This window comes from Pseudomonas segetis, assembly GCF_900188155.1.
GTDB lineage: Bacteria > Pseudomonadota > Gammaproteobacteria > Pseudomonadales > Pseudomonadaceae > Aquipseudomonas > Aquipseudomonas segetis.
Genome location: NZ_FZOG01000001.1, coordinates 767,104 through 882,446, shown reverse-complemented (window position 1 = coordinate 882,446; position 115,343 = coordinate 767,104). Strand labels below are relative to the sequence as shown.

91 protein-coding genes and 1 pseudogene (1 of these 92 running past the window's edge) are annotated in these 115,343 nt (G+C 55.4%); 35 read left to right on the top strand and 57 right to left on the bottom strand.

From position 1 onward, the window contains the following. The 9 genes from gloB to CHB79_RS04025 all read left to right on the top strand — a co-directional run. Positions 1 to 428: the 3' portion of a hydroxyacylglutathione hydrolase gene (gloB, locus tag CHB79_RS04065; RefSeq protein WP_089358964.1), read on the top strand. It extends 346 nt beyond the left edge of the window; 428 of the gene's 774 nt are visible here — the last part of the coding sequence; its start codon lies beyond the left edge, outside the window; the stop codon is at positions 426 to 428. Positions 429 to 527: 99 nt separating this feature from the next. Beyond that, positions 528 to 2,060, top strand: a complete 1,533-nt coding sequence (locus CHB79_RS04060) for a lytic transglycosylase domain-containing protein (protein ID WP_010483434.1) — start codon at positions 528 to 530, stop codon at positions 2,058 to 2,060. 317 nt (positions 2,061 to 2,377) lie between these two features. Next, positions 2,378 to 4,207, top strand: a complete 1,830-nt coding sequence (locus CHB79_RS04055) for an extracellular solute-binding protein (protein ID WP_029529320.1) — start codon at positions 2,378 to 2,380, stop codon at positions 4,205 to 4,207. Further along, positions 4,204 to 6,132: an extracellular solute-binding protein gene (locus CHB79_RS04050; protein WP_089358963.1), complete on the top strand. Its 1,929-nt coding sequence runs from the start codon at positions 4,204 to 4,206 to the stop codon at positions 6,130 to 6,132. The genes CHB79_RS04055 and CHB79_RS04050 overlap by 4 nt, the downstream gene beginning before the upstream one ends. A gap of 1 nt (position 6,133) precedes the next feature. Continuing rightward, positions 6,134 to 7,207, top strand: coding sequence for a microcin C ABC transporter permease YejB (locus tag CHB79_RS04045; protein WP_089358962.1), 1,074 nt, complete (start codon positions 6,134 to 6,136; stop codon positions 7,205 to 7,207). 1 nt (position 7,208) lies between these two features. Then, positions 7,209 to 8,228 (top strand): ABC transporter permease, encoded by a 1,020-nt coding sequence (locus tag CHB79_RS04040; protein ID WP_089358961.1) that lies wholly within the window; start codon positions 7,209 to 7,211, stop codon positions 8,226 to 8,228. A 1-nt stretch (position 8,229) separates the two neighbouring features. Beyond that, positions 8,230 to 9,843: an ABC transporter ATP-binding protein gene (locus tag CHB79_RS04035; protein WP_089358960.1), complete on the top strand. Its 1,614-nt coding sequence runs from the start codon at positions 8,230 to 8,232 to the stop codon at positions 9,841 to 9,843. A gap of 28 nt (positions 9,844 to 9,871) precedes the next feature. After that, positions 9,872 to 10,666: an enoyl-ACP reductase FabI gene (gene fabI / locus CHB79_RS04030; protein WP_010483422.1), complete on the top strand. Its 795-nt coding sequence runs from the start codon at positions 9,872 to 9,874 to the stop codon at positions 10,664 to 10,666. A gap of 206 nt (positions 10,667 to 10,872) precedes the next feature. Next, complete coding sequence (locus tag CHB79_RS04025; protein WP_089358959.1) at positions 10,873 to 22,314, top strand: VCBS domain-containing protein; 11,442 nt, start codon at positions 10,873 to 10,875, stop codon at positions 22,312 to 22,314. Positions 22,315 to 22,371: 57 nt separating this feature from the next. On the opposite strand, the gene CHB79_RS04020 is transcribed toward CHB79_RS04025, so the two are convergent. Next, complete coding sequence (locus tag CHB79_RS04020) at positions 22,372 to 23,937, bottom strand: sigma-54-dependent transcriptional regulator (RefSeq protein WP_089358958.1); 1,566 nt, start codon at positions 23,935 to 23,937, stop codon at positions 22,372 to 22,374. 257 nt (positions 23,938 to 24,194) lie between these two features. On the opposite strand from CHB79_RS04020, the gene phhA reads away from it, so the two are divergent. From phhA to ggpS, 6 genes are all read left to right on the top strand, one after another. Continuing rightward, positions 24,195 to 24,983 carry a phenylalanine 4-monooxygenase gene (gene phhA / locus CHB79_RS04015; protein WP_089358957.1) on the top strand — a complete coding sequence of 263 codons (789 nt, stop codon included), beginning with the start codon at positions 24,195 to 24,197 and terminating at the stop codon, positions 24,981 to 24,983. Between the two features lie 64 nt (positions 24,984 to 25,047). Further along, positions 25,048 to 25,404: a 4a-hydroxytetrahydrobiopterin dehydratase gene (locus CHB79_RS04010; protein WP_089358956.1), complete on the top strand. Its 357-nt coding sequence runs from the start codon at positions 25,048 to 25,050 to the stop codon at positions 25,402 to 25,404. Continuing rightward, a complete protein-coding gene (locus CHB79_RS04005; RefSeq protein ID WP_089358955.1) occupies positions 25,401 to 26,600 on the top strand; it encodes an amino acid aminotransferase in 1,200 nt (399 codons plus the stop codon). Before CHB79_RS04010 ends, CHB79_RS04005 begins: the two co-directional genes overlap by 4 nt. 144 nt (positions 26,601 to 26,744) lie before the next feature. Next, the gene (locus tag CHB79_RS04000; protein ID WP_010483412.1) at positions 26,745 to 28,076 is read left to right on the top strand and encodes a DUF2254 domain-containing protein; all 1,332 of its coding nucleotides are present in this window, start codon (positions 26,745 to 26,747) and stop codon (positions 28,074 to 28,076) included. A 169-nt stretch (positions 28,077 to 28,245) separates the two neighbouring features. After that, a complete protein-coding gene (locus CHB79_RS03995) occupies positions 28,246 to 29,517 on the top strand; it encodes an MFS transporter (protein WP_010483410.1) in 1,272 nt (423 codons plus the stop codon). A 161-nt stretch (positions 29,518 to 29,678) separates the two neighbouring features. Further along, a complete protein-coding gene (gene ggpS / locus CHB79_RS03990) occupies positions 29,679 to 31,961 on the top strand; it encodes a glucosylglycerol-phosphate synthase (protein WP_089358954.1) in 2,283 nt (760 codons plus the stop codon). Positions 31,962 to 32,018: 57 nt separating this feature from the next. On the opposite strand, the gene CHB79_RS03985 is transcribed toward ggpS, so the two are convergent. From CHB79_RS03985 to zwf, 5 genes are all read right to left on the bottom strand, one after another. Continuing rightward, a complete protein-coding gene (locus CHB79_RS03985; protein WP_089358953.1) occupies positions 32,019 to 32,435 on the bottom strand; it encodes a VOC family protein in 417 nt (138 codons plus the stop codon). Between the two features lie 18 nt (positions 32,436 to 32,453). Then, positions 32,454 to 32,882: a YciI family protein gene (locus CHB79_RS03980; protein ID WP_089358952.1), complete on the bottom strand. Its 429-nt coding sequence runs from the start codon at positions 32,880 to 32,882 to the stop codon at positions 32,454 to 32,456. Between the two features lie 279 nt (positions 32,883 to 33,161). After that, complete coding sequence (locus CHB79_RS03975) at positions 33,162 to 33,833, bottom strand: bifunctional 4-hydroxy-2-oxoglutarate aldolase/2-dehydro-3-deoxy-phosphogluconate aldolase (RefSeq protein ID WP_176443123.1); 672 nt, start codon at positions 33,831 to 33,833, stop codon at positions 33,162 to 33,164. A gap of 33 nt (positions 33,834 to 33,866) precedes the next feature. After that, positions 33,867 to 34,580: a 6-phosphogluconolactonase gene (gene pgl / locus CHB79_RS03970; protein ID WP_089358951.1), complete on the bottom strand. Its 714-nt coding sequence runs from the start codon at positions 34,578 to 34,580 to the stop codon at positions 33,867 to 33,869. After that, the gene (gene zwf / locus CHB79_RS03965) at positions 34,567 to 36,036 is read right to left on the bottom strand and encodes a glucose-6-phosphate dehydrogenase (RefSeq protein WP_089358950.1); all 1,470 of its coding nucleotides are present in this window, start codon (positions 36,034 to 36,036) and stop codon (positions 34,567 to 34,569) included. The genes pgl and zwf overlap by 14 nt, the downstream gene beginning before the upstream one ends. A gap of 187 nt (positions 36,037 to 36,223) precedes the next feature. Here zwf and CHB79_RS03960 point away from each other — a divergent pair, with 187 nt between their 5' ends. After that, a complete protein-coding gene (locus CHB79_RS03960; RefSeq protein WP_176443138.1) occupies positions 36,224 to 37,078 on the top strand; it encodes a MurR/RpiR family transcriptional regulator in 855 nt (284 codons plus the stop codon). A gap of 39 nt (positions 37,079 to 37,117) precedes the next feature. On the opposite strand, the gene CHB79_RS03955 is transcribed toward CHB79_RS03960, so the two are convergent. The 9 genes from CHB79_RS03955 to edd all read right to left on the bottom strand — a co-directional run bounded on the left by CHB79_RS03955 (position 37,118) and on the right by edd (position 47,978). Next, positions 37,118 to 38,341, bottom strand: coding sequence for a maltoporin (locus CHB79_RS03955; RefSeq protein WP_089358949.1), 1,224 nt, complete (start codon positions 38,339 to 38,341; stop codon positions 37,118 to 37,120). A gap of 197 nt (positions 38,342 to 38,538) precedes the next feature. After that, positions 38,539 to 39,702: an ABC transporter ATP-binding protein gene (locus CHB79_RS03950; protein ID WP_089358948.1), complete on the bottom strand. Its 1,164-nt coding sequence runs from the start codon at positions 39,700 to 39,702 to the stop codon at positions 38,539 to 38,541. 28 nt (positions 39,703 to 39,730) lie between these two features. Beyond that, positions 39,731 to 40,567, bottom strand: coding sequence for a carbohydrate ABC transporter permease (locus tag CHB79_RS03945; protein ID WP_089358947.1), 837 nt, complete (start codon positions 40,565 to 40,567; stop codon positions 39,731 to 39,733). Continuing rightward, entirely contained in the window at positions 40,560 to 41,468 is a 909-nt protein-coding gene (locus CHB79_RS03940) for a carbohydrate ABC transporter permease (protein WP_010483393.1), read from the bottom strand. The genes CHB79_RS03945 and CHB79_RS03940 overlap by 8 nt, the downstream gene beginning before the upstream one ends. 119 nt (positions 41,469 to 41,587) lie before the next feature. Further along, on the bottom strand, positions 41,588 to 42,841 hold the full coding sequence (locus CHB79_RS03935) for an ABC transporter substrate-binding protein (protein ID WP_089358946.1): 1,254 nt from the start codon (positions 42,839 to 42,841) through the stop codon (positions 41,588 to 41,590). 127 nt (positions 42,842 to 42,968) lie between these two features. Continuing rightward, complete coding sequence (locus tag CHB79_RS03930) at positions 42,969 to 44,447, bottom strand: ATP-binding protein (protein ID WP_425439563.1); 1,479 nt, start codon at positions 44,445 to 44,447, stop codon at positions 42,969 to 42,971. Beyond that, the gene (locus CHB79_RS03925) at positions 44,416 to 45,150 is read right to left on the bottom strand and encodes a response regulator (RefSeq protein ID WP_010483386.1); all 735 of its coding nucleotides are present in this window, start codon (positions 45,148 to 45,150) and stop codon (positions 44,416 to 44,418) included. Before CHB79_RS03925 ends, CHB79_RS03930 begins: the two co-directional genes overlap by 32 nt. A gap of 45 nt (positions 45,151 to 45,195) precedes the next feature. Further along, positions 45,196 to 46,155 carry a glucokinase gene (locus CHB79_RS03920; RefSeq protein ID WP_089358944.1) on the bottom strand — a complete coding sequence of 320 codons (960 nt, stop codon included), beginning with the start codon at positions 46,153 to 46,155 and terminating at the stop codon, positions 45,196 to 45,198. Then, on the bottom strand, positions 46,152 to 47,978 hold the full coding sequence (gene edd, locus CHB79_RS03915; RefSeq protein WP_089358943.1) for a phosphogluconate dehydratase: 1,827 nt from the start codon (positions 47,976 to 47,978) through the stop codon (positions 46,152 to 46,154). Before edd ends, CHB79_RS03920 begins: the two co-directional genes overlap by 4 nt. 132 nt (positions 47,979 to 48,110) lie before the next feature. On the opposite strand from edd, the gene gap reads away from it, so the two are divergent. Together gap and CHB79_RS03905 are read left to right on the top strand one after the other, a co-directional pair. Further along, positions 48,111 to 49,115: a type I glyceraldehyde-3-phosphate dehydrogenase gene (gap, locus tag CHB79_RS03910; protein WP_089358942.1), complete on the top strand. Its 1,005-nt coding sequence runs from the start codon at positions 48,111 to 48,113 to the stop codon at positions 49,113 to 49,115. A gap of 12 nt (positions 49,116 to 49,127) precedes the next feature. Further along, positions 49,128 to 49,592, top strand: coding sequence for a methylglyoxal synthase (locus CHB79_RS03905; protein ID WP_089358941.1), 465 nt, complete (start codon positions 49,128 to 49,130; stop codon positions 49,590 to 49,592). A gap of 52 nt (positions 49,593 to 49,644) precedes the next feature. Here the strand turns inward: CHB79_RS03905 and CHB79_RS03900 are convergent, their stop codons facing one another. Next, entirely contained in the window at positions 49,645 to 50,079 is a 435-nt protein-coding gene (locus tag CHB79_RS03900) for a MerR family transcriptional regulator (RefSeq protein ID WP_089358940.1), read from the bottom strand. Positions 50,080 to 50,141: 62 nt separating this feature from the next. Here CHB79_RS03900 and CHB79_RS03895 point away from each other — a divergent pair, with 62 nt between their 5' ends. Together CHB79_RS03895 and CHB79_RS03890 are read left to right on the top strand one after the other, a co-directional pair. Continuing rightward, the gene (locus CHB79_RS03895) at positions 50,142 to 50,774 is read left to right on the top strand and encodes a cation efflux transmembrane domain-containing protein (RefSeq protein ID WP_089358939.1); all 633 of its coding nucleotides are present in this window, start codon (positions 50,142 to 50,144) and stop codon (positions 50,772 to 50,774) included. Between the two features lie 290 nt (positions 50,775 to 51,064). Beyond that, the gene (locus CHB79_RS03890; RefSeq protein WP_010483376.1) at positions 51,065 to 52,600 is read left to right on the top strand and encodes a nucleobase:cation symporter-2 family protein; all 1,536 of its coding nucleotides are present in this window, start codon (positions 51,065 to 51,067) and stop codon (positions 52,598 to 52,600) included. Between the two features lie 56 nt (positions 52,601 to 52,656). On the opposite strand, the gene CHB79_RS03885 is transcribed toward CHB79_RS03890, so the two are convergent. Next, a complete protein-coding gene (locus tag CHB79_RS03885; protein WP_010483374.1) occupies positions 52,657 to 53,547 on the bottom strand; it encodes a LysR substrate-binding domain-containing protein in 891 nt (296 codons plus the stop codon). Positions 53,548 to 53,734: 187 nt separating this feature from the next. On the opposite strand from CHB79_RS03885, the gene dkgB reads away from it, so the two are divergent. After that, positions 53,735 to 54,535, top strand: a complete 801-nt coding sequence (gene dkgB / locus CHB79_RS03880; RefSeq protein WP_089358938.1) for a 2,5-didehydrogluconate reductase DkgB — start codon at positions 53,735 to 53,737, stop codon at positions 54,533 to 54,535. Between the two features lie 19 nt (positions 54,536 to 54,554). Here the strand turns inward: dkgB and arfB are convergent, their stop codons facing one another. Beyond that, on the bottom strand, positions 54,555 to 54,968 hold the full coding sequence (gene arfB, locus CHB79_RS03875) for an alternative ribosome rescue aminoacyl-tRNA hydrolase ArfB (protein WP_010483370.1): 414 nt from the start codon (positions 54,966 to 54,968) through the stop codon (positions 54,555 to 54,557). 159 nt (positions 54,969 to 55,127) lie between these two features. Between arfB and CHB79_RS03870 the strand changes: the two genes are divergently transcribed. Next, a complete protein-coding gene (locus tag CHB79_RS03870; protein WP_089358937.1) occupies positions 55,128 to 56,189 on the top strand; it encodes a metal-dependent hydrolase in 1,062 nt (353 codons plus the stop codon). A 142-nt stretch (positions 56,190 to 56,331) separates the two neighbouring features. Here CHB79_RS03870 and CHB79_RS22355 read toward each other — a convergent pair whose 3' ends face one another. The 12 genes and pseudogenes from CHB79_RS22355 to CHB79_RS03815 all read right to left on the bottom strand — a co-directional run bounded on the left by CHB79_RS22355 (position 56,332) and on the right by CHB79_RS03815 (position 69,214). Beyond that, a complete protein-coding gene (locus CHB79_RS22355) occupies positions 56,332 to 57,198 on the bottom strand; it encodes a methyl-accepting chemotaxis protein (protein ID WP_425439575.1) in 867 nt (288 codons plus the stop codon). Continuing rightward, positions 57,190 to 57,378: pseudogene (locus CHB79_RS22350) on the bottom strand (HAMP domain-containing protein); the annotation flags it as partial. The gene CHB79_RS22355 and the pseudogene CHB79_RS22350, both read right to left, overlap by 9 nt. 1,254 nt (positions 57,379 to 58,632) lie before the next feature. Then, entirely contained in the window at positions 58,633 to 60,093 is a 1,461-nt protein-coding gene (locus CHB79_RS03860) for a sodium-dependent transporter (RefSeq protein WP_010483362.1), read from the bottom strand. 127 nt (positions 60,094 to 60,220) lie between these two features. After that, entirely contained in the window at positions 60,221 to 60,880 is a 660-nt protein-coding gene (maiA, locus tag CHB79_RS03855; RefSeq protein WP_089358935.1) for a maleylacetoacetate isomerase, read from the bottom strand. Further along, entirely contained in the window at positions 60,873 to 61,856 is a 984-nt protein-coding gene (locus CHB79_RS03850) for a fumarylacetoacetate hydrolase family protein (protein WP_010483359.1), read from the bottom strand. The genes maiA and CHB79_RS03850 overlap by 8 nt, the downstream gene beginning before the upstream one ends. A gap of 67 nt (positions 61,857 to 61,923) precedes the next feature. Continuing rightward, positions 61,924 to 63,006, bottom strand: coding sequence for a 4-hydroxyphenylpyruvate dioxygenase (gene hppD / locus CHB79_RS03845; RefSeq protein ID WP_010483356.1), 1,083 nt, complete (start codon positions 63,004 to 63,006; stop codon positions 61,924 to 61,926). A 314-nt stretch (positions 63,007 to 63,320) separates the two neighbouring features. Then, entirely contained in the window at positions 63,321 to 64,553 is a 1,233-nt protein-coding gene (locus tag CHB79_RS03840; RefSeq protein WP_089358934.1) for a bifunctional alpha/beta hydrolase/OsmC family protein, read from the bottom strand. Positions 64,554 to 64,690: 137 nt separating this feature from the next. After that, positions 64,691 to 66,469, bottom strand: a complete 1,779-nt coding sequence (locus CHB79_RS03835; RefSeq protein ID WP_010483353.1) for an ABC transporter ATP-binding protein — start codon at positions 66,467 to 66,469, stop codon at positions 64,691 to 64,693. Continuing rightward, positions 66,462 to 67,064 (bottom strand): DsbA family protein, encoded by a 603-nt coding sequence (locus tag CHB79_RS03830; protein ID WP_176443137.1) that lies wholly within the window; start codon positions 67,062 to 67,064, stop codon positions 66,462 to 66,464. Before CHB79_RS03830 ends, CHB79_RS03835 begins: the two co-directional genes overlap by 8 nt. A gap of 36 nt (positions 67,065 to 67,100) precedes the next feature. Next, positions 67,101 to 68,039 (bottom strand): oxygen-dependent tRNA uridine(34) hydroxylase TrhO, encoded by a 939-nt coding sequence (trhO, locus tag CHB79_RS03825; protein WP_010483351.1) that lies wholly within the window; start codon positions 68,037 to 68,039, stop codon positions 67,101 to 67,103. 202 nt (positions 68,040 to 68,241) lie between these two features. Continuing rightward, positions 68,242 to 68,547 carry a BolA family protein gene (locus tag CHB79_RS03820; protein ID WP_010483350.1) on the bottom strand — a complete coding sequence of 102 codons (306 nt, stop codon included), beginning with the start codon at positions 68,545 to 68,547 and terminating at the stop codon, positions 68,242 to 68,244. Between the two features lie 160 nt (positions 68,548 to 68,707). Continuing rightward, a complete protein-coding gene (locus tag CHB79_RS03815; protein ID WP_010483349.1) occupies positions 68,708 to 69,214 on the bottom strand; it encodes a DUF2059 domain-containing protein in 507 nt (168 codons plus the stop codon). Positions 69,215 to 69,462: 248 nt separating this feature from the next. Between CHB79_RS03815 and CHB79_RS03810 the strand changes: the two genes are divergently transcribed. From CHB79_RS03810 to CHB79_RS03795, 4 genes are all read left to right on the top strand, one after another. Next, a complete protein-coding gene (locus CHB79_RS03810; RefSeq protein ID WP_425439562.1) occupies positions 69,463 to 70,482 on the top strand; it encodes a DUF2804 domain-containing protein in 1,020 nt (339 codons plus the stop codon). An 89-nt stretch (positions 70,483 to 70,571) separates the two neighbouring features. Continuing rightward, positions 70,572 to 71,981: a class II fumarate hydratase gene (locus tag CHB79_RS03805; RefSeq protein WP_010483347.1), complete on the top strand. Its 1,410-nt coding sequence runs from the start codon at positions 70,572 to 70,574 to the stop codon at positions 71,979 to 71,981. After that, a complete protein-coding gene (locus tag CHB79_RS03800) occupies positions 71,974 to 72,594 on the top strand; it encodes an NAD(P)H-dependent oxidoreductase (RefSeq protein WP_089358931.1) in 621 nt (206 codons plus the stop codon). Before CHB79_RS03805 ends, CHB79_RS03800 begins: the two co-directional genes overlap by 8 nt. Positions 72,595 to 72,798: 204 nt before the next feature. Further along, the gene (locus CHB79_RS03795; RefSeq protein WP_010483344.1) at positions 72,799 to 73,008 is read left to right on the top strand and encodes a DUF6316 family protein; all 210 of its coding nucleotides are present in this window, start codon (positions 72,799 to 72,801) and stop codon (positions 73,006 to 73,008) included. Between the two features lie 82 nt (positions 73,009 to 73,090). Here the strand turns inward: CHB79_RS03795 and CHB79_RS03790 are convergent, their stop codons facing one another. Both CHB79_RS03790 and pap read right to left on the bottom strand, forming a co-directional pair. Further along, entirely contained in the window at positions 73,091 to 74,278 is a 1,188-nt protein-coding gene (locus CHB79_RS03790; RefSeq protein ID WP_089358930.1) for a thiolase family protein, read from the bottom strand. Between the two features lie 155 nt (positions 74,279 to 74,433). Continuing rightward, positions 74,434 to 75,921, bottom strand: coding sequence for a polyphosphate:AMP phosphotransferase (pap, locus tag CHB79_RS03785; RefSeq protein WP_089358929.1), 1,488 nt, complete (start codon positions 75,919 to 75,921; stop codon positions 74,434 to 74,436). A gap of 154 nt (positions 75,922 to 76,075) precedes the next feature. On the opposite strand from pap, the gene mnmC reads away from it, so the two are divergent. Continuing rightward, positions 76,076 to 78,091 carry a bifunctional tRNA (5-methylaminomethyl-2-thiouridine)(34)-methyltransferase MnmC2/FAD-dependent 5-carboxymethylaminomethyl-2-thiouridine(34) oxidoreductase MnmC1 gene (gene mnmC, locus CHB79_RS03780; protein WP_089358928.1) on the top strand — a complete coding sequence of 672 codons (2,016 nt, stop codon included), beginning with the start codon at positions 76,076 to 76,078 and terminating at the stop codon, positions 78,089 to 78,091. 420 nt (positions 78,092 to 78,511) lie between these two features. On the opposite strand, the gene CHB79_RS03775 is transcribed toward mnmC, so the two are convergent. After that, positions 78,512 to 78,982, bottom strand: a complete 471-nt coding sequence (locus tag CHB79_RS03775; protein ID WP_010483335.1) for a MarR family winged helix-turn-helix transcriptional regulator — start codon at positions 78,980 to 78,982, stop codon at positions 78,512 to 78,514. A 105-nt stretch (positions 78,983 to 79,087) separates the two neighbouring features. Here CHB79_RS03775 and CHB79_RS03770 point away from each other — a divergent pair, with 105 nt between their 5' ends. The 4 genes from CHB79_RS03770 to CHB79_RS03755 all read left to right on the top strand — a co-directional run bounded on the left by CHB79_RS03770 (position 79,088) and on the right by CHB79_RS03755 (position 84,354). Then, positions 79,088 to 80,857 (top strand): N-acetylglutaminylglutamine amidotransferase, encoded by a 1,770-nt coding sequence (locus CHB79_RS03770; RefSeq protein ID WP_089358927.1) that lies wholly within the window; start codon positions 79,088 to 79,090, stop codon positions 80,855 to 80,857. A gap of 128 nt (positions 80,858 to 80,985) precedes the next feature. Beyond that, positions 80,986 to 82,725: an N-acetylglutaminylglutamine synthetase gene (ngg, locus tag CHB79_RS03765; protein ID WP_010483332.1), complete on the top strand. Its 1,740-nt coding sequence runs from the start codon at positions 80,986 to 80,988 to the stop codon at positions 82,723 to 82,725. Between the two features lie 80 nt (positions 82,726 to 82,805). Further along, a complete protein-coding gene (locus CHB79_RS03760) occupies positions 82,806 to 83,999 on the top strand; it encodes an osmoprotectant NAGGN system M42 family peptidase (RefSeq protein ID WP_010483329.1) in 1,194 nt (397 codons plus the stop codon). Between the two features lie 106 nt (positions 84,000 to 84,105). Next, the gene (locus CHB79_RS03755) at positions 84,106 to 84,354 is read left to right on the top strand and encodes a YheU family protein (protein WP_010483328.1); all 249 of its coding nucleotides are present in this window, start codon (positions 84,106 to 84,108) and stop codon (positions 84,352 to 84,354) included. A 7-nt stretch (positions 84,355 to 84,361) separates the two neighbouring features. Here the strand turns inward: CHB79_RS03755 and CHB79_RS03750 are convergent, their stop codons facing one another. The 3 genes from CHB79_RS03750 to CHB79_RS03740 form a co-directional block, all read right to left on the bottom strand. After that, positions 84,362 to 84,694, bottom strand: a complete 333-nt coding sequence (locus tag CHB79_RS03750; RefSeq protein WP_010483326.1) for a YnfA family protein — start codon at positions 84,692 to 84,694, stop codon at positions 84,362 to 84,364. 12 nt (positions 84,695 to 84,706) lie between these two features. Next, on the bottom strand, positions 84,707 to 85,135 hold the full coding sequence (locus CHB79_RS03745; protein WP_010483325.1) for a hypothetical protein: 429 nt from the start codon (positions 85,133 to 85,135) through the stop codon (positions 84,707 to 84,709). Positions 85,136 to 85,924: 789 nt separating this feature from the next. Next, complete coding sequence (locus CHB79_RS03740) at positions 85,925 to 87,091, bottom strand: MFS transporter (RefSeq protein WP_089358926.1); 1,167 nt, start codon at positions 87,089 to 87,091, stop codon at positions 85,925 to 85,927. 232 nt (positions 87,092 to 87,323) lie between these two features. On the opposite strand from CHB79_RS03740, the gene rfbB reads away from it, so the two are divergent. The 4 genes from rfbB (at position 87,324) to rfbD (ending at position 90,743) form a co-directional block, all read left to right on the top strand. Beyond that, on the top strand, positions 87,324 to 88,382 hold the full coding sequence (rfbB, locus tag CHB79_RS03735; RefSeq protein WP_089358925.1) for a dTDP-glucose 4,6-dehydratase: 1,059 nt from the start codon (positions 87,324 to 87,326) through the stop codon (positions 88,380 to 88,382). Positions 88,383 to 88,444: 62 nt separating this feature from the next. After that, positions 88,445 to 89,323: a glucose-1-phosphate thymidylyltransferase RfbA gene (gene rfbA, locus CHB79_RS03730; protein WP_089358924.1), complete on the top strand. Its 879-nt coding sequence runs from the start codon at positions 88,445 to 88,447 to the stop codon at positions 89,321 to 89,323. After that, positions 89,320 to 89,862 (top strand): dTDP-4-dehydrorhamnose 3,5-epimerase, encoded by a 543-nt coding sequence (gene rfbC, locus CHB79_RS03725; RefSeq protein WP_089358923.1) that lies wholly within the window; start codon positions 89,320 to 89,322, stop codon positions 89,860 to 89,862. The genes rfbA and rfbC overlap by 4 nt, the downstream gene beginning before the upstream one ends. A gap of 2 nt (positions 89,863 to 89,864) precedes the next feature. Then, positions 89,865 to 90,743 (top strand): dTDP-4-dehydrorhamnose reductase, encoded by an 879-nt coding sequence (gene rfbD, locus CHB79_RS03720; RefSeq protein ID WP_089358922.1) that lies wholly within the window; start codon positions 89,865 to 89,867, stop codon positions 90,741 to 90,743. A 44-nt stretch (positions 90,744 to 90,787) separates the two neighbouring features. Here the strand turns inward: rfbD and CHB79_RS03715 are convergent, their stop codons facing one another. The 21 genes from CHB79_RS03715 to hisC form a co-directional block, all read right to left on the bottom strand. Continuing rightward, positions 90,788 to 91,591: an SDR family oxidoreductase gene (locus tag CHB79_RS03715; protein WP_010483317.1), complete on the bottom strand. Its 804-nt coding sequence runs from the start codon at positions 91,589 to 91,591 to the stop codon at positions 90,788 to 90,790. Between the two features lie 120 nt (positions 91,592 to 91,711). Next, on the bottom strand, positions 91,712 to 93,706 hold the full coding sequence (locus CHB79_RS03710) for a polysaccharide biosynthesis protein (RefSeq protein ID WP_089358921.1): 1,995 nt from the start codon (positions 93,704 to 93,706) through the stop codon (positions 91,712 to 91,714). Positions 93,707 to 93,760: 54 nt separating this feature from the next. Continuing rightward, positions 93,761 to 94,783, bottom strand: a complete 1,023-nt coding sequence (locus CHB79_RS03705; protein WP_089358920.1) for an MraY family glycosyltransferase — start codon at positions 94,781 to 94,783, stop codon at positions 93,761 to 93,763. Beyond that, a complete protein-coding gene (locus tag CHB79_RS03700; protein ID WP_245851333.1) occupies positions 94,780 to 95,778 on the bottom strand; it encodes a UDP-glucose 4-epimerase family protein in 999 nt (332 codons plus the stop codon). The genes CHB79_RS03705 and CHB79_RS03700 overlap by 4 nt, the downstream gene beginning before the upstream one ends. Further along, a complete protein-coding gene (locus CHB79_RS03695; RefSeq protein WP_245851332.1) occupies positions 95,775 to 96,965 on the bottom strand; it encodes a glycosyltransferase family 4 protein in 1,191 nt (396 codons plus the stop codon). The genes CHB79_RS03700 and CHB79_RS03695 overlap by 4 nt, the downstream gene beginning before the upstream one ends. Before the next feature lie 45 nt (positions 96,966 to 97,010). Then, on the bottom strand, positions 97,011 to 97,955 hold the full coding sequence (locus tag CHB79_RS03690; RefSeq protein WP_089358919.1) for an NAD-dependent epimerase/dehydratase family protein: 945 nt from the start codon (positions 97,953 to 97,955) through the stop codon (positions 97,011 to 97,013). Positions 97,956 to 97,974: 19 nt separating this feature from the next. Continuing rightward, on the bottom strand, positions 97,975 to 98,925 hold the full coding sequence (locus tag CHB79_RS03685; RefSeq protein ID WP_089358918.1) for a polysialyltransferase family glycosyltransferase: 951 nt from the start codon (positions 98,923 to 98,925) through the stop codon (positions 97,975 to 97,977). A gap of 38 nt (positions 98,926 to 98,963) precedes the next feature. Further along, positions 98,964 to 100,076: an EpsG family protein gene (locus CHB79_RS03680; protein ID WP_245851351.1), complete on the bottom strand. Its 1,113-nt coding sequence runs from the start codon at positions 100,074 to 100,076 to the stop codon at positions 98,964 to 98,966. 95 nt (positions 100,077 to 100,171) lie between these two features. Further along, positions 100,172 to 101,218 carry a pseudaminic acid synthase gene (gene pseI, locus CHB79_RS03675; protein WP_089358916.1) on the bottom strand — a complete coding sequence of 349 codons (1,047 nt, stop codon included), beginning with the start codon at positions 101,216 to 101,218 and terminating at the stop codon, positions 100,172 to 100,174. A 2-nt stretch (positions 101,219 to 101,220) separates the two neighbouring features. Then, a complete protein-coding gene (gene pseH / locus CHB79_RS03670; RefSeq protein ID WP_245851329.1) occupies positions 101,221 to 101,778 on the bottom strand; it encodes a UDP-4-amino-4,6-dideoxy-N-acetyl-beta-L-altrosamine N-acetyltransferase in 558 nt (185 codons plus the stop codon). 9 nt (positions 101,779 to 101,787) lie between these two features. Next, complete coding sequence (gene pseG, locus CHB79_RS03665) at positions 101,788 to 102,879, bottom strand: UDP-2,4-diacetamido-2,4,6-trideoxy-beta-L-altropyranose hydrolase (protein WP_089358915.1); 1,092 nt, start codon at positions 102,877 to 102,879, stop codon at positions 101,788 to 101,790. Next, positions 102,876 to 103,583, bottom strand: coding sequence for a pseudaminic acid cytidylyltransferase (pseF, locus tag CHB79_RS03660; RefSeq protein WP_089358914.1), 708 nt, complete (start codon positions 103,581 to 103,583; stop codon positions 102,876 to 102,878). Before pseF ends, pseG begins: the two co-directional genes overlap by 4 nt. Beyond that, on the bottom strand, positions 103,580 to 104,740 hold the full coding sequence (gene pseC / locus CHB79_RS03655; RefSeq protein WP_089358913.1) for a UDP-4-amino-4,6-dideoxy-N-acetyl-beta-L-altrosamine transaminase: 1,161 nt from the start codon (positions 104,738 to 104,740) through the stop codon (positions 103,580 to 103,582). Before pseC ends, pseF begins: the two co-directional genes overlap by 4 nt. Before the next feature lie 3 nt (positions 104,741 to 104,743). After that, complete coding sequence (gene pseB, locus CHB79_RS03650; RefSeq protein ID WP_089358912.1) at positions 104,744 to 105,742, bottom strand: UDP-N-acetylglucosamine 4,6-dehydratase (inverting); 999 nt, start codon at positions 105,740 to 105,742, stop codon at positions 104,744 to 104,746. Between the two features lie 16 nt (positions 105,743 to 105,758). Continuing rightward, positions 105,759 to 107,057 carry a lipopolysaccharide biosynthesis protein gene (locus CHB79_RS03645; protein ID WP_089358911.1) on the bottom strand — a complete coding sequence of 433 codons (1,299 nt, stop codon included), beginning with the start codon at positions 107,055 to 107,057 and terminating at the stop codon, positions 105,759 to 105,761. Positions 107,058 to 107,173: 116 nt separating this feature from the next. After that, entirely contained in the window at positions 107,174 to 108,229 is a 1,056-nt protein-coding gene (locus tag CHB79_RS03640) for an LPS O-antigen chain length determinant protein WzzB (RefSeq protein ID WP_245851327.1), read from the bottom strand. Between the two features lie 320 nt (positions 108,230 to 108,549). Then, positions 108,550 to 108,834 (bottom strand): integration host factor subunit beta, encoded by a 285-nt coding sequence (gene ihfB, locus CHB79_RS03635; RefSeq protein WP_010483292.1) that lies wholly within the window; start codon positions 108,832 to 108,834, stop codon positions 108,550 to 108,552. A 476-nt stretch (positions 108,835 to 109,310) separates the two neighbouring features. Then, positions 109,311 to 110,996, bottom strand: coding sequence for a 30S ribosomal protein S1 (gene rpsA, locus CHB79_RS03630; protein ID WP_010483290.1), 1,686 nt, complete (start codon positions 110,994 to 110,996; stop codon positions 109,311 to 109,313). A gap of 147 nt (positions 110,997 to 111,143) precedes the next feature. Then, positions 111,144 to 111,830: a (d)CMP kinase gene (cmk, locus tag CHB79_RS03625; protein ID WP_010483287.1), complete on the bottom strand. Its 687-nt coding sequence runs from the start codon at positions 111,828 to 111,830 to the stop codon at positions 111,144 to 111,146. After that, positions 111,830 to 114,034 (bottom strand): bifunctional prephenate dehydrogenase/3-phosphoshikimate 1-carboxyvinyltransferase, encoded by a 2,205-nt coding sequence (locus tag CHB79_RS03620; protein WP_089358909.1) that lies wholly within the window; start codon positions 114,032 to 114,034, stop codon positions 111,830 to 111,832. The genes cmk and CHB79_RS03620 overlap by 1 nt, the downstream gene beginning before the upstream one ends. 59 nt (positions 114,035 to 114,093) lie before the next feature. Then, on the bottom strand, positions 114,094 to 115,203 hold the full coding sequence (gene hisC / locus CHB79_RS03615) for a histidinol-phosphate transaminase (RefSeq protein ID WP_089358908.1): 1,110 nt from the start codon (positions 115,201 to 115,203) through the stop codon (positions 114,094 to 114,096). Between the last annotated feature and the right edge of the window lie 140 nt (positions 115,204 to 115,343).

The following is a 115,343-nucleotide window of genomic DNA, read 5'->3' as shown; positions in this document are numbered from 1 at the left end:
ACATTGCCTATTACCAAAGCGAGCTCGACCTGCTGTTTTGCGGCGACACCCTGTTTGCAGCAGGTTGTGGCCGTTTATTCGAAGGCACGGCCGAACAGATGCATGATTCGCTCAGCCGCCTGGCCGCGCTGCCTGCCAATACGGCAGTGTACTGCACCCACGAATACACCTTGAGCAACTTGCGTTTTGCCCAAGCAGCCGAACCTGATAACCAGGATATCGCCCAGCGCATCAGCGATGTCACGCAATGGCGCGAAAATGACCAGATAAGCCTGCCTACCAACTTAAGTTTGGAGTTGGCGACCAACCCTTTTCTGCGCTCCCAGTCACGGTCTATTCTGCAAAAACTAGACGAGCGGAACGGTCCCCGTGAACGCTCGGCCGTGCAGGCATTTGCTGAACTTCGCGCCTGGAAAGACAACTTCTAAAAAGTCGACACAACCACAAAACGCTGGTCAAAACTTGACCAGCGTAAAAACGGTTTCTAGAATCGCCCGACCTTTGCATCTGGAAGACCATCACCGCTAATGCTTTTATCACCACGCAAACCCTTGAATTCAAAGGCATTAGCACAAAGCGCTCAAGCGCTCGTGGTGGTGTTCTGCGCGACCCTGGCCGGCTGTCAAAGTACGCCACAAACCAGTAACGAAATGGCGGCAGTCCAACGCCATAAACCAGAACCTGTATGGCTCAACACCCAGCCCAAAAAGCATGTCGCTACTGATATTTGGGAACGGGTACGCGATGGTTACCAGCTGCAAGACATCATAGGTATCAACCCGCGCATCGAGCAACAGCGCCTTTGGTTTGTCAGCAACCCCTCGTTCATCGAGAATGCCAGCGAGCGCAGCAACCCTTACATCCATTACATCGTCGAGCAGCTCGAAGAGCGCGATATGCCCACTGAACTGGCATTGCTACCGATGATTGAAAGCGCCTACAACCCGCTCGCCCTTTCTCATGCAAATGCTGTTGGCCTGTGGCAATTCATGCCAGCCACCGGCAGGCATTTCAACCTTCGCCAGACCAGCTGGTACGACGGGCGCCGTGATGTCATGGCATCGACCAATGCAGCGATGAACTACCTGACGCGCCTGCACGATATGTTCAACGGCGACTGGCTGCTCGCCCTGGCCGCCTACAACGCGGGCGAAGGCAGGGTCAGCAGAGCCATAGAGCGCAACCAGAAACTTGGCCTGCCAACCGACTACTGGAACCTCTCGCTGCCGACTGAAACGCAGAACTATGTGCCCAAGCTACTGGCCCTGTCGCAAGTGATCATGACACCCAAGGCCTATGGCATCAGTCTCAGCCCGGTTGCCAACCAGCCCTACTTCGAACAGGTTGCCCTGAAACAGAACATGGATCTGTCGAAGATCGCGCAAATGATGGATCTTGATGAAGATGAGCTGTACCAACTCAACCCGGCCTTCAAGCGTCGCATCACCATGGACGGCCCGCCCAGACTGCTGGTGCCTGTCGAAAAAGCCGAACAACTGACCGCGACCTTATCGACCATGAAGCCGCAGGCCATGGTCAGCTGGCAAGAATACAAAGTCCGCCGGGGCGACACCCTGAGCAGCATCGCCAACCGCTACCACACCAGCGTCAGTGGCATCCGCGAGCTGAACAAGCTCACCAGCAACAGGTTACGTGTTGGCCAAAACCTGAGCCTGCCAATGCGCGCAGGTGAAGCTAACCAGCAACTTGCCAGCACCCGCCCGACACCACGCAGTTACCGGGTAAAACCAGGCGACAACCTGTGGTCCATCGCCAAGGCCAACAAGGTGTCGGTCTCTGAAGTCAAGCGCTGGAACAAGCTGAGCGGGAACAAGCTGAAAATCGGCCAGACCCTGGCCATGGCAAGCCCCTCGAGCACTAAATCAGCAGCGAGCCGCAAGCAAGACACTGTCACCTACTACAAAGTGCGCAAAGGCGACTCCTTGTCGGTAATCGCCCAGCGTTTCAAAGTCCCGGTAAAGCACCTGAGGACCTGGAACCCGCGCACAGGCAGCGCATTACGCCCCGGGCAAACCCTGACCCTGCGCCTGCCGCGCTAGGACTCAGCACACAAGCCAAGCGCTGATGCTGCTTGGCTTCAACAAAATAATAAGCCACTGGGTGTGACGATCAAACCGGCCGTCGCCTCTAACGCAATGGACAAGATACAACAGGCCGGATTTCGCCTGGGCAAAACCTGCCGTCATGACTGCAGCGCCACTGCGGGCCTGGCTGGCAAGCCTTCAAGGGCTGGATTGTTTTGTATCCAGCGCATGCGGCCAAGTCACTCGAGCGCCTAGTCTTTTTCCTGTCGATACAAGCTGTTACTGTACCGGGCAAGATGCCCATAGCCGCCACGGATCGGATATATCACTTGATACGTCGCCTCATCCCATTACTGCTCAGCCTTTTAGTGTGTTTCCCTGCCGGGGCAACCATTATCAAGAGCCATGGCTATGCTCAATTCGGTGCGCTCAAGTACTCAGCCAGCTTTACCCATTTCGATTGGGTAAACCCTGATGCGCCCAAGCGTGGCACCCTGCACATGATGGCCTCAGGCACCTTCGATACCCTCAACCCCTATACTTTCAAAGGCTCGAGCCCGATCTCGACTGCAAACTTCCTGCAGTACGGCGTGACGGAGATGAATGAGCCGCTGATGGTCGGTACTGGCGCCTATGACCCATCCGGGGATGAGCCAGCATCAAGCTATGGCTTGATCGCCGAAACAGTCGAATACAGTGAAGATCGCAGCTGGGTGGTGTTCAACCTGCGCAAAAACGCCAGGTTTCACGATGGCAAGCCGATTACCGCCTATGACGTTGCCTTCTCGTACCGCACCCTGCTCAAGGAAGGCCATCCGCAATACCGCACCAACCTGCAGGAAGTGAAGCGCGTTGATATCCTCAACCGGCATCGCATCCGCTTTGTGTTCAAGCGTGCGGGTAATCCCCTGTTGATATTGCGTCTTGGCGAGCTACCGGTGCTGCCCCAGCACTACTGGAAGGATCGCGACTTCACCGCCACCACCTATGAACCGCCATTGGGCAGTGGCCCCTACAAAATCACCCAGGTCAGCCCCGGCCGGAGCCTGACATTTGAGCGCGTGAAAAACTGGTGGGGCAAAGACCTGGCCGTAAACCGCGGCAAATACAACTTCGACAAGGTGCGTGTCGATTTTTATCGCGATAGCAATGTGGCATTCGAGGCCTTCAAAGCCGGTGAGTTTGATTTCTACATCGAGCAACAAGCCAAGAACTGGGCCAATGGCTATAACTTCCCGGCCGTGCAACGTGGTGATGTTATCCGCGCAGAAATCCCCCACAAGATTCCAACCCAGACCCAGGCGCTGTTCATGAACACCCGACGCCCCCTATTTGCCGATGTCAGGGTTCGTGAGGCACTGGGGTTGATGTTTGATTTCGAGTGGACCAATCGCACGCTGTTCAACAACTCCTACACCCGTGCGCACAGCTATTATCCAAACAGCGAGTTCTCTGCCACCGGCAAGTTGGGCGGCGCCGAGTGGCTGTTGCTTTCACCCTACCGCAGTGAGCTGCCGGAAAAACTCTTTACCGACCCCTTTGTCATGCCCAAAACCAATGGTCATGGCATTCCAAGGGAAACCTTGCGCCGCGCCTTGGGTCTATTGGCCGATGCGGGCTGGAAGCCTTCGGTGAATGGCCTGGTCAATGGCAAGGGTGAGCACTTCGAATTTGAATTGTTGCTGGTTAACCCAAGCCTTGAGCGCATCTACCAGCCCTTTGCCAAGAACCTGGCAATCCTCGGCATCCAGGCAAACCTGCGCAGCGTCGACCGCGCCCAGTACAAGCAGCGCCTTGATCAATTCGACTTTGACATGATTTCCCTGACACTTCCGCAAACACTAAGCCCGGGGCTTGAGCAATCGCTGTATTTCCACTCCAGCCAGGGCAAGGTCAAAGGTGGCAAGAATTATGCTGGTATTGACAGTCCGGTAGTGGATGCCATGGTTGAAAAGCTGCTCTCGGCGCAAACCCGTAATGAGCAGGTTGCAGCAACCCGTGCTCTGGATCGCGTGTTGCTCTGGGGTTATTACAGCATCCCCAACTGGTACATCAATTATCATCGACTGGCTTATCGCAATCGCTTTGCTCATGTCCCCACACCGCCCTACACATTGGGGCTGCGTACCTGGTGGCTGAAACCCACGGAGAAAAAACAATGACGCATTCGCTGCGCTCATTTGCAGTTCAAACCAGCGCCATATTTTTACTCGGCCTGTCCTGCTTGACCCAGGCCGCCCCACAACATGCCGTAACCTTGTATGACGAAGCGCCGAAATACCCGGCCGACTTCACTCATTTTGACTATGCCAACCCTGACGCCCCCAAAGGTGGCACGCTGCGCCAAGCTGGTTTCGGCGGCTTTGACAGCCTCAATCCCTATATCAACAAAGGGGTTTCAGCCGATGACTTGGGCCTGATCTATGACACCCTTACCGTCCATGCCCTGGATGAACCCTTCACCGAATATGGCTTGCTGGCCGGCAAGATCGAAAAAGCCCCGGACAGCAGCTGGGTGCGCTTCTACCTGCGCCCCGAAGCCCGCTTCAATGACGGCACGCCGGTCACCGCAGAAGACGTCAAGTTCACCTTCGACACGCTGATAAGCAAAGGCTCGCCGATGTACCGTGGCTATTACGCCGACGTTGAAAGCGTCGAGGTCGAAGGCCCGCTGATAGTGCGTTTCAAGTTCAAGCATGCGGGTAATCGGGAACTGCCGCTGATCGTCGGCCAGTTGCCAGTACTGCCAAAACATTGGTGGGCAGAACGCGACTTCAGCAAAAGCAATCTGGAAATCCCGCTGGGCAGCGGCCCCTATCGGATCAGCGAGGTCAAACCCGGTCGCAGCATTCGCTATGAGCGAGTCAAGGATTACTGGGGCAAGGACCTCGCAGTCAATCGTGGTTTCTACAATTTCGACACCATGCGTATCGACTACTACCGCGACAACGACGTTGCCTTGCAGGCACTCAAAGCCGGTCAGTTCGACTTCTGGCTGGAGACCAGCGCCAAGAACTGGGCGACGGCCTATGACGTATCGGCCGTTGCAAACGGTCAGTTGATCAAGGAAGAACTGAAAAACTCCAACCCCACCGGCATGCAGGGCTTTATCTTCAATATTCGCCGCGACCTGTTCAAAGACTCGCGCGTGCGTGAAGCATTTGGCCTGCTATTTGACTTTGAGTGGGCCAACAAACAGCTGTTCAATGGCGCCTACACCCGCACCCGGAGTTATTTTGACAATTCCGAACTGGCCTCACGTGGCCTGCCGGATGAAGCCGAACTGAAGATACTTGAGCCACTGCGCGATAAGATCCCGGCCAAGGTATTTACCGACGAATTCACCCTGCCAGTGACCAAGGCCACAGGCATGATTCGTGAACAGCAGCGACGCGCCTACCAGTTGCTGCAAGAGGCAGGCTGGCGTGTCGAAGGCGACCAGATGCTCGACGCCACCGGCAAGCCCGTCAGCTTCGAATTCTTGCTCGCCCAGGCCGAATTTGAACGCATACTGCTGCCTTACAAGCGCAACCTGGCCGACCTGGGCATCGAAATGGTGATTCGTCGTGTCGACGTCTCGCAATACATCAATCGCTTGCGCTCGCGTGATTACGACATGATTGTTGGTGGTTTTCCGCAGTCCAACTCGCCGGGTAACGAACAGCGTGAATACTGGCATTCGAGTAGTGCAGACCGTCCAGGAAGCCGCAACTTCATCGGTCTCAAGGACCCGGCCATCGATCAACTGGTGGTAGGCCTGATTGGTGCCGACTCACGACAAGACCTGATCAATCACACCCGCGCCCTCGACCGCGTATTGCTCTGGGGCTATTACGTGGTGCCCAACTGGCACATCAAGACCTGGCGCGTGGCTTATTGGAACAGCCTGCAACACCCTGACGTGACGCCGATGTACGACATTGGCCTCAACACCTGGTGGGCGCGCCCAACATCGCCGGAGGCGCAAGCTGCCAAACAGGCCCAAGCACAGCAATTGGATGAGCCTGGCGAATCCTCAGCCCCGGCGCCTGACACCGAACCTGCCGCGCAGCCGGCCACACCTGAAGCTGAAGGCACGGAGCAATAACATGCTGGCGTATATCATTCGTCGCCTCTTGCTCATCATCCCCACCCTGTTTGGCATTTTGCTGATCAACTTCATCATCATCCAGGCCGCTCCCGGTGGCCCGGTCGAACAGATGATTGCCAAGCTTGAAGGCTTTGAAGGTGCAACCAGCCGGATTGCCGGTGGAGGGTCGGAGGTCTCGGTCGCAGGCTCCAACTACCGGGGCGCGCAAGGCCTTGATCCAGAACTGATTGCTGAAATCGAGCACATGTACGGCTTCGATAAATCGGCACCAGAACGTTTCTGGATCATGATCAAGAACTATGCCCACTTCGACTTCGGTGAAAGCTTTTTCCGCGACGCCAAGGTCCTCGACCTGATCATTGAAAAGATGCCCGTCTCCATCTCGCTTGGACTCTGGAGCACCTTGATCATGTATTTGATCTCGATCCCCATGGGCATTGCCAAAGCCACCCGCCACGGCAGCGCATTTGACGTCTGGACCAGCTCGGCAATCATCATCGGCTACGCGATCCCGGCGTTTCTATTTGCGATTCTGTTGATCGTGGTGTTTGCCGGCGGCAGCTATCTCAACTGGTTTCCCCTGCGCGGGCTGACCTCGAACAATTTCGATGACCTGAGCACCACCAGCAAGATCCTTGATTACTTCTGGCACCTGATACTGCCCGTCACAGCCTTGGTTATCGGCAACTTCGCAACCCTGACGCTGCTGACCAAGAACAGCTTTCTCGACGAAATCAACAAGCAATACGTGGTCACCGCCCGCGCCAAGGGCCTGACCAATACACGCGTGCTCTACGGCCATGTGTTTCGCAATGCAATGCTCTTGATCATCGCCGGATTCCCGGCGGCCTTCATCGGCATCTTCTTTACCGGCTCGCTGTTGATCGAAGTGATTTTCTCGCTCGACGGCTTGGGCCTGATGAGCTTCGAGGCCGCGATCAACCGTGACTACCCGGTGGTATTCGGCACCCTGTTTATCTTCACGTTACTGGGACTGGTGGTGAAATTGATCGGTGATATCACCTATACCCTGGTCGATCCGCGAATCGACTTTGAAAGCAGGGAGAATTGATATGGCCCTCTCCCCAATCAACAAGCGCCGCTTCGAACGATTCAAGGCCCACAAACGCGGCTGGTGGTCGCTGTGGATCTTCCTCGCGCTCTTTACCCTGACCCTTGGCGCCGAGCTGATCGCCAACGACAAGCCGCTGGCCGTTCGCTACGACGGCCAGTGGTACTTTCCAGTCTTCAAACGCTATCCGGAAACCGTCTTTGGCGGCGAGTTCCCGCTACAGGCCAACTACAAGAGCCCCTACATCAAGGAGCTGATCGCGGCCAAAGACGGCACCATGATCTGGCCGATCATCCCGTTCAGCTATTCGAGCATCAACTACGACCTGCAGGTTCCCGCCCCAGCGCCGCCCTCCTCGGTCAACTGGCTGGGCACCGATGATCAGGGCCGCGATGTGCTGTCGCGGGTGATCTATGGCTTCAGGATCTCAGTGATGTTCGCCTTGATCCTGACCATTCTCAGTTCGATCATCGGTGTGTTCGCTGGTGCCTTGCAGGGTTTCTATGGCGGCTGGGTCGACCTGCTCGGCCAACGCTTTCTCGAGGTCTGGTCGGGCCTGCCGGTGTTGTATTTGTTGATCATCCTGGCCAGCTTCGTACAACCCAACTTCTGGTGGCTGCTGGGCATCATGCTGCTGTTTTCCTGGATGAGCCTGGTCGACGTGGTGCGCGCCGAATTCCTGCGCGGGCGCAACCTTGAATACGTGCGTGCGGCGCGGGCACTGGGCATGCAGAACGGCGCAATCATGTTCCGCCACATCCTGCCCAATGCCATGGTGTCGACCATGACCTTCATGCCGTTTATCCTCACCGGCGCAATCGGCACCTTGACCGCACTGGACTTCCTCGGCTTCGGCCTGCCGCCTGGCGCACCCTCGCTTGGCGAACTGGTCGCACAGGGCAAGTCCAACCTGCAAGCGCCTTGGCTGGGTATCAGCGCATTCGCGGTGCTGGCAATCATGCTCAGCCTGCTGGTGTTTATTGGCGAGGCTGCTCGCGATGCCTTCGACCCGAGGAAGTAAGATGAACGACACTGACAACCTCATCGAAGTACGCGACCTGGCCGTTGAATTCGTCACCGGTGACAACCGCCAGCGCGTGGTGGAAAACATCAACTTTGACATCCGTCGTGGCGAAACCCTGGCGCTGGTGGGTGAAAGCGGCTCTGGCAAGTCGGTCACCGCGCACTCCATCCTGCGCTTGCTGCCCTACCCGATTGCCCAGCACCCAAGCGGCACCATTTGCTACAAGGGTGAAGACCTGCTGAGCATGAACGAGAAAAAGCTCCGCGGCATCCGTGGCAACCGCATCGCCATGGTGTTTCAAGAGCCCATGACCTCGCTCAACCCGCTGCACAGTATCGAAAAACAGATCAACGAAGTGCTCGCCTTGCACAAAGGGCTCAGCGGCAAGGCGGCGACCGCGCGCACCCTGGAACTGCTCGACCTGGTGGGCATCCCTGAGCCACGCAAGCGGCTCAAGGCCTACCCCCATGAATTGTCGGGCGGTCAGCGCCAACGCGTGATGATCGCCATGGCACTGGCCAACGAGCCAGAACTGTTGATTGCCGATGAGCCCACCACTGCGCTCGACGTCACGGTGCAGCTGAAGATCCTTGAATTGCTCAAGGATTTGCAAGCGCGCCTGGGCATGTCGCTACTGCTGATCAGCCACGACTTGAACCTGGTTAGAAGAATTGCCAACCGGGTATGTGTCATGCAGCGCGGAATGATCGTCGAACAGGCGTCATGTGAAGATTTGTTCACTGCGCCACAGCATTCCTATACTCAGGAGCTGCTTGGTGCGGAGCCCAGCGGTGACCCGGTCGATAACCCGCCAGGCGAACCAATACTGGAAGTTGACGACCTGCGCGTGTGGTTCCCGATTAAAAAAGGACTCATGCGCCGCACAGTTGATTATGTAAAAGCGGTGGACGGCATCAACTTCAGCCTGCCCCAGGGTCAGACCCTGGGCATCGTTGGCGAAAGTGGTTCCGGTAAATCCACGCTCGGCCTGGCGATCCTGCGCTTGCTTGGGAGCCAGGGCGCGATACGCTTCCAGGGCCAGGCGGTAGATGGTCTTTCGCAAAAGGAAGTGCGGCCGCTACGGCGACAGATGCAGGTGGTGTTCCAGGACCCCTTCGGTAGCCTGAGCCCGCGTATGTCGGTTGGCCAAATCATCGGTGAAGGGCTGGACATTCACAACATGGGTAGCGCAGCCGAGCAGGAACAGGCTGTGATTGATGCGCTCAAAGAGGTAGACCTCGATCCGGAATCCCGGCATCGCTACCCTCATGAGTTTTCAGGCGGACAGCGGCAACGTATTGCCATTGCCCGGGCACTGGTACTTAAACCGGCGCTGATACTGCTGGATGAGCCCACTTCGGCGCTCGACCGCACCGTTCAGCGTCAAGTTATCGAGTTGTTGCGGTCGTTGCAGGCCAAGTACAACCTGACCTACCTGTTCATCAGCCACGACCTGGCCGTTGTTCGGGCAATAAGCCACCATTTAATGGTGGTCAAGCAAGGTCAAGTGGTTGAACAGGGTCCGGCAGAGGCGATATTTGCCGCACCGCAGCATATTTATACTCAGCAACTGCTGGAGGCAGCCTTCTTGGCGCCAGCAAAAGCTGACTAATCCTTGTAGATAGGAAGAGGAACAACACATGGGTTTTCTAACCGGTAAGCGCGTACTGATCGTTGGCGTTGCCAGCAAACTCTCCATTGCCTCAGGCATTGCTGCAGCCATGCACCGTGAGGGTGCCGAACTGGCGTTCACCTATCAGAACGAAAAACTCAAGGGCCGGGTTGAAGGCTTTGCCGCTGAGTGGGGTTCAAGCGCTGACCTGTGCTTCCCGTGCGACGTGGCCAATGATGATGAAATCGTTTCTGTATTTGAAGCCTTAGGCAAAAAGTGGGACGGTCTTGACTGCATTGTTCACTCGGTCGGCTTCGCTCCGGGCGACCAGCTCGATGGCGACTTCACGGATGTCACCACCCGCGAAGGCTTCCGCATTGCCCACGACATCAGTGCCTACAGCTTCGTAGCCTTGGCCAAGGCTGGGCGCGAGCTGATGAAAGGCCGCAATGGCAGCCTGCTGACCCTGTCGTACCTGGGCGCCGAGCGCACAATGCCTAACTACAACGTAATGGGTATGGCCAAGGCCAGCCTCGAAGCCGGTGTTCGTTACCTGGCTGGTAGCCTGGGCCCTGAAGGCACCCGCGTAAATGCCATCTCGGCCGGTCCAATCCGTACGCTGGCAGCCTCGGGAATCAAGAGCTTCCGCAAGATGCTGGCCGCCAACGAAAAGCAAACACCATTGCGCCGCAATGTCACCATCGAAGAGGTTGGTAACGCTGGCGCGTTCCTCTGCTCTGACCTGGCCTCAGGCGTAAGCGGTGAAATCATGTATGTCGACGGTGGCTTCAACACCACGGCCATGGGTGCGATGGACGAATAAACTTTCGCACACAAATAGGCAGTTTCCCCAAGAACCCGGCGTATGGATTACGCCGGGTTTTTTGATTGAAATAACCAGTTGCTGGATTGTTTCTATCAGCCTTATACCGCTTTAGCTCGGGGCTAAATTTGTTTTTTCGCACCACGAGGACGAAAGAACCAGCTACGCTTTATTAACGGTCTATTCATGCGCATGGAGCCATAGCAATGTCGAAAGCCTATACCGGTGGTCGCAACGGTAATCCCTTTAAGCCCAGCAACCGTACGCTGGCATTGGAGCCGAGGATTCTGTTCGACGGTGCAGCAGCAGTTGCCACAGAGCAACACACTACTGACACCTCGGCAAATTCTGCCCCCGATGGCCAAGACAACAGCCACATTCCTGCAACTCCCGTCGAGGCAGCCCGCTCTGCCCCGCCACCTACCTCGGCAGCACGCGCATTGCTGGTGATCGACAGTCGCCTTGAGAATAGCCAGCAGCTCTCCCAGCAGCTGCCACAAGGTGTCAAGGCCATTATTGTCGACACTCAACAAGACGGCATTGCCGCCATTGAAAAAGCCCTTGAAACCATGGGCCAGGTGGACTCTGTACAAATCCTCTCCCACGGCGCCGCTGGCCAGTTCACCTTGGGCAGCACGACCGTGTCGAGTGACAATATCGATCAACTTGGCAGTCGCTTCGCGCAATGGAGCAATAACCTCAGCGCCGGTGCGGACATTCAACTCTACGGCTGCCGGATTGGCGCTGGCGAGGTTGGCAAAACCCTGGTCGCTGAACTGGCCCGCTGGACGGGCGCTGATGTCGGGGCATCCAACGACGACACCGGCAATAAGGCCGCAGGTGGCGACTGGGAACTGGAAGTGCGCGATGGCGATATTGATAAATCAATTGCCCTTAGCACTGCAACCATCGACGGCTTTTCTGGCTTGCTGGCCGACGCGGCGCCTACGCTATCTGCGGCAGGCACAGGGACCGATGTGCAACTGGGCAGCAACTTCACCTTTACCCTGAACTTCTCCAACACCTCATCCCAGTCCGGCTACGCCCCCTTTGTCGATGTGTTCCTGCCTACAACAGGTATCGATGGCGCCGGCGCGGAGATTGATGACGGTATCAGCTTCGTTTCAGCCAGCTACCAAGGCCAGGCACTGGTCGCTCACGTCATTACCTTTGATGCCAATGGCCAGGCAGTCCACCCCTTGGCCGTCGGCGCTGATGGCCAGCCACTGGTCGTGAACGCCGCCGCCTACGGGATGCGCGCCGGTGACCAGATGGTGGTGCTGGAATTACCCTTTGCCAGCGTCAGCCAGGGCCAGCCCAATATTGGCATCCAGGTTACAGCGACCCTGAGTGATCTAGCCGACACCGATTTCTCGTCTTCGGCAGCAAGCCCTGATTTGACTATTCGCGCGCGCAGCGGTTTCCAATACGGCAACGATGCACTGAATAACCCAAGCGTTGACCCAAGCCTGGTTCAGACCGGCTCCACCAGCTATGTGATACACCCAACGGTCATCACATTCGATCAACAGATCATAGCGCCCGAGGGCGAAACCGCGACCGGCCCCAACTATGGCCGCGAACTGCAAATTACGGTGAGCCCGGCAACCTCGCAGACCATCACCGACCTGGAGATCACCCAACCGGTTCCCGACGATGTGATCATCACCCAGATAACACCGGGGGCCAACGGCACCCTCACCTCGATTACCCTGTACAACGGCGACACCATCAGCAACCCGACATTGATCAATGCGGTATTTGCTCGCAATAACGATGCCGACCAGACCAACGACGTCTATATCCAGTCGTTTACGGTCGCCTACAGCGACTTCTCGGCGCCTGTAACGACCAATGTCGATTTCTTCGTGCCTGACGCCGATGTCGACGGCAATCCGGTGATCAACCCGATAACCGGCGATGACACCACTATTACCTTCGGACCGCCCACGGCTACTGGCCAATGGCAACCGCTTGACCCGCGCGACGTTGCCAACCCGGGCGATACCATTGCCTTCAGCGGCGATGGATTTGCGACCAGCATAGTGGCCAAGTCGATCACCCTGGAAAAACAAGTCAGCCTGCAGACCGATATCGGCAGCGCCGGACTGAGCCCGGGCGACACCCTCAACTACGTCATCAACATCAATGTCTCTGACTATTTCGCCTTTGGTAAAACCCTGCTCAACCAGGGCAGCTTTGTCATTACCGACACCCTGAGCGACGGCCAGACACTGGTCGATGGCACGTTGACGATCTCCGCCAATATCGATGGTGTCGACTATCAAATCCCGGTCGTCTTCACTCAGGTTGTAAACCCGGACGGCACCACCTCGCTGGTGTTCGATATCGCCGCCTCGATTGAGAACTACTATCCCAATCACCAGTGGATCAACGGTGACCTGGCCTTTGATGACATCCTGCAGGGCGCCAGCACAGCGGTGCTCAGCTACCAGGCGGTGATTGGCCAAAGCTATACGCCCCCCGCAGGCGCCCCCCACAGTGAGATCAACGAGGGCGACTCATTCGGCAACAATGCGACCGTTACCGCGACCATAATGGAAGACGAGGTCAACCTCACGGGTGAAGACCAATCGGACTCCTCAAGTACCACCAGCACCATTCCAACCAGTACCATTGATATCGAACTTGCCGACCTGAATGGCAATGGCGCCCCGCCGCCAGGCACCGAATTGCGCCCAGGCGATGAAGTCACGTTCAGCCTGACCTATGACCTGGTAACCGGGGACTACGAAAACTTCACCCTCACCGCCTACCTGCCATTGCCGCTGTTCGACCTGACCGGTCTCGATGCCAGCACCATCTGGCAGCTCGGCACTGACAATACCAACCCCAACAGCCCAAGCTCGGTCACTATCGGCCCGGGCAACTCGTTGATCTTTACCTTCGACGACTACGTCAACAGCGGCACTGACGGCAGCACCATCCAAATTGATTTCACCCTCACGGTCAGCGATCAACCCTTTGCTGACCAGCGCTCATTCAACGTGTTGGCCGAATCGAGCCAAACCACAACCCTCGACAAGACCGAAATCCTGTCTTCGGATGATGTCACCCTTATTGCCTCGGTCGCCGAACCAGACCTGAGCATCACCCACGGCGTGGTTTCCTCGAGCAACGGTACAGTCACCGGCACCACCGGCGGCTGGAACGCCCCCGGCACCGGCGGCGCCCCGTTCACCGGCAGCGTTACCGATATCAATGCGATTGAAGGCAACGTCACCGATATTGACGCCAGCGACACCATTCGCCTGGCCACTGCAATCGAGAATACCGGCGGCGGCAATGCCTTTGATGTCAGCACCCAGATCACCCTGCCACCTGGCCTGTCTTTCGTCGGCGGAAGCTTGTCCAGCGCCAACCTGCTGATTTTCCGCGGTGATGGCTCACAACTGATCGCCGGGGTCGACTTCACCGTCGACAACGCCACCAATACCATTACCTTTGTTGACAATGCCGGGGTTGGCGCTCTCCTCGCGGGTCGTCCGGGGACAGCCGCCGATAACAGTGGCGCCAACCTGATTGTCATCACCTACGACACTGTGGTTGCGGGCAACATCAACGCCAGCGCAACACTTGAAAGCACCGGCACGTTGCTCAACTACGCCAGCATTGAAGGCGGCGCGAATTTCCTCGACAGCGGCGTGCTCAGTGATACCGCAGCGCAACAAGTGGCAGCCCCCGAGATCAGCAAGGGATTTGCCGGTGGCAGCCTTGATAACTCAGATTCGAGCGCCAGCCACACCACAGGCGCTGACCTGGTCGTGGGCGAAAGCATGCTCTACGACATCATTGTCACCCTGCCTGAAGGTGTCACCCAGTCACTCAACATCAACGACCTGATTCCACCCGGCATGCGCCTGGACACCAGTTACAGCGGCAGTGGCTATCAATTGATCACTACCGCCGGAGGCTATCTCACCCTGGACTTCGGCGGCACGGTAAACATCAGCCAGCTCAATACAACAGGCACCGATGGCGGTGATGCAAACTTCGTGTTCAGCATCTCCTCGGTCAATGGCGACAACAACACCGACAACAACAAGTTTGTGATTCGCGTGCGCTTGATCGCCACCGATGTCAGCAGCAACCAGGCCAATAAGGTTCTGCAAAATGACGCGACGCTCACCTACAACGACACCGACGGCGACACCCCAAACAGCACTGATCCGGCCGATGGCATCAACCGCATTGTCACGCTCACCGGTGATAAACCGACAATCACAGTGCGAGAACCGACGCTGCAAATCAGCCAAACCATCAACACCCCGACTGACTTCGGCTTTGACCAGGATGACCCCGTCGACTTCACCATCACCATCAGCAATGGCAACAGCGCAACGGACTTTGATGCCTTCGATATCGATTTCAGCGACACCCTTCCCACTGAACTTGATAACCTGACACTGACCAGCGTGATCTATACGGTCAATGGTGTAAGCACCGACATCACCAGCAGTTTCAGCTTGGACCCAGTGACCCGCACGCTGGTCAACACCGGCAATATCGATATCGCCAAGGGTGGCAGTATTGCGATCAATGTCAGCGGCGTAGTCAATGCCAGTGGCGCCTCGGTTCCGGACTTTGACAACCAGGCCCAAGTGCAATGGACCAGTATCGATGGGGTCAACAGCGACGAACGTACAGGCGTGGACGGCCTGCTCAATAGCGGCGCCCTCAACGATTACCGCCTCGAAAGTACCTTGGTGATTCCGGTTGCTCAGGGCATCAGGATTTCCCGTGTAGGCGGTCTGGATGACACCACTGCGCCGAACCCGACCAATGCCGAAGTCGAAAATGTCGCGGTCGGCGAGTTGGTTCGCTACCGCGCTGCCGCACTGATTCCAGAAGGTGAAAACCCCAACTACTCGATCAGCATCACCCTGGATGCCGGGCTGACGCTGGCCGACCTCGCCAGCATGCGCGTGGCCTTCGTCTCCAATGGTGGCCTGGTAACCGACCTGAGCGACTTGATCACTAGCGGTGTGCTGGCCATTGATGGCGACGAGAACTCCCCCGAAGCCCTGTTTATCACCCCGGACTTGTCTGGCGCGGGGCCGACCGGGGTGCTCAATCCCGATTATGTAACAGTCACTACCGATGCCAATGGGCGCCAGGTCATTACCATCAACTTTGGCAACGTCACTAACGGTGCAGGCGCCGCAGGTGATGACAGCAACGATGACAACCTCGAAGGGATCATTGTTGAGTTCAGCGCCCGGGTAAATAACCAGGTCAGCAACCAGGCCGGGGATCAGCTAGGCGTATTTGTTCAGGACCGTGTAGACGGCGCATTGCGTGCCACCAGCGACACTCTGTTTGAGCGTATTGTCGAAGGCGGCTTTAGTGGCCTGGACAAAACAGTCACCAACTTTGACCCCAATGTCGGCGATAGCAGCGGCACCGCAACAGTGACCATCGGCTTTAACCAGAGCGGCGAACTGCCCGCCTATGACGTCAACTTGAGCGACAGTTTTCCAACGGGCAGCAACTATCAACTGGTCAGCATCACTGTTGGCGGCACCACTTACGCGGCCGCTGATCTGCCTGCGGATGGCATCAGCTTCAGCACCGCCGGGGGGCTCAGTGTGGACTTCAGCCAGGTTGATGTGGGCAGCCAGATCAGCGTGGTCTACACCGTCGATGTGCCCAACGACGCCATTGTTGCCAACACCAACGCCAGCCTCACCTGGAGCAGCCTGCCGGAAACCTTCACTACCTGGGGCGGCAGCACTGTCGGCGCCGATGGTAGCGCCGATGGCGAGCGCACCAGCGCTGACGGCGTTGGCCCGGATAACGACGCGGTGCTCAACAACTATCAGCTGGTGGAGGCCGCGGGCCTGGGCATCATCAGCGGAACCCTGTGGAACGATACCAGCTCGGCCGACGGCTCCATTACACCAGATGGCCCGGGCATTGCTGGCCAGGATGTAACCCTGACCTGGGCTGGCAATGATGGCATTTTCGGCAATACCGACGATGCGACCTTTACCGCAACCACCGATGCCAATGGCCAATTCATCTTTGGCGTATTGCCTTCGGGCTTGTATCGCATCGACGCGCCTACCGAGGTCAACGGTATCGTCGCCTTTGGCGACATGCGCATTCGCATCGACACCGATGGCAGCACCCTTGGCCAGGTTAATATCACTCTCGGCGAAGCTGACAGCCAGAACGCCGATTCGGGCTATGTCGAAATCAACGACGCACCGGTCAACAGCCTTCCCGGCACCCAGAATGCCCAGGAAGATATCGCCCTGGCCATTTCAGGCATATCTGTCAGTGACGTCGATGCCGAGCGCGACCCGGATATCACCGACCGGGCAATCCAGGTGACCTTGAGCGTCACCCAAGGCACCCTGTTTTTCACCGGCGCCACCACGGGTGTGACTGTCACTGGCAGCAACAGCAACTCAGTGGTGCTGGTCGGTCGTATCGCCGATATCAATGCGGCGCTGGCCAGCCTCAACTACCTGGGCAACGCCAACTTCAATGGTAACGACACCCTGACCGTACTGACCGATGACCTGGGCAACTTCGGTGATTTCGACGGCAATGGCATCCCCGGCGAATCAACTGACGCTCGCACCGATCAGGACTCACTGCTGATCGTGGTGGCTCCGGTCAATGACCCACCGACGGCAGTAAACGATGAAGCAACCGCCGTCGAAGCAGGTGGCCGGGACAACCAGACCCCGGGCGTAAACCCCACCGGCAACCTGACCGACAACGACACCGACGTCGACCTGATTACCAATCCGGATACCGAAAACCTCATCCTGGTTTCGGTCACTTTCAATGGTACGACCGTCCCCGTCCCTGCGACTGGCACCGTTGAAATCGAAGGCAATTACGGTAGCCTGTTTGTCGATAGCAGCGGCGCCTATGAATATGTTGTCGACAATGACAACCCTGAAGTCCAGGCCCTGCGCCTGAGCGGCCAAACCCTGAGTGAAACCTTCAGCTATGAGATCAGCGACAGCGGTGTACCGCTGGCGACTGCCAACTCCTCCGCGCTGCTGACCCTGACCATAGAGGGCGCCAACGACACACCAGTAGGCGTAGACGATAACGGCCTGGCCATCGAACAAGGTGGCGTCAACAATACCGATGTCGGCAATCCTGGCGACACTCCACCGAGCGGTTTCCCAGTTCCAGGCCAGGACGCAACCGGTAACGTGCTCGACAACGACACCGATGTCGATGGCGGCGCTGGCGACCCGGTAGACTATGGCGAAAGCAAAAGCGTAACCGCTATCCGCAATGTGCCTAAAGATGAAATCGGCACACCGCTAATCGTGCCTCCAGGCGGGTCCATCAGCATTGATGGCACCTACGGCACCTTGACGATCTTTTCCGATGGCGAGTACAGCTATGTAATTGATAACGACAACATCGCCGTACAGCGCCTCGGCCCGAATGACACCCTGAGCGATGAGTTCAGCTATCAGGTGACCGATGCACTGGGTTTGAATGATCTGGCCAACCTGACCATCGTCATCCAAGGCAACTACGACAACCCGGTTGCCAGCGATGACCATGCCCAGGCGCAAGCCAGTGAGGTTGATGACGACGGTAATGAAGTCAACCCAACCGGCAATGTCATTACCTTCCCTAGCCGTCCTGACAACACAGGCCTGCCCGGTGGCAACGGTATCGACCAGGATGTCGACAGTGCTGACCGCCCCAACACCAACCTGACCGTTACCGGCATCCGCAATGGCACCGAGGTTGCTGGCGGCGCATTGGGTGCAGTGACGACTGGCACCACGCTCGACACCCTGTACGCCCAAGACTCAACAGGCACGCCACTGACCAATGCCAGCAATGAGTCCTACGGTGAACTGACAATCAACCCAGACGGCTCATTCAGTTTTGACGTCAACAGCGACCATCCAGAGATAGTCGCCCTGGCGCTTGGCCAGACCCTTGATGTGGTCGTGACCTATCAAATCACTGATACGGCAGGATTGACCGATACCGCGCAGCTTGTGATCACTGTCACCGGCGCCAATAACGTGCCCCTGGCAAACAATGGTGTGGCATTGGCAACCGAAGCTGGTGGTGTCAACAATACAACTCCCGGGGTCAACCCCGCAGACAATATCTCGGCCGAAGACCCCGATGGTGACCCTCTTACCGTTACTGCAATTCGGACCGGCGCGGAAACCGCAAGCGGTACCTCTGGCATCGTCGGCCAGGCACTGCAGGGCCTATACGGCCAGTTGACCATGAACGAAGATGGCAGCTACAGCTATGTGGTCGACAATAGCCTGGCAGCGGTACAGGCTTTGCGCCAACCGAGCGACACCCTGATAGAGCGCTTCACCTATACAGTGACAGACCCCGGTGGACTCAGCGATAGCGCTGAAATCATCGTGGTGATTCGTGGCCAGAACGATAACCCGGTTGCCGACAACGACACCGCATCTGCGATTGAAGCTGGCGGCGTCAACAATGCAACCGGCGGTGTTAACCCCGTGGGCAACGTGCTGGACAATGACGCCGATGTCGACAGCGTCGCCAATGGCGAGACCAAGGCTGTTGATTCAGTGCGTACCGGCGCAACCGAAGGCGCGGGCACTGCCGGCACCCTGGACGTAGAACTGCGCGGCACCTATGGCTGGTTGACCATCGGCGAGGATGGCGAGTATCGTTACCGGCTGGACAACTCCATGGCGGCGGTCCAGGCCCTGCGTGCAGGCAACAGCCTGACCGACAGCTTCAACTACACTGTCATTGATACAGCTGGCGCAACCGATACAGCAGTATTAACCATTACCATTCAAGGCAGTAACGATACCCCGGTTGCCAATAATGACAGCGCCGCAGCGGTTGAAGCAGGCGGACTGAACAACACGACACCAGGCGTCAACCCAAGCGGCAATGTGCTGAGCAATGACACAGACGTCGACCGCTACGGCGAAACGCTCACTGTTTCAGCCGTTGCTGGCGGCAGTATTGGCAGTGCGTTCTCTGGCAGCTACGGCAGCCTGACGCTCAACAGCGACGGCAGCTTCACCTACACCGTCGATAACAACAACCCACTGGTCCAGGCGCTGCGCACCAATGCCAACAAACTGAGCGAAAGCTTTACCTACACCATCCGCGATTTGGCCGGCGCAACCAGCAGCGCAGTACTGACAATCACCATTTCAGGCCGCAACGACAACCCTGTAGCAGTCAACGATACCAATACAGCGACTGAAGCCGGTGGCGTCAACAATGGTACGCCGGGCACCAATCCAACCGGTAACCTGCTGGCCAATGACACTGATGTCGACAGCGGTGATAGCAAAACCCTCGATGGGATTCGCACCGGTCTGGAGGTCGCCGGAGGTAGCTTTACCAGCGTCGGTGCCATCCAATCGATCGTCGGCCAATATGGCACCCTGACCGTCCGTGCCAATGGTGACTACAGCTACGTGGTCAATAATAGTCTGGCCGCAGTGCAAGCCCTCAAGCCTGGCGACACCCTGCGCGAAGCCTTTAGCTACCGCATGCACGATACGGCTGGCGCACAAGATATCGCCCAACTACTGATCACCATTGAAGGCGCCTGGGACACCCCGGTGGCGGCCAATGACCTGGGTATCGCGGTAGCCGACAATGGCGACGGCCGGTTTATCGACCCAAGCGGCAACGTGCTGACCAATGACACCGATGTCGACGCTGGCGACAACCTGACCGTTACCGCGATCCGCACCGGCCAGGAAGCAGGCAGCGGTACTGCTGGCACGGTCGGCAGCGTTCTGGTGGGGCAATACGGCAGCCTGGTACTCAATGCCGACGGCAGCTACCAGTATGTGCTGGACAAGACCAACCCGGATGTACTGGCACTCAACCTGCTCGATACGCTCTACGACTACTTCACCTACACCGCGACCGACGATGGCGTGTTGAGCGACCCTGCGCAATTGTCGATTCTGATTATCGGTCGCAACGATCCACCAGTGGGTGTTGATGACAGCGCCACGGCCATTGAGGCAGGCGGCGTCAACAACGGCACAGCCGGGGTCAACCCGAGCGGCAATGTGCTAAGCAACGACACCGACTTGGAAAACGGCGTGCTAACCGTAACCGGCGTGCGTACCGGAACAGAGTCAGGCACAGGTACCAGCGGCGCAGTGGGCACCAGCTTGCGCGGCCTCTACGGTAACCTGACCCTTAACAGCAATGGCAACTGGACCTATGTGCTCGATAACAGCCTGGCGGCCGTCCAAGCACTGCGTATCAGCGGCCAGACCCTGACTGAAACCTTCACCTATACAGTCGAAGACCCCTATCTTGCCGATGACACCGCGCAGTTGGTGATCACCATTGACGGGCGTAACGACACACCTGTAGCCGTAGACGATAACGCCACGGCGGTGGAAGCCGGTGGTATTTTCAACGGCACGCCCGGGGTCAATCCGCAAGGCAATGTGCTGGATAACGACACCGACGTCGACAGTGTAGCCAATGGCGAAACCAAGCAGGTGGTCAGCGCCAGCAGCGAAACCGGCAACACTTCAAGCGCAGGCCAGGTGCTGGTGGGCCGCTACGGCAGCCTCACGCTTAACGCCGACGGCACATACCAGTACGTGCTGGACAACAACAATCCAACGGTTCAAGCCTTGCGCACGGCAGGTGAAACCCTGCGTGAAACCTTCACCTACCGCATGCGTGATACCGCCGGAGCAGAATCCACTGCACGCCTGAACCTGTTGATTCAAGGCGCCAACGACAACCCTCTGGCCGTCAACGACAGCAATGTGGCCAGCGACCAGGTCCCTGCCCCGCAGACCAGCGGCAACGTGCTGCCCAATGACAGCGATGTCGACGGTGGCGACAGCCTGCAGGTCGTGGCGATCCGCACCGGTGCGGAAAACGCCAGCGGCACGGCCGGGACGCTGGGCCAACCACTGGTCGGACGCTACGGCACCTTGGTACTCAATGCCGACGGCAGCTACACCTACAGCATCGACCTGACCAACAACGAAGTCCTGGCTGCCGCAGGATTGGGCCAGGTGCTCAGCGATGTCTTTACCTACACCTTGAGTGACCTGGCCGGAGCCACGGACCCTGCCGAACTGGTGATTACCCTGGATATCACGGCGCCCTTTATTCCAGCGCCCAAAGATGGTCCATTCCACCACGAAGACGACCGGGATCCGGCGGGTCAATATCAGCCACTGCTCAAGGATATCGATCCGGTGGTGTTCATCAGCCCCGTGGTGCAACGCGATAGCAGGCTCAACGCCTTCATCGCCCGTGAGTCGGACGGCAGCAAGGTGCTGCTACCGGCGTCGGCAGGGTTGCTCAGCGACATCGACGAGGCTTATCAGGTGCCTGGCCAGTTTGTTCACCAACAGGTGCTCGACAGCCAGTTCGACAGTGAATTGGACATGACCTGGATTCTGGGTCGGCAACAGCGTGTCGACTTGACCGCCGATGGCCTACTCAGCGACCCATCGTTGTTTGGCACCAGCGTCGATGGCTTGACCCAGCCATGGCAGGCTCCCGAGCGCCAAGAGCAGCCTCAACAGCCGCAAGAACAGGCCGCCCCTGCGCAAACTGCCAGCAGTTTCCACAGTCAACTGAAGAATGCCGCGCTGCAGCGCAGCCTGATCAGGCCACAAAGCTAGTACCAGGAGGTTGCCATCACCCTGAACGTGCAGGGTGATGGTGGCTTCATTGGTGCTTCACTCAGCCTTGGCCACCTTGCCGATACTGTGCTCGCGCAGCTTGTTGGCAATGGTGGTGTGCGATACACCAAGCCGTTTGCCAAGCTGGCGACTGCTTGGATACTCGCTGAACAGGCGCTCAAGCACGGCTTTTTCGAAACGCCCGACAATCGCATCAAAGCCCCCTTCCAGCGAGAAATCACCAATCGGCTGAGGGGCACCATAATCTGGCAAGCGAATGTACTCGGGCTTGATCATCCCCCCATCGCACAAGGAAACAGCCTGGAAAAGCACGTTTTCAAGCTGGCGCACATTGCCTGGCCAGTGATAGTGACCGAGCCGCTCCAGCACCTGGGGCGCAACCTTGGGCAATGCACAGCCAATTTGCCGACTGGCCTGGTCGAGAAAGTGATCAACCAACGGAGCCAGCCCATCCAGGCACTCGCGCAAGGGTGGGATATGCAGGCTCAGTACATTGAGCCGGTGATACAGGTCTTGACGAAACTCACCGCGCGCGCAGAGTTCCGATAGATCCACCTGTGTCGCACAGACCACGCGCACATCGAGGTACACCTCTTCATCGCTGCCAACCCGGCGGAAACAGCCATCTTGTAAAAAGCGCAGCAACTTGGCCTGCAAGCGCGGGCTCATCTCTCCCACGCCATCAAGAAACAGCGTACCGCCAGCCGTCAATTCGAGCAGGCCCAACTTACCTTCGGGCCTGGCGCCTTCGAATGCGCCCGGCCCATAGCCAAACAGCTCTGTCTCGGCCATCGACTCGGGTAAACCGGCGCAGTTAAGCGCCATGAAGGGTGACTGGCCTCGTGGGCTGGCCAAGTGGCAAGCACGGGCCAGCAGTTCCTTTCCCGTGCCGGTTTCCCCTTCGATCAACAGTGGCGCATCCAGTGGCGCCATGCGCCGTGCCTCGCGCACTACCGCAGCCATGACCTTGGAACTTTGGAAGATACTGTCGAAACCACGCAGTTCCTGCTTGCGCACATTGTAGATACGCTCGCCGACACGGTCCGCGCGATGCAGGGTCAGCACCGCGCCAGCCAGGGCTTCGCTTTCATCATGTTCCGATTGCAGCGGCGCGATATCGGCCAGAAACACATCGCCCTTGACCTTGACCCGCAAGCCATTGATCCGCGATTTGTTCGCGCGCACCAACTCCGGCAAGTCGAAATCCTCGGCATAACGCGACAAGGGAATGCCCGGCACCTCATCGACCCGCACGCCAAGCAGTTGCGCCGCGGACCGGTTGGCAGCAACGATAGAACCGCCCATATCGATGGACAACACTGGAAAATCCAGGGCTCCGAGCAACGCATTGAGCTCCAGGTGCCGCCGTTCACTGGGCATCAGCCCTACGCGCTTGACGCCAAACACACCGGTAATGGCTTCAAACTTGGCGCGCAGTGACTGGAACTGCAGGTTGATCAGGTTCGGACAGTGCAGGTAGATGGCATTGCCATGCTCACCGCCGACCTCGCCACGGGCCACGTTGATGCCGTACTCGACCAGCAGATTAAGGATGTCGCGCAAGATGCCAATGCGGTTTTGGCAGTGAACTTTGATACGCATGACTGGGCCCGGATCGTATTTTTATGGGCCGCGATGCCGAAAAATCAGTATCGCAGCGGATTATTCGTCAAGAATATGTGACAGCTTAGACCTTCGGCAAGATGATACTTAGCCAACGCCAGCAACTTGTAATTTTTTCTTTACGATTTTAGCCACCCAAACAGCACCCGGACCACAAAACCAGGGCTGTAAAGACGCTGCTTCCGAGTTATTCATAGCTGATCAAAACAACAAAAGCTCCATCAGGAGGCGATTAGATGAAGAGCACGCAATATGTGGCTCGGCAACCGGATGACACCGGTTTTATTGATTACCCCGAAGCCGAGCATCAGCTTTGGAACACCCTGATCACGCGTCAGCTGCAAGTGATTGAGGGCCATGCGTGCCAAGAATACCTCGACGGCATTGAGCAACTTAAGCTGTCCCATGAACGCATTCCGCAGCTCAATGACGTCAACCGGGTGTTGCACTCGACCACCGGCTGGCAAGTTGCCCGGGTTCCGGCACTGATCCCCTTCCAGACATTCTTCGAATTACTGGCCAGCAAGCAATTCCCAGTCGCGACCTTCATTCGCAGCCCGGAAGAACTCGACTACCTGCAAGAGCCCGATATCTTCCACGAGATCTTCGGTCACTGCCCCCTGCTGACCAATCCCTGGTTCGCCGAATTTACCCATGCCTACGGCAAGCTGGGCCTAAAGGCCAGCAAGGAGCAACGTGTGTTCCTGGCTCGCCTGTACTGGATGACCATCGAGTTTGGCCTGGTCGATACCAGCCAGGGCCGCAAGATTTATGGCGGCGGTATCCTTTCCTCCCCCAGGGAAACGCTGTATTGCCTATCCGACCAGCCGCAACACCTGGCCTTTGATCCTGTTGAAGCCATGCGCACACCCTACCGCATAGACATTCTGCAACCGGTCTACTTTGCCTTGCCCAACCTAAAGCGCTTATTCGACCTTGCCCACGAAGACATCATGGCAATGGTCACTCAAGCCCGCGAGCTAGGCCTGCACGCGCCCCTGTTTCCACCTAAACACGCCGCCTGAACGCCTGCCATTTTTCGGCGTCACAGCTGTGTGACTAACATTCAATGAATTTCAAGGAGTCATCATGACTGCTCTTAGCCAAGCCCATTGTGAAGCCTGCCAAGCTGGCGCCCCCCAGGTATCGGATCAGGAGTTGCCGGAGTTGCTCAAGCAAATCCCGGATTGGAACATCGAAGTCCGTGACTCGATCATGCAGCTGGAAAATGTCTATCTGTTCAAGAACTTCAAGCATGCACTGGCCTTCACCAATGCCGTTGGCGAAATTTCTGAAGCCGAAGGTCATCATCCTGGCTTGCTCACCGAATGGGGCAAAGTGACAGTGACCTGGTGGAGCCACTCGATCAAGGGCCTGCACCGTAACGATTTCATCATGGCTGCCCGTACCGACGAGGTCGCCACACACGCCGAGGGCCGCAAGTGAATCACTTTGCGTCCATCGCCCGCGTACCCGGAGACCCAATCCTGAGCCTGATGGAGGCCTACCGCGCCGACAACCGTCCGGAAAAACTCGACCTTGGCGTTGGTGTCTATAAGGACGGCCAAGGCCTGACGCCTATTCCCAAGGCGGTCAAGCTCGCGGAGCAGCGCTTGATTGATAGCGAAACAACCAAGAGCTATGTCGGCGGTCACGGTGATCCAGTGTTTTGCCAACTGCTGGCAGAATTAGTCCTCGGCACTGACAGCCAGGCGCTGGCCGAACAGCGCGTCGGCGCCACCCAAACCCCTGGCGGCACCGGTGCATTACGTCTGGCAGCAGACTTCATCAGCCATCACCTGGCCGGGCGGGGCATCTGGTTGAGCGACCCGACCTGGCCGATCCACGAAAGCATCTTTGCCGAAGCAGGCCTTGAAGTCAGCCATTACCCCTATGTCGGCGCGGATAACCGCCTGAATGTCGAGGCGATGCTCACGGCCCTGGGCCAAATCCCGCAAGGCGACGTGGTGCTCCTGCATGCCTGCTGCCACAACCCCACTGGCTTCGACCTGAGCCATGAAGACTGGCAACGCGTACTCGAAGTGGTCAAGGCCCGGGAGCTGCTGCCACTGATCGATTTTGCCTACCAGGGCTTTGGCGAAGGCCTCGAGCAGGATGCCTGGGCAGTTCGACTGTTCGCTCAAGCGCTACCGGAACTGCTGATTACCAGTTCTTGCTCGAAAAACTTTGGCCTGTATCGCGAGCGCACGGGCGCGTTGCTGGTTTGTGCGGCGGACACTGAGAAGCTCGTCGATATTCGCAGTCAACTGGCGTTTCTGGCGCGCAACCTATGGTCGACACCACCGGCCCATGGTGCAGCCGTGGTCGCTATCATCCTGGCCGATCCGGAACTGAAAGCAATCTGGAGCCATGAGTTGAACAGCATGCGTGAACGAATTGCCAGCTTGCGCGAGGGCTTGGTCAACGCACTGGAACCCCACGGATTGGCGCAGCGCTTTGCGCATATCAATCAGCAACGCGGCATGTTCTCCTACACCGGCTTGACACAATCGCAGGTCACGCGGCTTCGCGAAGCGTTCAGCATTTATATGGTCGGTTCAGGTCGAGCCAATGTCGCCGGAATCGATGCCGAGCGTTTCCCGCAGTTGGCGCGGGCCATTGCCCAGGTCTGCACCGAATGACCGCCCTGGCCGCTTGGCAACGCTGCCAAGCGGCCAGCCAACAAGGGTCCGGCACATCGAAACAGCTCGTGAAGCTGCATTTATTGTTTTATGGCCCAAGCCTACTTTAGCTATAGTTCGGTGACTGTCTGATAAGGAACGCCAGTGATCAGTCCATCGAACATCCTCTTTCGCGTCTACCAGCGAACCATTCATAGCCTGGCCTTCTATCCCACGCTGATTGCCTTGGGCTTTGTCCTGGCCTGCCTGCTGAATATCTCGATCGAATACCAACCCTGGCTGATGGAGCTCAAAGCTAAATTTGACATCGGCCTGGTGCGCAATGCCGATAACGCCCGGCTGATTCTCGGCACCCTGGTCGGCGGCCTGGTATCGCTGATGGTATTTAGTTTCTCAATGGTGATGGTGGTTCTCAACAATGCAGCCTCGGTGCTCTCTCCCCGCGTCCTTCCGGGGCTGGTAAGCAGCAAGAGCCACCAGAAAACCCTTGGTTTCTACCTGGGCACCATCATCTATGCACTGCTGCTGATAACCACCATTGAGCAAAATGGCAGCGACAAAGTCCCCAGCCTTGGCGTCCTTATTACCCTGGCGCTGGGAATTGCCTGCCTGGGGTTGTTCGTTTACTTCATTCGCTCAATTTCACAGTCGATCCAGGTCGAGCACATCCTCAGCAACCTTTATCAAGTGACGCGCAAAAAACTGGAGTCTCGCATCTGCAAGATGGCGGCACAGAGCCCGGCGCCAAAGTGGCCCAATGACCAGAAGTGGCAGCAGATTCGCTCTGAACGCAGTGGTTACTTCAAGGAAATCAACGCAACAATGGTCAATGAACTGCTCTGCGAGCATGACCTGAAAATGACCATTCAGGTGCATCGCGGTTTTTTCGTCATGGAAGGACATCCACTGTTCAAGCTCGACCGCAAGGTCGACGAAGCACTGATAAACCAGTTACTCGATTGCTTCGACTTTTTTATCGAGGAGTACCCCAGCACCCATTACTTGTTTGGCTGCAAGCAGATATCCGAAATTGCAGTAAAGGCACTTAGCCCCGGGATCAACGACCCAGGCACTGCGATCAAGTCCATCGACATGCTCAGCGTGCTTTTAAGCCAGCGCCTGAACCTGCCCGCCTTTGACTTCAGCGAGCTCGAAGACGAGCCGCCGCGCCTGTTCCTCAATGAGCTATCACTGGACCAGTTGCTGCAACAGGTCCTCGGCCCCATTCGCACCTATGGCGCTGCTGATCCCAGCGTATTGGTCAGCTTGCTCCAGGCCTTCAAGAACCTGCTTCACCAAAACCCCAAGGCTGAGTACAAAGTGCAGCTTCTGCGCCACGCCCGTAGCGTTATTGAAAGCGCTGACGAACATTTGACGACGCCGCGAGACCGTGAAGAAATCAACGATTTTATCGAGCGAATCAATAGTGCAGCCAAGGAGAGCCTGCCTGCACTGTCGCGGATAAAAACGCCTTAGCCCGCACAAAACCGCACCAACCCGGTGCAAGCCTGCTTCATGAAAAATTAAATAAAATTTTTTAACCGCAATTAATTCATATAAATCAAGAGCTTAACAAAACAAATCAAAAGTTAGTGGCGCGCTTTGTGCTTGCTATCTTAGGACTAGTTCCATAGGGTAGATCGCCATGTGGTCCCTTATTGCCCCTATCAGCTCACTGCTGAGCGGGGTCGCGTTACTCCTGCTCGGCAATGGCCTGCTCAACACTCTTCTGACCCTGCGCGGCGTAGCCCAAGGCTATTCCACCGGGATGCTCGGGCTGATTATGTCCGGGTACTTTGTCGGCTTTCTCCTCGGCACCTGGCTGGCGATCCCGCTGGTACGGCGCATTGGACATATCCGTGCGTTCGCGTTTTGTGCTGCATTGGCAGCCATCACCGCCCTGCTCCATGTGCTGATTGTCAACCCTTGGGTCTGGCTCGGCCTGCGAGTCATCTATGGCCTGGCGCTCGTCAGCCTGTACATGGTTATCGAAAGCTGGCTTAACGCGCAGGTGCCCAATGACAAGCGCGGCACCGTATTCGCGATCTACATGGCGGTCAATTTGGGCGCATTGGCAGCGGCGCAACAGTTGCTGAACCTGGCCGAACCAACCGAGTTTCTGCTGTTCGCCCTGGCAGCGATTCTGATCAGTGCAGCATTGATGCCGATCACCCTGACCCGGCAAATTCAGCCAACGGTGCCTGAAACCCTGCACACAGATGTTCGCCAGATCGCCAGAATCGCGCCTTTGTCGATCGCCGCCGCGGGCTTGTCTGGCTTGGCCCTGGGGGCCTTTTGGGGCATGGCGCCGGTGTACGCCAACCTCAGCGGCTTCGACGCCAGGGGCGTCGGCCTGTTGATGAGCAGCGCCATTCTTGGCGGCGCATTATTGCAACTGCCCATTGGCCGTTATTCGGACAAGCACGACCGTCGCCTGATCATGTTCTGGGTCGTTACGCTGGCCGTGGCAGTCGCCCTGCTGATGAGCTTCATGCCTGCTGGCCCATTGCTGTTGGGCTTGATGTTTATTTGGGGTGGCCTGGCGTTTGCCATCTATCCCATTGCAGTTGCACAGCTGATCGACCAGTTGCACAGCGACGAAATCCTTGCAGGCTCAAGCAGCTTGTTGATGGTCAACGGTATCGGCTCGGTTTGTGGCCCGCTCCTTGCTGGTGTTCTGATGCAGCACCTGGGCGCCCACGCCTTGCCACTGTACTTTGCGGTAGTACTGGGATTACTGGCCGCCTACGCACTTTACCGCCTGCGCCATGTCACTGACCTGGTCAGCGGTGATCAGGCGCACTTCGTGCCCATGCTGCGCACCAGCCACACTGTATTGGAGCTCATGCCTGATACACCGCCGGCCGACCTGGACTCAGGGACCAACAACGCAGGCCCGGAACCCGAATCACCGTAGCAGCAGGCACGTCCTGTTGCTGCATAACAACAAAGGCAGTCACCCACGATGTGGATGCAACTGCCCGAAACGCAGAGCCTGCTGCCCCAACAACAGGCTCAAGCTCGTCGGCTGATGTCGGCGCGTCAACTGCACCCACTATATGGACAGGGAGACAGCGCATGCTACTTGCAACCGATCTTGACGGTACTTTTCTTGCTGGCGATCCAGAGGATCGTTTAAGCCTTTACCAAACCATTGCCGCCCACCCAGAAATCAAGCTGGCCTATGTCACCGGGCGCAGCCTGGAAGCGGTATTGCCCTTGCTGGCGGACCCGACACTGCCACATCCCGACTACATCATTGCCGATGTTGGCGCGACCATGGTCCATGGCGACAGCTTGCAACCCATTCAACCCTTGCAAAATGCCGTCGATGCCCTCTGGCCAGGTGAAAGCCAGGTCGCAAGCGCCATCGAGGGCTTCAACCTCGAGCGCCAGGACGTGCCGCAAGTCCGTCGCTGCTCCTACTTCTGCACCCCCGAGCAAGCCGCAGCGCCAGAGCTGCAAGCCGTTGCCGACTCGCTGGGATGCGACCTGCTCTACTCCGCAGCCCGCTACCTCGACTTTTTACCCAAAGGCGTGAACAAGGGCAGCAGCCTCGAAGCATTGGCAGCCTGGCTTGAACTGGATGACGACCAGGTCCTGGCCGCTGGCGACACACTCAATGACCTTGGCATGCTCGACACCAAGTTTCACGGTGTCTGCGTGGGCAAGTCCGAACAGGCCTTGCTCGACGCCACCTTGCACCACTCACGCACCCTGCATGCGCAACGCACCGGTTGCGGCGGGATTCTCGAAGCATTTGCCCACTTTGGCTTTCTTGGCGAGCACGGTATAGCCGCGGAAAAGCGCCAAGCCGCACAACCGGGCAAATCCGAGATGGTCATGGTTTATCACCGCCTGCCCTATGAAGAATATCGCGGCGCCGACGGCAAGCTGCAGCGCCGCCGGCCAACGTCTCCCAATGGGATCATTCCCACTCTGTTGAGCTTCTTTGGTGACGGCCGTCCCGGCTCCTGGGTCGCCTGGGCCATCCATGAAGGCGATGAGCAAGAACCCTTTGAAACCCACACCACGGTTGATGCCGAGCGCTATCCAAAGCTCAAGGCTGCGCGGGTCGCACTGACCAAGGAAGAAGTCGATATCTTCTACAAGCGCTTCTCCAAGGAAGCCTTCTGGCCAACGTTGCATACCTTTTGGGAGCGTGCAACCTTCCGCGAAGATGACTGGCAAGTGTTCCTCAAGGTCAACCGGGCCTTTGCCGAGCGCACCGCCCTTGAAGCGGCCGAAGGCGCAACGGTGTGGCTGCACGACTACAACCTGTGGATGGTGCCGGGCTACCTGCGTGAACTGCGCCCAGACCTGAAGATTGCCTTTTTCCACCATACCTACTTCCCTTCGGCTGACGTGTTCAATGTGCTGCCATGGCGTCGCCAGATCATCGGCAGCCTGTTGCAGTGCGACTACATCGGCTTCCATATCCCACGCCAGGTTGAGAACTTCGTCGATGTTGCGCGTGGCGTAACGCCGCTGCAGACGGTCAGCCGCCAGAACTGCGCACCACGCTTTATCACCTACGGCTGCGCGGTTGGCCTTGAGCGCATGACCACTGCCGTCGACACCGGCAGTCGCACGGTCAAGCTCGGCGCGCATCCAGTTGGCCTGGACATCGACCGGGTACGCAGCGCGCTGGACAATCCGAAAATTCGCGAAATGATGGCGCGCCTGCGTGAAGAACTCACCGGCATCAAGCTGATCCTCTCGGTCGAACGCCTCGACTACACCAAGGGCATCCTGGAAAAGCTCAACGCCTACGAGCGCCTGCTCGAGGAAAATCCGGAACTGCTCGGCAAGGTCACGCTGGTCACCGTTTGTGTACCTGCCGCCAAGGAGATGACCATCTACGACGAACTGCAATCGCAGATCGAACAGGCAGTTGGCCGCATCAATGGTCGCTTCGCCCGCATAGGCTGGACGCCGTTGCAGTTCTTCTTCCGCAGCTTGCCATTTGAAGAAGTCAGCGCCTGGTATGCCATGGCCGACGTGATGTGGATCACTCCGCTGCGCGATGGTCTCAACCTGGTTGCCAAGGAGTTTGTCGCAGCCCAGGGCCTGCTTGGTGGCAGTGGCGTGCTGGTGCTTTCCGAATTTGCTGGCGCTGCCGCCGAACTCAAGGGGGCGCTGCTGACCAACCCCCATGATCCGGCCGACCTGACCAGCACCTGCTATTGGGCACTCAACTTGCCAAAAGTCGAGGCGCAAGCGCGATTGCGCGAGTTGTTCGATATTGTCAGCTACAACGACATTCGCCGCTGGGGCGACGAGTTCCTTGGCGCAGTGGCCGAGGCACCGCTTGAGGTGGAAAAGCCTGATAATGTCAGCTCGATTGGCCTGGCCTCTTAATTTGCCTGAAGCCTGAAAATGCCCGCTACAACCCTGCAGTTGTAGCGGGCATTTGCTTTACTCGCTGACCTCGCAGTTAATCAGCCAGGGCACCCCAAAGCGATCCTTGACCGAACCAAAGCGAGTCGCCCAGAAGGTTTGCTCGAAGGGCATTTCGATGGTCCCGCCCTGGGCCAGGGCATTGAAGATCCGCTCGCCCTTTTCGATGCAGTCCAGATTAATGGCCACCGAATTGCCTCGGATGCCTTCGTAAGGACTCATGGGGCATGCATCTGAAGCCATCAGGACCTGATCACCCACGACCAGGCGCGCATGCAAAATACGCTCAGCGAGTTCGGGCGGAACATCCCCCGCCTCAGCAGGCATCTCGGAAAAACGCATGAGAGCCTCAACCTTGCCGCCCAGGCAGTCGGCATAAAAGTTGAAAGCCTCTTCGCAGTTACCATCAAATGTCAGGTAGCTATTAATTTTCATCGTTCACTCCCAATCAATTCACTTGGCTTTTTGCTCGATCTGCTCGCGCAGACGTCGCTCTTGCTCTTGCAGTTCCGGGGTAAATTCCTCGCCAAAATCCTCGGCCTCGAATATCGGGCGGATTTCGATCTCAGAATCACTGACCATAGGGTTCGGGCAACGCTTGACCCAGTCGATGGCCTCTTGCATGGAAGCCACATTGAATATCCAGAACCCGGCGATCAGTTCCTTGGTTTCCATAAATGGACCATCGACCACAGTACGCCGATCACCTGAGAACTGAACACGCACGCCTCTGCTGCTCGGATGCAAACCTTCACCTGCGAGCATCACACCCGCCTTGACCAACTCTTCGTTGAAATTACCCATCTGCTCAAGCAAGGCTTCAGAGGGCATCTCACCTGCCTCCGACTCGGGACTGGCTTTGACTATCACCATGCAACGCATAACAAACTCCTTATTATTTTCGGCTTCACTGTGCAGTAGTCGAACCGGCGCACGGCAAATCGACAGGTCCCGAAAATTAATTTCATGCAATGCTGGCTGGACGCTCAAGCGCAGACGAAAACGCAGCGAGCATCACGACAAAGAGGGTTGTTTAAGCGATGCGCTGGAACAGTCGAATGACCATAGAAGAGAGATGCAACCGTCGCCAGAGAAGTCGACTGGCGGTGAAGCTGAAAAACAGCGGGTCGACTGGTTGCCAGGCGACCCGCAGACCACGACCTAGCTTGCCAATAGCGCCAAAGCCTCTGCGCTGGCTTGCTCAACCCGCGCCCAGTCTCCGGCCTTGATCCAGGCACTGTCGAGCATCCAGGTGCCGCCCACGCACATCACGTTAGGCTGGGCCATGTAGCTTTGTACATTCGCCAGGCTGACACCGCCCGTCGGGCAGAAGCGCACGGCCGGAAACGGCCCGCCAAGGGCCTTGAGTGCCGCAGTACCGCCGCTGACTTCAGCCGGGAACAGCTTGAAGCGACGATAGCCCAGGGCATAGCCCATCATGATCTCCGAGGCACTGGCGATCCCCGGCAACAGTGGAACATCGCTGGCAAGGCTTGCCTCGAGCAACTCGGGGGTACAGCCGGGCGTCACAATAAATTGCGCGCCAGCCGCTTCAGCCGCTGCAAGCATGTCGACATCAAGCACCGTGCCGGCACCCACCACCAAGTCCGGACGCGCTTCACGCAAGCGGCGAATGGCGGTCAGGCCATGCTCCGAGCGCAGCGTAACTTCAAGCACGCTAAGCCCGCCTGCGGCCAATGCATCAGCCATCGGCAAGATATCTTCCTCGCGGGAGATGGTGATGACCGGCATTACCTTCGCTTGCGCGCAGATGGCATCGATTTGCGCGATCTTGGTCACCATTCGCTGCTGATGGGTTTCGTGAGTTGTCATAACCAAAGGTCCTTAAAAACTAGAGCTACCGGGCTATGGGCACCAGTAAATTTCAAGAGGAGATTGCAAAAAAGCACGCACCGGCATAAGCGCCACCGCATCAGGCTGCAACGCTTGCTTCAGCGTCGCCAGCTTGTTCTTGCCCTGCATGGCCAACACCTTGTGCCTGGCTGAAGCGAGCAACGCCAAGCTCATGGTCAAGCGCTGATGCGGCACAGTCGGAGCGAGCATTGGCAAGCAACGTCGCTCGGTATCTGGCGCCAGCGCCTCAGGCAGGTTGGGACTTTGAGGAAACAGGGACGCGGTATGGCCGTCATCCCCCATGCCCAGCACCAACACGTCTATCGACGGTAGTTCCTTCAGCGCCTGGTCGGCGGTAACCGCCGCCTCTTCAACCGAAGCGGCGCTGGAGTACAGGCCGAACATCCGGGCGGAAGCCGCTTGTCCTTGCAGCAGATGGCGACGCACCAGGCCTTCATTGCTGTCGGCGTGGCTAGTCGGCAGCCAGCGTTCATCAGCCAGGCTGACCACCACGCTGGACCACTGCAACGGCTGCTTGGCCAAGGCCTCGAAAAAGGCAACCGGACTGCGACCGCCCGACACCACCAATGTCGCCCTGCCCTGTTCAGCAATGGCTGAACGCAAGGCATCGGCAACGTCGGCGGCCAGCTTATTGGCCAGTTGCGTGGAATTGTTAAGACTGTGCGCCACAACGCCAGCCGGTAACTGCAGGTCAGAGATCGCCATACCAAGCCTTTCCATCACGAGTAATTAGGGCGATTGAAGCCATTGGCCCCCAAGAGCCTGCGGCATAGGGCTTGGGCTTATCGCCAAGACGTTTCCAGCCATCAATCAACTGGTCGCACCAGAGCCATGCGTGTTCGATTTCATCTTTGCGCACGAACAGATTCTGATTGCCGCGCATCACCTCAAGCAACAAACGCTCATAGGCATCGGGGATGCGCGCACTTTGATAGGTGTCCGAAAAACTCAGCTGCAAGGGCCCGCTGCGCAACTGCATGCCTTTATCGAGGCCTTGATCCTTGGTCATCACCTGCAGGGAAATTCCCTCGTCAGGCTGCAGACGGATAATCAGTCGATTGCTGATCAGCGGCCGTTGTTCGGCGGCAAAGATGTAATGCGGCGGCTCTTTGAAATGAATCACGATCTGTGACATTTTTTCCGCCATGCGCTTGCCGGTGCGCAGGTAAAACGGCACGCCCGACCAGCGCCAGTTGCGGATATCGGCACGCAATGCAACGAAGGTTTCGGTATTGCTCTCGGTGTTGGAGTTTTCTTCTTCAAGGTAACCAGGCACAGCCTTGCCAGCACTGTTGCCGGCCACATACTGACCGCGCACAACACGCTGGCTGAGCTGCTCGGCGGTAATAGGCTCGAGAGCCTTGAGCACCTTGACCTTCTCGTCACGAATGCTGTCGGCAGACAAGTCGCTGGGCGGGTCCATGGCGATCAGGCAAAGCAGCTGCAACAGGTGATTCTGGATCATGTCACGCAGCTGGCCAGCCTGGTCGAAATAGCCCCAGCGGCCTTCAATGCCGACTTTCTCGGCCACGGTGATTTCAACGTGGGAAATGTGATTCTGATTCCACTGGGTCTCGAACAGACTATTGGCGAAACGCAGTGCGATCAGGTTCTGCACGGTTTCCTTGCCCAGGTAATGGTCAATACGGTAGATGCGAGTTTCCGGGAAGTACTGCGCCACCGCATTGTTGACCTCACGCGAGGAAGCCAGGTCATGGCCAATGGGCTTTTCCAGAACCACCCGCGTGCGGTCCACCAAACCCACTCGCGCAAGATTTGCACAAATGCTGCCATACACCGATGCAGGCGTTGCAAAGTAGGCAATCAGGCATTTGTCGCCGGCCACCTGCCCAGCCAATTGCTGGTAATCATCGGCCTGCAGGAAATCCATTCGCACATAGCTTAAGCGTGCAAGGAAGCGCTGCATGACGCCTTCATCAAGGTTCTTTGCGTCTATATAGCCGCGCAGGGCATTTTCAATCGTGGCGATATACTGCTGGGGCTCGCCGGCGTCGCGCGCCAGCGCCAGGATTTGCGTGTCGGCGTGCAACAAATCAGCCTGATCCAGTTGAAAAAGGGCTGGAAACAGCTTGCGCAAGGCCAGATCACCCAGCGCACCGAACAAAGCAAAGGTACAAGGTTCAACAGTTATGCTTGGCATGATATATGTTCTTCTATCAACTTCAGCGAGAAACACCCTGCTGGGCATACTACACCGCAATATGTCGTAATAAAAACAACATTTATCGGAAATTAACAGAACAAGTGGTGACAATCAGGGCCGATCAGTACGATAGGCCTGCATTTTCGTCGGTTGCCTGTCTGCATAAGGAACAAAAATGGATCGCGTGCGAAACCTACTGGAGCAAATCCAAACCCGCCTCGACAGCCTCAACAAGGCAGAGCGCAAGGTTGCCGAAGTGATTTTGCATAACCCGCAGCAGGCGACACGCTTGAGCATAGCCGCGCTCGCCCAGGCAGCCTCGGTCAGCGAGCCAACGGTCAATCGCTTCTGTCGCTCATTTGGCGTTAACGGTTATCCTGAGCTGAAAATGCAGCTCGCCCAGAGCCTTGCCAGTGGCGCCGCCTACGTCAGCCGGGCGGTTGAAGCCGATGACGGCCCCGAAGCCTATACCCGCAAAATTTTTGGCAGCGCCATTACCTCGCTCGACAGCGCCTGCCAGTCACTCGACCCACAACTGATCAGCCGCGCCGTTGACCTACTGATCCAGGCCCGACAGATCCATTTCTTTGGACTTGGCGCCTCCGCACCTGTCGCACTGGATGCCCAACATAAGTTCTTCCGCTTTAACCTCGCGGTAACCGCCCATGCCGATGTCTTGATGCAGCGCATGCTGGCCTCGGTGGCGCATACCGGTGACCTGTTCGTCATCATTTCCTACACCGGGCGCACCCGCGAACTGGTTGAAGTCGCCCGCATTGCCCGGGACAAAGGCGCCTCGGTATTGGGCCTGACCGCTGCCAACTCACCATTGGCCAAGGCCAGCACCCTGAGCCTGGACATCCCCCTGCCCGAAGACACCGACATCTACATGCCGATGACCTCACGCATCATCCAATTGACCGTCCTTGATGTGCTCGCAACCGGCGTGACCCTGCGCCGTGGCGTCGATTTCCAACCCCATCTGCGCAAAATCAAGGAAAGCCTCAACGCCAGTCGCTACCCAGCGGATGAAGATTAAGCGCAGTGGCGGTCCAGGCAGCCTGAACCGCCGCCGGGCCTACTTCCACCAATATTCGACCTGAACCCCAAAGTTCGAGCCATGCCGGGCGTTATCAAACACGCCCGAGTCAGATAACGCCGAGCCGGCAGCCATCTGGCTTGCCGCACGTTGAGCCGCTTCGTTCCAGCTGGCATAGGTGTAATACAGGCGAAACTCCGGGCGCGCCCAAAACCCCGGGCCAGCCGGTGACCAGGTTGGTGCAACGGTAAACTTGGTCAGCTTGCGCGTACCATCCGCTGCATCGACCTGATCGCGTCCCAGCTCACCGACCAGCTTGAATTGATCGGTGAACGCATAAGTGGTGCGCCCACCAACCGACAACCAGTCCTGATCATCACTGTCGGGGCGAATATCCTTCTGGTACACCACTTCGACCTGGCCACCCAGACGTGGCGTTATCTGCCAGTCAAAGAACTCGACCAAACGGTAGCTCTTGCTGTCGCGATCAAGCCCGACATCACCAGTGGTCCCCAGCCCGGTGCCTGGCCCCTCGCCGTATTGCAGGGCAAACTTGTTGGTGCCACCCAGAAACAGCTTTTGTACATGCTGTCCGGTAATGGCCCAGCCACTGCTGCTGTCACCGCGATCCGGGTTGTCGATATAGCTGTAGCCCACTTCGACCTCTCCGCCCGGATTGGTCTTGAAACCGCCCACGTTGAAGTCATGGCGGGTGGTGTAGTCATCCTGAAAGTAGCTGTCCTTGCGGGAGAAGACGTAGCTGTACTTGAGATCGCCAATGACCATTTCATCGACGCCGAAGCCGGTCGCGCTCTGGTTCCAGTAATAGAAGTCAGAGATATGAATGTCATTACGCTTGTAGAAACGGCGCCCCGCCCAGAGCGAGCCGCCATTGAGCGCGGGCATATTGCTCCACTCTGCGTACATCTGGTTCATCCGGGCAAAACCATAGTCACCGGTGAATTTGGGCGTGTGGCCATATTCGTTGTACAACTGAGCCATGCCTTCGACACTCAAGGTGGAACCGTCGTCAAGACTCAGCAAGTCCTGGCGCAAGTCCAGCTCCGAATAGGTTTCGCACTCGTTACCCAGGCGATACTTGGACTGCGCGCCCGGCAACTGGAAACACGACTGGCTTCCTCCGTTTTCCGAGCTTCCCGCGCCGCTGCGCACATAACCGCTGAACTCCAGCGCGTCGGCCGTCATTGGCATAGCCAAATAACTCACCGCTAGCGCAAGGCTGATACGTGTTGCTGCTCTCATTTCAACTCCAATTATTTTTATTGTTAAGTCCGAAAAGGCTCAGCTCAGGTGACGAAACAAGGCAGCCGCCACTTAAACTGCTAAGGGTGATATCCCTATGCACGCACAGCTCCAGCAACCGGGCTCAAGAACCCGGTTGAACATCATCAAAATGCAATGAACCTGGCCAACGGCCAGAGGCTGTTAAATCGCCACGGCTAAAGGCTTCTCAGGCGCGTGACATTGCTGGCTGACTGAGCCGTTGTGGCTGACAAAGGACGAAGACGCTCGCCGCTGTTGGCGTCAAACAGCATGATTTTTTCCGGATCGAGTTGCAGTTCGATAACCTGGCCGACACGGGGCGCGTCATCAGGCGACATGCGACAACACACCTTGGTTTGATTGAGCGTGACAAAGACCAGGGTGTCCGGACCGGTCGGCTCGATAATCTCGACTTCGGCGGCAATCGGCACCAGTCCCGGCGTCCCGGCAGTGGTCTGGATCTGCTCGGGCCTGACACCCAGGATAACTTCGCGCCCCTCGACGCCTTCGGCCATCGCCGCCAACGGCAATGCACAGCTGAGCTCAGCCTTTTCACCGCTGCACAATGGCGCAAACAGTTGGTTGCCAGCAGGCTCGAGCTTTACCGGAATAAAATTCATCGGCGGCGATCCAATGAAGCTGGCTACAAACAGGTTGGCAGGATCGTTGTAAATCTGCTGCGGTGTGCCGAACTGCTGAATGATGCCCTCCTTCATCACCGCCACCTTGTCACCCAAAGTCATGGCCTCGATCTGATCATGGGTGACATACACCGTGGTGGTCTTGAGACGCTGGTGCATCAGCTTGATTTCGGTACGCATCTCGACGCGCAGCTTGGCGTCCAGGTTGGATAAAGGCTCATCGAACAGGTAGATTTTCGGGCGTCGCGCCAAGGCACGCCCCATGGCTACGCGCTGTTGCTGGCCGCCTGACAGTTGCCCAGGCTTGCGCTTGAGCAAATGCTCGATTTGCAGCAGCCTGGCGACCCGGGCGACTTCCTCATCAATCGCCTCAGGCGCCATCTTGCGCATCTTCAAGCCGAAGGCAATGTTGTCGCGAACGCTCATGGTCGGGTACAGCGCATAGGATTGAAACACCATGGCGATGTCGCGATCCTTCGGGCTCATGCCGCTTATATCAGCGCCTTCGACCAGGATTTCACCGCCGCTGATGCTTTCCAGACCCGCAATGCAGTTCATCAACGTGGACTTGCCGCAACCAGAGGGCCCGACCAGGATCAGGAACTCACCCGAATCGATTTTCAGTTCAATATTCTTCAGCGTATCGGCCAGACCACTGCCGTAGCTCTTGTGTACCTTGCGTAGTTCAAGCGTTGCCATCTTTGTCTCTCCGGTCGAAAGCGACCTGTTAGCCTTTCACCGCGCCGGCTGTTAGCCCGCGCAAGAAGTACTTGCCAGCCAGCACATAGACCACCAGCGTGGGTAGTCCGGCGATCATCGCGGCCGCCATGTCGACGTTGTATTCCTTGGTACCCGTGCTGGTATTGACCAGGTTATTGAGCGCCACCGTAATCGGTTGGGTATCACCACTGGCGAACACCACGCCAAACAGGAAATCGTTCCAGATCTGGGTGAACTGCCAGATCAGGCAAACCATGATGATCGGCACCGACATCGGCAGCAGGATGCGTCCGAAAATGGTGAAGAATCCGGCGCCATCCAGACGCGCAGCGCGCACCAGGGCATCCGGCACGCTGACGTAGTAGTTGCGGAAGAACAAAGTGGTAAAGGCAATCCCATAGACCAGGTGCACCAACACCAAGCCGCTTGTGGTGTTGGCCAGACCCAGCTTGCCAAGGGTGAATGAGGCTGGCAGCAACACCACCTGGAACGGCAGGAAGCAACCAAACAACAACAGGCCAAAGAACAGTTGCGAGCCTTTGAAACGCCACATCGCCAGCACATAACCATTGAGCGCGCCAAGCAAGGTGGAGATCAGCACCGCTGGAACCGTGATCTTTACCGAGTTCCAGAAAAAACCGCCAAGACTGTCCCAGGCCTTGACCCAGCCAATTGCGGTAATCACATCCGGCCAGGACAGCAGGTTGCCACTGCGTATATCTTCAGGCGTCTTGAAACTGGTGAGCAGCATGACGATCAGCGGCACCAGATAAACCGCGCAGGCCGCGAGCAATGTTGCGTAGATCGCCAAGCGACTGAAACTGAGCTTGTTTTGCTTAATCATGGCGCTTGCCCCGCAACTCGGAATACAGATAAGGCACCAGGATCGCCAGCACCGCACCCAGCATCAGAATCGCACTGGCCGCGCCAAGACCCATCTGGCCGCGAGTGAAGGTATGGGCATACATGAACATTGCCGGCAGGTCGGACGAATAACCGGGGCCACCAGCCGTCATTGATGCGACCAGATCGAAGCTCTTGATCGCGATGTGCGAGAGGATCATGACCGCACTGAAAAACACCGGGCCAAGGCTCGGCAGCACTATGCGCAGGTAGATATTCGGCAAGCTGGCGCCATCGACTTGCGCGGCGCGAATGATCGATTGATCAACCCCGCGCAGCCCGGCCAGAAACAACGCCATCACAAACCCCGAGGCCTGCCAGACAGCGGCAATCACCAGGCAATAGACCACCCGATCGGTATCCACCAGCCAGTCGAAGCGAACCCCTTCCCAACCCCAGTCGCGCAGCAGCTTGTCCAGCCCCAACCCCGGGTTGAGCAACCACTTCCAGGCCGTGCCTGTGACAATCATCGAGATCGCCATCGGATACAGGAAAATAGTGCGGATAAAGCCTTCACGGCGGATACGCTGGTCAAGCAAGACCGCAAGCAAAACACCAAGGATCAGGCTGATGCTGATGAACAAGCCTCCAAACAGCATCAGGTTCTTGCTCGCCACCCACCAGCGATCGTTATCCATCAACCGCTGGTATTGCTGCAAACCCACCCATTTGTAGCTGGGCATAAAGCGCGAACTGGTGAAGGACAACAAAAAGGTCCAGAGGATGTAACCGTAGAAGCCAACCAGCACAATCAACATGGTCGGTGCCAACACCAGCTTGGGCAGCCAGCGCTGTAGCGCATCCAGTGGTGAAACTTTGCTCGTAATTGCTACTGAGCTCATACAGGCCTCTCAAGCTAAGACAAAATCCGGGCAAAGCGCTGCCGCAATGCCCGTGAAGGCACTGGAAAGCGCTTTACATGAGATCCCTGAAGCTGCCGGCGTACCGGCAGCCGGGTTATTTACTGAACCGCCTGGATGGCTGCAGCCAGTTGTTGCGCAGCCTTCTTCGGGTCCGCGTTGGCGTCGTTGAAGAAGTTGGTCACCACATCAAAAACCGCGCCCTGCACATAGCTTGAAGCCGCCATGCCATGGGCCAGGCTTGGCTGAAGACCACCATTGCCGGCCGCTTCCTTGAAGTCCTTCATTGACGCCTGAGCGCAGCTGTCGAAGCTGCTCATGTCCATGTCCTGACGCACCGGGATCGAGCCTTTGTTCTTGTTGAAGATGGCCTGGAATTCCTTGCCCATGACGATCTCGGCCAGGTCTTCCTGGGCCTTGCGGTTGTCCGCATCGGCCAGCTTGAACATGGCCAGCGAATCGATGTTGTAGGCAAAGCTGCCCTGGGTGCCGGGAAATGGGATGCAGCTGTAATCCTCACCGGCAATCTTGCCAGCAGCGGTCCATTCGCTCTTGGCCCAGTCGCCCATGATCTGCATACCGGCCTTGCCGTTGATGACCAGACCCGCCGCAGCGTTCCAATCGCGCCCTGCGGCGTTGGCATCAATGTAGCCGTGCAGTTTTTTCAAGGTGGCGAAGACTTCAACCATCTTGTCACCGGTCAGGACCGCTTCATCTTGATCGACAAAGGCCTTGCGAAAATCAGCGGGGCCGAGAATGGCGAACGCCAAATCCTCGAAGACGGTGCCGTCTTGCCATGGCTGACCGCCGTGGGCGATGGCGATAAAACCTGCAGCCTTGAGCTTGTCCGCAGCAGTGAAGAGTTCATCAAGAGTGGTTGGCGGCTTCGCACCGGCCTTGGCAAATACCTCGGGATTGATCCAGAGCCAGTTAACCCGATGCACATTGACCGGCACGGCAACGTAATCACCATCGTATTTCATGATGTCAGCCACTTGCGAAGGCAATAGCTCGTCCCATTTCTGACGCTTGGCGACCTCATTCAAATCAGTCAGCAAGCCCAGCTCGCCCCACTCTTGAATGTCCGGCCCCTTGATCTGCGCAGCAGCAGGTGGATTGCCAGAAACGGCGCGGGTCTTGAGTACGGTCATGGCCGCCTCACCACCGCCACCGGCGACCGCGAAGTCTTTCCAGGTGTGGCCTTTGGCTTCAACCATTTGCTTGAGGGTATCGGCGGCACGCTTTTCACCACCCGAGGTCCACCAGTGCAGCACTTCTACTTCACCGGCGTGGGCAGCAAACGGAATCAGTGAGGCAAGGTAAACAGCAGTTGCCAGGCGAGAGATAACTTTCATCAACAGTACCTTTCTTGTTGTTATTCGCGGACAAGTCTGACGCTTGTGCTGCCATGGATACTAACCAAGGCATCAGCGAAAACGGGTAACGAAGGGATATAGAAACGTCACAGGATGGTTACAAAACCTAATCGGCAAAGCGCGGCAGATACAGCGACACACGCAAGCCGCCATCGCGCAGGTTTTTCAGGGTCACCTCGCCACCATGGCTGTGGGCGATGTTGCGCGCGATACCCAAGCCAAGACCATAACCCTGCTGCTGCGCGGACAGGCGAAAATGCGGCTCGAACACATACTCCAGTTGCTGCTCTGGCACGCCGGGGCCCTCGTCATCCACATGCAGGGCAAAGGCGGTCTGGTCATCTTCGATATGCAAGTGCGCCCGCTGGCCATACTTCAAGGCGTTATCGACCAAATTGCCAATGCAGCGCTTCAAGGCCAGGGGCTTTCCCGGATAGCTAGACACTGTTTGCCCGGTCAGCGTCACCAGGCCATTGCCAGCTGGCGCCAGGTATGGCTCAACCACGCAATTGATCAGGTAATCGAGATCTATCGGCTCGATGTTCTCGTGAATATCAGTGTCCTTGACGCACTGCAAGGCACCCTTGACCAACAGTTCAAGCTCATCAAGATCGCGGCGGAATTTTGCCTGCACCTTCTCGTCATCGAGCAACTCCACACGCAAGCGCAAACGGGTAATGGGCGTGCGCAGGTCATGGGAAATCGCACTGAACAGCTGGCTACGCTCTCGCAGGTAACGACCAATACGCTCGCGCATGGTATTGAACGCACGACTGACCTCGACCACCTCGCTACCGCCCGCCTCCTTAAGGGGCTCGACCTCGGTACCCAGGGACATTTCACGCGCAGCCACAGCCAGGTGTTTCAGCGGACGGCTTTGCCAATGCACCATCAGGCCGATGAGCAGCAGCAAGAACACACTGGTCAGAATGATGAACCAGAGCTGCTGTGCAGGCAGCCCAGGCTGCTCAAGGCTGACATAGGGCTCGGGCATCAGTGATGCCAGGTACAGCCACTCCTGCGGGCCGATCCGGATCTGGGTGACCAGCACCGGCGGATTCATGGGTTCCAGGCTCAAGGCATAGTGGGCCCAGGAGCGCGGCAGCTCATCAAGCTTTACCGCATTATTGAAAATACGCAGGTCATTGGGACTGACAAACTGTACCGACACATCGAGGTCGTGCCCCAGGCGCTCACGCAAGGTTGCATCCACGGCATCGAGCACCGCACGCTTGCGCGGCGTGACGGGCAACACATCCATGCTCAGCGGCTTGTCGTTGAGCGAGACGAAAAAGCGGGTCCCGCCCATGTTGCGCAACTGATCAAGCACCATCGGCCGATAGCCCAGCGGCAAGGAGCGAAAATAACTGACGCTGGCGGCCATTGACTGCGCCAGGCTGCGCGAGCTGGCAACCAGGCCTTCAACCTGGCTGGCACGCAACTGTGAAACCCAGATAAAGCTCGACAGCGCCTGGGCGATCAAGACCACCAGCAGGGTCAGCACCAGCATCCTGGCCAGCAGCGAGCGCGGCACCAGCCTGGCGAACAGGCGCTTAATGACCATGGCCCTGGTGCGGCTCGACATTGGCAGCCAGCAGGTAACCGCTACCGCGCACCGTGCGAATCAGTCGCGGGGGCTTTTCTACATCGCGCAGGCGCTGGCGCAAGCGACTGACAGCCATGTCCACAATGCGCTCCAGCGGCATGACTTCACGGCCCCGGGTGGCATTGCCAATGGTGTCGCGATCAAGGATCTGTTGCGGGTTATCGAGGAACAGTTTGAGCAGGATAAAATCTGCCCCGGAAAGAATCACCTCTTCACCATCGGCATGAAACAAGCGATGACTGACCATATCCAGTCGCCAGTCATCGAACGCCAGCACCTCGGCACCGCGCTCCTGACTGAAGTTGACCCGGCGCAACAAGGCCTTGATCCGTGCCAGCAGCTCGCGCGGACTAAAGGGCTTGCCCAGGTAATCATCAGCGCCCAGTTCAAGGCCAATCACCCGGTCAGCCTCGTCCGAACTGGCGGTCAGCATGATCACCGGGACATGGGCAAAACGCTGATGCTCTCGGACCCAACGACACAGGCTGAAGCCATCCTCATCGGGCAACATTACATCCAGAATCACCAGGTCGGCCGAATCGGCTGCAAGCCGCTGGCGAAAGCCCGCACCGTCGGCGACCGCACACACCTGGAATCCGGCGCGACTCAAATAGGTTTGCAGCAGTTCGCGAATTTCCTGATCGTCGTCAACCAACAAGATCGACTTTCCACTCTGACTCAAGACATGGCCCTTTTATTCTTATCAATCACCGCCTGCAGCGGCCAATCAGCCCTGGTTCTGTTGCTGCAGCGCAACACCTGCGCCCATCAACCCCGGGTACTGCGCTGTGACCAGCCAAACCGGAATCCCGGTAAAGTAATCGCTCATGCAGCCCTTGTCGCTGAAACAGCGCGCAAAACCACTGTGGCAAAAGAACTCGGCAAACCTGGGCACAATCCCACCGGCAATATAGACACCACCACGTGCCCCCAGACTCAGCACATTGTTGCCTGCAGCGCGACCCAGCCAGCAACAGAACTGCTCGAGCACCGCGCTTGCCGTGGCGTCGCCAGCCAATGCCGCAGTGGTAATCTCTGCCGGACCGAGTAATTCCGGCGCGACGCCATCGAGCTCGCACATGGCGCGATAAAGCACCAGCAAACCATTGCCGCTAAGCACATCCTCCGCCCGCACGTGACCCAGTTGCCTGTACAACACTTGCCACAGCTGCGCCTCACGCGCACTGCCAATGGGCAGGTCTACATGCCCGCCTTCGCCGGCAAGTGCTGTCCAGCTTCCATCGGCTTGCGCCAGCAATGTGCCAACCCCCAGGCCGGTGCCTGCACCTATCACCACAAATGGGCGGCTGGCATCCGACTCCCCGGGACATACCTGCAGGCCTTCGCCTTCAGCCAAACGGGTCATGCCCAGCGCCATGGCGGAGAAATCATTGATCAACAACAACTGGTCGATCTGCAAGCGCTGGCAAAACCCATCGCGGTTGATCCGCCAATGATTATTGGTAAAGCGAAACTGCGCATCGCTGACCGGCCCGGCGCAGGCCAGGCAGACCGCACCAAGCGAGCCTGGAGCCACGCCTTGTTCGTCAAGATACTGCTCGATCGCCGCCTCAGGTGTGTCGAAGTCGGCCGTGGCCAGCACGGATACCGACTCCAATTGCTCATCGCGCCACAAGGCAAAGCGCGCATTGGTGCCGCCAATATCACCGACCAGCGCCAACTTCACTTAAGCGACTCCAGGCTTTCAGTGAAGGCACTGGCGCCCTGCTCCGCCGTACTGAATGAGTGACGCATAAAGGTGAACAGCTCACGGCCACATCCTTCGCCACTTGCAATCGAAGGGCTCGCCAATTCACGGGCAGCCAGCGCTTTATCCTCGACCAACACTTGCAGTTCGCCGGTATGACCGTTGACCCGGATAATATCGCCATCGCGCACACGCGCCAGCGGGCCGCCATCATAGGCCTCGGGGCAGACATGAATCGCCGCCGGGATTTTGCCCGAGGCCCCCGACATGCGACCGTCAGTCACCAGCGCAACTTTAAAGCCGCGATCCTGCAACACGCCAAGGAACGGCGTCATCTTGTGCAATTCAGGCATGCCATTGGAGCGCGGCCCCTGAAACCGCATCACCGCCACCATGTCATGTTCGAGCTCGCCAGCCTTGAAGGCATCCGCCAGCTCCTGCTGGTCCTCGAATACCCGCGCTGGCGCTTCCACCACCTGATGCTCAAGGGCAACTGCCGACACCTTCATCACGCCACGTCCCAGATTGCCCTCCATCAACCGCAAGCCACCTTCGGCCGAGAACGGATTGGCCACTGGACGCAATACCGTTTCGTCATGGCTCTTGCTCGGGCCATCGCGCCACACCAGCTTGCCATCCTCAAGGAAAGGCTCCTGGGTGTAACGGCTCAGGCCATGACCGGCAACAGTGTTGACGTCTTCATGCAGCAATCCGGCCTCAAGCAACTCACGGATCAGGAACGACATGCCGCCAGCCGCCTGGAAGTGATTGATATCGGACTTACCATTCGGATACACATGGGCCAGGGTCGGCACCACGGCTGACAGGTCCGCCATGTCCTGCCAGGTCAGCATGATCCCGGCCGCACGGGCAATCGCGGGCATATGCAGGGTGTGATTGGTCGAGCCGCCGGTGGCACTCAAGGCCACAATAGAATTGACCAGGCAACGCTCATCAACAATTTCGGCCAGCGGCATGAACTGCCCGCTTTGCTTGGTCAACCGGGTGATTTGCCGAGCCGCCTCGACGGTCAGCGCATCACGCAGGGGGGTATTGGGATTCACGAAGGAAGCGCCCGGCAAGTGCAAACCCATCACTTCCATCAATAACTGGTTGGTGTTGGCGGTGCCGTAAAAGGTGCAGGTACCGGGGCTGTGATAGGCGCTCATCTCGGCCTCAAGCAACTCATCGCGAGTGGCCTTGCCTTCTGCATAGCGCTGGCGCACGTCTGCCTTTTCCTTGTTCGACAAGCCAGAAGGCATGGGGCCTGCCGGGACAAACAGGGTCGGCAGGTGGCCAAAGCGCAATGCGCCCATCACCAGGCCTGGCACAATCTTGTCGCAAATCCCCAGGCACAGCGCGGCATCGAACATATTGTGCGACAGCGCCACGGCCGTCGACATGGCGATGACTTCGCGACTGGCGATGCCCAGCTCCATGCCAGGCTCGCCCTGGGTAACGCCATCGCACATGGCTGGCACGCCACCGGCGAACTGGCCAACCGAGCCGACATCGCGCAGGGCCTGCTTGATTTGTTCCGGATAGCGCTCATAAGGCTGGTGCGCCGAGAGCATGTCGTTGTAGGCGGAAATGATTGCCACGTTGGCAGCATTCATCAAACGCAGGGCTTGTTTGTCATCGCTGCCGCAACCGGCAACGCCGTGAGCAAAGTTGGCGCATTGCAATTTGCCACGCTGCGGACCATCGCTTGCAGCAGCTCGGATCATCGCCAAATAACGTTCGCGAGTAGCTCGGCTGCGGGCAATAAGGCGATCAGTTACCTCTTGGACACGGGGATGCATGTGATTGACTCCAGGCTAGCGGGCAAATTTATTTGTACCTTTAACAAAATATTGCCACTTAAAAGGCTTGATTTCTACATTCACGGGAATAATCTTGTAATTCCAACAACAAAATTATTAACGGACAGCATTATGACTCTGCGTATCGCTATCAATGGCTTTGGCCGCATTGGCCGCAACGTGCTCCGCGCGCTGTACACCCAGGCCTATCGCCAGAATATCCAAATCGTAGCTATCAACGACCTTGGTGATAGCGCTATCAATGCTCATTTGCTCAAATACGACAGCGTGCATGGCATCTTTGCCGGTGATGTTGAGTTCGATCAGGAAAGCCTGACTGTAAACGGTGACCGTATCGCTGTCAGCGCAATTCGCAACCCCGGCGAACTGCCATGGAAAAAACTGGCAATTGATGTGGTGTTTGAATGCACGGGCCTATTTACGACACGGGATAAAGCCGCCGCACACCTCAGTGCCGGCGCGCGCAAAGTGATTATCTCCGCACCCGCAAAAGGCGCTGATGCAACCATAGTCTACGGGGTCAACCAGGGTATTTTGCGCCAGTCCCACCAGATTATCTCCAATGCCTCCTGCACCACTAACTGCCTGGCACCTGTTGCTCACGTACTGCACCGCGAACTGGGTATCGAACAGGGGCTGATGACCACCATCCATGCCTACACCAATGACCAGAACCTGTCGGATGTCTATCACAGCGACCCGTACCGCGCCCGCTCGGCCACCCAATCGATGATCCCAAGCAAGACCGGCGCAGCCGAAGCGGTGGGCCTGGTACTGCCTGAGCTGGCAGGCAAGCTGACAGGCATGGCCGTGCGGGTTCCCGTGATCAATGTATCGCTGGTCGACCTGACACTCACCCTTAGCCGCGAAACCAGTGCAGAAACGGTTAATGCCTTGATGAAAAACGCCAGCGAAAACTCAACTGTGCTCGGCTACAACAGCCTGCCATTGGTGTCATGCGACTTCAATCATAATCCGCTTTCGTCGATTTTCGATGCCAATCACACCAAGGTCAGCGGAAAAATGCTCAAGGTCATGGCCTGGTACGACAACGAATGGGGCTTCTCGAATCGCATGCTCGATACCTGCATGGCCCTGTGCAATGCACCGCACTGAGTGGAGCCAACCATGAACCGCATCAGCTTTGTCACCGCCACCCTCGCTACCCGCAAGCGCATCGCCCTTGTCGCCCATGATCACTGCAAGGCATTTCTCCTGGACTGGTGCCAGCGTCACCGTGAAAAACTGGCCAATCACGAACTACTGGCCACCGGTACTACCGGCGCACTGTTGAGCGAACGCTTGAAACTGCCCGTCGATAGCATGATCAGCGGCCCACTGGGCGGTGACCAGCAAATAGGCGCGCGAATCGCTGAACGACGCGTCGATATGCTGGTGTTCTTTTGGGACCCGTTCGAACCACAACCCCACGACCCCGACATCAAGGCTCTGCTGCGGGTGGCAGCGGTATGGAATATTCCCGTGGCCTGCAACGAAAGCAGCGCCGACTACATGCTCAGCAGTCATTTGTTAGAACAACAACATTCCTATCGTATTCCCGACTACAGCAGCTATCTGGCTGAACGCTGTTAAGCAACCGCCCCAAACGCTACAGATTGGCGAGCAGGCTTGGCCTTGCAACAACCTAGGAAGCACCCTGCTCGTGAAGTGGCGCGCAACACTGGCGATTGTCGAGCGCCTCCAGCAACCTGCAGTGCTCGGCCTCGGAGCTCGTGCACTTGGCCATGCGAGATAACTCGGCCTGCATTTTTTGCAGGTCACGAATACGCGCCTCAATGGTCACGAGATGGCTTTGAACCAGTTGGTCCGCTTCTGCACAGGGGCTCTGTGGCCGGTTAGCCAGGTCCAGCAGGTTGCGTATTTCATCCAGGCTAAAGCCCAGCTCACGCCCCCGGCGAATAAACAGTACGCGGCGCACGTCCGCATCCTGGTAGTGGCGATAGCCAGAAGCAGTGCGCTGGGGTTCTGGCAGCAGGCCACTGCGCTCATAAAACCGAATCGTCTCAAGGTTGACGCCGCTCTGCCTACTAAGTGCGCTGATGGTAAATGGCTTGCTCATGCTTGACTCCGTAGTGACTACAGGGTTTAGCGTAGCGCTTATCGCATTCAAGGAGAAGTCTCATGGGCGCCAATTGCTGCAATCACACCCCGGATCCATCCACCCAGCAACAACCAGAACGCTATCGCACAATTCTGTGGATCGCGCTGGCGGTCAACCTGGGCATGTTCTTTATCGAGATTGCCAGCGGCGTCAAGGCTGGCTCGGTATCGCTGCTTGCCGACTCCCTGGACTTTCTAGGTGACGCCGCCAATTACGGGATCAGCCTCTGGGTGCTTGGCATGAGCATCGCCCTACGCGCCAGGGCCTCGTTGATCAAGGCGGTATCCATGCTGATATTTGGCGTTGGCGTCTTAACCGTGGCGGTCTGGCATGCCATAAGCGGACAGGTCCCCGAACCGCAAACCATGGGCCTTATAGGCACCCTGGCACTGCTCGCCAACCTGGGCGTAGCCGCCCTGCTCTACGCCTACCGTGAAGGTGACAGCAATATGCGCAGCGTATGGCTGTGCACACGTAACGATGCGCTGGGCAACATTGCCGTATTGCTCGCGGCAGTCGGCGTCTTTGGCACAGGCACCGCCTGGCCAGACTTGCTGGTTGCCACTGTCATGGCGTTGCTGGCGATCACCTCAGCCTACCAAGTCGCCCGCCAGGCCCAGCAGGAACTGAAAAGCGAGCACGCCCATACCTGACAGGAACCTGGCCCAGGCTCAGGCCGTCGCATCATCCAGATGGGGCGGCCTCGACCTTTTGTCGATTTTAAAGCAACGGATCGTACACAATAAATAAAACCACATACGTCAGTAATAAAAGATAAAAGCCCCGTTCTAGAGCAGCAAAAGCATAACCAGCCAGACATTTTGTGACTGACCGTTCGGACAGGTTATGATCGTTTTTCTAATAAATTGTATACAAGCACTAGCCAAAGCCCCCCTTTGTTCCCTACATTACGAGCACAAGAAAAAAACGGGAACACCTCACTATGCAATCGCCATCAGTTGAAAGTGCTTCATCGCAACGTCCTGAAGATGAGAACCTCGGTGTCGGAGCCAACATGGCTTACGGCTTGCAGCATGTACTGACCATGTACGGCGGCATTGTTGCCGTACCGCTGATTGTCGGCCAGGCCGCAGGACTATCACCCAGCGATATCGGCTTGCTCATCACCGCATCACTATTTGCCGGGGGGTTGGCCACGCTCCTGCAAACCCTGGGCCTGCCATTTTTTGGCTGCCAACTCCCCCTGGTCCAAGGCGTTTCATTCGCGGGTGTGGCGACAATGGTCGCAATTGTCACCAGCGACGGCGCGGGTGGCATCCCCGCAGTGCTAGGCGCCGTGGTGGTGGCCTCACTTATAGGGTTGTTGATTACCCCCATATTTTCGAAAATCACCAAGTTCTTTCCGCCATTGGTGACCGGCATTGTCATCACCACCATCGGCTTGACCTTGATGCCCGTAGCGGCTCGCTGGGCCATGGGCGGCAACAGTAACGCACCCGACTTCGGCAGCATGGCCAATATCGGCCTGGCCGCGATTACCCTGGTCTGCGTGCTGATACTGAGCAAGCTTGGCAGCGCAAGCATCTCGCGTCTGTCGATCCTGTTGTCGATGGTGATCGGCACCGTCATTGCCATGACCCTCGGCATGGCGGACTTCTCGCGCATTGGCGACGGAGCCTTTGTCGCCATGCCCAGCCCGTTCCATTTCGGCATGCCGACCTTCCACATCGCCGCCATCATCTCGATGTGCATCGTGATCATGGTGACCCTGGTCGAAACCAGCGCGGACATTCTTGCCGTTGGCGAAATCATCGAAACCAAGGTTGACTCCAAACGCCTCGGCAACGGCCTGCGCGCTGACATGCTGTCAAGCATGCTGGCCCCCATATTTGGTTCGTTCACCCAAAGCGCCTTTGCCCAGAATGTCGGCCTGGTCGCAGTGACAGGCATCAAAAGCCGCTACGTGGTTGCCACTGGCGGCCTGTTCCTGGTGTTGCTCGGCCTGCTTCCGGTCATGGGCCGGATCATTGCAGCAGTACCGACCTCGGTTCTCGGCGGCGCTGGCATCGTCTTGTTCGGCACCGTGGCCGCGAGCGGTATCCGTACGCTGTCCAAGGTCGACTACCGCAACAACATGAACCTGATCATCGTCGCGACCTCCATCGGTTTTGGCATGATCCCAATCGCGGCGCCCAGCTTCTATCATGATTTCCCAAGCTGGTTTGCGACCATCTTCCACTCGGGCATCAGCTCGGCTGCAATCATGGCGATCGTGCTCAACCTGGCGTTCAATCACTTCACCACCGGCAACTCCGACCAGCAGTCAGTGTTTGTGGCCGGTACCGAACGCAGCCTGCGCTACCGAGACATCGAAGCGCTCGAAGACGGCGACTACTTCAAGAGCGGCAAGCTGTTCAATGCCCAGGGTGAAGAAGTGCCCATCATCGGCAGCGATGCACCAAGCCCGCATTCAAACCCTAGCGATGCCCGGACCGGCATGCCGACCGAACAGGTCTAGCCTGTGGTTCAAACAAAAAAACCGGCCTTGCGCCGGTTTTTTTGTGGATCTGATCCTCACTGCTCAAGCATTTGCTCGCTCAGGTAATCAATAAAGCAGGCAATGCGCGAAGCCAATGCCGTATTGCGGTAGTAAACCGCATTGATCGGCTGACGCACCTCCAGGGTCGAAGACTTGAGTACCTGTTGCAGCCTGCCGTCTTTACGGTCCTGCCCGGTCATGAAATCTGCCAGGCACACTATTCCGGCATCGGCCAGGGCCAGTTGCCGCAAGGTCTCACCACTTGATGCCGACAAACCAGGGTTGATCAGATAGGAATTACCCTGCCCGCAGCGTAGCGGCCACTGGTTCAATGACTCTGGCTGGGTAAAACCGAGCAGACTGTGCAGATGTAGCGCCTCGACTGACCTGGGCTCACCATGGCGCTGCAGATAGCCGGGGCTGGCCAGGACACGCAAGGTACTAGTGGCCAGGGGACGTGCATGCAGCGTTGAGTCACGCAGAGGACCGATACGAATGGCAATATCGGTCCGCTGCTCAAGCAAGTCGATGATCTGGTCGCTGCTGTTGAGCTCAAGCTGAATATCCGGATACTGCTGACGAAACCCCGCCACCAGCGGCACTATGCTGTGCAACATAAAAGGCGCAGCAGCGTTGACTCGCAAACGCCCGGCCGGGCGCTGTCGACGCAAAGCCATTTGCTCTTCGGCTTCTTCCACAGATGCCAGGATCTTGCGTGCCTGGGCCAGGAAAACCATGCCCTCCTCGGTAACTTCCAGGCGCCGCGTGGTTCTACGCATCAAGGTTACATCGAGTTTTTCCTCGAGCCGGCTCAATGCACGGCTCACGCCCGAAGCGGTTTGCTCAAGTTGCTCGGCAGCCGCCGTGATGGAACCGCTGTCGACCACCATCACATAAGCTTGCAATTCATCTAAAGTCGTTTTCATTCGTGAACTTTAGTCAATTATGTTTGACCTGTAACCCTATTAATACGCATGAATAAAGCCTGCAAACTCAAGCCAATCCAAACCTGCAGAACCCCTGCCTTGCAACGCTAAAACTAAACGATGAGCCCGTTAGGCTGTCAGCTAGGTTATCGCGCTAGATTTTTACCCATTACCTAAGGAGCAAATAATGTCTCTTCCAGCATTTGGCCTCGGCACATTTCGCCTCAAAGACCAGCAAGCCATAGACTCGGTAACCATGGGCCTCGAACTCGGCTACCGGCACATCGACACTGCACAGATCTATGGCAATGAGGCCGAAGTCGGCCAGGCAATTGCTGCCAGCGCGGTGGCACGCGACGACCTGTACCTTACAACCAAGATCTGGACTGATAACCTGGCTGGCAATGCACTTATTCCAAGCCTCAAGCAAAGCCTGAGCAAGTTGCAGACCGATTATGTCGACCTGACCCTGATCCACTGGCCTTCGCCCAAGGATGAAATCCAGGTCAGCGAATACATGAGCGCCCTGCTTGAGGCCAAGTCCCAGGGCCTGACCCGCGAGATTGGAATTTCCAACTTTACCATCCGGCACATGCAGCAAGCCTTTGAAACGGTCGGTGCCGAGCAGATCGCCACCAACCAAGTCGAAATACACCCCTACCTGCAAAACCGCAAAGTGGTTGAGTTTGCCCGGGAAAATGGCTTGCAGCTAACCGCCTACATGCCATTGGCCTACGGCAAGGTGATGAACGATGCGCTATTGCAGCGTATCGCCGAGTCTCACAACAGCACCCCGGCCCTGGTTTCGCTGGCCTGGCTGCTGCAACAGGGTTTCGCCGTGATTCCGTCTTCAACCAAACGCAGCAACCTGCAAAGCAATCTGCAGGCGATGAACCTTAAACTGAGCGAAGCTGAAATGGCTGAAATTACGCAACTCGACTGTGGCGAGCGCCTGGCTAATCCTGGCTTTGCACCTCAATGGGACTAACCCGGGCGTTTGCCCGTGACTAAAAATCCACACGCCCGCGCCCTGCCTTGATCGCGCCACGCTTGGTCTTGCCTTCCAGCCGACGTTTCTTGGAACCGAGGGTCGGCCTGGTTGGGCGCCGGGCTTTCTCGGTCTTGCCTGCGCTTAGGATCAACTCGCACAGGCGCGCCAGGGCATCTGCACGATTCTTCTCCTGGGTGCGAAACTGCTGGGCCTTGATGATCACCACGCCATCGGCCGTAATCCGGCTATCACGCATCGCCATCAACCGTTCTTTATAGAACGCTGGCAGTGACGAAGCCTGGCTGTCAAAACGCAGGTGCATGGCGCTGGACACCTTGTTGACGTTTTGCCCGCCCGCGCCTTGAGCCCTGATTGCGGTTAGCTCGATCTCATCATCAGGAAGCTGAACACTGTTTGAAACCACCAGCATGGCAAGACCTTGCACAAGAATTTACCTGCACAATACAACATCAGTTGGCGCCGATCTGGATATTCAGGTCGAGATTGAAATGTTTTTTAGTACATTTCGCTGCATTGCCGCAGGCCAGATCCGGTTAACCTAGGCGCTGCCCGATCACGAGGACTCGCAATGGATTCGCTTACACAGGTGGTGCTTGGTGCCGGTATCCAGGGCGCGTTGCTCGGTCGCTGGCAAGGCCGCAAGGCACTGCTCTATGGCGGCCTGCTCGGCACACTGCCGGATATGGATGTACTGATCCATTACGGCGACGCCGTCGCTCAGATGACCTATCACCGCGGCTTTAGCCACTCGATATTCGTCCTCAGTGGCATAGCACTGCTGTTGACCCTGCTGATCAGGCGCTTTGCGCCCACCCCCGGATATTCCACCCAGCGATTATTGCTGACGCTCTGGTTGGTACTGGTCACCCACCCGCTGCTCGACAGCTTCACCAGTTATGGCACTCAGCTGTTCTGGCCAATGACCACCACACCTGTTGCCTGGTCGAGCATATTTATAATCGACCCGCTCTACACGGTGCCATTGCTGGCAGCGATGCTGCTGGGCCTGATCTACGGCCTGGGCGGCAAGGCAGGCAAGGCGCCTGCAATTGCTCTAGCCATTTCAAGCCTTTACCTGGCCTCCAGCCTGGTGGGCAAGAATGTCGCCGAACAGCGTGTCGAAACCCAGTTGCGCCACCAGGGCATCCAGGCGCAACAGATCTTCAGCACGCCGACGCCTTTCAATACCCTGTTATGGCGCGTGATCGTTATTGATGGCGATAACTACTACGAGGCGCTGTCCGGCTGGTTTGATACCGAGCCCCCGACCCTTGAGCGCATCCCACTGGGTACAAATCTGGGCAAGTCGCTGGCTGGCTCACCGGCGCTGACCCGACTTAGCTGGTTTACCGATGGGGTATTGCGTTACGACCGTATCGGTGACCACCTGATCGTTACCGACCTGCGCCTGGGGATGACCGGATTTCACCCATTTCGCTTTGATTTTGCCCACTGGCAAGACGGCAAGTGGCAGGTTCAGGATGAGATCCAGCGTTGGCCGGTTGAGCGCGGCGACCTGAATCGGCTCAAGCTATTGTGGACGCGGATTTGGCAACCACAAACATCTGTACCCCTGGCACTTTGGGCCAGTGAACTGAGCAAACCCCTGATAAGCCAGAACAAACTCTAGGGCGGACAGCGCTTTTCTGTCCGCCATTTGCGCCATCCGCCCCCAGGCTTGCGTTGCACAAGCTTCGCGTTGTCGCACCCTACTCGACCGGCCGTTGAGTGAACGAGGCTTATGCGTCCACTCAATGGCTAGCATCGAAGGCTTACTGAACCCTGAATTGCTTGACCAGGCCTTGCAGCTCAACACCCAGGCGCGCCAGCTCGGCGCTTGAGGCGGCGGTTTGTTCGCTGGCCGAGGCGCTTTGATCTCCGATGTCACGAACCCGGGTGATGCTCTCGCTGATGTTTTCCGCCACGCTGCTCTGCTCCTCGGCAGCGGCTGCAATCTGATGATTCATCTGCTCGATGGTGCTCACCGACTGGGTAATTCGGCCTAGCGCATCGCCGGCCTGACCAGCCAGCACTACGGTACGCTGGGTCAGGCTCAGGCTGCTGTCCATCTGGGTTACCGCATCCTTGGCCATCGATTGCAGGCCAGCAATCAGCGTTTCGATTTCCTCGGTGGAGCTGTAGGCGCGTTGCGCCAGCGCCCGGACCTCATCGGCAACAACCGCAAAACCGCGCCCCTGCTCGCCCGCGCGCGCCGCCTCGATGGCCGCATTCAAGGCCAACAGGTTGGTCTGCTCGGCGACGGAACGAATCACCTCAAGTACGCTGCCGATGCGCTCGCTCTCCAGGTTCAACGCCTGGATGGCCTGGGCGGATTGCTCGACCTCACCGGCCAGGCTATTAATCTGGCCCACCGCCTGCTGCACAACTTGATTGCCCTGCTGGGCCTCTTGATCGGCCTCACGTGCGGCGACGGATGCCTGGTCCGCATTCTGCGCAACTTCCTGCACAGTCGCGGCCATTTCATGCATTGCGGTTGCCGTCTGTTCGGTTTCGAGCTTCTGTTCTTGCACACCGGAACTGGTTTGCGCCGTGATAGCCGAAAGCTGCTCGGCGGCGGCCGCAATCTGCCCCACGCCACCGCCAATGTGGCCGATCAGCTCACGCAAACTCAAGGTCATGCGCTGCATGGCTGACATCAACTGGCCGACCTCATCGCCACGGTTGCTCGCGATGTTCTGACTTAGATTGCCCTCGGCAATCTGCTCGGCAAAGGTCACGGCTTGGCGCAATGGCGTGACAATCGAGCGGGTAATCAACAACGCGGCCAACACACCGATAACAGTGGCCGCTATGGCCATAACAATCAGAGCTAGCAATGCTTGATTGCGAATATCGAGCATGCGCTCATCTTCAGTTCTCTTCGCCGCCTCCACCAGGCTCAACACTGCCTGGGCCTTTTCCAGCATGGTTTTTTCAGCGCTTTCGCCCTGGCTGATCACCTGCTGGTAATTATAAAACGCTTGCTGATAGACCTTCAGTGCATCCAGGGCGGCTGTAATCGAGCTCTTTTGCTCATCAGTAAGCCAGATCATCAGGTTGCGCGCGACGGTTTCCAAATCCTCGTTGGTGTACTTCCAATCCTTCAAGGCGTCCGCAGATCTATCAATGATGTACAGGCTTTCATTACTGCGCAGGTCCAGCATGCGCTTGCTCAAGCCTGAAGCGGTTTCCGCCAGGGTCAGGGGGTCGCTGCCCTTGAGATTGTCGCCCTGCAAGCGCAACTCACGCACGGCGTCATACATTTCAAACTCAATCACATCAAACTGGTCACGGGCCTCGCCCGCGGCCTTGCTCATTTGCTCACGGGCAGCGCGCGATTGATCGTTGAGCCGCACAAAAGCATCGAACTGCTGCTGGTATTGGCCGACCGCTTCATCCATGGCTTGCAGTTGGGCTTTCTGGTCAGCGTCCGCAGAGCTGGCCTGGGCCGCGATCAACTGCTTGACCAGGGTTAGCTGCTGGTTGGTTCTGGCAGCAGCCTCGGCGGTTTTCTTTTGCGCAAAGGCGGCCTCGAAGCGACGCGCCTCCAGGACTGCCACATCGATTTCCGAGAATTGGCTAACCTGCTCGTGCCGACTCGCGACAGCCTCCACAGCCCAATAGCCGGTCAAGGCAACGGCCAGCGTTAACAACAGCACCAAGGCGAAACCGCCAAGCAGTTTTTTACCTACGGCAAGGTCTGTGAAGAGGCGTGTAGCAGACGAAAACATGGGGCACTCCGTTATATTTATTCACTGAGTTCGCCAGCCGGTTAGCAAGATTAGGCTGGCACAGTGCTTGTTGGACCTTGTTCCATCGCAAGGCTTGTGCCATCAATCCGCCATAACCCGCAAGAGCCTCTATTACGGGCACAACAAAGCAACAGACAATCCATGGATGAACAAATCACAACATCCAGACGTGCTGTATCGGCAGCTTTACGCCGAGCTTGACCCGATGCTGGCGGAATTTCGCCATTAATTCAGCGTCAATAATTTGCCCAGCTTTTCCCTGGCATAAAAAAAGCGTGCGGTTTTCGCCGCACGCTTATTGCCTGCCAACTGCTCGTTCGATTAACGCCCTGCCAACGCTGGCATCACTCGCGGACGAAACAGTTCGCCCAGGATGGTCAGCACGCCAATGGCCCCGGCAATCCAGTACCAGCCAGCGATAGGGTCGAAGCCCAGCCATCCCAGTGCGTTGAGGAACACGATCATGATCAGCACCGGGCACACGTAACGCACCATGAACAGCCACAGCGCGTACCCCAGCGGCGGCAGGTTCAGCTCGTCACGCATGATCTCGTCACGCAATGCATAACCGGCAAACAAGACGATGAAGATACCGCCCAATGGCATCATCCAGCGTGACGTCAGGTAATCCAGCCAGTCGAAGAAGTTCTTGCCCATTGGCGTCCAGCCCGCGAGCAGGTTGAACGAGAGCATCGCCAGCAAGCTGATCACCAACAAGACCGCGCCCGAAACCGCGGCGGACTTGACCCGGCTGATACCGTGTTTTTCATTGAGATAGGCCACAGTGGCCTCGATCATTGAGATCGCCGAGGTCAGCGCGGCAATCGACACCATGGCAAAGAACAGTACGCCGAAGGCAGTGCCAAAAGGCATCTGCTGGAATGCCAGCGGCAAGCTCATGAAGATCAAGCCAGGCCCGGCACTCGGGCTCATGCCGTTGGCGAAGATAATCGGGAAGATGGCCAAGCCAGCCAACAAGGCCACAGCGGTATCGCAGATGGCAACCATAAAGGTGGTCCGCGCAATCGACTGGCCGTCCGGGATATATGAGCCATAGGTCAGAATCGCCCCGGAAGCCAGGCTCAGGGTGAAGAATGCATGACCCAGGGCGGCAAGCAGCGCTTCGCCAGTGATTTTCGAGGCATCAAAGCTGAACAGAAAGTCGAAGCCCGCCGAGAAGCTACCGCTGGTCAAGGCATAGCCGACCAATGCCACCAGCATTACCGCCAGGCCCGGCATCATCCAGCGCACCGAGTTCTCGATACCCTTCTGTACGCCTTTGCCGACAATCCACAAGGTCAACAGCGCGACCAGCACGCTCCAGCCGCCGAGCTGCCAGGGATTGGCGTTGTGCGCTTCAAACACCGCGCCCAGGGCATCAACGCTGGTGGCTGCGAGCGAGCCATCAAGCATTTTCCAGGTGTAGGCAAAGGCCCAACCGGCAACTACCACGTAAAAACACAGAATCATAAACCCGGCCAGCATGGCCATGCCGCCAACCGCCTTCCACAGCGGATTGCCGCTGTTCTCCTTGACCACGCAGCCAATTGCATCGATGGGGCTGCCGCGACCACGGCGACCGATGGCGATCTCGGTCATCATCACCGGAATACCAATGGCCAGGATGCAGGCAAGGTACATCAGCACGAAAGCGCCGCCGCCGTACTCACCTGTGATATAGGGGAATTTCCAGATATTGCCCAGGCCCACGGCGGAGCCGGTTGCAGCAAGAATAAAGCCCCAGCGGGAGAGCCAGAGGTTTTTAGGTTTTTCTCGGGTCATGCGTCACCTGTTGTTTTTATCTGTGACGGGATCTAACCCGCTGCGCTTATGGCGCGGCGGAGTGATGAAGAGTTCAGCAGCGCCAGCCTTGGCTGGCACGCCTCTCTCCCCGCAAGGCTGGTAAACCTTAGGTTGCGTCGGGTTGCACCTCCGGAGCCGCCTGTTTGAAGGCTTCGAGGGCTTCACAACGCGCCGTCATGGCGAGAATGCGCGGATACGCATCGAGGTCACAGTTAAAACGGCGCGCATTGTACACCTGTGGGGTCAAACAGGCTTCTAGATATCCAGGTCTCTGACCAAGGGACAACTTGCCATCAAATACCGCCAACCCCTGCTCAACCGCCTTCAGGCCACTGTGCACCCAATGTTGGTACCACTGCGTCTTGGCGTCATCGGCAACGCCCAATTCGGTCGAGAGATACTTCAGCACGCGCAGGTTGTTCAGCGGATGGACGTCACAGGCGATGTGCAGCGCAAGCGCGCGCACTTGCGCACGCAATGCTGGCTCGGTTGGGAGCAGTGACGGCACTGGAAACACTTCGTCAAGGTATTCGATGATCGCCAGTGACTGGGCAATCTTGGTTTCGCGTCCGCAAACGTGATCAACCAGCAGCGGCAACAGGCCTTGGGGGTTCATCTGCTGATAGGCTGGCGCCAGTTGCTCACCGCCATCCTTGACCAGGTGCACCGCCACCTGCTGGTACGCAAGCCCCTTGAGGTTGAGGGCAATACGTACGCGGTAAGCCGCACTGGAGCGCCAATAGGAATAGAGCGTCAGCTCAGCCATCGTAGCGTTCCACGACCTGGTCAATAGCCCCGAAAATGCTTTGTCCGGCGGCATCGAACATTTCAATACGCACGCGATCGCCAAACTTCAGGAACGGAGTCTTGGCTTCACCCTGCTCAATGACTTCAAGCATGCGCTTTTCGGCCAGGCAGGATGACCCTGAGCTGCGGTCATAGTTGGAGACAGTGCCCGAGCCAATGATGGTGCCACTGCCCAGCGGCCGGCTTTTTGCGGCGTGTGCAACCAGCGTCGGGAAGTTGAAGGTCATGTCGGTGCCTGCATCCGGCTCGCCAAATAACTGGCCATTGATATGCGAAACCAGTGGGCGATGGACCTTGCCATCCTTCCAGCTCTCGCCAAGCTCGTCCGGAGTCACGGCAACTGGCGAGAAGCTCGATGATGGCTTGCTCTGGTAAAAACCAAAGCCCTTGGCCAGCTCGCCCGGAATCAGGTTGCGCAACGACACATCGTTGACCAGCATCAGCAGTTGCACATGGCCAGCGGCCTCGGCAGCGCTAACGCCCATAGGCACATCGTCGGTAATTACCGCCAGCTCGGCCTCAAGGTCTATGCCCCAAGCCTCGTCGGCCATGGGAATCGGGCTGTGCGGGGCGATAAATGCATCAGAGCCGCCTTGATACATCAGGGGTTCGTGCCAGAAGCTCTCTGGCATTTCGGCACCGCGCGCCTTGCGTACCAACTCCACATGATTGACGTAGGCGCTGCCATCGGCCCAGTGAAACGCACGAGGCAAGGGACTGTGGCAAGCGCTTTGCTCGAAGGCGAACGCTTCGGCTTCAAGGCCGTCGTTCAAGCGCTGATAACGTGCTTCGAGTTGCGGACGGATAGTATCCCAATCATCCAGGGCGGCCTGTAGCGTCGCGGCGATGGTCGGGACTTTGAGCGCGCGGCTGAGATCGCGCGAAACCACGACCAGTACTCCGTCGCGGCCTTGCTTGAGTGAGGCTAACTTCATAATCGAACCTTAAATTGGCAGAAGCAGCTGACGCAGCTTGAAGCGCTGCGTCAGTGGTGCATGGAGCTTAGTCGGCGGCGATCACACCGCGACGTACCTGGTCTTCCTCGATCGACTCGAACAAGGCCTTGAAGTTGCCCTCGCCGAAACCTTGATTACCCTTGCGCTGGATAATCTCGAAGAAAATCGGGCCAATTACCGTATTGGTGAAGATTTGCAGCAAGATGCCGTCATCGCCTGGCGCACCATCGATCAAGATGCTCAGCTCGCGCAGCAGTTCAGTCGACTCGCCATGGCCTGCAACGCGGGTGTCAACCTTGTCGTAATAGGTGCCTGGAGTGCTCATGAAGTCCACACCATTGGCGCGCAATTGGCGAACGGTGGCGAAAATATCATCGGTACTCAGGGCGATGTGCTGGATGCCCTCTCCCTGGTACTCGCGGATAAACTCCTCGATCTGCGACTTGTCATCGGCCGACTCGTTGATCGGGATGCGAATCTTGCCGCAAGGCGCGGTCATGGCCCGCGACAACAGGCCGGTGAGCTTGCCTTCGATGTCGAAATAGCGAATCTCGCGGAAGTTGGCGATGCGCTCGTAAAAGCCGGACCAAACATCCATCTGGCCGCGCTTGACGTTATGAGTCAGGTGATCAAGCCCCATCAGGCCCACGGCATTGTCCTGCGGTGTACGGCCTTCGATGAACTCAAAGTCCACGTCATAGATGGTGTTTTCGCCAAAGCGATCCACCAGGTACAGCAGCGAGCCGCCAATACCCTCGACACATGGGATATTCAGCTCACCGAAGTTGGCGTGGCTACCCACCAGCTTGGCGCCTTGCGACTCAACATAAGCCGCCGCCTGTGCAGCATTTTTAACCCGGAAAGCCATGGCACAGGCGCTTGGGCCGTGCTTGAGGCCGAACTCGCGAACATGGCCGGTCGGGCTGCCGTTGAGTACGAAGTTGATGTCGTTCTGCTGGAACAGAAAGACTTCCTTGGAACGGTGCTTGGCGGTTTCGGTGAACCCCATGGCAGTGAACAGCTCGCGCAGTTGCTCGATACCTTCGGGCGTCGGAGCGGTGTACTCAACGAATTCGAAGCCATCGGTACCAATCGGGTTGTGCTGTTCGATTTTATTCACGGCGTTCATTGCGCCTCCTTGTTGTTCTCGGGCGGTTGTGGGCGGCCTCGCAAGCTGCCCTAGTGCAGCCATAACACCCTTAGAACGCCGGGCGAACAAGCACCTAGGCCCCAACCAGAAGCACCCCAGGCCTGCTTGCGCGGCACGTTTTCCTTACACCCTGGATTTATGGCAACAGCCAGCTATTCGGCGCCCAACACCCGTAAACTTATCGTTACAAGGCGGTTCAATAAGCTGCCATTGCAGCGCGCAAGCTAACGCCTGGCAAACCCCAGATAGCAAAAAACCACCCGCAGGTGGTTTTTTGCTTGTGCGGCACCAGCCTATTTGGTGCGCTCCAGTTCAGTGGTGATCACTGGGTCGGATTCAAGGGTTTTATGTACCGGGCAGCGATCGGCAATCTTGAGCATGCTTTGGATCTGCTCCTCGGTCAGCTGGTCGCCCTTGAAGCTGATAAAACGCTGGATTCGCTCAATCTTGCCCTCTCGCCCTTCACACTCGCTGCAATCCTGGGCATGGATACGCTCATGAACCAGGCGAACGTCGATATCTTCAAGTGGAATTCCCTTGCGCGTGGCATACATGCGGATGGTCATTGAGGTGCAAGCCCCCAGGCTCATCAACAACAATGCATAAGGCGTGGGACCCAGATGGGTTCCACCGACACTTTTCGGCTCGTCGGATACAAACTGGTGGGCGTTGGTATAAAGACCGCGCAGGAACTGCTTGTCCAGCTCAGTCACCAACACATGGCCTTCTTCAAGATCTGCGGCGACGGGTTCTGCTGCTGGCACCTCGACATAACGCTCGGCCCAGGCGGCAAGGGTCTTGGCCACATAGCGCGCATCTTCTTTCTTGCTCAACAGGTGATCGGCCTGATCCAGCGACACATAGCTTTTAGGGTGCTTGGCCGCAGTAAAGATCTTCGCCGCCTCATCCACAGGAACAATGCTATCGATTGGGGAGTGAAAGACGATCAACGGTCGACGCAGCCGCGTGATGTGCTGCAAGTCGGTGTATTGATCCAGGTCTTCGATGAGCTGCTTCTTGATCGAAAACTCACGCATGCCAAGTTTGACCCGAGCCTGTCCCTGCGCTTCGATCTCGGCTTTGGAACTGCTGAACAAGTGCTGCACATGATGCGCTGTCGAAGGTGCGGCAATGGTTGCAACGGCTTGCAATGACGGAATTTTATCGACCGCCGAAAGTACTGCGGCGCCACCAAGGCTGTGGCCGATAATCAACTTCGGCGCGGCATACTCGGCCTCGAGCATTTTAGCGGCGGCAACCAGGTCTTCGACATTGGAGGTGAAATTGGTATTGGCAAAATCACCGTCACTATTGCCAAGCCCGGTGAAGTCGAAACGCAGCACGGCAATGCCCTGGTCAGCCAGCTCACGGCTGATCCGCGACGCGGCGGCAATATCCTTGCCACAGGTAAAGCAATGGGCAAAAAGCGCGTAGTACTTGACCGGTTGCAGGCTATTGGGCAACTCCAGCAAACCTGCCAGTTGCTGCCCCTGACTGCCAGTAAACTCGACTTTGACTCGATTCATTTAGCTATCCCTTGTGTGTGCCTGGGCCACTCCGTACTCAGCCCGAGTTTGATAAGACGACGCCTCATTCGACGTTGATCTTGCGCATTTATTACGCCGACTGACCCACGGCTAAATGCTGCCTGCCTAATCCTAGACTACTGCTGCAAATGCCCATACAGGCGGGCATAAAGACCACCATCGGCGATCAACTGATGATGATCGCCATCCTCGGCGATGCGCCCACCATCAAAAACCAGGACACGATCTGCCTGCTTCACCGCGGACAACCGGTGCGCGATGATCAATGTCGTGCGCCCGACCAGGAAATTACTCATGGCTTTATGCAAGGCGTACTCGGTGGCGGCATCCAAGGCAGAAGTTGCCTCATCGAGAATCACCACCTTTGGCTCTGCCAACACCATGCGGGCAATGGCCAGGCGCTGGCGCTGACCGCCCGATAAACGCACCCCGGAACGGCCAACAATACTGTCGAGCCCCTTAGGTAGTTGCCGGATCGTAGACGCCAACTGGGCGATTTCCAGTGCGTGCCAGCATTCATCCTCACTGCGCTCACGGCCCATGCACAGGTTGGCGCGCACCGTGTCATTGAACAATGCCGGGTGCTGCAAGACCACCGCCACATTTTCCCGCACTCGCTCAAGACCTATGTCTTGCAGGCTTGCACCGCCGTAGCGAATCGAACCACTTTGCGCGCTGTACAGCCCCAGCAACAGCTGCACCAAGGTACTTTTGCCGCCACCGCTGGCGCCGACAATGGCAACTTTCTCGCCCGGCGCAATGCGCAGGTCGAGCTGGTCGAGCACCGGCTCGTCCTGGTAGGAAAACGTCAGCTTGTCGATCTCGATGCCAAGGGTCTGGCGCCCGCTAAAAGGATCGCAGGCGCCGCTGTATTGCGGCTCATCGGCGCGCGCCAGCAGCTCGTTGATCCGTGACAACGCGCCACCTGCCGCATAAAAGGCGTATTGCAGGCTAAGCAGTTGCTCGACCGGGCCAATCATGAACCACAGGTAGCTGAACACCGCGAGCATCTGCCCGATCGACAGGTCGGAAAACAGCACGGTGAGCATGGCCGCCGCCCGGAACACGTCGATGCCAAACTGGAAGAGCAAACCACTGGCACGGCTTGAAGCATCGCTTTTCCACTGTGAGGCAACGGCAAAATTGCGCACCTCTTGTGCGCGCACGCCCAGCCTGCCGAGAAAAAAACCTTGGCGATTGCCAGCGCGAATCTCCTGGATTGCATCCAGGGTTTCGGTCAATGCCTGGGTGAAGCGCGAAGTGCTGTCGTTTTCGAGCTTCTTCAAGTGCTTGACCCGCTTGCCCAGTTGCACCGTGGCATAGATGACCAGCGGATTGAACAGCAAAATCAACAAGGCGAGCTGCCAGTGCATCCACAGCAATATCGCCGAGGTTCCTGCCAGCGTCAGGACCGCCACCAAAAAACGGCTGAGGGTTTCGCCGACGAATTTATCCAGGGTGTCGAGGTCGGTGACCAGGTGCGTCGTCACGGTACCGCTGCCCAGGCTTTCGTATTCTGCGAGGGATATGCGCTTGAGCCGTTCGATCAGGCGTATGCGAATCCGGTACACGATGTCTTTCGACAGCCGTGCAAACAAGCGCGCCTGCAGCACGTTGAAAACCAGGGCACTGGCGCGCAACAAAAAGGTCAGCGCCAACATCAGGGCGATGTAGCCAACTGCGGTTTGCCAGGCAACGGGAAGAAAATTGTTCATGACCTGCAACGCCGAATCACCCTGCTTGAGCAGGACCTCATCGACCAGCAAGGGCAATAACAACGGAATAGGCACACTGCAAAGTGTCGCCAACACAGCCACGGCATTGGCCAGGATCAACGCTTTACGATGCCTCAAGGCCAGCCGGCGAATTTCCGACCAGCTCAACCGGTCACGCATTGGCAGCGCGCTCTAGCCAACGTGCCAACAAGGGCGACAAGCTGTCGAGCGGCTGATAGCCATTAGTCACTAATGCAAGCTGCCCATCACGCTCGGCCAGCAGGGTTGGGAAACCCGCGATTCCCAAATCCTGGACCCAGGTGAAGTCATCAGCCGTGGCCGCTTGCTGTTCGACACTGTCGAAGGCCTCGGCAAAGACGATACGCGGCAGGCCAGCCTCTTCGGCAAGCTCAACCAGCACACTGGCCTGAGTCACATCGCGACCTTCGGCATAGAACGCCTGCTGGATCAGCTTGACCAGCGGCCAGGTGCTTTGCGGATCAAGGCTGCGCGCCGTCACCAAAGCCCTGCAGGCAGGCTCGGTGTTGTAAACAAAGCCATCGGGCAAGGCACCATCAAAGCTGAACGGCTGGCCGGTCGCATCGGCGACGGCCCGCCAGTGTTCAAGAATGTAGTTACGTGTGCTGTTATCCAGCGCCGCGCCATTGCCTGTACGCAAACCACCGGCAATCAGGTGCAGTTCAACACCCTGGGCCTGAGCCTGCTCCGCGAGGGACTGAAACACCGGGGCAAAGCCCCAGCACCAGGAGCACATCGGGTCCATCACATACAGCAGGCGAGTTTGCATGGCTTAGCCTTGTTTTTTTGATCGTGGATTGAAGCCAAGGGGGTGCGGCATATTGCGCTGCCTGGCCAATTCAATCTGCTTTTGTCGCTCGCGGGCACCGGCGCGGGTTTTCTCTGGCAATGAGTCCCAGCAATACGGGCAGCTCACGCCTGGGGTGAAAAACTCTGACTCGCGATCGGTTGCCGAAATCGGCGTACGGCACGCGTGGCACTGATCGTATTCGCCTTCTGTCAGGTCGTGCCGAACAGTGACCCGGTTGTCGAACACGAAGCAATCGCCCTTCCAGCTCGACTCTTCCTGCGGCACTTGCTCAAGGTATTTGAGAATCCCGCCCTGCAGGTGATAGACCTCCTCGAAGCCTTGATTGAGCATATAGCTCGAGGCTTTTTCGCAGCGAATACCGCCGGTACAGAACATCGCGACTTTCTTGTGCTTGGCCGGATCGAAGTTGGCCTTGATGTACTCGGGAAATTCGCGAAAGGTCTTGGTCTTGGGGTCGATGGCCCCCTCGAATGTGCCAATCGAAACCTCGTAATCGTTACGAGTATCAATCAGCAGCACCTCTGGATCGGCAATCAGCGCATTCCAGTCTTTAGGCTCGACATAAGTGCCAACCTGCTTGTTCGGATCAACGCCTTCAACGCCAAGGGTGACGATTTCCTTCTTCAGCTTGACCTTGGTGCGATAGAAGGGCTGCTCATCGCAATAGGACTCCTTGTGATCGACATCGGCCAGGCGCGGGTCCAGTGCAAACCATGCGAAAAGACCATCAATGCCTTCGCGGCTGCCGGAAACAGTACCGTTGATACCCTCTTCGGCCAGCAACAAGGTGCCCTTGACCCCGTTTTCAATCAGGGTGTTGAGCAAGGGCTCACGCAGTTCATGGAAATCCGGCAGGGAGACGAACTTGTACAAGGCTGCAACGACAATTTTGTCGGTCATGCTTTTACTTCCTCAGTAGTCGCCCACGTAAAGGGCGGACTGGTGGTTAATGAACAACAACACCGGCCAAGGCCGGTGCGGGGCATAGTTTAACGTTTTTATGGCCGTGGGCGCAGCTTGTCGGCCATCACTCCGAGACCGAAACGGTCAAAGAAGGCCCAAGCCTTGGCAATATCTACAGCGCTAAATGATGGGAGACGCTCTAGTGGTCGTGCTTACTGCCACCCAAGCAGCTTGGCGAAGCTGGTGCGCTGGCATTCTTGGCCCACTCTTGCGCGGTGTAGGTGTGCAACGCCAAGGCATGGATCTGGCCCATCAGGTCACCCAGGCTGGCGTAGACTTTCTGATGCCGCTTAACGGCGTTCAGCCCCTGAAACTGCTCACTGACAATAATCGCCTTGTAGTGCGTCTCCAGGCCACGGCTGTGCATGTGGCTTTCATCCAGCACTTGCAGATGCTCGGGCTGCAGGCTTGCCAGTGCAGTCTCAAGCTGTGCTTGCTTGGTCATCTTCAACTCCAAAATACCGTTGCGACACTTAGCGCATGCTGACTTGATTGCAGCGCAAAAAAAATGACTCCGGCAGTGAGTTTACGAAGTGTAAAGCTCAAGCCAAAGTCATTTTTCAGCATCCGGCAAAATCGCCTGGATCTAGCGCAGGTCCAAACCCTCAGGACTTGGCTTTTTTGGAGCCTAGCTCCTTGGTCATGTCTTCCAGCAGTTTATTGACCTTGGGCACCGCGGGTTCGAGCTTGCCCTGGGTCAATTCAGCCGACTGCGCGGTAAGGCGCGGCATGGTCTTGAGCACTTTCTCACCGACCGGAGACTCATAGAACTTGATCAGTTCCTTGAGTTCCTGCTCGGTAAAGTTGCTGGTGTAGAGCTTGACCAGATCAGGCTTGACCTTGCTCCAGCTGATCGACTGGTCGAGCACCGCGTTAGCCTTGGCTTGGTAGGATTCAAGCAGCGCCTTTTTTTCACCGCCTGCACCGCTTTGCGCAAAACGCTGGGCGAACATCTGTTGCACCTGGGCGTAGACAGGCACGGCTAGCTTGTCGGCATGGGCCAACTGCAAGAAACGCTCAGCGTCGGCTGCGTGGCTGGCTGCATCTGCGAACACCTGGGCACTGGCGCACGACAGCACAGCAGCAAGGCATAGAACCGGAAAACGAGGCATTGGCAACTCCTGACAATAGGTTTGAATCGAGTTTGACAGCCGCTGGGGGGATTTTGTGCCCCCGCACTGAACAATTTGTAAAATCAGCCCACAACAAACACAAGGTTCAGGTCTTTGTGCGCCCCATCACGAAGCACTTCAAAGCAGATTGCCATGACTTGAAGCCGTTCACTATGCAAGGGCATTCTCGGCCGCATAAATACTCTATTATTACGGGATTGTGGCGCGATCGCGCTGCACCCACACGGATGTGTACGATGAACAGTGCCATTACCATTCCCGCTGCCCGCCAAACAGACTTGTGCCTTCACAACGGCGCACTCAACCCCGATGCCATTGGCTGGTCAAACCGTCCGCAGGTCAACTGCAGCCTTGTACGCCATGCAGGTCGGCGTAAACGCTGGAACCACTGGTGCTTCACCACACCCGGCTGGATGCTCTCCGTCACCCAGGCCAACCTTGATTACCTGGGGTACGGCGCGGCCTATTTTCTTGACCTTGAAACCGGGCAGTCGGCCAGTTTCAGCCAGATGCGCATTCTCGCTCGCGGCTGCCAGCTCCCCGACCATCCCCAGCAAAGCCATGCATTCAACCAGCGCAACCTGTCATTCCAGCTCAGCGAATATCCCGGACGCGCCTGCTTGAGCCTCAGCGCCAGCGAGGCAGGCAGCCAGCCGCTGGAAATCCTGCTGGATATCCAGCGGCCATCCCACCTTGAGTCAGTCAACCTGGTCGCGCCCATGGGGCCAAAACGCTTTCACGCAACCTGTCGCCAGCTCGGCTTGCCTCTGAGTGGTCGCGTGCAACTGGGCGAACGTATCTACAGCTGCATACCTGGGCAAAGCTTCGCGGCAATGGATTTCGGACGTGGCGTCTGGCCGTTAAACAGCCATTGGAAACGTGCGGCATTCGCTGCCCCCGGCGGCATTGCTGGCAATTTCGGCACCGACTGGACCGACTACAGCGGCCTTTCTGAGAACGCCCTGTGGTTTGGCGGTGAGTTGCAGCAACTTGAAAACAGTGTCGAGATAACACCGATGAAGTCCGGCCCGCTGGCGAACTGGAGCATCAAGGATGCGGATCAGCGGGTAAACCTTAGGTTCACCCCGCGCCAGCTACACCAGGCCGCACCGCACCTTGGGCTGCTTTATGCAGATACGCGGCAATGGTTTGGCCACTTCGACGGCGACCTGATCAGCCCGCAAGGCGAACATGTACCGGTCAAGGCCGCACTTGGCTGGCTCGGGGCGACCGATGCGCGCTGGTAAACCCACAATCTTGCCAATATCGGACGATCAGGGAACCTGCTGCGCTTAAATGCAACCTAAACTGGCTAGTACGCTAACTGGAGGATGTCATGAGCAGCCACACCAAACCTGGCCGGACCGAAACAGACAGCATTGGCCCGATTGAAGTACCCGAAGATGCCTATTGGGGCGCCCAGACCCAGCGTTCACTGATCAATTTTGCCATTGGCCAGGAGCGGATGCCGCTGGCAGTGCTGCACGAACTGGCACTGATCAAGAAAGCCGCCGCGCGGGTCAATGACCGCATTGGCGACCTGCCACAAGATATAGCCCGGCTTATCGAACAAGCTGCCGACGAAATCATCGCCGGCCAGCACGACGACCAATTCCCCCTCGTGGTCTGGCAAACCGGTAGCGGCACACAAAGCAACATGAACGTCAATGAAGTGATTGCCGGGCGCGCTAATGAGCTGGCAGGTGGCGAACGCGGTGGCAAAAGCCCGGTTCACCCGAACGACCATGTCAATCGCGCACAAAGCTCCAACGACAGTTTCCCCACCGCCATGCACATTGCCACCGCCCGGGCGGTGACCCAGCAACTGCTGCCAGCCATCGCCGAACTGTCGGGTGGGCTTGCCGAACAGTCCGCACGCCACGCCAAGCTGGTGAAGACCGGCCGCACCCACATGATGGATGCCACGCCAATCACCTTTGGCCAGGAGTTGTCCGCCTATGTCGCCCAGTTGGATTACGCTGAACGTGCGATTCGCGCTGCCCTGCCCGCGGTCTGCGAGCTGGCCCAGGGCGGCACGGCAGTGGGCACAGGCCTGAACTCGCCACCGGGCTTCAGCCAGGCAATCGCTGCGGAGCTGGCTGCGCTCAGTGGCTTGCCACTGACAAGCGCGCCCAATAAATTCGCCGCCTTGGCGGGTCACGAACCCTTGACCAGCATGTCCGGCGCCCTGAAAACCCTGGCTGTGTGCCTGATGAAAATCGCCAACGACCTGCGCCTGCTGGGCTCGGGCCCTCGCGCAGGTTTCGCCGAAGTGAAACTGCCAGCCAACGAGCCAGGCAGCTCGATCATGCCGGGCAAGGTCAATCCAACGCAGTGCGAAGCCCTGTCAATGCTGGCCTGCCAGGTGCTGGGCAATGATGTCACCATCAGCTACGCCGCCAGTCAGGGCCACCTGCAACTGAACGTGTTCAAGCCGGTGATCATCCACAATATCTTGCAGTCGATCCGCTTGTTGGCCGATGGTTGCCGTAATTTCCAGCAGCATTGCATCTCGGGCCTGCAACCCGATGCCAGGCAAATGGCCAAGCACCTCGACAATGGCCTGATGCTGGTGACCGCGCTGAACCCACACATCGGCTACGACAAAGCTGCTGAAGTTGCCAAAAAAGCCTATCAGGACGGCACCACCTTACGTGAGGCCGCTGTGGAGCTGGGCCATTTGAGCGCCGAGGAGTTCGACCAGTGGGTTCGCCCCGAAAACATGCTGGAACCCCGACATGACTGAGCCGGCCAGAAGAGGTGCCACGCCCAACGAGGGAGATGGCAAGCGCATCCTGATCATCCTTGGCACGCCGAAAAGCAACAGCCTGTGCCACGCCTTGAGCGATGCATATGCCCATGGCGCCCGTGGCGAAGGCCATGTTGTTCGCCTGCTGCGCCTTGGTGAGCTGAGCTTCGACCCGGTGCTGCGCAATGGCTATGAAAGCACCCAGCAACTCGAGCCGGACCTGCTCGAAGCGCAAAGGCAAATCCACTGGGCCGAACACTTGCTGGTCATCTATCCGGTTTGGTGGGGTAGTCAACCCGCTCTGCTGAGCGGCTTTTTCGAGCGGGTGCTGATGCCGGGCTTTGCCTTCAAGTACCGTGCGGACTCACTGCTCTGGGACGAGCTGCTCAGCGGCCGCACGGCCGATATCATGATCACCCTGGATACCCCGTCGTGGCACATGCCGTGGAAATATGGCGCGCCTGGCCTTCATCAAAACACCCGTGCCATTCTCAACAGCTGTGGCATAAAGCCGGGCCGGCTCATCGAGTTCGCCCCTATCCGCACCGCTTCCGAGGAGCAGCGCCTGGACTGGCTGCGCAAAGCTGAAAACCTGGGCGCGCGAGTCTAATCTCGCCAAGGCGGGTCTTAAACGTCACAAAACCGCCGCCAAAATACCGCTAATTGTAGATAAATCACCATTAAAACAACCGCTTATCGCCCAGCAAGGCAAATTATCCATTGCCGATTAAACTCATAAAACCCATGCCCTTAAAAGAGCCTCCGGAAAAGTTGCGCAGTCGTTTTCAGAGGTTCCCTAACCGAGGATAGATACATGCTAGGCCAGCGCGCCATAGACCCCGGACCTGACGTGCACTACCGCAGTGACCGCATCAGTTCGGTAAACGGTCAGTACTTCTTTTCGACCCGCGAGGGCACGCTTGAAGGCCCCTACTTCACCCGCGTTGATGCCGAGCATCAGATAGAACGCTACGTCCAGCGCATGATTCAATCACACCAGTTGATTGAAAGCCGGGCCTTCTGACACCTGCAAATCGCACCCCAAAAAAAACCGCGCACAGGCGCGGTTTTTTTGCGGTTCGACGTGGACGATCAAGGCACCTTGATCAACCGGTATAGGCCTCGAACAAGCCCGCAGCCCCCATGCCGCCCCCCACACACATGGTCACCACGCCATAACGCAATTCACGGCGCTGAAGCTCACGGATCATGTGCCCGACCAGTCGCGAACCGGTCATGCCGAAGGGATGGCCAATGGAGATGGAGCCACCATTGACGTTGTATTTCTCGTTATCGATGCCCAGTTCGTCACGGCAATAGAGGCACTGCGAAGCGAATGCCTCATTGAGCTCCCACAGGTCGATATCGGCAACCTGCAAACCCTTGGCCTTAAGCAGCTTGGGCACGGCATAGACCGGCCCGATACCCATTTCATCAGGCTCACAACCGGCCACGGTGAAGCCGCGGAAGTAAGCCTTGGGCTTAAGGCCCAGCTCCAGGGCTTTATCCAGGCTCATGATCAAGGTCATCGAAGCCCCATCGGACAGTTGCGAGGCGTTGCCGGCGGTAACCGAACCGTCGTCGGCAAACACCGGCTTCAAGCCTGAGAGGCTTTCCAGCGTGGTGTCCGGGCGATTGCAATCGTCGTGATCAACCACGCCTTCGACGATGGACTTCTCGCCAGTGGCTTTGTCTTCGACCTGGTAACGGACGTTCATCGGTACGATTTCGTCTGCAAACAACCCGGCTTTTTGCGCCTTGGCCGTGCGCTGCTGGCTTTGCAGGGCAAGCGCGTCCTGGGCTTCGCGACTGATGTTGTAGCGGCGCGCCACAACCTCGGCAGTGCGCCCCATGGGGTAATAAATCCCGGGCACATTCTCCTGCAGGATCGGGTTGTAGAGATTGTCCATGTTGATGCTTTTCAGGGTCAGGCTGATCGACTCGACGCCCCCCGCAACAATCACTTCGCTGCAACCGGAGGCGATCTGGTTGGCGGCGATGGCAATCGACTGCAAGCCTGACGAACAGTAGCGATTGAGCGTCATGCCGGCCACATTGGTGCCCAAGCCTGACAACACAGCCACGTTACGCCCGATGTTCATGCCCTGGGCGCCTTCATTGGAGCCCGCGCCGACGATACAGTCATCCACCAGTTGCGGATCGATACCGGTACGCTCAAGCAACGCGTTGACGCAGTGCGCTGCCATGTCATCCGGGCGGGTCATGTTGAATTTTCCACGGAATGACTTGGCCAGACCGGTTCTGACACTTTCAACAATCACGACTTCTCGCATGGCGGTTCTCCTTGAAGGTTTAGAGGGCCGCGGTAGGCAGAGCCGCGACTTAGTGCCTTGAGCATAAGTTCGTACAATGCTTGTGCGCGACAATCATTCATCAGGCATATGCAAACCCCTGGGGTTACGCGAATAAAGCTTGGTACGCACCAGCCTTAATCCTTCGCAAACGCGGCCTCAAGCGCATCATTGATGGTGCGTATCACCTTCACCCGGGCAAAGTGCTTGTTATTGGCCTCGACCAGGGTCCAGGGCGCGATGGAGGTACTGGTGCGATCAACCATGTCTTCGACCGCATCGCGATACTGGGGCCACTTCTCGCGGTTGCGCCAATCGTCTTCGGTGATTTTGAAACGCTTGAATGGGATTTTCTCGCGTGCCTTGAAGCGCTCAAGCTGGGTACCTTGGTCAATCGCCAGCCAGAACTTCACAACCACTGCGCCAGCCTCGACCAGTTGCTCTTCAAAATCGTTGATCTCACCATAGGCACGCAACCAATCGGCTGGCGAAGCATAGCCTTCGACCCGCTCAACCAGCACCCGGCCATACCAGGACCGGTCGAATACGGTGAACTTTCCGCGCGCGGGTATGTGTCGCCAGAACCGCCACAGATACGGCTGGGCCAGCTCTTCATCAGTCGGCGCAGCAATGGGAACAATGCGGTATTGGCGTGGGTCCAGTGCTGCGGCTACACGGCGGATCGCACCGCCTTTGCCTGCGGCATCATTGCCCTCGAACACAGCCACCAGCGAGTGCTTGCGCATCTTTTTATTGCGCATCAGGCCCGATAAGCGCGCCTGTTCTACCGCCAGTTGCTCCTTGTAGTCCTCCTTCTCCAAAGCCTGGCTCAGGTCCAGGCTATCAAGCAGGCCATTGCCTTCAAGGGATGAGGTCAAAGGCGCCGCGTGGGGCTGTGGCACTGGTCGGTCTTTGCTCTTGAGCGCAGCTTGCAAGCCTTCCAGCAGGATTCGACCAACTGTGAGGTTGCGGTAGTTTTCATCCACGCCTTCGACCACGTACCAGGGCGCATAATCGCGACTGCTACGGCGCAGGACACGCTCCCCGTAACGCACAAACTTGTCATAGGTTTTTGATTGCAGCCAATCCAGTGGGCTGATTCGCCAGCTGTGCAGCGGATCATCCTGCAAGGTCTTGAGGCGCACATCCATCTGGTCTTTGGACAGGTGAAACCAGAACTTGAAGATCAATGTCCCTTCATCGCAAAGCATGCGTTCAAGGCTTTCTGCGCTGTCGATAGCCTGATCCAGCGCAGCATTTTTCAAGCGTCCGTGAACCCGTGCCTGGAGCATTTGGCTGTACCAATTGCCAAACATGATGCCGATCCGACCTTTGGCAGGCAGTTGCCGCCAATAGCGCCAGGCCGGAGGCCGCGCCAGTTCCTCGTCGGTCGGTTGATCAAAGGTGCTGACCTCGATCAGTCGTGGGTCCATCCATTCGTTGAGCAGCTTGACGGTCTCGCCCTTGCCTGCGCCTTCTATTCCGTTGATCAGGATGATCACGGCAAAGCGCTTTTGCTGCTGCAACTCATATTGAGCCTCAAGCAGCGCCTCGCGCAGCGCGGGCTCGGCATCATCAAAGGTTTCCTTGTCGATCGTGCGACCAATCTCTGCGGACTCGAACATGTGCATCTCCCTGAACTTATCGCTTCAGACTAGCGGATTAGCCCTGGGGTTGTCTTGATTATGCAGCCACTCAATACACACTAAAGCGCGTCGAGGTCCATGCTGCGCCAGCGGATTCGGCTAGAATGCGCAACTGATTTCCCGGACGAACACCATGACCGAGCGAGCACAGCATTCAACCCCGCATCAGCAAGCGATACTCGACTGGGATAGCCAGGGCCATCCGCTCTCTTCGGTGTTTGGCGATGTGTATTTTTCAGCGCAGCAAGGGATTGCCGAAACGCAGCATGTGTTTTTGCATAACAACGCGCTTGAACAGCGCTTTTGCAGCCTCGCGGCGCATCAACAACTGACCATTGCTGAAACCGGGTTTGGCACCGGGCTGAATTTTTTCTGCGCCTGGCAGCTGTTTGAACAGCTGGCCCTTCCCAGCGCCCGCCTGCATTTTGTCAGTGTCGAAAAATACCCCTTGAACCGCGATGACTTGCAGCGAGCATTGGGTCTGTGGCCAGAGCTCGCGCCCTTTACTCAAGAACTGTTGGCTCAATATGTGGCGATTCATCCCGGCTTCCAGCGGTTGCAGTTCGACAATGGACGCATCACCCTCGACTTGTTGATCGGTGACGCTTGCGAAATGCTCAGTCAACTGGATGCACGGGTCGACGCCTGGTTTCTCGACGGCTTTGCGCCGGCCAAGAACCCACAAATGTGGTCTGCTGAACTCTTTGCCGAAATCGCCCGGCTCTCTAGCCCCGGGACAACGCTAGGCTCCTTCACCAGTGCTGGCGACGTGCGCCGAGGCCTGAAAGAAGCAGGCTTTCAAATCAAGCGCGTGGCGGGCATCGGCGGCAAGTGGCATGTGCTCAAAGGCCAGTTTGTGGGGCTGCCCGAGCAGCCAGCAACACCCCTGAACCGGCAGTCCCCTGGCCCGGTTAAACCCTGGTTTGCCCGCCCTGCACTCAAGGCCTCAAGCCGTCACGCCATGGTTATTGGTGCGGGGCTTGCCGGTTGCGCCACCGCCGCCAGTCTCGCAGCCCGTGGCTGGCGAGTAAGCCTGTTGGAGCGCCATTCAGCGATAGCGCAGGAAGCATCCGGTAACCCGCAAGGCGTGCTCTATCTCAAGCTGTCCGCCCACGGCACCGCCCTATCGCGTTTGATCGTCAGTGGTTTTGGCTACACCCGCCGCCTGCTGGAACGCCTTGAAAAAGGCCGGGACTGGAGCGACTGCGGTGTCTTGCAACTGGCGTTCAATGCCCAGGAACACAAGCGGCAAGGCAAGCTGGCCGATGCATTCCCACAAGGCCTGCTGCAACAGGTCGACCAACCCACGGCCGAGCAATTGGCGGGCATCAGATTGCCAGCCGGTGGCTTGTTCTACCCCGAAGCTGGCTGGGTTCATCCTCCAGCCTTGTGCGAACTGCTAAGCCGTCAGCCAAACATCAGTCTGCTCAGCCAGCACAATGCCCTGCAACTGCGTCGTACGGATAACCGGTGGCAAGCCTGGGAGGGCGATCGTCTACTGGCCAGTGCCGACGTTGTGGTCTTGGCCGGTGCTGCGGAAATCAAAGGCTTTGCGCACAGTGCGCAATTGCCGCTGAAACGTATTCGTGGACAGATCAGCAGCTTGCCGCAAACCCCGCAAAGCAGCGCGTTGAGCACCGTCGTGTGCGCTCAGGGCTATGTCGCCCCTGCTCGCCTGCAAGAACACACGCTCGGCGCCAGCTTTGATTTTGACAGCGATGACTTGAGCCTCAACATCGCCGACCATCTGGGTAACCTAGAGATGCTCGAAGAAATTTCCCCCGACCTGAGCAGCCGCCTGGACATTGCGCAGCAAGACCCAAACAAACTGGCGGGACGCGCGGCATTTCGCTGCACCAGCCCAGACTATCTACCCATTGTCGGCCCCCTGGCTGATCAGCAAGCCTTTCTCGACAGCTATCAGGCGCTCAGCAAGGACGCCAGGCAAATACCAGACATTCCCTGCCCCTGGCTGGACGGCTTGTACATCAACAGCGGCCATGGCTCACGGGGATTGATTACCGCCCCGCTGTCTGGCGAGCTGATTGCAGCCTGGCTAAACGATGAGCCCTTGCCTGTACCGCGTGATGTTGCTGAAGGCTGCCATCCGAATCGCTTTATGTTGCGCAAATTGATCCGCAACTTGTGAAGCCCGATACATGGTGGACAAGCTGCGCGTTGTCGCATCCCACGGGACTCGGTGCGCAGGGTGGAAGACGCTTCACCCCTCCACCATTGGCGATGTATCTGAGATTTTTGGTGGACAAGCTGCGCGTTGTCACACCCTACGGGCTCGATGTGTAGGGTGGAAGACGCTTCACCCTTCCACCATTGGCGGCGTATCCCGATAGTTGGGGGACAAGCTGCGCGTTGTCACACCCTACGGGACTCGGTGTGTGGCGTGGAAGACGCTTTACCCTTCCACCATTGGCGGCGTATCCAGATAGTTGGTGGACAAGCTTCGCGTTGTCACACCCTACGGGGCTCGGTGTGTAGCGTGGAAGACGCTTTACCCTTCCACCATTGTGTCCATCTGCTCGATGGGCGGGCTGCTTTGCCTTATCGCGCGCTACTCGTCTTCGCAGAACTCGGCGGCGCGCAACAATGCGGCGGTCAGGTTGTGCCGTTCCCACTCGGGAATCGCCGCCAAACGCTGGTTGAACTCGGGCGGCAGCAGTGATGGCGCACGTTTTAACAGTTCCCGGCCTTGATCACTGATCAACAACCATTGGCGCCGACGATCCTGGTCGTCGCGCTGACGCTGCAACAAACCGCGCTCTTCCAGGCGATCGAGCAAGCCTGAAAGCGTTGCGGCGGTGAGACTCACCCGCCCGCTCAAATCACTTGCGGTAATCCGCGATTCTTTTTCCAGCACCTGCAGAACCATCAACTGCATGGGTGTCAAACCACCAAAGCGGCTCAGGCGCTTGGCATGCACCTCACCGGCCTGCTGCAAGCGCCGCAAGGCTTGGAAAATCGGCATTTCAAATGCAACAACGGATGACAATTTGATTTCAGCTGAAACTTTTTTATCTGCCATTTATCTATCTACTTGTTGCCATAAACTTTGACATGAAAGCATTTTTTTGTTTTGGTGTAAAAGGTTAAGCAAACCAATCCCCAACGGCAATACCGGTAAGGACATATGTGCGGAATAGCTGGAGAACTACGCTTTGATAATCGCCCGGCCGATTTGGCTGCGGTCGAACGAATTACCCATCATCTCGCCCCTCGTGGGCCAGATGCCCACGGCTTTCACAGCCAAGGCCCTATCGCCCTCGGCCATCGCCGACTAAAAGTCATGGACTTGGCGGAGGCTTCCGGGCAACCCATGATCGATAGCGATCTGGGCTTGTCCATGGTCTTCAATGGCGCCATCTACAACTACCCCGAATTACGTGCAGAGCTGGAAACACTCGGCTATCGCTTTTTCTCGGGCGGTGACACTGAAGTGCTGCTCAAGGGCTATCACGCCTGGGGCAAGGACATGCTGCCCAAGCTCAACGGCATGTTTGCCTTCGCTGTATGGGAGCGGGACAGCCAAGAGCTGTTTATCGCCCGTGACCGTCTCGGCATCAAGCCGCTGTACATGTCGCGTACCGGCCAGCGCTTGCGTTTTGCATCGAGCTTGCCCGCCCTGCTCAAGGGTGGCGATATCAGCAACGCGCTCGACCCTGTTGCGCTTAACCACTACCTCAATTTCCATGCGGTAGTGCCTGCGCCTCGCACCATTCTTGCAGGTGTCGAGAAGCTGCCAGCGGCGAGCTGGATGCGTATTGATGCCAAAGGCAAGTGCGAGCAGCAAAGCTGGTGGAAGCTTGATTTCGGCCCACGCCCCGAGGAAGCGAACTACAGCTTTGAAGACTGGCGCGACCAAGTCCTCAATGGCATGCGCGAAGCGGTTTCGATTCGCCAGCGTGCAGCGGTCGATGTGGGCGTTCTGCTTTCGGGCGGCGTTGATTCGAGCATGCTGGTTGGCCTGTTGCGTGAAGCAGGCGTGGAAAACCTCTCGACCTTTTCGATCGGTTTCCAGGATGCCGGTGGCGAGCGCGGCGATGAGTTCCAGTACTCGGACCTGATTGCCGAGCGCTTCGAAACCAATCACCACCAACTGCGTATCGGCGAGAACGAGGTTCTCGATCAATTGCCAGCAGCCTTCCGCGCCATGAGCGAGCCGATGGTCAGCCACGACTGCATCGCGTTCTACCTACTCTCCCGTGAAGTTGCCAAGCATTGCAAAGTGGTACAGAGCGGCCAAGGTGCCGACGAACTGTTCGCCGGTTACCACTGGTACCCATTGGTTGACGGTGCCGAAGATCCGTTCAGCGCCTATCGCAAAGCCTTCTTCGACCGCGAGCACGATGAATATGCCGCCTGCGTACAACCGGCCTGGCTGACCGATGACCATGCCGGTGAGTTTGTTCGCCAGCACTTCGCACAACCCGGCGCCAGCGCTGCAGTGGACAAGGCCCTGCGCCTCGACAGCACGGTGATGCTGGTCGACGACCCGGTCAAGCGAGTGGACAACATGACCATGGCGTGGGGCCTTGAGGCGCGCACGCCCTTCCTCGACTACCGCCTGGCTGAGCTTTCGGCACGGGTACCTGGTCGCTTCAAGTTGCCAGATGGCGGCAAATACGTGCTCAAGGAAGCCGCACGCCAGGTAATCCCGGCAGAGGTGATCGACCGCAAGAAGGGTTACTTCCCTGTACCCGGCCTCAAGCATCTTGAGGGCGCGACACTGGGCTGGGTCCGTGAGTTGTTGACCGACCCGAGCCAGGATCGTGGTGTCTTCAACCCGGCCATGCTCGATAAGTTGCTAAGCAATCCCGATGGCCAGTTGACCCCGCTGCGCGGCTCAAAACTATGGCAAATGGCCGCACTCAATCTATGGCTCAGCGAACAGGGGCTGTAAATCGCGGTCAACACATAGTCACGGTCGCCAAGACCGCTTCACGTTAACCCGACCGACCGTCGGGTTAACGTACATTTTAATAATCCGGAATCAATCCGGGCGATACGCAAAGCAAAGGAACAGTTCCAATGCGAGCCAATGCCTACAACCAGCGCCTTCTTCGCGGCCAAGTTCCGACCTACGAGCGCCTGCAAGCTCGCTTCGCTGAAGACCGCACAACCCAACCCAGCGAACCGGTAGCCATACATTGTGGCTGGGGCCGGCTATTGATTGGCCACACCTTTCCAGATGCCGCGGCACTGGCCAATGAGCTGGTAACCGAGGAGCCTGGCGAGCGTGATATCGCGCTTTACGTTGCCGCGCCGCACCAAGTCCTGGCGCACGCTCCACAACAATTGTTTCTCGACCCATCCGACACGCTGCGCATCTGGTTCACGGATTACCGTCCCGCGCGCCGTGGCTTTCGTGGCTACAACATCCGCCGCGCACAAAATGATGAAGACTGGCAGGCCATCAACTGTCTCTACCAACTGCACGGCATGCAGCCGATCGACCCTGAAAAACTCACGCCTTACGAGCAAGGCGGCCCAACCTACTGGCTGGCTGAAGATCAAGACAGCGGCGCGGTGATCGGCAGCGTCATGGGCCTCAACCATGCACGCGCCTACCGCGACCCGGAAAACGGCTGCAGTCTCTGGTGCCTGGCGGTCGACCCGCACTGCTCGCGCCCTGGCGTCGGCGAAGTGCTGGTTCGTCACTTGATCGAACATTCGATGAGCCGTGGCCTTAGCCACCTCGATCTATCGGTGTTGCACGACAACAAGCAGGCCAAGCGCCTGTACGCCAAGCTGGGCTTTCGCGAGCTGCAGACGTTCAGCATCAAACGCAAGAACGGTATCAACCAGACCCTGTTTATCGGCCCCGGCCCCGAAAGCGAAATGAACCCCTACGCGCGGATCATCGTTGATGAAGCCATGCGCCGCGGTATAGAGGTGAATGTCGACGACGCCGAGGCAGGCCTGTTTACCCTTAACCACGGCGGACGTCGCATTCGCTGCCGTGAATCGCTCACCGACCTGACCAGCGCCGTCAGCATGACGCTCTGCCAGGACAAACGCCTCACCCATCGCACCCTCAGCCGCGCAGGCTTGAGCGTGCCCGCGCAACGGCTCGCCGGGAGCGCTGAAGAAAATGCCGCATTCCTTGCCACCCACAAGCGCGTGGTGGTCAAGCCGGTGGACGGCGAACAAGGCCAGGGCGTGGCGGTCGACTTGCGCAGCCCGACTGAAGTCCACGATGCCATCGAGCGTGCCAAGCCCTTTGATGAGCGTGTACTACTCGAAAGCTTCCATGAAGGTTTTGATCTGCGCATTGTGGTGATTGGCTTTGAAGTGGTGGCAGCCGCTATCCGCTGCCCCGCTGAAATCATTGGCGACGGCCTGCATAGCATTGGCGACTTGATAGACTCGCAAAGCCGCCGCCGCCAAGCCGCAACCGATGGCGAAAGCAAGATCCCCAAGGACGCTGAAACTTTACGCACCCTGCAGGCGGCTGGTCTTGATTACGAAAGCGTCTTGCCGGCTGGCAAGAAAATGTTCGTGCGCAAAACTGCCAACCTGCACACGGGCGGCAGCCTTGAAGACGTGACGGACATCCTGCATCCGGTGCTCGCCGAGGCTGCAGTCCGCGCTGCCCGCGCACTCGATATCCCCGTGGTCGGGCTGGACCTGATGGTGCCAGCAGCCGATCAACCCGAGTATGTGTTTATTGAAGCCAACGAGCGCGCAGGCCTGGCCAACCACGAGCCTCAGCCCACCGCTGAGCGCTTCATCGATCTGTTGTTTCCGCTGAGTCGCGGCGTCAACTGAAGCTGCCGCAGGCGTGCAACTGCACGCCTGCATCCAGGGCTCAGCGCTGATCCAGATTTTTCACCTGCCAGGAGGCTTTAATGCAATCACTCCCAGAGCCAGACCTAGACTACCTGCAGAAAGTACTGCTCGAAATGCTCGCCATTCCCAGTCCAACCGGCTTCACCGACACCATTGTCCGGTATGTGGCCGAGCGCCTTCACGAGCTGGGCATCCCCTTTGAAATGACCCGCCGCGGCACCATTCGCGCCACCCTAAAGGGCAAGCGCTACAGCCCGGATCGCGCCATCTCGGCGCACCTGGATACCATTGGCGCGATTGTTCGTGTGGTGCAGGATAACGGCCGCCTGGGCCTGGCCCCCATTGGTCACTGGTCGAGCCGCTTTGCCGAAGGCAGCCGCGTCAGCGTGTTTACTGATCACGGTGTATTGCGCGGCAGCGTATTGCCGTTGCTCGCGTCCGGACACGCATTCAACACCGCGATCGATGAGCTGCCGGTCAGCTGGGATCACGTCGAGTTGCGCCTGGATGCAATTACCACAACCCGCGCAGACAGCGAGTGCCTCGGCGTATCGGTCGGCGATTTCGTTGCCTTTGACCCACTGCCGGAGTTCACCGAAAGCGGCCATATCAGTGCTCGCCACCTGGATGACAAAGCCGGTGTTGCCGCCCTGCTCGCCTCCTTGAAGGCCATAGTCGACAGCGGTATCGAGCCACCAATTGACTGTCACCCGCTATTTACCATTACTGAAGAAGTCGGCTCCGGAGCCGCCGGCGCCTTGCCTTGGGATGTGAGCGAATTTGTCGGCATCGATATTGCCCCAGTCGCCCCCGGCCAGCAGTCAAACGAGCACGCGGTCAGCGTGGCCTTGCATGACTCGGGCGGCCCCTATGACTATCATCTTTCGCGCCAATTGCTGCGCCTTGCCAGCGAGAACGACATTCCGGTGCGTCGCGACCTGTTTCGCTACTACCACAGCGATGCTCAGTCTGCAGTGACCGCCGGCCACGATATCCGCACCGCCCTGCTCGCGTTTGGCTGCGATGCAACCCACGGCTATGAACGCACCCATATCGACAGCCTTGCTGCGCTCACCAGACTGATCAGTGCTTACCTGCTCAGCCCACCGGTCTTCGCCAGCGACGCCCAACCCGCCGAAGGCTCCCTTGAACGCTTCAGCCATCAACTCGAACATGATGCGCAAATGGAAAGTGAAACACGGGTGCCTTGCGTTGACAGTCTGCTTAACACCTTGGACACCAAGGAAAAATAGCAGCCTGACGGAAACAGGCTGTTGCTCAGGTTCAAGAGTGATGGTCAGCGGCGATGCCAAGGGTTAGCATCGCCGCTGTATTTCCAGTCGCTGATGGAGCGCTTGTGTGTTAATCCCCGCCAATATGCTGCAAGCCGAGACGCTGACCTTGCTGATCGAAGACTTCGTCACCCGTGACGGCACCGACAATGGCGATGAAACGCCGCTGCAAACCCGTGTGCTGCGGGTGCGCCAGGCCCTTGATAAAGGCGAAGCGGTGATCATCTTCGACCCCGAAAGCGAACAGTGCCAACTGGCGATGAAACGTGATGTGCCCAAGGAATGGCTCAATGACCTGGCGGACTCGCTCGACTAGCCGGCACTCAAGGGCTGGAAAATCGCGGCCCGAGCAATATAACCAGTGCCCCCGCAATGCATAACCCGGCGCCTAGCCAATCACTTAATAGTGGGCGGCCCTTCTCGATCAGGCTCAGCCACAACAGCGACGCCACTATATAAACCCCACCATAGGCTGCATACGCGCGCCCCGCATAGCTGGCTTCGATGCGAGTCAGCAACAGCGCAAATAGCACCAAACTGGCCAGGCCTGGCAGAATCCACAGCGGGCTTTTGCCCAGGCGCAGCCACATCCAGAATGCATAGCAACCTGCGATTTCAAAAAGCGCGGCAATAAAGAACCACAGGTAATTCAGCACTGGACTGCCTCGTTAGTTACGCCCGCCACCTTCGCGCTCCCAGGCGCAGCGCACGCGCAAATCGCCCTCTTGCGGGCTATGGAAGTCACCATCGGATTCCCAGCGAAAAGTATGGGTGCCATTTAACTCAGTCTCGAGATGAACCACCGCACTGGCCCAATACAAACGCTTGAGCAGAGCCTCGAACTGCTCAATCCACAGGCTCCACTCGTACTCGACCGACTTATAGCTCGCGCCGAAATGAATCACCTGGGTCTGGTACACAGCCTCGCTCGGGACCTGACAGCAGGAAAACATCTCACGTCCCAGCAAAGGCCAACAATCACTCGTTGGCAACTCGCCAAGCACCTGACGGTTTATTTGCCGACGCAGGCGACTTTCCAGCGCACTATCCGACGGCCAGTCGCGTATACAGCCATAAACGATCGACTCAGACTCCACACCGCCACTCCACTAAAACCAGGCTGCCTTCTATCACAGGCCGTGAAGCGTGACAACGCAAAGCCTGCCCGCTAATTATCTTAGATGCACCGTCAACGGTGGAAGGATAAAGCGTCTTCCACCCTACATACCGAGCCCGTAGGGTGTGACAACGCGCAGCTTGTCCACCAAAAATCTCAGATACACCGCCAATGGTGGAAGGATGAAGCGTCTTCCACCCTACATACCAAGCCCCGAGGGTGTGACAACGCGAAGCTTGTCCACCAATTATCTGGATGCGTCGCCAATGGTGGAAGGGTAAAGCGTCTTCCACCCTACATACCGAGCCCGTAGGGTGTGACAACGCGCAGCTTGTCCACCAAAAATCTCAGATACACCGCCAATGGTGGAAGGATGAAGCGTCTTCCACCCTACATACCAAGCCCCGAGGGTGTGACAACGCGAAGCTTGTCCACCAATTATCTGGATGCGTCGCCAATGGTGGAAGGGTAAAGCGTCTTCCACCCTACATACCGAGCCCGTAGGGTGTGACAACGCGGAGCTTGTCCACCAATTATCTGGATGCGCCGTCAACGGTGGAAGGATGAAGCGTCTTCCACCCTACATATCAAGCCCGTAGGGTGTGACAACGCGAAGCTTGTCCACCAAAAATTTCAGATACACCGCCAATGGTGGAAGGATAAAGCGTCTTCCACCCTACAAACCGAGCCCGCAGGGTGTGACAACGCGAAGCTTGTCCACCAAGCAATTGAAAGAGCCAGCCAAGGTTAGATGGATAAGCCCATCCTGCTACCGGGCCGAGCGGGCGCCGTGGCGCAAGAAGCCAGCGAGCACGGTCATCACCACGGCCATGCCCGTCATCATTGCAAATGGCATTTGGTAGGTACCAGAAGCATCACGTACGAACCCGCTGATCACCGGCATCAAGCTGCCAAAGCTATAGCCCATGAACAACATCATCGCAGTCCAGCGACTGACGTCCAGCGGGGACTCAGCTTCATACAAGGGCAATACCAGGGACAAGGCAAAGGAACCACTAAGCGCAAAACCCAGCGCCACCGCCCATACCTCCGGAAGCAGCCTCGGCATAAAGGCGATCATTGCCAAACACAGGGCCGATGTCGCGCCGCATATCATCAGTAGTATGTAGCGATTATTAAAACGCTGGGCCAACCAAGGCAACAGAAAGGCGCTGGGCAAGCCCATCAACATAATGGTGCCGAACAGGTTATTACTGTGCAGCAGGCTCAGGCCCGCCTCGTGATAACGGGCAACCGCCCAGGTGGCGATGGCATAGAACAACCCCGCCTGCAGGGCAAAAAAACCACTGATCATCCAGGCCCTTGGCTTGGCCCAGGGTAAACCTGCAGGTTGCCCTGCAGTTTCTTCGGTCACTTTTAGGTTTGGCACAAACAGCCACAACACGACTCCAGCGATCCCCAGCAACGCCCAAGCGGCCAGGCCGCGTGACCAATTGTCACCGAGCAACTGCGTGGCAGGCACAGTCAAAACAGCTCCCGCCGCCCCGCCAATGGCCATGCTCAACGAATACCAGGCCACAACCTTGCCCACACGGCCGATAAAATGGCGCTTGATAAAGCCCGACAGCAACGGCCCGGCTATGGCGATCGCTGCCCCCATCACAACAGCACTGCCAATCAGGATAGCGGTCGTATCACCGATCAGGCGAATCGCTAAAGCCCCGGTGATAAGCATGAGACACAGGGTAACGGTGCGCTCCAGACCAAAACGTACCGCTAAACGTGGTGCAAAAGGCGCCAACAAGCCCATGCATAAAACCGGCAGCGCCGTGGTCAAGCTGATCACAGTGCGGCTCAGCGCAAGCTCTTCGGCAATGCGCTCAATCAAGGGAGCGAGGGAAGTAATGCCAGGTCGCAGATTAATCGCCGCAACAATCAGGGCAATCAGCAGCAAGGTCTTTGATGCGGGCTTCACAAGGCGTCCAGTGTCTTCAACGTTAGGTGAGCACGCCACCCTAACTGCCGGCCATGTATTGGGCAAGCCTGAACAGCGGATAACTGACTAAACAGTCAGATTACCTGAAACGCGTTGCCATACAGAAAACACTGGACCTGGCAGAATCAGGCAGGAAGATGGCGTAACATACCCAGGTTGGAAAACTTATGATCAAAGCACTTTGGAAAGTCGCTTTAGCGGAGAAGCATTAATGCGGATTATTGTCACCGGCGGCGCTGGATTTATTGGCTCTGCTGTCGTTCGTCACTTGATTGAGAACACGCAGTGCGTCGTCGCCAACCTCGATAAGCTGACCTATGCAGGCAACCTGGATTCACTTGCTGGGGCCAAGGACTCGCCGCGCTACAGCTTTTACCAGGTCGATATCTGTGACAGCGCGGCATTGGATGCGGTATTTGCGCAGTTCAAGCCCAGCGCCGTGATGCACCTTGCAGCGGAGTCCCATGTGGACCGCTCGATTGACGGCCCCGCCGAGTTTATCCAGACCAATATTGTCGGCACCTACAACCTGCTTGAAGCCACGCGCCGTTACTGGAATGGGTTGGGTGACGATGAAAAGCAAGGCTTTCGCTTCCATCACATCTCCACCGATGAAGTCTACGGCGACCTCGAAGGCACCGACGACCTGTTCACCGAAACCACCGCCTATGCGCCCAGCTCGCCCTACTCTGCCTCCAAGGCCAGTTCAGACCATCTGGTTCGCGCCTGGCAGCGCACCTACGGCTTGCCGGTGCTGCTGACCAACTGCTCGAACAACTACGGCCCCTATCACTTCCCGGAAAAACTGATTCCCCACGTCATTCTCAATGCACTCGCGGGCAAGCCCCTGCCGGTCTATGGCGATGGCTCGCAAATACGTGATTGGCTGTACGTTGAAGACCATGCCCGCGCCCTGGTTGAAGTGGTGAGCAAAGGCGCCGTAGGCGAGACCTACAATATTGGCGGCCACAATGAGAAGCGCAACCTGGAGGTTGTGGAAACCATCTGTGAGCTGCTTGACGAACTGGTGCCGCAGGCTTCAGCCCAGAGCTACAAAACCCTTATAACCTTCGTGAAAGATCGCCCGGGGCATGATCTGCGCTACGCCATTGACGCCTCTAAAATCGAGCGTGAACTTGGCTGGACCCCGCAGGAGTCTTTTGACAGCGGCCTACGCAAAACCGTCCGCTGGTACCTCGATAACCAGGACTGGTGGCAGCGCGTATTGTCAGGTGACTATCGACTTGGCCGACTCGGCGCCGAAATCTAAATGATGTTGCGCGGCTCCGGCCTCGCTTTAGTGAACAACCCAGTTTCGTACAGGACGTTTTTATGAAAGGTATCATCCTCGCTGGCGGCTCCGGCACACGCCTGCACCCCATTACCCGTGGTGTGTCCAAGCAGCTGTTGCCGGTATATGACAAGCCAATGATCTACTATCCGCTGTCGGTGCTGATGCTTGCCGGTATTCGGGAGATACTGATTATCTCCACACCCGAGGATTTACCCCAGTTCCGTAAACTGCTGGGCAATGGCGAAGAGTTTGGTATTGAACTGAGCTACGCCGAACAGCCCTCACCTGATGGCCTGGCGCAGGCATTTATTATTGGCGAGAGCTTTATCGGTGACAGCAGTGTCTGCCTGATTCTCGGCGACAATATTTTTTACGGCTATGGCTTTAGCGCAATGCTTAAAGAGGCCGCAAGCCGGACCAGTGGCGCCACTGTATTTGGCTACCATGTCAGCGATCCGGAGCGCTTTGGCGTGGTTGAGTTCGACAACACAGGCAAGGCCATCTCCATCGAGGAAAAGCCGTCCAAGCCCAAGTCCAACTACGCCGTGACGGGCCTGTATTTCTACGACAACTCAGTGGTCGAAATCGCCAAAAACGTCAAGCCCTCTGCCCGTGGCGAGCTTGAGATCACCGATGTCAACAACGCCTACCTGCAACGCGGCGACCTGCACGTCAGCATGTTTGGCCGTGGTTTCGCCTGGCTCGACACCGGCACCCATGATTCGCTCATGGAAGCCAGCCAGTTTGTGCATACCATCGAAATGCGCCAAGGCCTGAAAGTCGCTTGCCTGGAAGAAATCGCCTACCACCAGGGCTGGCTATCAGCCGAGCAACTATCTGCCCAGGCCCAAGCACTGAGCAAGACAGGCTACGGCCAGTACCTCAGCCGCCTGCTTGAACAGGAGAAAGTGCTGTGAAAGTTATAGAAACTGCACTGCCTGGCGTATTGATCATTGAGCCAAAAGTTTTTGGCGACCACCGTGGCTTCTTCCTCGAAAGCTTCCAGACCGAGCGCTATCGTGACGCGGGGATCGACCTGCCCTTTGTCCAGGACAACCACTCGCGCTCGCAACGTGGCGTCCTGCGCGGCCTGCATTTCCAACGCACGCGCCCGCAAGGCAAGCTGGTCAGCGTCAGCCGTGGCTCGGTGTATGACGTGGCGGTCGATATCAACCCCGAGTCGCCAACTTGCGGCCAATACGTGGGTGTTGAATTGAACGATGAAAACCATCGCCAACTCTGGGTACCGCCAGGCTATGCCCACGGCTTTTGCGTGCTGAGCGAGGTGGCGGATTTTCAGTACAAGTGTACCGACCTGTACTTCCCCGAAGACGAAGGCGGCCTGATCTGGAACGACCCCGAAGTCAATATCCCCTGGCCTATCGAACAACCCTTGCTTTCAGGTAAGGACCAACTGAACCCATCGCTGCAACAACTCATCGAGCAAAAGGGCTAAGCATGCGCGTTTTGATTACTGGCGCCCATGGCCAGGTCGGTCATGAACTTGTCCGCCTGGCCCCTGCTGGCTTTACAGTCACCGGGCTGGGCTCGAGCGAACTGGATATCAGCAACCTGGAACAAGTCGCCAACAAAGCCAGCGAACTCAAGCCACAGCTGATTATCAACGCGGCAGCCTACACCGCAGTGGACAAAGCGGAAACCGACAGCGAACGCGCCTATGCAGTCAACGCCAAGGGTGCCGAGAATCTAGCCACAGCAGCCGCCAAGCTTGGTGTTCCGCTATTACATATATCTACCGACTATGTATTCAGCGGCGACGCCAGCGCGCCTTATAAAGAAACAGACCCAACCAACCCTAGCGGGGTCTACGGCGCAAGCAAACTCGCAGGCGAGCAGGCGGTGGCCAAGCACTGTGCGCAACACATCATCATGCGCACGAGCTGGGTGTTTGGCGCCCATGGCAATAACTTTGTGAAAACCATGCTGCGCCTGGCGCAAACCCGTGATGAACTGGGTGTTGTAGCCGATCAACATGGCTGCCCCACATCGGCAGCCAGCATTGCCAAGGCACTTTGGGCACTTGTCAGCCAATACAGCAACAAGGGCAACCTGAACTGGGGCATCTATCACTTCAGCAACATGCCAGCGACAACCTGGCATGGCTTCGCAGAAGCAATCTTCAGCCAAGCCGTTGCGCTTAAGCAGTTACCGAGGGCGCCTAAGGTTAATCCAATCAATACCGTCGACTACCCAACACCAGCCCGCCGCCCTGCCTGGTCGGTAATGGATTGCAGCCTGATTGAAGAAAAGCTGACTATCGAGCAAAGCGACTGGCGTGAGGAGCTAGCGCAAATGCTCAAGGAAATAGCGATCTGATTCACAATAGAGGAGCAGCAAATGCTCCTCTAAAAGCCCAAACCTTAATTACCCTTGGCCTTCATCTTAGTTGCCATCTTGGCCATTTCGTCATAGAGCATTTGCGGGTTCTGCTGCTTAAGCGTCCAGGCCATGCGCCCTTGTTCGTGCGGCAAAATCATAAACTCACCCTGCTCGACTTGCTGGTAGATGTAGTCGGCAATCTCTTGCGCACTGATTGGCGAACTCTCAAGCAACTTGCCCACTTGGGCTTTCATTGCGGGCGTTGGTCCGCGAAATGAATCAAGCAAGTTGGTTTGGAAGAAGGATGGGCACACAACATGAACGCCTACACCCTGGTCTTTAAGCTCTATCAACAAACTCTCGGAAAGCGCGACAACACCGGCCTTGGCCACGTTGTAGTTACTCATGGCCGGGCCCTGCATCAAGGCAGCCATTGAAGCGATGTTGATGATCTTGCCCTTGCTACGCTCAAGCAAGGGCAGGAAGGCCTTGCACCCTTTCACCACCCCCATCAGGTTGATTGCGATCTGCCAATCCCAGTCCTCGAGCGACAATTCGCTGAAGAAACCACCCGAAGCAACGCCGGCGTTATTGACTATCACATCAATACCACCGAATTTCTCGTCGCAAGCCTGGGCAAACTCAGTTAGCTGGCTGTAATCACGCACATCACAACGCTGGGTAAAGCCGTCGCCGCCCGCCTCGCGTACAAGCCCGAGGGTTTCGGCAAGGCCTGCAGCATTAACATCGGAGAGTGCAAGCTGACAGCCTTCACGTGCCCAACGCAACGCTATTTCACGGCCTAAACCTGAGCCTGCGCCAGTAATCATGATGCGATTTTGCATACGGAGGTCGCCTTATGGTGCTGTGGTTAATGCTAGGCAGTGTACCCAAGGACATAATCCCACCCACGTACCATTAGCCTCCTGAATGATCAGGGCAAACCACAGCAACTCAAGGCTTTATCAAGGCTCGAGGCGACGCTGCTGATGGATCCAATCAACGATTTCACCATCAGGCTTGTATCCGCTTACTGTCTCACGCAGCAGTTGGCGGACGCGACCATAATCATCAGCCGCAACTGAACTAACCAACTCGTTGAGCACCTGCCTGAAGTCATCCCATGCAAGGTGTTCTTCACTGGCACGCATGATCATTGGATGTTCTGTAGGGCTGACATTGTCGCCTATCAGCAACTCTTCATAGAGCTTCTCGCCTGGGCGCAACCCGGTGTATTGAATGGTGATATCACCGTGCGGATTTTTCTCGGAACGAATGCTAAGGCCACTCAAGTGAACCATCTTTTCTGCAAGATCAACGATCTTGACCGGGTGCCCCATATCCAGAACAAAGACATCACCACCCAGCCCCATCGCCCCAGCCTGGATAACCAGTTGAGCCGCTTCAGGAATGGTCATGAAATAACGGGTGATGTTTGGATGGGTGACGGTAACTGGCCCACCTTGGCGAATCTGTTCATGAAAACGTGGAATAACAGAACCCGACGAGCCCAGCACATTGCCAAACCGGACCATGGTGAATCGGGTCTTGTTGACGTGGTGAACCGTGTCATTATCACCAAACAAGACCGGAGCGGACTCCTGGCTCAAAGCCTGCAAAACCATTTCGGCCAGACGCTTGGTGCTGCCCATGACATTGGTTGGGCGCACCGCCTTGTCAGTTGAGATCAATACAAAATGCTCAACTCCGGCTTTAAGTGCAGCCTGGGCCGTGTTGACAGAGCCAATGACGTTGTTGAGCACGCCTTCTGCAATATTGTGCTCGACCATAGGCACATGCTTGTAGGCAGCGGCGTGATAGACCGTATTGACCTTCCAGGTGCGCATCACATCAAGCAAGCGTCCTGGATTGCGGATCGAACCAAGAATGGGCACCAGGTTCAAAGGCAGCGATTCGCGGGCAGCACGTTGCTCAAGCTCTGCATGAATGCTGTATAGGTTGAACTCACTGTGCTCGAACAGAATAAGCGTGATTGGCCCGGTAGCAATAATCTGCCTGCAGAGCTCAGATCCAATGGAACCGCCCGCCCCCGTAACCATCACTACCTGGCCACGGATGCAACGTTCAAACAATGGCTTGCGTGGAGGAACGGCATCCCGGCCAAGCAAATCTGCGATATCAACTTCCTGGACATCATCAACCTTCACCCGACCGCTCGCCAGGTCCATAAACCCTGGGATGCTGCGAACATGCAGCGGGAAGCCTTCAAGGTGCTCCAGGATTTCACGACGCCGAACCCGTGTTGCGGAAGGGATCGCCAAGAGGATCTCTTGCGCCCCAGTCTCATCGATCATTTGCTGGATGTGCTTGGGTTTATAAACCTTGATGCCTGAAATGATGCGCGTGGCGATATCACTGTCATCATCAATAAAGGCGACAGGCCGCATAGCGCGCCCCATGCGCAAGGCCGCCACAAGCTGGTTGCCTGCGGCACCGGCCCCATAAATGGCAACCCTGGGAAGGTTTTCATTCTTGTTGAAAAAAGGCACCTGCTGCGCGGCAACATACCAGTCGCCCATGAAATATTGGCGCATGACCAGGCGCAAGCCGCCGATCATCACAAGGCTCAGCCACCAATAGTTGAAGACAACTGAGCGGGGAACCACTACAGGCGAAGCCTGGTACCAATAGACCGCGAGCGCCAGCAGTAGCGAGGAAATGCTGATCGCCTTGAAGATAGTGATCAGCGCGTCATTGCCGAAATAGCGCATGACCGCACGATACATACCGACCCGGGTAAAAACAGGGATCGCTATCAGCGGAGCTGTTATAAACAGCCATAAGTGCCCCGCGAGTGGGTTAATTGGATTCTCGATACCCAACCTGACAACAAAGGCAAGCCAAAGCGCACCCCAGACAAGGCAGGTATCAACCGCAACCTGCAATAGGCGCTTATACCGCCGCGGAAGCTTGAGTAACCAAATGCGAAGCGTATCCATATATTGTGTGGCGTCCGAATTAAGTGGTCAGTACACGGTTTGCTAACACTGTATTCAATTCTTTTGAGACTCAAGCTCGCCAGCATGAAACCTTATAGCCAGATAAACCAAAGGAGTATAAGCCAGAAGCGTAGCAAAAAAACCATCGATCAAGCCATACGCAACAACCACGGAAATGGGCATCAGCCAAAGCACGTTGATTGCAATAACAGCAAGTGTTACTGATGAATGACTTTTAAAAAATCGAGATGCATGCTGGTAAGCATGACTACGATGGGCTTCGTAAACCTTATCACCACGTAATAATCTTCGGACTAAGGTGAATGTAGCGTCAACAATAAATACACCTAACAAAATTAGCCAGCACCAGAATAGCTGCGGAGCAGCCCAAGCCGCTTGAATCGACATACCACCTAATATAATTCCAAGAAATCCGCTGCCAGCATCGCCCATAAAAATCCGAGCGCGTGGGAAATTCCAATACAGAAAACCGAGAACTGCAAATGCAAGCGTTAAAGGAGCTAGAATTAACGAACCCTGCTCCACTATAACGTAACAAAGTGCAGCTCCAATACTGACACAGACAGCCTCAAAGCTCGCTATCCCGTCTATACCGTCCATAAAGTTATACAAATTAAGCAGCCAGACTAGATAAAATGCTGCTACGACATGACCAAACCATCCCAAATCAATTTTATATCCGGAAAAAACAATGGGAGGAAGGCCATCTAATAAAAAAAGAATCCAAACAGCGGCGGAAAAATGCCCCACTAATCTCCAACGTGCAATAATGTGACCGTGATCGTCTAGAAAACCAAGAAATGCAATACCTAACCCAGCACCCAGTAATGCCCACGCAAACGAGGATGAAACACCCCCCCCAAAAGCAGCAATAGAAAGAAATAATGAAAAGCTTGCAACTATTGCAACACCTCCCCCCCTTGGAGTGGGAATTGAATGTGAACTCCGAGCATTAGGCAAGTCCATCAAGCTATGTACCAATGCATAACGACGCAGAGCACCCGTAAGAAAAACTGCGAGTATTGTTGCTGCGGGTAATACCCACCAGATAGTCATTTATTAAGGCTCCGCAAAAAATCATTGGCTGTTTTACGCAAAGCATTATCAACTGAAACCCGTGGTGCCCAGTCAAGTAAATCTCGCGTTTTGTTAATATCAACCTGTAGAGAGCTACATAAACGCTGGCCAATAGCTTGTTTTCCAATAGCAGTAAAAATCAGCCGTAACAACCAGTTTGGCAGAGGCAATAAATGTGCTGACTTTCCTAAAGCTGTAGCCATTTTTTTAAGTAGTATGGTTGTAGATAAATCTTCACCATCACTTACCAAAAAAATTTGATTTGCTGCAGCAGGATGCTTTAAACAAGTAACAATAAGATCAATCAAATTATCTAACGCAACCATACTGCGCAAATTATTAATAGAGCCGAATGGTAGGGGAACCCCCTTATTCAACCAATGCATCATATTTAGAAAATTTGCCTTTACACCTGGCCCGTAAACTAATACCGGCCGAATAATCACAACCTCCATATCCGTCGTGGCAGCCAAGTCAATTAACTGTTGCTCAGCCTCCATTTTCGATATCCCGTAAGGATCAGTAGGCTTTGGTAAATCATCAGCTTTGTAGGCATGGTTGAGCTCAGTACTTTCACCATTGACTTTGATAGAGCTAATAAAAATAAAACGTTTAATACCAAAAGACACAGCTTGGCGTGCTAAGTTTAAAGTACCTTCAACATTAACCTCACGAAAAGCATTAAGCGGATCGGCAGAAACCTCATTCATCACATGGACTCTAGCTGCTGAATGTACAACAACATCTGAATGTGCAAGTGCTGAAGACCAGTCGGTAGTAGAACCAATATCTCCAACACTGTAACTATCAAAAAGCGCATCATCAGTGCAACTAGCATGTCGATATATAGCAACGGGATGTACCCCGTCTAAAGTACTTAAGCAGCCAAGTAGGTTCTTCCCTACAAAACCGGAAGCACCAGTGACCATGACACGACAAGGCTGATCTTCACCAGGAGTGCAGTGCATCGTCATCTGAAAAAACCCTCATATTCCTGTATGAGTAAATTAGAACAATACTCAGAATCGAAACTTTTAACAGCTCGAGAACAGGCACTTATCGACATATTTGTCCGCAGTACATCATCATCTAATACTTTATGTAAAGCATCGGCTAAAGCTCGGTAATCTTTGACCGGAACAAGAAGACCAGTTTCGCCATCCACAATAGCATCAGATAAGCCATAGATATTAGTACCAATGGTTGGCACTCCCATAGCAGCAGCTTCGATTACTACAGTCCCAAAACCTTCACGATAACTTGGAAGGCAAAGTACGTCAGCTATTGCCATGTATGACTCAGGAGTATCAGAAAATCCAATTATCCGTATGTTGCTATGTGCTATATCATCGCCGAAATTCTCAAATAATAATTTGGCATCAGGCTCGAAAGGGCCGACGACAAGTAATACGACATCATCGCTGAGAGAAGATTGTACACAAGAAAACGCGTCTAAGAGCTCTTGTATTCCTTTATCACGTGTAACTCTACCAACAAATAGGACTACTTTAGAGCACTGGGGTATAGAAAGAGATGTACGAAGTGCTAATCGATCATGGTAAGAGAATCGATCACGACTAAAACGCTTAACATCTACTCCCGCCAAAGAACCAGTACCGACCACTGAGATTTTAGATGGTGAAACGATTCCAGAACTGACTAAAAACTCCCTTTGACTAATACTATCTGTGTAACAGTGAGTATTAAGCATTCCGATTAGACGGTCACACAGCTTTAATAATCTTTGTTTGAGTCCACTCATTGTGACCCAAGGCTGACCTGTGAACGTGTGCAAACGCACGTCCACACGTGCTATCCAACCCGCTATCGCGCAGAGCAAACCGGCCTTAGGAGTTGTCGAATGAACAATATCAAAACGTTGTGCTCGAAAAAGCTTGATGAGCTGAAAAAGACTTTTTAGATCTTTAATCAAACTAATATTACGGCAAATATTAACTGGATAGAACCTAACCCCACCAACTGTACTTAGAGCGCAGGAGTGCTCATCATCGCTGGCGACAACCGATACCTTCGCTCCCGCCCTTACTAAAGCGGATAACTGAGCACTTAACTGAGTAATTACAAAAAAAGGGACTGTTGAAACTCGAGCCACATGTAAGTTACTGATGGCACGTTGACGTCCTTTATTTCCAATTAGCAAACCAATTCCCTTCCATCTGATAAATATTTAAATAATAAAACCACATTAAAAAATATCCTCAATATTTGAATCAAGTGCTTTTGAAGGCGAAAAATCAAGCACAGCTTCAATCTTCGATGTTGGATATCTTGTTCTAGAAACCAAGGCATTTATACGCTCCTGATTTATAGGCAATGAGACAACGCGGGACACTATAAATACTAAGCATCTAACGAGCGGGATAGGCAATCTTATTCTTGGTATCGAAACTGAATAATAGCTTGCTATAGCATTGATAACTCTATCCAAATAGCAATCATTGGAAACATTGAAAACTTGATTTTTTGCACGCTGATCAGACGCACATAAAATCAATGCTGAAACGACATCATCGACATGCACATAGGTAGCAATTGATCGATGAAAGCCTATGTAAAAAAACAAACGTTTAGAAATGATTTTTGCTAACTGCCGCAAAGAATTGTTGGGCATACCTGGCCCATAAACATTTGAAGGACGCAGTATGCTCCAGGTAAAACTTCCCTCAGAACTCATTATTATTTTATCAGCATCAGTTTTGGTAATCTCATACTCCCCATGTGGATTCGTTACCGTCTCTTCCGTAACGACTCTACACCGGCCATCCCCTTTCCCATAAGCACCAACACTACTTAACTGCACCCAATGAATGGAGCAGTTAGATTTAAGAGAGAGCCGTTGACATGCATTGATCATATTTTGAACAACTTTAACATGCAAGCCTCTCATTCTATTTATATTTTTAAGTTCGCCAGCGCAATTAAATATCACGTTACATCCATTAATAATTTCATCAAATGGAGCTGTGCGATCTAACAAATCCATCTTTATAATTTCTACTTGTTCATTGCTAGATAAATATGCAAGATTATCAGATCTTGTTACAAGCCTTACATGCACTCCCTGCTGAAGCAGACGAGAAACCAATTTTGACCCGATAAAACCCGAAGCACCTAGCACCAATGCAATCATAAATATAAGCAACCATTATTCATATTTTTGAATCTATACATTTGAGATAATTATCGAATAAATTTCTATTCATAGCTGACATATTATTATAAAAAGGACCAAACCCATCCATCTTGATAAAATACGCATCCCGACAGTTAGAAAAAAACTTAGCCATTAAAAGTGCTGTAGATGAAAATCCAAAAACCACAGAATTATTCAATGAATACGTTTCAAGCGGCATTCCGCATGCTACATCAAAGCCATATGATTCGTAATCAAAATCATCTCTTGGATGTTTCTTTATAATAAATCGTAAACCTTCACCACAGTGACCAGCTATTAATTTAATAAAATCAGCATAACATTGCCCAGACTCAAAGCTAGACACAACGTATGGCTGACTAACATAAACCACGCAATTATCAAGCTGCTTAGAAAGCCCTAGATTTTCCAAAATAAACCTAAGCCGCTCACTAATAGTTTGATCGATAGTCAAATCTGACTTGAATAAATACATCTCTTTACATATACGAAAACTCTTAGTCACCCACATGGCACTTTTTTTAGCTAATGCTCGTTTCAAAGCACCTAAAACACTTAGCTGTCCCTCTAAGCGAAGGGCGGTATAGTAATGTGTAACTGAAGCATAACTACCAATTCCTTCATCAGTTCTGACTATCGATTTGACGGTGTCACCATTTTTTTTTGCAGCCATTGCCGCAAAAAATGGATATACAAATGGAGATACGATAACAACCTCTCCATATTTATTTTGATTAACAAGGAGTTTAAATGCTTCAAAAATGGTAACTTTAGGCTCTCTTGCATCTATATCGAAAAATTCAGACTGAAGATAACTAGCAACTTTAATCGCCAGCGAAGTACGCGGCCCTAACATAAGTATTTTATTATTTGAAGCGTCAGGTATTGCTGCCAGCGCAACCATTAAGTGGAAATCGGTAGAAAACTGAATAATGTACTTAACCATAGATAGACTCATTATAGCTTCGATGACACCACAGCAACTTAGCGAATTTCACCGCGACGCCAATTATCCCAATATACTTCAACCCCCAGATCTCGCTGCTCATCAAACTCTCTATAATCTGATATCTGACTAAAAATATAATTTCCATAATCCTTGTAAAGCTGATCATATACAGGCAACAAATTTATAATCCCATAAAAAACACTGAGAGGATAGAAAATAAAAGCAAAGGGATACACTTTTGCATACTTTGGAAAATATCTAGCCACAAGCAACCCTGGAAGCACTAAAAAATAAATCATGAAGTACTCTCGAATGCGCATCCAAAACACAGAGAATTCATAAAAAATCATTTCATATGAGAGCATAAGACATACAGCAGAAAATGAAACTACAATTACTCTTTTAACCTTAAAATTCTCCTCTTTACTAATACACGACGAAACAACTACTGTTAAAATTACAAACAAAATAAACCTGGCGAAATGCCCAATTGTTACTGGATACTTTTCAAATGACAAATACAGAGAGACCTTATTCACATAAGCTCCATCTACATAACTCAACATTGATATAACAGCATCTATAAATGAAACCCCAACAATATTAAGCAACAAATATAATGCACTTATAAATAGCAACCCCCATCGCAACATTGAATGTCTAACTAAAAAATACATGGGTAAAAAAAACACTGCCGAGATATGAAAAGTACTTGCGACCAATACCAATAAAGCAAATACAAGTCCACGATCAAAAATAAATCGCGACGCAACTATCAACACAGCCAAAGCGACTTGTTGTCGCAATGTATTCTCGAGAAATACAAATGAAACCAATATATACGATATGAAACATAGCAAAGGATATACCTTAGATCTCCACAAAAAAATTGCTATTGATAAAAGACATGAACTCTTAATAAAAAATGAAAACCACCAATAATCAAGCTCAAGGAGACTAAACGACTTACATAATAAATTAAAACCAGGTTCATATACACCATTACTACATCCAAGGGTATATTCACCTAAGTAATTCACCCAGTCGGAGCCAGACTTATACGAGAACCCAACTATAAAAACGCCAACAGCTACAAATGCAATATAAACAGTTCGCTCTTGATTTAGCTTAAAGCGATGTGCCCACATTGCAAAAGGCAGACATATGAGTGAGTAATATATATATATCATTAATAACTCTATTTAGTTCAGTCTAGCTTCACAGCCCCCCCTGCTTACTAAACTCACTCTATCATTTCACGTTTCACAGGAGTCCCATAACTGACATCAACTTTAACCTTACGTCCTAGCACATCATCCAAATACTTTGGCTCAATTCCATAACCTGGACGCACACTACGAATATGCTCGTTGGTAATTATTTCGCCTGCCATTAATGTCTTGATAAAATATAGCGACCTCCTAAACTTTACGTTAGACTGTTCGCTTAGCTTTTTTCCATAATTAATATTTCCCAAAGCAGCCCAAGCAGTTTTACTGTCCTGACATAGAGCAAATAACTCCTCCGGCTGCAACGAGAAGCTATCATCAGGCCCACCTCCTGATCTATCTAGTGTAAAGTGCTTTTCAATTATGGAACTTCCTACAGCAACACTTGCAATAGCTGTCGTATTATCCAATGTATGGTCAGATAGACCTGTTACGACTCCAAAACGACGAAGCATGTCGGGTATTGTTCTGAGGTTGTAATCCTCCGCCGGAGCTGGATAACCACTCACACAATGGAGAATAGCCAGCTCTTTACAACCACCCTCTCGAGCAGCCGTGATAGCTTCTTCAATTTCGAATTCATCTGCCATACCAGTAGAAATAATCATCGGCTTTCCAGTGCTAGCCGCATACTTAATCAAAGGAATATCCACTGCCTCAAATGAAGCAATTTTGTAGGCAGGAGCATTAAGGTCTTCTAGCAAATCAACTGCAGTATTATCGAAGGGTGAACTAAAAATGGTTATTCCTGTTTCTCGAGCGTGATCAAATAACGTTTTATGCCATGCCCATGGCATATGCGCCTCTTCATAAAGCTCGTAAAGTGTACGGCCATCCCAAAGACCGCCCTGTATCTGAAACTCATCGCTATCACAATTTAATGTAATTGTATCTGGTTTATACGTTTGCAACTTAACCGCATCTGCACCTGCTCGTTTTGCAGCAGTTATTATTTTAAGCGCGGTATCTATACTTCCATTATGATTAGCAGAAAGCTCAGCAATTATATACGGGGGAAAATCAGAGCCAATTTCTCGACCATTTATGATTAAATTTTTCATATTCACTTGCTCCGATTGAGCATGACTAATTTTTGCAAAATTAATTCGCGACCTTGAGCCCACTCAGAGGCCAGAATACCTAAACGGTACACATCAACATAGCTATTATCTATGAAGTGCTGATTCCTAAAAATACCTTCTATTTTAAATCCGAATTTTTGATGCAGTTTAATCACCGGCGAATTATAAGCAAGCACTTCGCAACAAAGCTTATGCAGATTAAGTTTCGTAAACGCATATTCTAACGCAAGAAACTCCATGCGACTTCCTGTCCCTTTTGGAGCGTCCTCAGCAGCATAAAATGCCCAAGTAGAATTAGAGCTAATATTATCGATATTTGTAAAAGCAACTATTCCTGATGGCTTTCCGTGATACTCATACATAAAGTACTGATTATCGCTGCGCCCAAGCATTGCACTCCACCATTGCTCGTGCTCTTCAGCAGAGATTTCATGCTGCGTGTACATGTTTCTTCTTACAGCGGGTGCATTTCGCCACTCTCGCATCAGCGCATGCTCATGCGCTGCAATGCCTCTTAAAATGCCAAACTCAGTATCCAAAGTATGCTCCTAAAACTTTTCTAGTAACGTGTTTACAACACGCTTACAACCTAAGCCATCGGTTACACGGGACGCACATTCGATCATATTGGTCAACACTGCATAATTATTCGCAATATTTAAAAACTGATTTTGTAAAGCTAAAACCAACTTACTTTCGAGCATAAAACAAATGGCTGCACCTTGTGCTTCTAAAGCTTTCGCCGCCTCGACTTGATTTTGAGCCAATACAACCATTAATGTTGGCACTCCTAAACAGCAGCGTTCCCATGATGTACTACCGGCAGCCCCAATTACCAGGTCACATTCAGCCATTAACGTGGCCATATTACTGACATTTACTTTTACATCAATTAGTCGAGACATTGAGCTAGCTTGCGCTTGCACATTTTCGATCCAAGGTGCCTTTGCCCCCATAATCACAGTAACTTTACAGTCTTGTGGTAGTGAACACTGCTCTAAGGCACATAAGACTTTCCCCGTCGCATTATCTTTGTCAACCCCCCCCATATTTAAAATTATATTTTTTAGGCTCGGCTGAGATCTTCGCTTTAGGCTATATTCTCTTAAATCATAAAATTCAGAACGTAACAATGCATATATTGGCCCTGTAAGAATCGTACAATGCTCAGGGACTAAAGCAGTATAATCAGTTGCCAGTCTTCCCAGATTCTGATCAAGCAAAAGATCACAACTATGTTTACGATCAGCTAGATCATCAATAACCATAAGGTGCTGGCAAAAGGGTTGAAACTTTTCTTCCCAGTCGCAGTCCAGCGCATAGTGATCGACAATAATCCATGAGGGTTGCAGTGCACTAATAATTGGCTGACAATCCTTAACATCATGTGCCTGCGTTACCCCTAACCAAGCTGAATGAACCAGTCCATCACGTTCAGGAAATACATCAACCTCAACAGGAAGCTCGTGAACTGTGTAACCTGCACCACGAATTTGCTCTATAAGGTGCCCTTTATGGTTCCTGCAAAGAAAGTGGCACTCTACACCTTGTTGTCTCAGCGCCTCGGCCATTGTCAGACAGCGCATTGTATGGCCGCTTCCAATAAGCAGTGATGCATCCACTCGAAATACAACTTTCATTTTGTCAGGCTTCCAAGTTGAGCCTGCATAGCTTTAAATAGCCACTCGGCGCGTACCCAGTCCTCAGGAGTATCAATATCCTGTACATGATGACGCGGAAGCCTTACCGGCACAGACGATGGGCCAAAGAGCATCTTACCTTGCAGCCAAGCATTAACATCTCCCCAGTAAAACTGTCCGGCATCATGATATGCCTCCTCAAGATCTTGAGAACGGGTATTAAAGTGCTCACCACTGAACATTTCTAAACGTTCATCTTCAATAATGCGAAGCGCTCGTTGGATCGGAAATGCATAGCTGGTTACTGAGAATGCATAATCACAACCAGTCTTCTTGAGCAGCTCAAACCCTCGACGAATGTCCTCTACAAGAATAAAAGGAGCAGTAGCGTACAGGCAGCAAACATACGTTGGCGACATTCCTTGGTCAATAAACCATTCGATTGCATGCCTGATCACCGGAGTGGTTCCAGTATAATCATCTGACAATTCTTTTGGACGCATAAATGGCACGCTGGCACCATATTTACGAGATACCTCGGCAATTGCCTCATCATCGGTCGACACAATTACTAGGTCAAAACAACCACTCTTTAAAGCCGCCTCTATCGACCAAGCGATCATAGGCTTGCCGCAGAATTCTTTAAGATTTTTACGCGGGATGCGCTTGCTACCGCCACGCGCAGGAATCACAGCCAGCTTCATGGGGATAAAGCCTTTTGCAAAGCAGACACAACTATATCCTGTTGCATTTCTGTCATTGCTTGGAACATTGGCAAACTTATAGCCTCACGATAGTAACTCTCCGCCTCTGGGAAATCACCGGCAACAAACCCCATACGCTGGTAGTATGGCTGCATATGCACTGGTATATAATGCAAATTGACACCAACACCCTGCTCGCGTAGCGATTCAAAAATCTGCCTATGGCTAATATTCAGCTTATCTTGTTGGACGCGAATGACGTATAGGTGTAACCCCGAATAACTATCTGGGTGCTGCCAAGGAAGCAAGAGCGGAAGATCACTCAACAAATGATCATATCTTCGAGCTAACTCATGACGTCGCGCGACGTACTCATCCAAACGCACTAGCTGGCTAACGCCTAGCGCCGCCTGTAACTCGGTCATACGGTAATTAAAACCGAGGTCAATCTGTTGGTAATACCAAGGTCCATCAGCCTCATGAGTCATCTTTGATTCTTCACGGGTAATTCCATGACTACGCAACAGTGCCATACGCTCTGCCAATTGTGTATTATTGGTCAAAGCCATCCCCCCCTCTGCGGTGGTGATGATTTTCACTGGATGAAAGCTAAAAACCGTAATGTCGCTATAGCGGCAGTTACCAATAAATTGTTTTTGATACATGCCGCCTATGGCATGTGAAGCATCTTCGATAATGCTAAAACCATAGCGCTTGGACAATTCATGGATAGCTTGCATATCACACGGCTGACCGCTTAAGTGAACTGGTACGACTACCTTTGGAAGCGTACCATTTTGCTCTGCTTGCTCCAATTTACGTGCCAATGCATCCGGACAAAGATTGTAGGTTCGCGGATCGATATCTACGAAATCAACTCGTGCGCCACAGTACAAGCCACAATTAGCTGAGGCGACAAAAGTGACAGGGCTTGTCCACAGGTAATCGCCAGACCCCAAACCTAATGCCAGGCAAGCAATATGCAAAGCCGAAGTTGCACTGTTTACTGCGAGCGCATGCTGCGCACCAACGTGCAGAGCTACACCTTCTTCAAAGCGCGGTACCATCGGGCCTTGAGTAAGGAAATCTGATTGCAAAATAGCCAGAACAGCATCGATGTCCGCCTGGGTTATATCTTGCCTACCATAAGGAATCATTGATCAGATGCTCCCGATTTTCTCGCGATTTTTCTCAATCCAGGCCTGTAGCGCCTCATCATCCATCCACTCAGAGTTGTTATCACTTGAGTAGACAAAACCTTCAGCTACTTTTTTGCCTTCCTTAATTCGCTTAGGGCAGGTCGCCCATTCATTTATGACGGGCAAAATCTTGAAATGCTCAGGATATTCGTAAGTGTAGTAGGAATCTTCTGCGCTAATCATCTGCTCATGAAGCTTTTCGCCAGGTCGGATACCTACAACCTCTTGTTTCGCATCTGGTGCCACCACGCGAGCTAAGTCAGTTACCTTCATCGATGGGATCTTCTTAACATAGATCTCTCCACCTTCCATATCTTCAAAAGCATGCCAAACCAACTCCACACCCTCTTCAAGAGAAATCATGAAGCGTGTCATACGCTCGTCGGTAATTGGCAGAACACCTTTATCCTTAATCGACATGAAAAATGGAATTACTGAGCCTCGTGAACCCATGACATTGCCATAGCGAACCACTGCAAAGCGTGTGTCATGCCCTCCTGCATAAGAATTACCGCTGACAAAAAGCTTGTCAGATGCGAGTTTTGTTGCACCGTACAAGTTGATCGGACTACTGGCTTTATCTGTTGATAGAGCAACAACACGTTTAACGCCTTTATCGATGCAAGCATCGATAAGGTTCATAGCACCGTTAATGTTGGTTTTTACACATTCAAAAGGATTGTACTCAGCTGTGGGAACAATCTTGGTAGCAGCTGCATGGACTACGTAATCCACACCATCCAGTGCTCTATATAAACGCTCACGATCACGCACATCCCCAATAAAAAAGCGAACGCGTGTATCACCTTCAAACTTTTTAGCCATCTCCCACTGTTTCATTTCGTCACGGGAATAAATAATGACTCGTCGCGGATTGTATCGAGCCAGAATCATAGGAACGAAGGTATGGCCGAACGAGCCTGTACCACCAGTAATAAGAATAGATTTATCGTCGAACATATAGGAATTCCTTTGTTTAAACTTCGGACTTGGGATTGTAAGGCTGAAATTCAATTGGAGTAAGCTGCACGTATGCAGTCATTTTCCAAGCAAAAATAAAAGTAAATGCGATAGCAACTCCGATAGGTACGGCAAAATCAGGCCATTCTGTTGCGAGTAGCCAAGTGACCACTACAAACACAAGCAACCCTACGATATGACTTTTAATGATTGGTGTATCTAAGCCTTGGGCATAGAGCGCATAATGAGGAACCATACCTATTGCATAAATTACAGTTGCCAATAAAACCCATGGAAAAAGGGCTTGCTGTTCAACATATAGTGGCTTGTCCAACCAAATCAAAAGCGGCCCTATCAAAAACGATGCAAAAACCACGAAAACAATTGATAACACCACGGTTTGGACTGCCAGCTTTTTTAAACCCTGCTTATAAGCAGGCGCATCCTGCTTCTGAAATGAACGAATTAACCCAGGATAAATAAATGCAAAAACTCCTGCATCCAAAAATGCTAACAAGGCATTGCTAAACCCAACAAATAAAACATAAGCACCTAGCACTTCCAGTCCACCCAGCGCTTCAACCCAATATCGATCTATCGTAAATAAAGCACGCAACGCAAGAGTTGCTACCAGTAGAGGAAGAGCAACCTTAAGCCCTTGACCAATCCAGTGCCAATCTATTTTATTGCTCCAACCTTCTATTCTAAGTTGATGAAGTCGATACACTGCCAAAAGCAATGCAAGGGCTCCCCCTATACACCACGCGAGCAGTACAAACTCCAAACTACGCAGTGCGGGGCAAAAATACATGACGCCAGCAACTATAACGGCCCACAAGCCCTGCCGAAAAAACAGTACTGCATTGGCCATCAAAGGCTCAGATATAGCTATGAGCAGACGCATTAACTCTTGATTTATATGCTCAAGCACAACAAGTACAAAAAACCAATATACGAGCGACCAAGGGAGACTCCCACTCCAGAAAACACTCAGTAATATGGGCAAAAATATGGCGTAAAGGGTAAGCGCCAATCCCCCATGGCTTTTGAGAAGCCCCCCCCACTTATCTGTTGGTTTCTTAAGTAATTCGCGAGTGGTAAATGTATAAAAATCTAGTCCAAGAAAATATAAGGCATAACCGATTGTAGCGATAAGCAAACCATACATACCCAAATCAGCTGGTACTAAATAGCGGGCTAGAAAAAATATTAGTAAAAACCTAGCACCAAGCGTTATAGCACGCAGCAAAATATTAGCTAGCAGCGCTAAACGGTGATGGAAAATATTATTTTTTATTAAGTCTTTAATTAGCATGATTAACTTTCAGGCCCTTCCTCCCACCCTTTAGGCTTATTTCATGGTTTATCTCTAGCCAAATAAAGACTAGGAACTTCCCGATTAAGCTTAACATAGAGGAAAAAACATATTTCTCAATCAGTTCGATTAATAAAAAACATCCGTATAAATGCAATAAACACACCCAATCCTAGCCCGACGAAGCCTCCTAAAACTAAAATCAAAAGCTTTTTAGGGGCAGTAGGCGTCTCCGGAGTAAGTGCCGGACTATCGAAGGTGAATACAGCAACATTATCTGGATTCACGTCGATTTTCTGCAGGAAATCCATTTGGTTTTCGATGCCACGCAGCTCAACGATAAAAGGATCGTCGTTGGTTCGTTTTTCCAATACGGCCAGCTCTGCCTTGACGGCTTTGGCGCCGCGCATGTACATCAGGTTACCGTCCATAAACTCGGCAAAATCGCCGTCTGATGAGGTTTTTCCTGGTGTCACTTGTGGCGAGTCATAGCCTACGGCATCAGCCACAATCAGCGCCTCTTGAAGGCGTGCTATTCTGTCTTTACGCCTTTTTTCGGCGGTTAGACGCAGCGCATCAACCTGTCTGGCAAGAGACTGGGCCTTGGTACCGATCTCTGTCAGTTGGTTGGTCTGCATGCCCTCTTCCGACTTGTCTGCAGCCATTTTCACGTACTTGTTGGCCCACTCAGCCACGACTTCAGGCTGTATGCCTTCGACTTTTACAACAAAATAGTCGGGGTTGTTTTTGGCATCGGGTGCCTGGACACTGAAATCAGAGTTGAAACGATCCCACAATTTGTCTTTTGCAGCGCCTGCATCTTCAGCTGGCAAGCTGGGCAAATAGACTTCATCGAAGAACTGGCGCTTTAGTGAGCCGGACAGCAGGTTGCGCTTGTAAACGCCGTAGACATCTTCAACGGTAAACTCATTGAGCTTTGCTTCGCTGCGGCCCAGGTTGTAGCCGGCAATATCGCTTAGACGAGGCGGCATTACCCCTGCGGAGGCTTGGTAGGTAGGAGTGCTGAGAAATGCATAAGCGGCAGCAAGAGCCGTAATGAGTACTGTGCAGCCAATAATTAGCCACTTTTGCAGCCAGAGTTGTTTAACCAGCTCAACTAAATCGATCTCATCAGAGGCGTGAGATTGTTCAGCAGTTATTCTTTGATTCACAGAAGCTCCCGTTTTTGTCATTGCCCATCATGAGCACGAAGGTCTGCACCTCCTGCTACATAGCATGCGTTATGCGCTATACCTTGGCTGCAAGGTTAAATGGCGGTCCAGCTAGCTTAGACGCCCGTTTCTTACGCAAATTCCATTTCCCGACGTAAACCCAGGAGTTTTTACTGACGATAGATCCCTGCTACGTACAACGCCCCTGCCAAAGACAAAAACGTGCGCAGTTTAACGTTTTAGATAAGCAGCTTGCTACTACAACAAACAGCTAAATCATTGATTGATTAAGCCATTTGTCTACCGAAACAGGAACAGGACTAGTCGTCCTCGTTCACCCGATCACGCAGTTCTTTGCCTGGCTTGAAGTGCGGGACAAACTTGCCGTCGAGGCTGACGGACTGACCCGTCTTGGGGTTACGGCCCACGCGTGGAGCGCGAAAATGCAGCGAGAAGCTGCCAAAGCCGCGAATCTCAATACGATCGCCTGATGACAAGGCGCTCGACATTTGCTCAAGCATTGTTTTAATTGCCAGCTCGACATCCTTGGATGAGAGCTGGCCTTGATGGGTCACGATCCTTTCGATCAATTCCGACTTGGTCATAATTTTCCCTTCGTTTTCAAGCGGCTAGATCACTCGATAGTTAGGTTTTAGCATGCTCCCAAGCTTTTGAACAGCCTCTAGAAACGCTTCCATGCCGTTGATTCCATTCACAACCCCTATTGCAGCATTAAAACAACCCGTTCAGGTATTTGTAAGCTTCATCCCATGGAGAGCAGCATGTGAAGCCTGCCTGCCGGGAATTGGCCTCAGGCTAATGACAGAAGTGATTGTTGCATCAATGGTGGAAGGATGAAGCGTCTTCCACCCTACGGACTGTAGGGTGTGACAATGCGGAGCTTGTCCACCAGAGATGAGGCCTCAAGCAAATGACCGAAGTGATTGCTACACCAATGGTGGAAGGGTGAAGCGTCTTCCACCCTACGGATTGTGGGTGTGGCAACGCCAAGCTTACCCAACAACTCGCGCGCACAAAAAAGGGAGCCCGAAGGCTCCCTTTTTCTTTGGATTACCCGAACTTAGTTCTGGTTTTCCATTTGTGCGCGGATCAGATCACCAATGGTGGTCGGACCAGCAGGAGCAGCTTCGTCCTGCTTGGTGCGCATTTCCTTGATTGCTTCTTTTTCGTCTTCAACGTCTTTCGACTTGATCGACAAGCTGATTACGCGGCTCTTACGATCAACGCTGATGATCTTGGCTTCAACTTCTTCGCCTTCTTTCAGAACGTTGCGCGCGTCTTCAACGCGGTCACGGCTGATTTCAGAGGCTTTCAGTGTGGCTTCGATGCCTTCAGCCAGGGTGATTACAGCGCCCTTGGCGTCAACTTCTTTAACGGTACCGGTCACGATTGTGCCTTTATCGTTAATGGCAACGTAGTCGGAGAACGGATCTTCTTCCAGTTGCTTGATGCCCAGGGAGATGCGCTCACGCTCTGGATCAACAGACAGGATGACGGTTTCGAGCTCGTCGCCCTTCTTGAAGCGACGTACGGCTTCTTCGCCGACTTCGTTCCAGGAGATGTCTGACAGGTGAACCAGGCCGTCGATGCCGCCGTCCAGACCAATGAAGATACCGAAATCGGTGATCGACTTGATGGTGCCGGAGATCTTGTCGCCCTTGTTGAACTGACCCGAGAAATCTTCCCATGGGTTAGTTTTGCACTGCTTGATACCCAGGGAGATACGACGACGCTCTTCGTCGATATCGAGAACCATAACTTCCACTTCATCGCCAACCTGAACGACTTTGGATGGGTGGATGTTTTTGTTGGTCCAATCCATTTCGGATACGTGCACCAGGCCTTCCACGCCTTCTTCCAGCTCTGCGAAGCAGCCGTAGTCGGTCAGGTTGGTTACGCGTGCAACAACGCGAGTGCTTTCTGGGTAACGAGCCTTGATAGCAACCCATGGGTCTTCGCCCAGTTGCTTCAGGCCCAGCGATACACGGTTACGCTCGCGATCGTACTTCAGAACCTTAACGTCGATTTCGTCACCAACGTTGACGATCTCGGAAGGATGCTTGATGCGCTTCCAAGCCATGTCGGTGATGTGCAGCAGGCCGTCGACACCGCCCAGATCCACGAACGCGCCGTAGTCGGTGAGGTTTTTGACGATACCTTTGACTTGCTGGCCTTCCTGCAGAGACTCGAGCAGAGCTTCGCGCTCAGCACTGTTCTCAGCTTCGAGGACGCTACGACGAGAAACAACAACGTTGTTGCGCTTCTGGTCCAGCTTGATGACCTTGAATTCCAGCTCTTTGCCTTCCAGATGAGTGGTATCACGCACTGGACGAACATCGACCAAAGAACCTGGCAGGAACGCACGGATGCCGTTAACGTCGACAGTGAAGCCGCCTTTAACCTTACCGTTGATAACGCCCGTAACCACTTCTTCAGCGGCGAAAGCTGCTTCCAGAACAATCCAGCACTCAGCGCGCTTGGCTTTTTCGCGGGACAGCTTGGTTTCACCGAAGCCATCTTCAACCGCGTCCAGCGCAACGTGGACTTCGTCACCGACCTTGATGGTCAGCTCGCCTTGTTCATTGAAGAACTGCTCGAGCGGGATGACGCCCTCTGACTTAAGACCGGCATGAACAGTGACCCAGTCACCGTCGATGTCGACTACGATACCGGTAATGATGGCGCCCGGCTGCATGTCAAGGGTTTTTAGGCTTTCTTCAAAAAGTTCCGCGAAGCTTTCGCTCATGTTGATTCCTGTTGATTCAGGGCAGTTGATCTGCCCAAACCACACTCCAGACAATGTGGGTACGTTCATATAAAAAGAGGCTTGCAAGACTGGGACTGGTCTCTTGCATGCCTCCCTGGCGAACTATCGGCTCATGCCGCAGCTCTATTAACCAGCCAGATCGCGAATGGCGACCTCGCTGAGAATTCGTTCAAACACCTGCTCGATGGAAAGTTCGGTTGAATCCAGCTGGATTGCATCGGCTGCCGGCTTGAGCGGGGCTACCGTGCGCTGGGTATCGCGCTCATCACGCTCGCGAATCTCATCAAGTAGACTCGCAAGATTAACATCATCGCCTTTCGCCTTCAACTGCAAGTAACGTCTGCGCGCGCGCTCTTCTGCACTGGCGGTCAGAAACACCTTCAAGGGTGCATCCGGAAACACCACGGTGCCCATGTCACGACCGTCCGCAACCAGGCCCGGCATCTCCTGAAACGCCCGCTGGCGCTGCAACAGGGCTTCGCGCACGGCTGGCAAGGCTGCGACTTGCGATGCCCCGGCGCCGACTTGCTCATTACGGATGGCATCCGTGACTTCTTCACCCTCAAGGATGATGCGCTGCCCCTTGCCGTCGGGGTTGGCGATAAATTGCACATCAAGATGCGCAGCCAACATGGTCACTGACGCTTCGTTGGTGATATCAACCCCGTGGTTACGTGCGGAAAATGCCAACAAACGATAGAGGGCGCCTGAATCCAGCAGACCCCACCCTAGTTTTTGCGCCACCAAACAGGCAATCGTGCCCTTCCCTGAACCGCTTGGCCCGTCGATTGCGATTACTGGCGCAGCATTCATCACTTGTCCTCCTCGCCAACCTGCATCCCAACCTGCGCGGCCAGCGCCAGGAAGTTGGGAAATGAAGTGGCGACGTTTGCGCAGTCATGGATACGGATTGGCGCACCGGCGCGTAGCGAGGCCACACTAAAGGCCATGGCAATACGGTGATCGCCGTGGGCATGCACTTCACCGCCGCCCATAGCGCCGCCTTCAATGATGATGCCGTCCGGTGTTGGCTCGGCGCTGACGCCCAGCTCGATCAGGCCGTCAGCCATCACTTGAATACGATCGGATTCTTTTACCCGCAGCTCTTCAGCCCCGCGCAACACGGTACGACCTTCGGCACAGGCGGCTGCGACGAACAATACCGGGAATTCATCAATCGCCAGCGGCACCAGGTCCTCTGGAATATTGATGCCCTTGAGTTTAGCTGAACGTACGCGGATATCTGCGACCGGCTCGCCACCGACCTCGCGCTCATTCTCAAGGCTGATATCGGCCCCCATCAACCTGAGGATATCGATCACGCCGGTGCGGGTCGGATTGACGCCAACATGCTCCAACAGCAGGTCAGAGCCTTCGGCAATGCTGGCGGCAACCAGGAAGAATGCGGCGGAAGAGATATCCGCTGGCACTTCAATATGGGTGCCCTTCAAGGTATGGCCCGACTCCACGGTCGCCGAGCTGCCCTCAACCGTCACCGGGTAGCCAAAGCCACGCAACATGCGCTCGGTATGGTCACGCGTCGGCGCCGGCTCGATAACAGTGGTCGAACCCGCAGCATAGAGGCCCGCCAGCAACAGGCAGGATTTAACCTGGGCGCTGGCCATTGGCATTTCATAGGTCATGCCGCCCAAGCGACCACCTGCACGCACGGTCAATGGCGGACGCCCTTCGGCAGCCGTCTCGATAATGGCGCCCATGGCGCGCAAAGGCTTGGCCACTCGGTTCATCGGGCGCTTGTTCAGCGAGGCATCGCCAGTCAGCGTGACGTCGAACGGCTGCGCCGCCAACAAGCCACTGAGCAAACGCATGGATGTACCCGAGTTACCGACATAGATCGGGCCAGGCGGCGCCTTGAGACCGCGCAGGCCGACGCCATGAATGGTCACGCGACCATGGTGCGGGCCTTCGATCACAACACCCATGTCGCGAAATGCCTGCAATGTCGCGAGCGCATCTTCACCTTCGAGGAAACCTTCTACTTCAGTAATGCCTTCGGCAATCGAACCGAGCATGATCGAGCGATGGGAAATGGATTTATCGCCCGGTACGCGAATCTTGCCAGTGACCTTGCCACCAGGATTAGCCAGGAAAATCAGATCATTCGTATGCATAGCGTCCACATAAGCCCTGCGGGCTAGAATTTTGCTGAAGTGTTCGCGGGCAACGCGGGCGCGCGTGAAGACGCCCAGCAGTTTATGCCCATCCCCTGCATCGACCGCGGCACGAAGTGCGTCGAGATCGCTGCGAAATACGTCCAGGTTCTGCAATACAGCTTCGCGATTGGCCAGAAAGATATCGTGCCACATCACCGGGTCGCTGCCTGCGATACGGGTAAAGTCGCGAAAGCCGCCGGCAGCGTAACGGAAAATCTCCAGGTTCTCACTGCGTTTAGCCAGTGAATCGACCAAACCAAACGCCAGCAAATGCGGTAAATGGCTGGTGGCGGCCAACACCTGATCATGATGCTCGACCTGCATGTGCTCGACATCGGCACCAAGCTGTCGCCACAACTGGTCGACCAGCTGCAGGGCTTGCGGATCGGTGCCGTCCTGCGGCGTCAATATCACCTTATGCTGGCGAAACAGCTCCGCATTGGCAGCCTCGACACCGCTCTGCTCCGAACCCGCAATCGGATGCCCCGGCACAAAACGAGCAGGCATGCCACCAAAGGCCAGGCTCGCCGCGCGCACCACATTGCCTTTTGCGCTGCCCACATCGGTCAGCACAGCATTACCCAGGTCAAGCGCGGCCAGCTCAGCCAGCACCCGCTCCATGGCCAGAATCGGCACTGCTAGCTGGATCACGTCGGCGCCTTGGCAGGCAAGCGCCAATTGCTCCTCGCAACGATCCACCACGCCGAGGGCGACAGCCGTTTCCCGTGATTGCGGATCAAGGTCAACCCCGACCACCTCACGACAAACGCCACGCTCACGCAAACCCTTGGCAAAGGAGCCCCCAATCAAGCCCAACCCCACCACCACCAGGCGGCCGATCATAGGGGCAGAGGATTGCGCAGAAGTTACAGGCGACTCAGTTGCAGCAGATTTAACCTCGCTCACGCGTCAAGTACCTTACGCAATGCAGCGAGGAAGCGGCTGTTCTCTTCGGGCAGGCCAATGGATACGCGCAGATAGGTTGGCATGCCGTAGTTGGCCGTTGGCCGCACGATAACGCCTTCGCTGAGCAACGCCTGGTTGATTGGCCCAGCATCACGCGCCAGATCGACCGCGATAAAATTGCCTTTCGAGGGTATCCAGTTCAGGCCAAGCTCACGAAAACCCGCCTCAAGCTGGGCCATGCCGTCATCATTGACCTTGCGGCTTTGCGCCAGGTATTCAAGGTCATCAAGCGCAGCGCACGCAGCTGCCTGTGCCAGGCTATTGACGTTGAAGGGCTGACGGACGCGATTCAATATATCGGCCACTTGCGCGCTACTGATGCCATAACCGACGCGCAGCGCCGCCAGGCCGTAAGCCTTGGAAAAGGTGCGCGACACCAACAAATTCGGGTACTGGTCCAGGTAATCAAGGCCGTCCGGCAGTTCACTGCCGTGGGCATATTCGATATAGGCCTCGTCCAGCACCACCAACACGGACTCGGGCACCTTGGCCAAAAACTCAGCCAAGGCTTGCGGGCCAAACCAGGTACCCGTCGGGTTGTTCGGGTTGGCAATGAACACGACACGGGTCTGCTCATTGATGGCCTCGGCCATGGCTTGCAGGTCGTGGCCAAAGTCCCTGGCCGGGACAATATTGCACTGCGCGCCGACTGCCTGCGTAGCGATTGGGTAAACCGCAAAGGCATGCTCGCTGAATACCGCATTAAGCCCAGGCGCCAGGTAAGCGCGGGCAACCAGCTCAAGAATGTCGTTGGAACCATTGCCCAGGGTCACTTGCTGGGCCTGGACACCGCAGCGCTGTGCCAGCAGGCTTTTCAGCGAAAAACCATTGCCGTCCGGGTAACGGGTCAACTCCGACAGCTCGGCGCGAATAGCCTCCAACGCCTTAGGGCTGGGGCCAAGCGGGTTCTCGTTGCTGGCCAGCTTGACGATATTGGCCGGATCAAGCCCCAGCTCACGCGCCAACTCATCAACCGGCTTGCCTGGTACATAGGGCGACAGTTTTTGCACGCCTGGCTGCGCCAGCGCGAGGAAATCACAACTCATTGCTTGCCTCGTTAAATCCGCAAAACTCGTTTGTTGAATATTCGGTGCCACAGATGCCGAATGCAAAAATACCAACCCTGGGGTGGGCAACACGAAGCTTGTCCACCCTAAAATCACGCCGCTCTTCGGTGGATGGAAAA

Bases quoted from the DNA above. Each gene is read 5' to 3' on its own strand.
- phhA (WP_089358957.1), top strand. From the start codon at position 24,195: ATGAAGAGCACGCAATATGTGGCTCGGCAACCGGATGACACCGGTTTT.
- arfB (WP_010483370.1), bottom strand. From the start codon at position 54,968: ATGCTGGTGGTTTCAAACAGTGTTCAGCTTCCTGATGATGAGATCGAG.
- pseI (WP_089358916.1), bottom strand. From the start codon at position 101,218: ATGAAAAATTTAATCATAAATGGTCGAGAAATTGGCTCTGATTTTCCC.
- CHB79_RS03835 (WP_010483353.1), bottom strand. From the start codon at position 66,469: ATGCGTGACCGGTTGAGCTGGTCGGAAATTCGCCGGCTGGCCTTGAGG.
- CHB79_RS03620 (WP_089358909.1), bottom strand. From the start codon at position 114,034: ATGATCGGCCGCCTGGTGGTGGTGGGGTTGGGCTTGATTGGGGGCTCC.
- CHB79_RS03870 (WP_089358937.1), top strand. From the start codon at position 55,128: ATGGATTCGCTTACACAGGTGGTGCTTGGTGCCGGTATCCAGGGCGCG.
- ihfB (WP_010483292.1), bottom strand. From the start codon at position 108,834: ATGACCAAGTCGGAATTGATCGAAAGGATCGTGACCCATCAAGGCCAG.
- CHB79_RS03700 (WP_245851333.1), bottom strand. From the start codon at position 95,778: ATGACGATGCACTGCACTCCTGGTGAAGATCAGCCTTGTCGTGTCATG.
- CHB79_RS03945 (WP_089358947.1), bottom strand. From the start codon at position 40,567: ATGATTAAGCAAAACAAGCTCAGTTTCAGTCGCTTGGCGATCTACGCA.
- CHB79_RS22355 (WP_425439575.1), bottom strand. From the start codon at position 57,198: ATGACCTTGAGTTTGCGTGAGCTGATCGGCCACATTGGCGGTGGCGTG.
- pseG (WP_089358915.1), bottom strand. From the start codon at position 102,879: ATGAAAGTTGTATTTCGAGTGGATGCATCACTGCTTATTGGAAGCGGC.
- CHB79_RS04045 (WP_089358962.1), top strand. From the start codon at position 6,134: ATGCTGGCGTATATCATTCGTCGCCTCTTGCTCATCATCCCCACCCTG.
- CHB79_RS04010 (WP_089358956.1), top strand. From the start codon at position 25,048: ATGACTGCTCTTAGCCAAGCCCATTGTGAAGCCTGCCAAGCTGGCGCC.
- pseF (WP_089358914.1), bottom strand. From the start codon at position 103,583: ATGAAGCTGGCTGTGATTCCTGCGCGTGGCGGTAGCAAGCGCATCCCG.
- maiA (WP_089358935.1), bottom strand. From the start codon at position 60,880: ATGGCTGAGCTGACGCTCTATTCCTATTGGCGCTCCAGTGCGGCTTAC.
- fabI (WP_010483422.1), top strand. From the start codon at position 9,872: ATGGGTTTTCTAACCGGTAAGCGCGTACTGATCGTTGGCGTTGCCAGC.
- CHB79_RS03820 (WP_010483350.1), bottom strand. From the start codon at position 68,547: ATGACCAAGCAAGCACAGCTTGAGACTGCACTGGCAAGCCTGCAGCCC.
- CHB79_RS03800 (WP_089358931.1), top strand. From the start codon at position 71,974: ATGACTGAGCCGGCCAGAAGAGGTGCCACGCCCAACGAGGGAGATGGC.
- CHB79_RS03790 (WP_089358930.1), bottom strand. From the start codon at position 74,278: ATGCGAGAAGTCGTGATTGTTGAAAGTGTCAGAACCGGTCTGGCCAAG.
- ggpS (WP_089358954.1), top strand. From the start codon at position 29,679: ATGCTACTTGCAACCGATCTTGACGGTACTTTTCTTGCTGGCGATCCA.
- CHB79_RS03805 (WP_010483347.1), top strand. From the start codon at position 70,572: ATGAGCAGCCACACCAAACCTGGCCGGACCGAAACAGACAGCATTGGC.
- CHB79_RS03705 (WP_089358920.1), bottom strand. From the start codon at position 94,783: ATGACTATCTGGTGGGTATTACCCGCAGCAACAATACTCGCAGTTTTT.
- CHB79_RS03930 (WP_425439563.1), bottom strand. From the start codon at position 44,447: ATGTCGAGCCGCACCAGGGCCATGGTCATTAAGCGCCTGTTCGCCAGG.
- CHB79_RS03860 (WP_010483362.1), bottom strand. From the start codon at position 60,093: ATGACCCGAGAAAAACCTAAAAACCTCTGGCTCTCCCGCTGGGGCTTT.
- rfbD (WP_089358922.1), top strand. From the start codon at position 89,865: ATGCGCGTTTTGATTACTGGCGCCCATGGCCAGGTCGGTCATGAACTT.
- CHB79_RS04025 (WP_089358959.1), top strand. From the start codon at position 10,873: ATGTCGAAAGCCTATACCGGTGGTCGCAACGGTAATCCCTTTAAGCCC.
- CHB79_RS03810 (WP_425439562.1), top strand. From the start codon at position 69,463: ATGTGTACGATGAACAGTGCCATTACCATTCCCGCTGCCCGCCAAACA.
- CHB79_RS03955 (WP_089358949.1), bottom strand. From the start codon at position 38,341: ATGAGAGCAGCAACACGTATCAGCCTTGCGCTAGCGGTGAGTTATTTG.
- CHB79_RS03995 (WP_010483410.1), top strand. From the start codon at position 28,246: ATGTGGTCCCTTATTGCCCCTATCAGCTCACTGCTGAGCGGGGTCGCG.
- CHB79_RS03830 (WP_176443137.1), bottom strand. From the start codon at position 67,064: ATGTGCTCCTGGTGCTGGGGCTTTGCCCCGGTGTTTCAGTCCCTCGCG.
- trhO (WP_010483351.1), bottom strand. From the start codon at position 68,039: ATGACCGACAAAATTGTCGTTGCAGCCTTGTACAAGTTCGTCTCCCTG.
- CHB79_RS03645 (WP_089358911.1), bottom strand. From the start codon at position 107,057: ATGCTAATTAAAGACTTAATAAAAAATAATATTTTCCATCACCGTTTA.
- hppD (WP_010483356.1), bottom strand. From the start codon at position 63,006: ATGAACGCCGTGAATAAAATCGAACAGCACAACCCGATTGGTACCGAT.
- CHB79_RS03690 (WP_089358919.1), bottom strand. From the start codon at position 97,955: ATGATTGCATTGGTGCTAGGTGCTTCGGGTTTTATCGGGTCAAAATTG.
- CHB79_RS03935 (WP_089358946.1), bottom strand. From the start codon at position 42,841: ATGAAAGTTATCTCTCGCCTGGCAACTGCTGTTTACCTTGCCTCACTG.
- pseC (WP_089358913.1), bottom strand. From the start codon at position 104,740: ATGATTCCTTATGGTAGGCAAGATATAACCCAGGCGGACATCGATGCT.
- CHB79_RS03850 (WP_010483359.1), bottom strand. From the start codon at position 61,856: ATGAAGTTAGCCTCACTCAAGCAAGGCCGCGACGGAGTACTGGTCGTG.
- CHB79_RS04020 (WP_089358958.1), bottom strand. From the start codon at position 23,937: ATGCGTATCAAAGTTCACTGCCAAAACCGCATTGGCATCTTGCGCGAC.
- CHB79_RS03890 (WP_010483376.1), top strand. From the start codon at position 51,065: ATGCAATCGCCATCAGTTGAAAGTGCTTCATCGCAACGTCCTGAAGAT.
- CHB79_RS03885 (WP_010483374.1), bottom strand. From the start codon at position 53,547: ATGAAAACGACTTTAGATGAATTGCAAGCTTATGTGATGGTGGTCGAC.
- mnmC (WP_089358928.1), top strand. From the start codon at position 76,076: ATGACCGAGCGAGCACAGCATTCAACCCCGCATCAGCAAGCGATACTC.
- CHB79_RS03775 (WP_010483335.1), bottom strand. From the start codon at position 78,982: ATGGCAGATAAAAAAGTTTCAGCTGAAATCAAATTGTCATCCGTTGTT.
- CHB79_RS03895 (WP_089358939.1), top strand. From the start codon at position 50,142: ATGGGCGCCAATTGCTGCAATCACACCCCGGATCCATCCACCCAGCAA.
- CHB79_RS03900 (WP_089358940.1), bottom strand. From the start codon at position 50,079: ATGAGCAAGCCATTTACCATCAGCGCACTTAGTAGGCAGAGCGGCGTC.
- CHB79_RS04050 (WP_089358963.1), top strand. From the start codon at position 4,204: ATGACGCATTCGCTGCGCTCATTTGCAGTTCAAACCAGCGCCATATTT.
- rfbA (WP_089358924.1), top strand. From the start codon at position 88,445: ATGAAAGGTATCATCCTCGCTGGCGGCTCCGGCACACGCCTGCACCCC.
- pap (WP_089358929.1), bottom strand. From the start codon at position 75,921: ATGTTCGAGTCCGCAGAGATTGGTCGCACGATCGACAAGGAAACCTTT.
- CHB79_RS03905 (WP_089358941.1), top strand. From the start codon at position 49,128: ATGAACCGCATCAGCTTTGTCACCGCCACCCTCGCTACCCGCAAGCGC.
- dkgB (WP_089358938.1), top strand. From the start codon at position 53,735: ATGTCTCTTCCAGCATTTGGCCTCGGCACATTTCGCCTCAAAGACCAG.
- pseB (WP_089358912.1), bottom strand. From the start codon at position 105,742: ATGTTCGACGATAAATCTATTCTTATTACTGGTGGTACAGGCTCGTTC.
- CHB79_RS03680 (WP_245851351.1), bottom strand. From the start codon at position 100,076: ATGTGGGCACATCGCTTTAAGCTAAATCAAGAGCGAACTGTTTATATT.
- CHB79_RS03940 (WP_010483393.1), bottom strand. From the start codon at position 41,468: ATGAGCTCAGTAGCAATTACGAGCAAAGTTTCACCACTGGATGCGCTA.
- CHB79_RS03685 (WP_089358918.1), bottom strand. From the start codon at position 98,925: ATGGTTAAGTACATTATTCAGTTTTCTACCGATTTCCACTTAATGGTT.
- CHB79_RS03985 (WP_089358953.1), bottom strand. From the start codon at position 32,435: ATGAAAATTAATAGCTACCTGACATTTGATGGTAACTGCGAAGAGGCT.
- pgl (WP_089358951.1), bottom strand. From the start codon at position 34,580: ATGGCGATCTCTGACCTGCAGTTACCGGCTGGCGTTGTGGCGCACAGT.
- CHB79_RS03975 (WP_176443123.1), bottom strand. From the start codon at position 33,833: ATGACAACTCACGAAACCCATCAGCAGCGAATGGTGACCAAGATCGCG.
- CHB79_RS03715 (WP_010483317.1), bottom strand. From the start codon at position 91,591: ATGCAAAATCGCATCATGATTACTGGCGCAGGCTCAGGTTTAGGCCGT.
- ngg (WP_010483332.1), top strand. From the start codon at position 80,986: ATGCGAGCCAATGCCTACAACCAGCGCCTTCTTCGCGGCCAAGTTCCG.
- zwf (WP_089358950.1), bottom strand. From the start codon at position 36,036: ATGCCAAGCATAACTGTTGAACCTTGTACCTTTGCTTTGTTCGGTGCG.
- hisC (WP_089358908.1), bottom strand. From the start codon at position 115,203: ATGAGTTGTGATTTCCTCGCGCTGGCGCAGCCAGGCGTGCAAAAACTG.
- edd (WP_089358943.1), bottom strand. From the start codon at position 47,978: ATGCATCCCCGTGTCCAAGAGGTAACTGATCGCCTTATTGCCCGCAGC.
- CHB79_RS03710 (WP_089358921.1), bottom strand. From the start codon at position 93,706: ATGGATACGCTTCGCATTTGGTTACTCAAGCTTCCGCGGCGGTATAAG.
- CHB79_RS03840 (WP_089358934.1), bottom strand. From the start codon at position 64,553: ATGAATCGAGTCAAAGTCGAGTTTACTGGCAGTCAGGGGCAGCAACTG.
- CHB79_RS03950 (WP_089358948.1), bottom strand. From the start codon at position 39,702: ATGGCAACGCTTGAACTACGCAAGGTACACAAGAGCTACGGCAGTGGT.
- rfbB (WP_089358925.1), top strand. From the start codon at position 87,324: ATGCGGATTATTGTCACCGGCGGCGCTGGATTTATTGGCTCTGCTGTC.
- rpsA (WP_010483290.1), bottom strand. From the start codon at position 110,996: ATGAGCGAAAGCTTCGCGGAACTTTTTGAAGAAAGCCTAAAAACCCTT.
- gap (WP_089358942.1), top strand. From the start codon at position 48,111: ATGACTCTGCGTATCGCTATCAATGGCTTTGGCCGCATTGGCCGCAAC.
- CHB79_RS03815 (WP_010483349.1), bottom strand. From the start codon at position 69,214: ATGCCTCGTTTTCCGGTTCTATGCCTTGCTGCTGTGCTGTCGTGCGCC.
- CHB79_RS04060 (WP_010483434.1), top strand. From the start codon at position 528: ATGCTTTTATCACCACGCAAACCCTTGAATTCAAAGGCATTAGCACAA.
- CHB79_RS03980 (WP_089358952.1), bottom strand. From the start codon at position 32,882: ATGCGTTGCATGGTGATAGTCAAAGCCAGTCCCGAGTCGGAGGCAGGT.
- CHB79_RS03795 (WP_010483344.1), top strand. From the start codon at position 72,799: ATGCTAGGCCAGCGCGCCATAGACCCCGGACCTGACGTGCACTACCGC.
- CHB79_RS03760 (WP_010483329.1), top strand. From the start codon at position 82,806: ATGCAATCACTCCCAGAGCCAGACCTAGACTACCTGCAGAAAGTACTG.
- CHB79_RS04040 (WP_089358961.1), top strand. From the start codon at position 7,209: ATGGCCCTCTCCCCAATCAACAAGCGCCGCTTCGAACGATTCAAGGCC.
- cmk (WP_010483287.1), bottom strand. From the start codon at position 111,830: ATGAATGCTGCGCCAGTAATCGCAATCGACGGGCCAAGCGGTTCAGGG.
- CHB79_RS03770 (WP_089358927.1), top strand. From the start codon at position 79,088: ATGTGCGGAATAGCTGGAGAACTACGCTTTGATAATCGCCCGGCCGAT.
- CHB79_RS04035 (WP_089358960.1), top strand. From the start codon at position 8,230: ATGAACGACACTGACAACCTCATCGAAGTACGCGACCTGGCCGTTGAA.